The following is an 85675-nucleotide window of genomic DNA, read 5'->3' on the forward strand; positions in this document are numbered from 1 at the left end:
AGAGCGTTCTCCTGTTTTCTTTTTTGAATTTTGGCAAGGAGATTTTCTGGAAAAGCAGTCATGAGAAATTAAATTTATAAGTGTAAATGTACATTACAATTCATTAAAATTGGTAACTTCAACCCCAAATGTAACCCAGATAAAATATTTGTTTTGAAGAAAATTATTTGTTTTTACACCCTGGTATTTAGTGTTGTGATTCTCAATGCACAGCAGTCAGTTCTTTACACCATTTCATTTGACAAGGCTGAACATCATTTGGCCGATGTCAGTGTAACCTTTCCACAGACCGATTCTGACACACTCTACATTCGCATGAGTCGAAGCTCGCCAGGACGCTACGCCCTACATGAGTTTGCTAAAAATGTAAACAACCTCAGCGCTATAAATCAGCAAGGGGACACCATAGAGGTTCTCAGAAAAGACCCACATCAATGGATGATTCCAAACCCTAAGGGAACTACCACGGTCAATTACACCCTATTTGGTAACAGAGGTGATGGGACTTATGCACAAATCGATCTAAGTCACGCGCACTTAAACATTCCGGCGACTTTTATGTATGCTAAGGAGTTTTTCGATCATGCTGTAGAGGTCACCTTTGTGCCTAGAAAAGACTTGAATTGGAAAATAGCAACCCAATTGCCTTTTAAAGAAGGCAATACCTATACAGCACCTAATTTCCAATACTTCTTTGATAGTCCAACAGAGCTCAGCAATTTTAATAAGCGCTCTTTCACCGTGGATTCCAATGGCAAGTCCTATACTATAGATTTTGTATTACACGACCATAGTCCAGAGGATTTGTTAGATGCCTATTTTGAGCAGGTGAAACAAATTGTCTTGACCCAAAAAAATGTATATAAAGAACTTCCAGACTTTGACTACCAGAAGTATACCTTTATCGCTTGCTATGTGACCAATGCCAGTGGAGATGGTATGGAGCACCGAAACTCGACGATATTAACAGATAGAGAAGGTTTAGAAAATGGAGGATTTAAAAACAATATAGGAACCGTATCTCATGAGTTTTTTCACGCATGGAACGTAGAGCGCCTTCGTCCAAAGGACCTGGAACCTTTTGACTATTCCAAAGCGAACATGACAGGAACCTTATGGTTTGCCGAAGGTTTTACCAGCTATTATACCAACTTGACCCTTTGTAGGGCCGGGATTATAGATCAACAAGAATATGTCAAACGATTAAACGGCACCTTTAATTATGTGTGGAACTCTCCAGCTAGGGAACTCTACAACCCTATTGAAATGAGTTACCAAGCACCTTTTGTCGATGCTGCCACTGCTGTCGAAGAAATCGATCGCGGCAATACTTTTATCTCTTATTATTCCTATGGAAGCATGCTGGGACTAGCTTTAGATTTATCCTTAAGGCAAAAAGGATTAACACTAGATGATTACATGAGAGAAATGTGGAAAGCGCAAGGAAAAAGTGAGGAACCATATACCATCGACGATTTACATTTTAATTTAAGTCTTTACGCAGGAAAAGATTTTGCTGATGAGTATTTCAACAGCTATATCTATAACGGTAAAATGCCTGATTTTAAAACCTTATTTGAAAGTGTGGGTATTGCTCTAGATCGTCAAGAAAATAAGCCATACGCCGGAATGCGAATAAGACAAAATTTAGTCACTTCCTATCCATTTATTGGAAGCCCGGCATATAGTGCTGGATTGACCAAAGGTGATCGTATTCTCGCTATAAATGATGTAGGATTAGAGCAGGATGCCAACTTAGATGAACTACTTTCAAAATTCAAAGTAGGTGAGTCTCTAAAAATCAGCTATAGTCGTTTTGGAATCAATCAAAACACAGAGCTCATATTGCAGCCTGATCCTACCTATGAGATTACTTTAGATTCTCGAGTAAAACGCAGGGTAGAAAAGCACCGCGATCGCTGGTTAGATAAATAGAAAAAGTTGACCTAAATATATTCATAAAAAAAGCGTCGATTCCATAACAGAACGACGCTTTTTTTATTGAGTAAAGTATTGGTTAACTTATTCCGCCAATACGATAACTTTATTGTTATTCATCTCTACAGTACCACTGTTGATCGGTAAAAGAGTAACTCCTTTTTCGTCTCTTGAAAATCTGGAAGATACTTCTTTACTCAAGCTTACATCTCCGTAAATTTTCACATCCCCTTTACCTAGCAAAGACACTATAGGTGCGTGATTATCTAACATTTGAAATTCACCGTCCACTCCGGGAACAGCAACCGAGGTTACTTCTCCCTTAAACAAGGTGGCTTCTGGTGTTACGATTTCTAATAGCATACTTTTTAATTCTAAAGGCAGCAGCTTAAAAACTTAACCGATGCCAAGGTTCATATTAGGCTTCAGCTAACATTTTCTCTCCAGCTTCAATAGCTTCCTCAATAGATCCTTTAAGGTTAAATGCTGCCTCAGGAAGATGATCTAACTCACCATCCATAATCATATTAAATCCTTTAATGGTCTCTTTAATATCTACTAAGACGCCCGGGATACCTGTAAATTGTTCCGCAACATGGAAAGGTTGTGACAAGAAACGTTGTACCCTTCTAGCCCTGTATACGGCTTGCTTATCATCTTCAGAAAGTTCTTCCATCCCAAGAATAGCAATAATATCCTGTAATTCTTTATAGTGCTGTAATAACTCTTTTACGCGTTGAGCACAGGCATAATGTTCTTTACCTAAAATATCAACTGATAAAATTCTAGAAGAAGATTCTAAAGGATCTACTGCAGGGTAAATACCAAGTTCTGCAATTTTTCTAGAAAGTACTGTTGTTGCATCAAGGTGAGCAAAGGTTGTTGCCGGAGCTGGATCCGTTAAGTCATCCGCAGGTACGTATACCGCCTGCACAGAGGTAATAGATCCTCTTTTAGTTGAAGTAATACGTTCTTGCATCGCACCCATCTCAGTAGCCAATGTTGGTTGGTATCCAACCGCTGAAGGCATACGTCCTAGAAGTGCTGATACCTCAGAACCTGCTTGTGTAAATCGGAAAATGTTATCGACAAAGAAAAGAACGTCTTTTCCTTGACCCTCGCCAGCACCGTCACGGAAATACTCCGCAATAGTCAACCCGGATAATGCTACACGAGCACGTGCTCCAGGAGGCTCATTCATCTGACCGAATACAAAGGTTGCTTTAGAATCCTTCATTGCAGACTTGTCTACTTTAGACAAATCCCATCCACCGGCTTCCATGGATTTGTTAAACTCATCACCATACTTGATAATTCCAGACTCTAACATCTCTCTTAGAAGGTCATTTCCTTCACGGGTTCTTTCTCCAACACCTGCAAAGACAGATAAACCACCGTGTCCTTTTGCAATATTGTTAATCAACTCCTGGATAAGTACAGTTTTACCTACTCCTGCACCACCGAATAAACCAATTTTACCTCCTTTAGCATAGGGCTCAATAAGGTCAATTACTTTAATCCCGGTATAGAGTACTTCTGTAGAAGTTGTAAGGTCTTCAAATTTTGGAGCTTCTCTGTGAATAGGCAGACCATCTTTTCCTTCTTTAGGAAGATCACCCAATCCATCAATAGCATCTCCGATAACATTAAACAATCGTCCATAAACATCATCTCCGATTGGCATCTGTATTGGATTTCCGGTGGAAAGCACCTCTACTCCTCTACTTAAACCATCAGTAGAATCCATTGAAATTGTTCTTACTGTATCTTCTCCAATATGAGATTGTACTTCAAGTACCAATTTAGATCCATCTTTTCTTATGATTTCCAAAGAATCATAAATCTTTGGCAATTCAGAACCCGATTCAAATGCTACGTCTACAACCGGACCGATAATTTGTGCAACTTTACCTGTAATTTTTGACATTACTCAAGTGTTTAATGTTAAGCTTATTACTAACGAAACAAAAGTTTGAACCAAATGTGCTCAAACATGCTTTTTTCGCGGTGCAAAGATATATTTTTAATTGAAATTAAACCCCTATTTATAAAAAAAAATAACAGCTATAGTTAGTTGTGAATTTGGAGGTTAGCGCGCTTGCAAAGAAATATTCAAACTCCACTGCTTAAATTGTTTCGAAACCTTCAAAAATTGTTAGATTTTTACAATTCACCTTAGCTTTTTAAAGGTAAAAATCAAATTTTTAGTACTTAATTTAATTTCTCCGTTAGTTTATTAAATGTCACCTTAGGATCTTTACCTTCATAAAGAATAGCGTAGACGGCATCAATAATTGGTGTTTTACTTTTACCTTTTTGTGTTTCGGTAATCAAGTGCGCACTTTTAGTGGCGTAATAACCCTCAGCAACCATATTCATCTCCATCATTGCACTTTTTACAGTATACCCCTTTCCAATCATATTACCAAACATACGGTTACGACTAAATATGGAGTAGCCTGTCACGAGTAGATCCCCTAAATAGGCTAAATCATCAATATTACGCTTCATTTTATGAATACGCTTTATAAAACGTTTCATCTCACGGATGGAATTACTCATCAAAACGGCTTGGAAATTATCTCCATACCCTAATCCATGAGCAATACCTGCAGCCACAGCGTATATATTTTTTAACATGGCGGCATATTCAGTTCCGATAATATCATCACTTATTTTCGTCTTGATATAACTACTGGCCAATCGATCAGCAAGCATGGTGGCATTATGTTGATCAGAAGAAGCCACTGTGAGATAAGACAATCGCTCTAGCGCAACTTCCTCAGCATGGCACGGTCCGGTAATTACACCTATATTATCATAAGGTACCTGGTAGACCTGGTGAAAATACTCCCCTACGATCAAACCATATTCGGGCACTATACCTTTAATAGCAGAAAAAACAACCTTATGGTTAAGGGGTAGAGTGAGCTTTTGAAGTTCTTGATGTAAAAATGCTGAAGGAATAGCGAAAATCAAAAAGTCTGCATAGTCCACGATCTCATTAATATCATCACTTAGCTTCAATTGATCTACATGAAATTCAACCGAACTCAAGTAATTAGGATTATGCTGCTCTTCTTTAATATGTTGTATCGCTGATGAATTCCGCATATACCAACCTACTTCATCAAGATTTTCACACAGCATTTTTACCAGGGCGGTAGCCCAACTTCCGCCACCTAGAACAGCTACCTTTATAGTATTTTCCATTTTATTTATTTCTATAATTTGCAGGGTCAAAAGTAACCAAATTTTAAAACTAAATTTTTAGACCCAAAGCAAGTCCCATCACTTCCTTGACTCAAAATTAATTACTCCAAAATAAGCCCGACCAAATTTAACAGTAGATTATGAAAAGAAAAAGCAATGTAAGCCCCCTAGCTACGTTATGATATTATAAAAACAAGAAAACGTATTAAGTTAGGTTAATTGATTTTTTTGGTTGGTTATTTGTAAAAACCGCTTTTTGATTCATCTCAAAGAGCGGTTTTTTTTGAGTCTTATATATTGCCCACCAAATGGTAAGGTCCTTTTTCATTCACTCCTTAAATAATGATGTCTAACTAGATCTGATTCGTCAATTATGTCAATTTTCTGGGCATCTTTTAAAATAAAGCTTCTGTCAGTTATCTCGAGTACATCATTGTAGTAATGATCGGTCAACATTATACCTTTCTCTTTTTTAACTTCGCGCAATAAATCTTTAATAACATCCTTATACAAAGGTTCAATCATTGAGAACGGTTCATCAAGCAATATAAACTGATGATTTAGATTGCTAATAAGCAACAACTCCAGATAGCGCAATTGTCCTAAAGATAAATGCCCTACTTTTATTTTTTCAATACTGTAGATCTTAGGGGAATAGAAAATTTTATCTTGATCATCTCCTTTCGGAAAAAACATAGGAATAATATCCCTTACTCTCTTTTCTTTGGGTAAGAAGGAGTCCTGAGGTAAATAGGCTATCTTTTTTGAAGGAATAATATCCTTTTGAGAAATGTTCTTTGAATTTATGCTGATATGTATTGAATTCGCTTTGACCGTTCCAAAAATAAGTTTCAAAAAGGTGGATTTCCCTGTACCATTGCGACCAAATATCCCTACTATTTCTCCTACCCGACAATCAAGGTTAATATCCTTTAAAATAGCCCTTTTCCCATAAGACTTATTAAGACCTGTTACTTTCAATTGATCCATTTACCTAAAGATTATATAAGGGATGAACAATAACGCTGAGATCAAAACATTAAGCAGCCACACCTTCTTCAAAAGGTTGGATTTAGTATATCCGAGATTGTGATAAGCGTAATATTCATTTTTTTTGAAGGTTTGAAAGCCTAAAAACCCAATTAAGATTCCAACAGAAGAAAAAATTATCAGACTCCATATATAACCTGATAATAATCCGAAAATCAAACTAAAAGTAAGGTTGAATATATTAATATCGAAAAAGTATTTCAGAATAGCTTTAGGGTACATTTACCAATATGATTTTATTTTGAACATGTTTTAACCTGTTAAAAGTAACAATTTAAAATTGCCCAGAATTCTAAGAGAGTAAATCACACCAAATTGTAAAGTTCCCTGAAGACATTCAAGCAATTTGATACTTTGAGAACTTTAAAGATACAATCTAAGTTTTTTCAATTTAAACCCAACTTTTAAGATTGAACCATCTTAAATAAGCAAATAGATTCAAAGTTTATAGCATTTTTTTGTCAAAAAAAATTCATTCACTTTGTAGGAAAACGTTTATTGCTTACCTTGTTGCTTGAACTTTTAAAATATTAACACCATGGGATTATTTTCATTTATCAAAGATGCAGGCGCTAAGATATTTGGCGGAAAAACTTCAGCTGAAGAAGCAGCTGAGGCAGCGGCAGACAAAGCATCTGCAATAGCAGAAGCAAATGCACAGGCCTCTAAAAAACTAACAGAAACCATCAGCGACCTAGACCTAAAGGCGGAAAATCTTCAAATTGCAATCAGTGGTGACACCGCAACTATAAGTGGCAAAGCCTATGATCAAAGCACTAAAGAAAAAATTATTTTAGTCGTTGGTAACAGTACCGGAATCGCTGTAGTTGACGATCGTATGGAAGTTGAACACACAGAACCAGAGGCACAATTCCATACCGTTGTTTCGGGAGATAGCTTAAGTAAAATCGCTAAGAAATTTTATGGTAACGCCATGAAATACCCAGTGATTTTTGAAGCGAATAAGCCCATGCTAACCGACCCAGATAAAATTTATCCAGGACAGGTACTGCGTATTCCAGCATTAGAATCCTAATTAGACAATTCTCGGTAAAAATTCATCAAGTCCACATACTCCCATACCTCTGGTTGTAAAAGTGGGCGGATATTTTTACCCTCTGAAATTGCTTTACGAATAAAGGTAGATGATATCTCCATAATAGGAGCGTCTACCTTTTTTACATTGGGATGTTCACTGTACCTGCCTTTCTTCTCAGTAGGTTTATCAATTCTTGGATACACATATATATTGTGGTTCTCTACGATCATCTCAACATTCTTCCACTTATGTAGACTTCGCAAATTATCCTCACCCATAATCAGACAGAATTCGTAATCCGGATATTTCTCCTTAAGATATACTAGAGTCTTTACGGTATAATTAGGTTGAGGCAATCCAAACTCAATATCACTAGGCTTTAATTTATCATAGCCTTCAGTGGCTCTGTAGACAAGCTCCAATCGGTGGTGATCCTCCAATAGACTGCTTTTCTTCTTTAGCGGATTATGAGGTGTAACCACCATCCAAACCTCTTGAAGATCTGTGAATTCAGCCATGTGGTTGGCAATAACCAAATGCCCTATATGTATAGGATTAAAGGTGCCGAAAAAGAGTCCAATCTTCTTCTTTGTCATGAGTTCGTTTTTTTTGAAACACCGACAAAATCTGCAACGAGATTATAGGCTTCTTGCTTAGCTGTATCTAAATCATAGTTCTTAATAACCATATCAAACTGAGGGGCAGTAGCTAGCTCTACAGATGCCTTTGCAATCCTCATATTGATTTTATCATCGCTCTCTGTCTTTCGCTTCTTAAGTCTGATTTTTAGTTCATCCACACTAGGAGGCTTCACAAAAACAGCCAAAGTTTGATCAGGGAATTTTCGCTTAATTCGAAGCCCCCCAGCTACATCAATATCAAAAATCACATTTTTGCCTTCCTTCCACAACCGTTCCACTTCAGTTTTTAGCGTACCGTAAAAATTATCACGGTAGACCTCCTCCCACTCTAAAAAATCGTTGTTTTTGATATGATCTTTAAAGGTTCTGGCAGACAAAAAGTAATAATTCTCACCATCTTTTTCATCTCCTCTTGGCTCTCTTGAAGTCGCCGAAATAGAAAAGGCCAGATTCAATTCTGGATGTTCTAATAAATGCCTTACAATAGTAGTTTTACCACTGCCCGAAGGGGCAGAGAAAATGATTAACTTTCCGCTATTCACACCTTTATTTTCTTCCATTTATAGTGATTAAACGCAAATACAGCGCTTTTTATAATACGTTCAACAACTGTTCTTTAATTTTCTCCAACTCATCCTTCATTTGCACTACCAATTGCTGCATTGGTGCATAATTAGATTTAGAACCAATGGTATTGATTTCACGGCCAATTTCTTGGCTTATGAATCCAAGTTTTTTTCCATTAGAATCGCCTGAGTTTATGGACTCAATGAAGTAATCCAGGTGATTAGAAAGACGTACTTTTTCTTCGGTAATGTCGAATTTCTCAATATAGTAAATCAATTCTTGTTCAAAACGATTTTCATCAACCTCCGCTTTAAGATCATCAACTGCCTTTTCTAGGCGAGATCGTACTCCCTTAACACGTTCAGGATCTATCTCTACTACTTTTTTCAACAATTCTGAAATCGCAGCAATACGCTCGACAAAATCTTTTTCTAAGGCTGCACCCTCTTGATCCCTAAAAATGTTGATTTCTTCAAGAGCCTTGATCACCGCATTTTTTATAATCTGATACTCCTCAGGATCTATTTCTTCACGCTCTACTTTGAGAGCGTCAGGCATACGCACTGCCATTTTCAATAACTCCACCTCCTGGTCAGCTCCTATAGGAGTAGCATTAGCAGCTCTTAGCTGTTCCATATATCCTCTTAAAACTCCTATATTAAGTTGGGTATTCGAGGTCTCCCCTGTGACCTCAACATACAAACTAAAATCAATTTTACCACGGACAAGTCCTGAAGCTATAAGATTTCTGAGCTCCAGTTCCTTTTCCCTATAGGAAGAAGGAATCCTAGCATTGATATCCAAATTCTTACTGTTAAGGGACTTTAACTCCACGGTTATTTTCTTGGAAGGCAATTGTATAACATCCTTACCAAAACCAGTCATCGATTGTATCATCTTCTAAATTTAGAATGGCAAAAATACAAAATTGGAAGTCCAAACGTATAAAATGCAAATAAAAAAGCTGTACCCTTTATAAGTACAGCTTCATATTATAATTATTTAATCAGCAATTTAGGGAATAGCATCCCTTAAATCCTTATGTCTCTCTTAATTGCGTACGACAGTATTTGATTGATCCCAAGTTTTAACGCTGGCAATTGTACTGTTCTCATACTTAACTTCTTTCAAGGTATTACCATCCCAGAAAAACCAATTTCCAGTTTTAGCTCCCATGTCATATTTGGCAATAGTTAATTTATTTCCTTGTTCATCATATGACATCCAATCTCCGTGTAGTTTTCCGTTTAAGTAAGTACCCGTTTGAGCAACCTTTCCATTTTCGTGGTAGTAGGTCGCTTTAACCAATCCATTTACAATCTCTAATTTCGGCTGTTTCTCAACTCCCTGAGCAAACATTACAACCGAGAAAACTAGTGCAATAGCAGTTAATATACTTTTCATATCCTTATTTTTTTTAAATTTCACATTGTCTACTATCAAATATATACTTTTTAATTTACAATTACAAAACGTTTACGTAACATTAAATTAACATTAAAGCTGTTTTGCGCTGATTTACAAATAGTTAAACCTAAACTAAGGATGCATTTTAGTTGAAAATTTAACATTGGAAAAATCTTTTTTGAATTTTTTCATTTCACTCACAATCCTTATTAACTTTGCAGCCAATTAATTCCATTAGAATTCATGTATAGAAGTCATACTTGCGGAGCCTTGCGCTCAGAACATATAGGCACTCAAATCACACTTTCTGGTTGGGTACAAAAGGTAAGAGATAAAGGGTTTATGATCTGGGTAGATCTTAGAGATAGATACGGTATCACCCAGCTTATATTTGATGAAAATAGAACACCACAAGATGTCTTCAAATCAGCTCAAGAGCTCGGAAGGGAATTTGTTATCAAAGTTGAAGGTACCGTCATCGAAAGGGAAGCTAAAAATCCTAATTTGGCCACTGGTGATATCGAGATTTTAGTCAGTCATATCACCCTTCTTAATGCTTCGCTAACACCTCCTTTTACTATAGAGAACGAAACCGACGGTGGGGATGAACTTCGAATGAAATATCGCTACCTCGATATTAGAAGAAATCCTGTAAAAAATAATTTGATCTTCCGTCACAACGTAAGTATGGAAGTAAGGAACTTCTTATCTGGGGCCGGTTTTATAGAAATTGAAACTCCCTATTTGATTAAGTCTACTCCTGAAGGCGCGCGAGATTTTGTGGTGCCTTCACGAATGAACCAAGGTCAATTTTACGCCCTTCCTCAATCACCACAAACCTTTAAACAACTGTTGATGGTTGGTGGTATGGATAAGTACTTTCAAATCGTAAAATGTTTTAGAGACGAAGATCTTCGTGCAGATAGACAACCGGAGTTTACACAAATTGACTGTGAAATGGCCTTTGTTGAACAGGAAGACATCTTAAACATCTTCGAAGGACTTACCAAACACCTCTTACAACAAATCAGAAATATTTCGGTTTCAGAATTCCCAAGAATGACCTACGACCAGGCCATGCGTACCTATGGGAATGACAAGCCGGATATCCGATTTGGAATGAAGTTCGGGGAGTTAAATGAAGTAGCACAACACAAAGACTTTAATGTCTTCAATCAAGCAGAATTAGTTGTAGGGATCGCAGTACCTGGCGCAGCATCATATACACGAAAAGAAATTGACAAACTCATCGACTGGGTAAGGAGACCTCAAGTAGGAGCCCTCGGTATGGTATATGTTAAATATAACGAGGATGGTAATTTAAAATCTTCGGTAGATAAATTCTACGATCAGGAAGACTTGAAAAAATGGGCGGAAGCAACTGCTGCCGAACCAGGTGACCTCATTTGCGTATTATCTGGTCCGGCTGACAAAACTAGAGGGCAGTTAAGCGCCTTAAGAATGGAACTAGCTGAACGTTTAGGATTGAGAAATCCAGATGAATTTGCACCACTTTGGGTTGTTGATTTCCCATTATTAGAATGGGATGATGAATCTCAGCGCTATCACGCCATGCACCACCCATTTACTTCTCCAAAACCAGAAGACATCGCATTGTTGGATAGCGACCCAGGTAAAGTACGAGCGAATGCCTATGATTTGGTTTTAAACGGTAATGAAATTGGAGGAGGATCCATCCGTATTTTCGACAAGGACTTGCAGGCTACCATGTTTAAACATCTTGGATTCACAGAAGAAGCAGCCAAAGCTCAGTTTGGATTCTTAATGGATGCATTCCAATATGGAGCACCTCCACACGGAGGTCTTGCATTTGGACTCGACCGTTTAGTAGCAATCCTAGGAGGCCAAGAAACCATTCGTGATTTCATTGCATTTCCGAAGAACAACTCTGGTCGTGATGTCATGATAGATGCGCCATCAGCTATCGATAGTGAACAACTTAAGGAACTAAACATCAAGCTTGATCTCTAATCCGTATCAAAATTCGTGCGTGTAAATAAATTTTGTATTTTTAAAAAGCTCGAATTAATATTTATGAGAGATGCCACAAATTAAAAAGTCACTACTAACCCGCTTTCTCATATGGCGAGCTAAGAACATATCTCACCGCGGGTTTGTGTACATCCTTAGTATTGTAGTAGGTTTTACCTCTGGATTGGGTGCTGTGATCTTAAAAAATCTCACGCATTATATCCAACTCTTATTGGAGGGCAAACTTATACAACACTATTCTGAGGCTGTTTATTTTGTATACCCACTAATTGGATTAGGGCTCACCTACCTGATGATGAAGTACGTCATCAAAAACAAAGTGAGTCATGGGATTCCGTCGACCCTTTTTGCCATTTCTAAGCGCAAAGGTATCATGAAAAGGTATCAAATGATTGGAAGTATACTTACCGCTCCCATAACAGTCGGATTTGGAGGATCGGTAGGTCTGGAGGGACCAACAGTTTCAACAGGAGCTGCCATAAGCTCGAACATCTCCAGGCTCTTCCACATGAATCAGGCGACCAGGACACTTTTAATAGGTGCTGCAGCCGCGGGAGCCATGTCCTCTATTTTTAAGTCCCCTATTGCAGCAATTGTTTTTGCCGTTGAAGTTATGAGTCTGGACTTAACACTAGCCTCATTGTTGCCGCTATTGTTAGCATCTATTTCAGGAGTACTGACTTCCTATTTTTTCTTTGGTAGTGACATCTTACTTCCCTTTGATTTACAAGATGACTTTATCGTAAATGATGTTCCATATTTCATACTGTTAGGCCTAGTTGCTGCAGGTGTTTCTATTTATTTTACAAAAGTATATGCTAAAATTCAGGACCTATTTGATGCCATAAACGGTCCGATTAAAAGACTTTTAATTGGTGGGGCGGCCATTGGGGTTATTGTCTTTTTAGTTCCTCCCCTCTACGGTGAAGGCTATGAAGTGATGAACCACATGGTTCAAGGAAACCCTACAGCAGCACTTAAAAACAATATTTTAAATATTGACCTCACCAATGCCTGGGGAGTGATCGCATTACTAATTGGTTTACTGTTATTTAAAATTGTAGCCAGTGCCATTACTTTCGGTGCAGGAGGTGTTGGAGGCATATTCGCCCCAACCCTGTTTATGGGTTGTATCATGGGTAACTGTCTAGCGAAGATTTTGAACCACATTGGATTTTTAAACCATCCCGTTTCAGAAAGCAATTTCACTTTAGTAGGGATGACAGGCCTGATGGCAGGTGTCTTACACGCTCCATTGACAGCTATCTTCCTAATAGCAGAACTCACCGGTGGATATGAACTCTTTTTACCGCTTATGATTACTGCCACCATATCTTATGCCATTACCAAATACTTCGTTCCATATTCTGTATATACTATGGAACTCGCGAAGAAAGGTGAATTGATTACTCACAATAAAGATCACGCTGTATTAACCTTAATGGATATGGAATCAGTGATTGAAACCAATTTTGTGGCAGTCTATCCAGATATGACTTTAGGGGAGATTATCAACCATGCGGTGGTAAAGTCAAACAGAAACATATTCCCTGTTTTGGATAGAAAATCTGATCAACTCATAGGAGTCATTCTTTTAGACGATATAAGGTCTATTATGTTTGATCAAAAATTATACGACGAGGTAAAAGCATCCGAAGTGATGCAAAACCCTCCGGCGGTCATTGAAATTGAGAAAGATAAAATGACCAAGGTCATGCAAAAATTTCAAGATAGTGGAGCATGGAACCTACCGGTGATAAAAAACAACCGCTATTACGGTTTTATATCAAAATCAAAACTTCTAACCGCTTACCGAAGAAAGTTAATATCATTTACAGAGTAGCATTTTTGGCTTAAAGTTTCGTATTTTGAGAAGGCTAATTTCTATTTTGGAATAATTAAATATAAATTTTAACCTATGAAATATCTTATTCAAATATTATTTGCTTGCGTTATACTGGGAATAGGATCAGGATTTTACGTAAAAAGCCAGGTAAATGAGCTGAGAGGAGATCAAATTCTTGGCGTTACCGTTCTTTTCACTGTTTTTATTCTATTTCCGCTATTTATTTATCACCGTTCAAAAGGAAAAAAGATGTCAGATTATATGTTTACCAAGGAAAATCTTGATAAAATGACCAACAAAGACAACAAATACCCTGATAATCAATAAATTTTAAAATATTTATTTATTTTTTGAAAGTTCCTTTCAATTATTTTGATACATTTGAATATTAATTTTTATAATAATTATAATGACTGGTACAGTAAAATTTTTCAATGAGTCCAAAGGTTACGGATTCATAACCAACGATGACACCGGAAAAGACATTTTTGTTCACGTAACAGCGTTGAATGGTGTTGAACTTAACGAAGGAGACAAAGTAGAATATTTAGAAGAAGAAGGCAGAAAAGGCGTGGTTGCTTCGCAAGTGCAAGTAATCGGATAAAAATATATTTTATTTTTGTAGTACAAAAGTCGTCCAACTCGGGCGACTTTTTTCTTTCCTAGTTACAGGTAATCAGTATTCTTACTCAATTCAAATTTCTTCTTTGGATAAAGAATTTATTGAGTAAAACCTCAGCTTCTTTCTGCAATACACCTTTAACTACACTTGTTTTAGGATGCAATTTTGTTCCCATTACTTCATAGCCCCGATGTGTATCAGACGCTCCGAACACGACTCTTTCGAGTTGGCTCCAATACAAGGCACCTGCACACATTTGACAAGGCTCTAAGGTCACATACAAAGTACAACCCTTTAAGTATTTCCCTCCCAAATAGTTTGCGGCTGCGGTAATAGCCTGCATCTCCGCATGGGCTGTGACATCGTGAAGTGCTTCCGTCAAATTATGAGCTCTGGCTATGATCTTTTGATCTATTACAACTACAGCACCCACAGGTATTTCCCCCTTTTGGAAAGCTAGTTCTGCCTCCACAAGGGCCCGTTTCATAAAATAAGTATCGTCAAATGGATCCATAAAACAAAGATATACAAAGTCTGTTTCTCTTTGGGCACGGAAATCAAAAAGACTGCTTTACTTTTGTAAAGATTATAAACCATACAACATCGAAGCTATCGAGATTCATACTGTTCCAGCATTAGCCCTCCCTATTCGCTTACAAGAATACGGTGTCGGTATATTTAACCATGCGTCAACTAAATCAGCGCTAAAAAAGGCGCTAAAAAAAGGACGGATAACCATCGATGATAATCCGGTCTGCTCCGCTACTTATATCCACGGTGGGGAAACAATCACCCTTACCACACCCCTAAATTTACAAACAGATAAAGCTCCGGATGTTCCTTTGGAAATTCTATATGAAGATTCATATTTGGCCGCTATCGTAAAGCCTGCGGGCGTGCTTGTTAGTGGCAATAAATTTAAAACGATCACCAATGCCCTACCACATCAATTAAAAAAGAGTGATCTAGCAGATGCCTGTTTACCCCAACCAGTGCATCGATTGGACTTTGGTACCTCTGGAATCCTATTGTGTGGCAAAACGCAAACAAGCATTCGTATACTCAACAAAATGTTTGAGCATAAAGAGACCTCAAAAACCTATTACGCAATAACTGCTGGTGAAATGCCAGACTCGGGAAGTATTTCTAGTCTAGTAGACGATAAAGAGTCCTTAAGTCACTTTAATGTTATTCATAAGATTCCATCTGAAAAGTACAGTGGCCTTAACCTAGTTAAATTAGACCCAAAAACAGGAAGGCGCCATCAACTAAGAAAGCACCTTGCTAGTATTGGATATCCTATATTAGGGGATCAAGAATATGGTCTTGACCATATAAGTAGTCGGGTCAAGGGACTCCATCTTCACAGTTTTTCTCTAAGGTTTATTCACCCCTTGACAAAAAAAGAAATTTACCTGCAAGCCCCTATACCTAAACGATTCAAAAAACTATTTCCAGCAGCTGAGTATTAAAGATCAAAACCAATACTAACTCCTAATTTCATAGCGATTAATTTATTGACTCTTGCTTTAACTTCAGGAATCTTCACGCTTTCAAGGACGTTGTTTGCAAAGGCATACATCAACAGCGCACGAGCTTCCTTTTTAGGAATACCTCTGGTACGAAGGTAAAACATAGCCTCTTCATCCAATTGACCGATAGTACATCCGTGTGAGCACTTCACATCGTCTGCGAAGATTTCCAATTGCGGTTTTGCATTCACCGTAGCTTTATCGCTGACCAAAATATTGTTATTCTGTTGGAATCCATTGGTCTTCTGTGCCTCCTTTTCAACGATAATTCTACCGTTAAAAACTCCTGTACTGCTATCGCCAAATATCCCTTTATAGTCTTGGTGACTTTCACAATTTGGCGTTGCGTGGTGTACTAAAGTACTGTGATCAACGTGTTGCTTATCCTCAATTATAGTAACTCCTTTCAAAGTAGAATTAATATATTCCCCTTTATGCAAGAATTGTAAATTGTTTCTGGTCAATTTCCCACCAAAAGAGAAGGTATGAACAGAAGCATGACTATTCTGTTGTTGAGAAATATAGGTGTTATCAATTAAAGAGGCATTCTGTTGATCATTCTGAATTTTGTAATAGTCTACAATTCCTCTTTTCTGGGTGTGTATTTCGGTAACAGCGTTGGTCAATACCGCGTTTTCATTTAAACTTTGGTGTCGTTCAATAATTTGAACATAGGCATTCTCCCCTACCACAATTAAGTTTCGCGGTTGGGCCATTTGCGAAGATTCCTTTCCAGTTGAGAAATACAATACTTGAATCGGCTTATGGACAACCTTCCCTTTAGGAACATTGATAAATGCACCTTCCTTAGAGAATGCGGTATTCAAAGCGGTTAGACTATCTTCCATATCAACGATTTTATTGAAATAATTCTCAATCACCAATTGATATTTTGGCTTCGTTAGAGCTGCACCCATGGTACATACATCCAGGCCTTCATGTGTGATTTCAGAGAGGTGTGAACTGAAAACTCCATCGATGAATACAATTCTGTAACTATCGATATCATGAATAAAATATTTCTTTATATCGTTAAACTCAATAGCAGATTCTTGATCGCTGAAAACGCTATAGTCGTTTTTTAATAATGCATTTAAAGAGGTATATTTCCACGCCTCATCTTTTTTGCTAGGAAATCCCTTTTGCTCAAAGACTTTAATGGCCTGGGTTCGAATATCATGTACGGCATGATTGACATCTACTCGATTCTCAAAAGCCATAAATGATGATAATAATTTATCTTTTAATTCCATGATCCTTAATTCTAATCTATTTGCTTTTTACCAAAAGCGCTATTTAACAACAGCCCACTAACACCTAAAAATAAAGGCTGATTAGGCCATCCAATGGTTGCTCTAGTTTCGGGGGTAAACCTTACCCAGACTATGACTAAACCTCAACTTCTTGTTTAATCCAATCGTATCCTTTTTCTTCTAATTCCATAGCAAGTTCCTTCCCTCCGGATTTTACAATCCTACCGTTTAAGAGAACATGCACAAAATCAGGAACGATATATTCTAAAAGTCGTTGATAGTGCGTAATAACCATCACAGCATTTTCGCTACTTTTCAGTTTATTGACACCGTTTGCAACAATACGTAGCGCATCGATATCCAATCCTGAATCGGTTTCATCCAAAATAGCTAACTTTGGTTCTAACATTGCCATTTGGAAAATTTCATTTCTCTTCTTCTCACCACCTGAGAATCCTTCATTCAATGAACGTGATAAAAATTTTCGATCGATATCCAAAAGTTCAGACTTCTCACGAATCATTTTTAGCATTTCATTGGCCGGCATATCCTCCAAGCCTTTAGCACGTCTGGTTTCGTTGATAGCTGTCTTTATAAAGTTGGTTACAGATACTCCAGGTATTTCAATGGGGTACTGGAAAGAAAGAAATAATCCATTGTGAGCGCGATCCTCCGGTGCAAGTTCGCCTATATCTTCTCCTAAAAATTCGATACTACCTTGAGTAACTTCGAAATCTTCATTTCCTGCAATTACCGATGACAATGTACTTTTACCAGAACCATTTGGCCCCATGATAGCGTGTACTTCACCTGGTTTGATTTCCAAGTTAATACCTTTTAAAATTTCTTTACCCTCTACGCTAGCGTGTAAATTTTCAATTCTTAACATTTGCTTCTTGTTATATGCTGTTATGTTGTTAAGCTCCCGGTATAATGTTTAGCCAAGGGGAACCTAACCACCAATTTTTATTTATCCTACAGAACCCTCTAAAGAGATTTCCAGTAATTTTTGAGCTTCTACGGCGAACTCCATAGGTAGCTTATTTAATACTTCTTTACTAAAACCGTTCACTATTAAAGCGATTGCCTTCTCAGTGTCAATACCACGTTGATTACAGTAAAAGATTTGATCTTCACCAATTTTACTGGTTGTCGCCTCATGTTCGATCTGAGCAGTTTTATTTTTTGTTTCGATATATGGGAAGGTATGAGCCCCACAGGAGTTACCCATTAACAAGGAATCACATTGAGAAAAGTTCCTAGCATTTTCAGCTCTACCATGTACCTGAACCAATCCTCTATAGCTGTTTTGAGAATTTCCAGCTGAGATCCCCTTGGAGATAATAGTACTCTTAGTATTCTTACCTAAGTGAATCATCTTGGTTCCGGTATCTGCCTGTTGGAAGTTATTGGTCACGGCAATGGAATAAAATTCTCCAACGGAATGATCACCTTTAAGAATACATGATGGATACTTCCAAGTTACTGCAGAACCTGTTTCAACTTGAGTCCAACTAATCTTAGCTCTGGTCTCACAAATTCCTCGTTTAGTTACAAAGTTGAAGACCCCTCCTTTTCCTTGTTTATCACCGGGATACCAGTTTTGAACGGTGGAATATTTAATTTCGGCATCGTCCATGGCAATGAGTTCAACGACCGCTGCGTGAAGTTGGTTCTCATCTCTAGTCGGTGCCGTACATCCTTCAAGGTAACTTACATAACTCTCTTGATCCGCGATAAGAAGTGTACGTTCAAATTGGCCCGTACCTCCTTGGTTAATTCTAAAATAAGTCGACAATTCCATTGGGCAACGTACGCCTTTTGGAATGTAACAGAAAGATCCATCGGAGAACACTGCAGAATTCAGTGCAGCGTAGAAATTATCTCTCTGTGGTACCACAGTACCCAAGTATTTCTTAACCAACTCAGGATGCTTTTGAATAGCCTCGGAAATTGAACAGAAAATAATTCCTTTTTCTTCCAAGGTCTTCTTGAAGGAAGTCGCTACAGAAACAGAATCCATTACAACATCGACCGCAACCCCAGCTAGTTTCTTTTGTTCGTCCATCGAAATACCAAGTTTTTTAAAGGTCTCCAGCAACTCTGGATCAACCTCATCTAAACTATCGTATTTTGGCGCAGACACTGGAGCTGAATAATATGATATCGCCTGAAAATCAGGTTTCTTATACGTTACATTAGCCCATTCCGGCTCTTCCATCTGCTTCCAATAACTGAACGCTTCTAATCGCCAATCTGTCATCCATTGTGGTTCGTTTTTCTTTTTAGAAATTGCACGAACTATATCCTCGTTTAAACCAATAGGCAGCGTATCGGACTCTATATCAGTATAAAATCCGTACTCGTACTCCTTAGTTTCGAGTTCCTTTTTTAATTCTTCTTCTGTGTATGCCATTTTACTCTTAAAATTATTGTGTAGGAACAGTATTGCTCGCTACCGAAAAATTTAACTATAAAATTTGTATTCTATAATGAAAAACTTTCGCCGCATCCGCAAGTTCTTTGTGCATTCGGGTTGTTAAAAACAAATCCTTTCCCATTTAAGCCCCCGGAATATTCCAGGACCGTACCTATGAGATACAAGAAACTTTTTTTATCGACGATAATTTTAACTGCATTGTCTTCGAAAACCTTATCCTCCTGTTCTTTGCTTTTATCAAACCTCAGGTCGTAAGATAGACCACTGCAACCGCCGCTTTTAACCCCAACGCGCACAAAGTCTTGAGCTACATTAAAGCCATCATCTGCCATTAATTCGGCAATTTTCTTTTTCGCTGATTCAGAAACTTTTATCATTGTATTTTAGTTATTTCCAAATGGTATACAAAAATAAGCTATTCATTATGATTTACCATGAGTATATGCATTAATATCTTTAATCACTGTATAACCTTTTGTTATGTGATTTGACTATTCCTTACAAAAATTTTAAAATATCTAAATATCAAGGTTTTTAGGTGCTAAAATCTCTACTTAAGAACTCGGAACTTTTGATGACAAAACTTTATTAAAGCTCAAACTCTCTTTATATTTGCAGTTATGATAGAAGATAAAAATCCACAACGTACCTCCATCTCAGAAATGGGAGAATTTGGCTTAATTGATCATCTGACCAAAGGCTTTGAAATCAAAAACCAAAGCACACTAAAAGCTGTTGGTGACGATGCTGCTGTACTTGACTTTCAAGACAAACAAGCTGTAATAACTACAGATCTTTTGGTTGAAGGGGTACATTTCGATTTAAGCTATATGCCTTTAAAACATTTGGGATACAAAGCTATCATTGTCAACCTTTCAGATGTTTATGCTATGAATGCCAAGGCAACACAGGTCACCGTTTCAGTAGCGATATCCAATCGTTTCCCATTAGAAGCTATAGAAGAACTATACCAAGGAATAAAATTGGCTTGTGATTTATATCAGGTCGATTTAATCGGTGGGGACACCACTTCCTCCAACAAAGGCCTGTTGATTAGTGTCACAGCCATTGGAGAAATTAACTCAGAGGACGTAGTATACAGAAATGGAGCGCAATCCAATGATTTATTAGTGGTCTCTGGCGATGTAGGTGGAGCTTATCTTGGTCTCCAAATACTGGAACGTGAAAAACAAGTTTTTGAAGTTAACCCTCAAAATCAACCGGACCTCGATCAATACACATATATTATTGAACGCCAATTAAAACCTGAGGCGAGAAAGGACATTCCTGAATTGCTAAAAGAACTAGGAGTTAAACCCACTTCAATGATTGATGTCAGTGATGGCTTATCTTCTGAAATCATACACTTATGCAAACAGTCAAAAGTAGGTTGTAATTTGTATGAGGATAAGATTCCATTAGATCCACAGACAATTTCTACCTGTGAGGAATTCAACATTAGCAGTACGACAGTAGCTCTAAGTGGCGGGGAGGATTACGAGCTTCTTTTTACAATTTCTCAAGAAGACTATCCTAAGATTAAAGCAAACCCCAGCTTGACTGTTATAGGTCATATGACTCAAGAGTCCGAAGGGATGCACTTGTTCACAAGAGCAAATACTAAAATACCGCTACAGGCGCGTGGATGGAATTCATTTGACAATCAAGCATAGGAATTCCAAGGCCTAATGAGAAAACTCTCAATAGCAATCTAAAAATTTTGTGATTAAAGAAATCTAAGCAACAGACTGTACTTGGTGTCTTTTGCGATAAAACTTAGCTAAAGATTCATTGATTTCCTTTAATTCCGGAGTCAATACATCTAAGGTGCCTGTTTCTGTAGTGGTCAATTCGCACTTGCAATGCTTACATGTGTATTCTGCAACATGAGAGGTGATTTTTTTCGATACCACATAGCGATGACCGAACACAGCGCACAGCGCCCTTTTGAATGTAGATTTTGAGGATTTCATAATAATTAAGATTTTTGGGTGAAACAAATATATAATAATCTGTAAACCAATCAAGTATTTTTCAAAAAAATATTGATTTCCTCGATAAACTCAGCCTTATTCTCTATGAAACTCATATGCCCATCGGCAAATTCGATTAGTTTTACTGATGTATTTTCTATCTGATCTATGAGTTCTTCATACTTAAGAACCGGATCTTTTTTCCCTATAATCATCATTTTAGCAAAAGGAGTGAAGTGTAGTAATATTTCTCTGTCATCACGAATTTTCATCCCTTCCAAGGCCGCAACGATTCCTTGTAAAGGCGTTTTTAAGGCCTCTTTCTTAAGCCTTTTAATTTCTTCAGAGAACACTTTTCTGTTTTTAGGACGAAAGAGATTCGATACACCCATACGAACGAAGGTTCTATGATCTTTCTTAACCAATTCAATGGCACGATCACGATTCTTTTTTCGCTCTTGAGAGTCCGCTCTAGCTGTAGAATTTGCAAGTACCATTCCTTTTACATCATCAGGATAAGCTTCGGCATACGCAAGAGCGACGTAACCCCCCATGGAATGCCCTACAAAGGAGACTCTTCTTAGTTTCAACCAATACAGCACAGCTTTCACTGCTTCTGCCATCTGCTCCATCGTATGCACATAACCAATACAGCCAGTGTTACCATGACCAAGCAGATCTATACTAATGACTCGGTAACGTTTAACTAATGATGCCTTAACGGAATTCCAAATTGTAGAATTTTCTAAAAAACCATGCAATAACACGACTGTAGATCCTTGACCTTCGTCCTGATAATACACTGTTGTTCCTTTAAAATTTATGGTCATTGCACCCTGTATCAACGGTTTGATCCCGAATGATAAAACTGAGAGCAGTGGCCGTATTTGGCCTCTGCGCCCGGTTTGTATCAAATTATCGATTCATCCAATCTTCAATCTCTTCGATTTCCAACGGAATTCCTGCCATTAAGTTGAATGGCTCTCCTTTTTCTTGAATCACCACATCATCTTCCAATCGGATACCAAAACCTTCCTCCGGAATATAAATTCCCGGCTCTACGGTAACGACCATATTGGCCAGCATTGGCTTTTTCAAAGGACCGTAATCGTGGGTGTCCAGCCCTATATGATGGCTTGTTCCGTGCATGAAATACTTTTTGTAAGCCGGCCAATTTGGATCTTCGTTCTGTACATCAGCTTTATCCAAAAGTCCAAGACCAAGTAATTCACTGGTCATGAGCTTTCCGACTTCCTCATGATATTCTTTCCACATGGCTCCCGGAACCAGCATTGCGGTCGCTTGCTTTTTAACATTCAATACCGCGGTATAAACCTGTTTCTGACGTTCCGTAAAACGTCCGCTAACAGGAATGGTTCTGGTCATATCACTGGCGTAATTTGCATATTCCGCTCCCACATCTAAAAGCAATAAATCTCCCTCTTTACACACTTCATTGTTCTCGACATAATGCAAAACATTTGCATTATTTCCTGAAGCGACAATAGGCGTATAAGCGAAACCTCTAGATCGGTTGATTAAGAACTCGTGCATAAACTCGGCTTCGATTTCATATTCCCAAACACCAGGCTTAACGAACTGAAGAATGCGTTTGAACCCTTTTTCAGTAATCTTACATGCGTGTTGGATCACATCAATTTCTTCAGGCTCCTTAGTCCCCCTTAAATCCTGTAAGATCGGGTTACTTCTTTCCCAATTATGTGCAGGGAATTTTGCTTTACACTCAATTATAAATCGATCTTCTCTAGTTTGTGTTTCAACAGTTTGTCTGTAATGTTCATTGGTATTAAAATATACCGTTTCAGCCTCCGTCATTAATTCATAAAAAACACGGTCGAAATCTTGCAACCAATAGGTGGTTTTTATCCCACTTACTTCAAACGCTTTTTCTTTGCTAAGTTTTTCTCCCTCCCAAACTGCGATGTGCGGATTGGTTTCTCTCACAAATAGAACCTCCCGGTGTTTTTGCTCAAAAGCATCGGGAAACAAAACCAAAATACTTTCTTCCTGATCTACTCCGCTTAGATAAAATATATCCCTGGCTTGCTGAAAGGGCATTGTACTGTCCGCCCCGATGGGATACACATCATTAGAATTAAAAACTGCAATACTTTTTGGATTCATTCTCGCCATGAATTTTTGGCGATTTTTAATGAATAAATTGCTGTCAATCAAATCGTACTTCATGTTATCTTTTTTGAATTTTCACAAAATTAATAAGAATACTATGGACAGCTGTTAAACTTCGATTAAAGTTTGACGCATTTCAATGATAATTCTTTCGTTTTTCCCCTACTCAAAGGTTTGAGTAGCTAAAACTCAAAACCGAACTGTTTTACTTTAAACTCATTCTAAATTGGAAGTAAAAGCGAAATGAAAGCTTGTTAATCTTTCCTTGGTGCTGTATTTTTGTGCATATCATATAAACTTTTACTAATGAGCGGAATGTTAAATTCATCAATAGCCAGAAAGGTCGCCATGGCACTTTCGGCTATCTTTTTATTAATTTTCCTTTTACAGCATTTTATAATCAACTTCACATCTGTAATCAGCGAAAGCACATTTAACGAATTATCCCATTTTATGGGAACCAATTTCTTAGTTCAATTCTTGATGCAGCCGATACTGATATTTGCAGTAGTTTTTCACTTCATTATGGGATTTATCCTCGAAGTGAAAAATAAGAACGCGAGAAGAATAAAATATGTAAACTACAAGGGAAACGCCAACTCGAGTTGGTTTTCAAGAAACATGATTTATAGTGGGCTTGTCATTCTAGCCTTTCTAGTACTTCACTTTATTGATTTCTGGTTCCCAGAGATAAACTACAAGTACATTGCAGTAAATCCGGAAGATCCTACTCGCTATTACCACGAAATGGTTGAGAAATTCCATGCACCTTGGAGAGTGGTTTGGTATGTAGTTTCGTTTGTCTTACTTGCGATGCACCTTTTACACGGGTTCCAGTCTGCGTTTCAATCTATCGGGTTTAACAACAAATTTACCCCGGGGATTAAAGCTTTTGGTAAGTACTTTGCGATATTGATTCCTTTAGGATTCATATTCATCGCACTTTTTCACTTTTTCAATCAATAAAGACGTAAGATTATGGCAGTATTAGATTCAAAAACTCCCCAAGGCGATATCGCTCAACAGTGGGAAAACTATAAGAACAACATCAACCTTGTCAACCCGGCGAACAAACGTAATATTGATGTTATCGTTGTGGGAACAGGTCTTGCTGGTGGAGCTGCAGCAGCAACCTTAGCTGAGCTAGGGTATAATGTAAAGACATTTTGTTATCAAGATTCTCCGCGTCGTGCGCACTCTATTGCAGCACAAGGTGGGATCAACGCAGCGAAAAATTATCAAGGTGACGGTGACTCAATTTACAGATTGTTTTACGACACTGTTAAAGGAGGTGACTACCGATCACGTGAATCAAACGTATATCGTTTAGCTGAAGTATCAGCTAACATTATAGACCAATGTGTTGCTCAGGGGGTTCCTTTCGCAAGAGAATATGGCGGGCTACTAGACAACCGTTCCTTTGGAGGGGTATTGGTATCTCGAACGTTTTATGCTAAGGGACAAACCGGACAACAGTTATTACTAGGGGCTTATGCCGCAATGAACCGTCAGATCAACAGAGGAAAAATACAATCCTATACTCGACATGAGATGTTGGATATCGTTGTTGTTGACGGTAAAGCAAGAGGTATTATCGCCAGAGACCTGGTAAGTGGAGAAATCGAGCGACATGCGGCACATGCCGTGGTAATCGCATCCGGGGGTTATGGAAATGTATTTTTCTTATCCACTAACGCTATGGGAAGCAACGTAACCGCTTCTTGGAAGATTCACAAAAAAGGAGCTTTCTTTGCCAACCCATGCTATACTCAAATTCACCCTACTTGTATTCCGGTATCCGGAGATCATCAGTCGAAATTGACACTGATGTCGGAGTCACTAAGGAATGATGGTAGAATTTGGGTGCCTAAGAAAAAAGAAGATGCAGTTGCCATCCGCGAAGGAAGATTAAAACCAACCGAATTGACTGAAGAGGAAAGAGATTATTACTTAGAGCGAAGATACCCTTCGTTTGGTAACTTGGTTCCTCGTGATGTAGCTTCCAGAGCAGCCAAAGAGCGTTGTGATGCTGGTTTCGGTGTGAATAAAACTGGTGAAGCTGTATTCTTAGATTTCAAATCTGCTATCCAACGATACGGTAAAGAACAAGCCGCAATCCACGGAAATCACAATCCAAGTGAGAAAGAAATATTGGAATTAGGAGAAAAAGTTATCGAAAACAAATACGGTAACCTTTTTCAGATGTACGAAAAAATCGTAGATGCAAATCCTTATAAAACTCCAATGATGATCTATCCTGCGGTGCATTACACCATGGGCGGTATTTGGGTAGACTACAACTTAATGACAACCATTCCAGGATGTTATGCTACCGGTGAAGCGAACTTCTCTGACCACGGCGCTAACCGTTTAGGTGCCTCTGCTTTAATGCAAGGATTGGCTGATGGTTATTTTGTATTACCATACACTATTGGAGATTACCTATCACAAGACATTAGAACTGGTAAAATATCTACAGATTCTCCTGAATTCGATATGGCAGAAAAAGCTGTTGTGGATCAGATTGATAAGTTAATCAATAACAAAGGGAAACATTCAGTAGACCACTACCATAAAATACTTGGTAAAATCATGTGGAACAAATGTGGTATGGCCAGAAATGCAAAAGACTTGGCTGATGCTGCAGTAGAAATACGTGAACTACGTGAAGATTTCCACAAAAACGTTCTAGTTCCCGGTAGTCCAAAAAGTAAAAACAGTGAGCTTGAAAAAGCATTACGTGTTTCTGACTTTTTAGAACTGGGTGAATTATTTGCCAAAGATGCCTTACACAGAAATGAATCTTGTGGAGGTCACTTTAGAGAAGAATATCAAACCGAAGAGGGAGAAGCCCAAAGGGATGATGAAAACTTCAAATATGTAGCTGCATGGGAGTACACAGGTGACCCTAGTACTGCCAAATTGCATAAAGAAGAATTGGAATATAAAAACATCGAGCTAAAAACCCGCTCGTACAAATAGATATAAGACGTCGTATTTCACAGCTGTGACAATACACATCTTAGGTCAAACTAAATTCTTGATACTATGAATTTAAAACTAAAAATATGGCGTCAAAAAGATGCCACCTCAAAAGGAAAAATGGTTGACTACCCTATTTCGGGTGTGGAGAAGGATATGTCCTTCCTTGAAATGCTAGATGTCCTAAATGAAGAATTGGTAAGTCAAGGAGAAGAGGCTATAGAATTCGATCACGATTGTCGCGAGGGAATTTGCGGAACCTGTTCTTTACAGATTAACGGGGAGCCTCACGGACCAGATCGCGGAGTAACCACTTGTCAGTTGCACATGCGTATGTTCAACGATGGAGACACCATAACCATTGAGCCTTTTAGAGCAAATGCGTTTCCGGTAATCAAAGACTTGGTCGTCGACAGATCTTCCTTTGATCGCATACAACAAGCCGGAGGTTTTGTTTCGGTTAACACCTCTGGAAATACCATAGACGCTAACGCAATTCCTGTAAACAAGGATGATGCAGACGACTCCTTTAACGCAGCTACATGCATTGGTTGTGGAGCTTGTGTTGCAGCATGTAAAAATGCTAGTGCCATGTTGTTTACCTCAGCAAAAGTTTCTCAGTTTGCTTTACTTCCACAAGGTAAAATTGAAGCTACTGAAAGAGTTCTTAACATGGTAAAACAGATGGACGAAGAAGGATTTGGTAACTGTTCTAATACAGGTGCTTGTGAAATCGAATGTCCAAAAGGTATTTCATTAGAAAATATTGCTCGTATGAACAGAGAATATCTCTCGGCTAATCTCGAGAAATAAGACATCACACTCATAGAGCAACCTTATAAAAATTAATAACCGGCACGGTGGGTGATTTCATCCATAGTGCCGGTTGTTTATTTAGATACTCTGTGTGACCTCCTACGACTAATGTGATTGTGCTTCGCCGGCTCCTTTGGGTATACGGATATGATCGACAATTTCAATAATTTCTAAAGGTGGTTTTTTGGTAAATCTAGACACCACTATAGCTACAATGAAGTTGATGACCATTCCAACGGTTCCAAAACCTTCTGGGGAAATTCCAAACCACCAGTTGTCCGGTCCAGAATTTTCAAGATCACCTATCCACTGTAACTTAAATCGTGCAATATAATATAGTGTGATACCCAAACCTATAACCATTCCGGTAATAGCTCCTTCTTTGTTCATTCGCTTGGAAAAAATACCCATTACAATAGCCGGGAAGAACGAAGCGGCCGCCAAACCAAAGGCCAGAGCGACCACAGAGGCCACAAATCCCGGCGGATGGATACCAAAATATCCAGCTACGATTACAGCAACAAAAGCAGCTCCTCTAGCAGCCCACAATTCTTGTTTTTCAGAAATATTAGGCATTACCATCTTTTTCAAAAGATCGTGAGAAACAGAAGCTGAAATCACCAACAACAAACCAGCAGCAGTTGAAAGTGCAGCGGCCATACCTCCGGCAGCCACCAAAGCGATGACCCAATTCGGAAGATTGGCGATTTCTGGGTTGGCCAGAACCATAATATCTTTATCGATGGACAATTCATTCTTATTGGGATCTGCCACATATTGAATGGTACCGTCATTGTTTTTATCTACAAAATCAAGAAGTCCGGTAGTCTCCCACTTAGAGAACCAAGCAGGCATTTGATCATAAGGCTGATTACTTACAGTTTCAATAAGGTTTGTTCTAGCAAAAACAGCTATTGCTGGTGCCGTTGTGTAAAGAATCGCAATAAAAATCAAGGCATACAAGGCAGATTTACGAGCATCTTTTACCCTTGGAACAGTAAAGAACCTAACTATAACATGTGGTAAACCAGCGGTTCCAAGCATCAGTGCAGCAGAAATCATAAACACATCCAGTGTTGATTTACTTCCGGTGGTATACTCATGAAAACCTAACTCTCTTTGCAAGCCGTCAAGCTTATCTAGCAAATACGTTCCATCGGCAACAGTATCACCAAAACCAAGTTGTGGAACTGGATTTCCCGTCATTTGAATAGAGATAAATATGGCAGGTACCATAAAGGCAAAGATCATAATACAATATTGAGCAACCTGTGTATAAGTAATCCCTTTCATTCCTCCCAAAACGGCGTAAAACAGCACTATAGCCATACCGACGAAAACACCTGTGTTAACCTCCACTTCCAAAAATCGAGAGAATACCACTCCTACTCCTCGCATTTGACCAGCGATATAGGTAAAAGAAACAAAGAGTGCACATATAATAGCAACGAGTCGCGCCGTCCTGGAGTAATACCGATCTCCTATAAAATCTGACACGGTAAATTTGCCAAATTTCCTAAGATATGGTGCCAGCAACAACGCAAGGAGTACATAACCTCCAGTCCAACCCATTAAATAAACGGAACCATCATATCCAGAAAAAGAAATGATACCCGCCATGGAAATAAAAGAAGCTGCGGACATCCAATCTGCGGCAGTAGCCATCCCATTAGCAAGAGGTGAAACGCCACCCCCAGCCACATAAAAATCTTTAGTTGAGCCAGCACGACTCCAGATTGCAATACCAATATATATAGCAAAACTGAGTCCTACTACAATGTAAGTTAATAGTTGTAAAGACATAAAATAAGTTATTCGTTTAGATTGTATTTCTTATCCAGTCGATTCATTAGGATAATATAGGCAAAAATTAAAACTACAAAGCAATAGATGGCTCCTTGTTGGGCAAACCAAAAGCCCAATTTAAATCCACCAATCTGTATTTTATTTAAAGAATCGACAAAGAGAATACCGCAGCCGAATGATACCAAGAACCAAATTATTAATAGAATTATGAGGTATTTAATGTTTTCCCTCCAGTAGGCTTTTTTGGTAGCTGCGTTCATAAGATTTTTTGTTTAATTAACAATAATACAGAATTTTTAGTAAATACTTACACTCGTGATATTATTAAAACTAAATTATTAGGTATTTAATAACATAAAGCACTATTGTTTAATTAATCATATTTTCCTAAAAGACTACAACTAGTTGAGCCATATAAAGAGGCCAAAGAAATTGTGTGTTGCTTGCGTACTAAAATCTAAAAAGAAGAACTTTATTCAGTCTCTAAAGGTTTTGCCCAGTAAAAAAGTAAGATGCTTAATAGAGCAGTTATCACTAAAAGGACAATTCCAAAAAACAGTAAATACGACGTCGCCACTCCAACCAATGTAACCAAGGCAGCAAATAGAATCCCTGGCGTAGAAATGAGATAATAGTACAGCTTTTGAAAGTACAACTTAAGCAGGATCGAAATGGCCAATAGGTTTAATCCAATTAAGAAGTTAATTATCATTGGGACAACATAATTCAAATAATCTTGTGAGTCCACTTGGTGAAGTAATAATCCAAGCAGCAGAGGAAAAACATACAAAATGAAAACTACAGGTTGTTTTAAAGCGCCAAACAATTCCTTTAACACCATACTCCTAATATCGCAACTTTTAGTATCAAAATCCAATTCGCTATCAGGCAAACCAGCCCTACTAGAAATAATAAGATATAAAACTGGCAGCGATAGGATATTGAACAAGTTCATGTAAAGAGGCAGCGTATAACCTTCGTTTTTAAACGCCAAAAGAATGACGCAATTAAAAACAATTAAAATGGCCGTGAATATATTATGCATAGTTTCGGTGGATTAATAGGTGCTAAAATAATAATTATAGGTTTTTAACCTCAATTAAAGGGATTGAAAATAGAAAAAATACTACTACACATCACAAATCAATAGCATTTAGCTTCTATAACTATGCAAAAAAGACCCAACGAATTGAGTCTTTTTAATACCTTATCTAATTGCTAAAAAATATATTAAATAGGGGCATGTTCTTTTATTTGGGGAAATTTCAGAACATCAATACTTTTTTAGCGACCAGAAATAGATTTTTGATTAAAGTCAATGTCCCTTTTAAACTGCTAAAGGTCGATTGGCTCTCTTGGTTGGAATCGTAGGTTAAGGTATAATCTTCCATTTCATAAATAGTTATGGTTAGTAATTCAATTGGGATTCTAAATGTAGAACACAAATATTTGAAAATCACCTTTTTGTTGTGAATCTACCTAATAATGTTGTGAAGGGGTCAAAATGTGATAAAAATCGGAAGATTAATCTATGTGTTGAGGTGATTATTCGATGATTTGTATCATTTACAGGGTGTAAAGCTAATTAAGCACCATTTCGGGAACTTCACCCGGGATAATAAGTGCACCATCAGTGGCCGCCTGAATTTCTTCCACTGAAACTCCAGGTGCGCGTTCTAAAAGTAAAAAGCCCTCATCGGTAACCTCAATAACAGCAAGATTGGACACAATTTTTTTAACGCATCCAACTCCAGTTAATGGCAGACTACAAGATTTGAGCAATTTAGATTCACCTTCTCTATTGGTATGCATCATCGCAACAATGATGTTTTCAGCGGATGACACCAAATCCATCGCTCCTCCCATACCTTTGACCATCTTTCCTGGAATTTTCCAGTTGGCAATATCTCCATTTTGAGCCACTTCCATTGCTCCTAATATGGTCAAGTCCACATGTTGTCCTCTGATCATGCCAAAACTAAGTGAGGAGCCAAAGAAGGAAGCACCAGGCAAAGTTGTAATGGTTTGCTTGCCGGCATTGATCAGATCCGGGTTCTCTTCTCCTTCCCATGGAAAAGGCCCCATACCTAACACACCGTTTTCACTTTGGAATTCAACGGCGATATCATCACGCACAAAATTGGCCACCAAGGTGGGTATTCCTATGCCTAGGTTGACATAAAAACCGTCTTTGACCTCCTTGGCGATACGTTGTGCGATTTGCTCTTTACTCAATGCCATGATATTACTATATTAATTTCTTAATTATTATTGGCGTTTTCTTACAGTGCGCTGCTCGATTCGTTTTTCATATGTTTCTCCCTGAAAGATGCGTTGTACAAAAATTCCAGGAATGTGAATCTGATTCGGATCCAAGCTCCCTGCGGGAACAAGTTCTTCAACCTCCACCACAGTAATGGTGGCGGCCCCACACATTGCAGGATTAAAATTTCTTGCGGTTCCATTGAATACCAGATTACCCGCGTGGTCCCCTTTCCATGCCTTTATAAAAGCAAAATCCGCTTTAAAGGCTTCTTCGAGCACGTAATTTTTACCGTTAAAGTTTCTGATTTCTTTTCCTTGAGCTACCTCTGTACCATAACCCGCTGGGGTAAAAAAAGCCGGGATACCCACTTGAGCTGAACGGCATCGTTCCGCTAGGGTTCCTTGAGGCACCAATTCTACTTCCATTTCTCCGGTAAGCATTTGGCGCTCAAACTCAGCGTTCTCACCTACGTAGGAAGCGATCATTTTACGAATTTGACGCTTTTGAAGTAACAACCCTAGACCAAAGTCATCCACTCCTGCATTATTTGAAATGCAGCAAAGGTCCTTCACTCCCATTGTCACCAATTCCTTGATAATATTCTCAGGAATACCACACAATCCGAAACCTCCAAACATCATAGTCATTCCATCCTGAACACCTTCAAGAGCTTCCTGTATTGAATTTACACGCTTATTAATCATTTTTCAATAATTTAATTGAAAATTACGAATAATTCAACAGATTTGAAACCTCCGCCTTAAAAATTGAAGAATATTTTATTTGATAAAAAAAGGGTTTCCTAATTTGGGTATTCGAAGTCTAAATCTCGCTAGAGAGAATCACTGCACTTCCCTCCTGCTCCATCTGTTGTATAGCACGATCTGCATCGCCTTGTTGAAGATTTACAGCCCTGATCGCATCCTTGATAACAAAGGTGTTAAAGCCTTCTTTTACGGCATCTAATGCTGTGGATAGCACGCAATAATCTGTTGCTATACCACACACATAAACGGTATCAATTCCTTTAGATTTAAGGTATTGGGTAAGATTTAAATTGGTAGCCTCGAATGCAGAATAACCATCGTCAACATTGGCGGTACCTTTTTCTACCACTTGATCTATGATATCCGTATTTAAGTCGGTATGAAATTCTGCTCCATGCGTACCTTGAACACAATGTCTAGGCCATTTATCAAAATGGACAGTTTCCTCAGGATGCCAATCTTTGGACGCCACTACAAGATCAAATTTATGGGCAATTTTATTGATAACAGGAGCAACTTCTTCACCTCCTTGGGTGGCTAGTGCTCCTCCTGTACAAAAATCGTTTTGAACGTCTACGATCAACAAAGCTTTCATAACAATTCTATTTTTTGATATGACAACCTTTACAGAACAAGCGCATCGATGTAAAGGTCTTAAAAATCTATATCTAAGTTTTCATTATAATCTACCTGAATAGAGTCTTGTTCAGCTTCAGCAGGCTGATTACAATCTACTCGTATGGTCATCTCCTCTGGTTCTTCAAAGGCATCTTTAGAAATGGCCAAATCCTCATCTGCATAACACTTCTTCATGTACGATCCCCAGATAGGCAATGCCATACTCGCACCTTGACCGTAACGAATGGTTGCAAAGTGGATGGATCTATCCTCACCACCTACCCAAACTCCGGTAACAAGATTGGGAACCATACCCATAAACCAACCATCACTTTGATTTTGTGTGGTTCCGGTTTTACCCGCGATCGGATTGGTAAATTCATATGGGTAGTCCGTCATAATTTCCTTGTAAAATTGTTGGTTTTTGGCATAATTACCCCTTAATCGTGCACCAGATCCATATTGGGTAACCCCCTCCATTAACTTCACTGTTGTATAAGCCACTTCCGGACTTAAAACATCTCTGGTCTCAGGAACAGATTCATAAAGTACAGTACCATTTTTATCTTCTATACGCGTAACCATAACAGGTTTTACATAAACTCCTTGATTGGCAAAAGTACCAAAGGCACCCACCATTTCATATACCGAAAGATCAGGCGTTCCCAAACCGATAGAGGGCACCGCTAATACAGGCGATTCAACACCCATCCGTCTAATCAAATTCACTACTGGTTGTGGGCCAACCTTATCCATAAGTCTTGCGGTAATGGTATTTACCGAGTTGGCAAGTGCTTGTTTAAGGGTAATCATTTCACCAGTATACGTTCCATTGGAGTTTTTAGGACACCATGGTTCCATGTTTCCGTATTTATGAGCCTCGATACAGGTATAAATATCTGGCAATTGATCACATGGAGAGAGATGCAACTGATCTATGGCAGTAGCATAGACAAAAGGTTTAAAAGTAGAACCGACTTGTCGACGTCCTTGTTTTACGTGATCGTATTGAAAATGCTTATAATTAATACCCCCAACCCAAGCCTTCACGTGGCCTGATTGTGGCTCCATAGACATCATTCCAGTCTGTAGAAAGTATTTGTAATAACGCAAGGAATCCAAAGGTGACATAACGGTATCTATTTCACCTTTCCAACTAAAAATTCTCATAGGCCGTTCTTCTTTGAATGAAGCTATAATCTGCTCAGAAGATTTGCCTAAATCATCTCTCATATGCCTCCAACGCTCCGATCTACGCATAGAGTTATCAATAACCTTTTCTATCTCTTCCGGGGTTAAATCGTGAAATGGAGCAGTCTTATTTCGCTCCTTTGTATTTTGAACAAAATACTCAGCCTGAAGATTTGTCATATGCGAAGTCACAGCTTCTTCAGCATACTTTTGCATACGGGAATCTATGGTGGTAAAAATCTTAAGACCATCTAAGTAAATATTGTACTTCTCTCCATCGGGACGGAAATTCTTTGGATCACTGGTCCAGGTACGTAACCAATCTCTTAAATACTCTCTAAAATAAGTAGCTATTCCTTCGCGATGACTCTCAGGGTGATAATCAATTTCTAATGGAGCCTCCTTTAAGGTATCCAATTGCACTTCACTAATAAACTTATTCTTATACATCTGTTCGAAAACCACATTTCTTCTGTTGGTTACTCCAACCGGGTTTCGCAGAGGATTGTACAGTGAAGAGTTTTTAAACATTCCAACCAACATTGCAGACTCATCCAACTCCAATTTACTAGGCTCCTTACCAAAATAAATTCTAGCAGCAGAACGAATTCCATCGGCTTGGTTTCCAAAATCATAGATATTAAAATACATTGCAATGATTTCTTCTTTGGTGTATTGATCTTCTAATCGAACAGCAATAATCCATTCCTTTACTTTTTGAATAATCCGCTCAACAATATTCGAAGATACTTTATCAGTAAAAAGTAGTTTTGCTAACTGTTGAGTAATCGTACTAGCTCCACCTCTGGCTCCTAAAAAGACTACTGCTCTAAGGGTCCCTCGGGCATCTATACCAGAATGGTCATAATAACGTTCGTCCTCCGTAGCAATAAGTGCATTCACCAGGTGATCAGGCAACTCATCAAAATCTACCGGGGTTCTGTTATCCTCAAAGTAATATTTTCCTAGGGTTTTTCCATCAGATGAAATGACCTCTGAAGCCAAATTTGTATCTGGATTCTCTAAAACTTCAAAGGTAGGCAGCTTACCAAACACCCCCCATGAGGCCAATAGAAATATCAAAGCTAATAATAGCAATCCGGCACCAATAAGTCCCCAAAACCACAATATATACTTTTTAAAGCTCCCTTGTTCTTTTACAGTTTTCTTCTTTGACACCTTTTTAGCCATCTCTATTTTGCTGATTTTTCTATACGTATACCTACGTCAGTTATACCCTCTAAGGTTGTTACGCCTTCAACATTTCCATTTTTTCTCATGGCATGTTGTATGGCAATTTCATAATTACCAAGCTCTGGGAAGACAAAGTCTTCCTTATAAAAAAGTTTACTTTCTTTTACCGATGAAAATCCTTGACCTAACCATTCTCCATTAGCCTTTGCTATTTCGTATTCCAAGGTATCCGCCACCACCTTTCCATTAGGAAAATTGAGGTTAACGATCAAAAACAGGTTACTAAACGGATAGTCCTCATTATTGCGAAGATTGATATACATGTCATAGGTCTGCGTGGAATCTGGGGCCGGAAAATCAAAAAGCACTGCTTCCTCCTTATCCCATCCATCGGATAATTCCTTATAATCCCCATAAGCCATATTGGCATTGTTACACGATGCCAAAAATATAATTATCAACCACAGGGCGGCAAACCTATTTCGCATTCTTTGGTCTTTTGGATTTCTTATTTGGCTGACTAGATTTAGTATTAGTGGGCTGAGCGGTTCTACTGTTTGCCTGCTTCGCCTTACCATTTGTCTGGCTGTCTTTGCCACTTGCCTGACTCGTTTTATTATTTGACGGACGTTTCTTGCTTTGATTTCTTCGTTTCTTCCCTTTAGGTCTATCAAAACGCGTTAGACTATCTTGACCTACAACGTTCTCAAAAGAAGTTTTAGTATCCTCACTCAAGTCAACTGCATAATCTTCCAAACTAGATACAGTCTGTTTATTCTTATGTAAATCAATGATTTCTTTTACTTGATCTGTGGTCAACACGTACCAATTTGCCCATTCTCCTTCATAGGCATACCACATCATCTCTTTAAAAATATCAACTTTCTGACAAACAGCTTCCCCTTTCTGGGTTTTCAACCTAATTTCCTGGCTTGGAAATCCTTTTAACGCATCTAGATAGGCATCCAATTCATAATTCAAACAGCATTTAAGTTTACCACACTGACCTGCAAGTTTTTGAGGGTTTAATGATAATTGCTGATAACGCGCAGAGGCCGTATTTACGGACCTAAAGTCCGTCAACCAAGTTGAACAACACAGTTCTCTTCCGCAGGATCCTATCCCACCTAAACGAGCTGCCTCCTGTCGATAACCAATCTGGCGCATTTCAATACGAGTTCCAAAAGCTCTAGCCATATCCTTGATTAGCTGACGAAAGTCTACTCGATCTTCAGCGGTATAATAGAAGGTCGCCTTGGATCCATCTCCTTGAAATTCAACGTCAGAAATTTTCATCGCCAGTTGTAACCTGATGGCCAACTCACGTGAACGCTTTTGTACTTCAGCCTCTCTATCTCTCGCAGCCTGCCATACATCGACATCTTTTTGTGAAGCTTTTCTATATATTTTAGGCAGGGCTTCATCCTTGAAGTCTACCTTTTTCTTTTTCATCTGAACCCTAACCAATTCACCAACTAAGGTTACAATCCCAACATCATGACCTGATTGTGCCTCTGTAGCCACAATATCTCCAATGGAAAGTGTTATCGTACTAGGTATTCTAAAAAATTCTTTTCTACTGTTTTTGAATCGTACCTCAGCACAGTCAAAAGCTTCTTGACCATTGGGTAATGACATATTTGAAAGCCAATCAAAAACGGTAAGTTTATTACAACCATCTGTTCCGCAAGTACCGTTATTTTTACACCCACGTGGTTGCTCCCCCTTACCGGTTGAACAACTGCTACATCCCATAATTTTATATATATTGATCCGACAATTATCCAGTGGATAAATTTCGGATTTAGGTTCATAAATTCATTTTCCTATTCGTAAAGATACTATTTTCAAATTAGTTAAACTGACCTGACTTAAAACTTAGTGCTTCTCCAAGTAAAATACTCCGTTGAACCCCTGTATTCACGACAATATAGTCAATGGTTCTATTTGTATTTTAACACTTCCGATCGCCCTTTTTTAAAAATCATATTACTTTTAATTTGCCCTCTTCGAAGTGCTTTTTGCTCCTCATATGGTAATGCTGCAATTTCCGCACATTCTTTAGAACAACAATTACTTAATTTCTCCGCACATTCTGGGCATTGAATAAAAAGTAAGTGGCAAGCTTCATTCGCACAATTCACATGAGTATCACACGGTTTACCACACTGGTGACAATTAGCGATTACATCCTCAGAAATACGCTCTGCTCTACGCTGATCAAAAACAAAGTTCTTTCCAATAAATTTATTTTCAAGATCTTTCTCTTGAACCTGTCGTACATAGTTGATTATCCCTCCTTCGAGTTGATATACATTCTTAAAACCTTTGTGCTTGTAATATGCACTAGCCTTTTCACATCGAATCCCCCCAGTACAATACATCACAAGGTTTTTATCTTCTTTATGCATTTTCAAATCCTCCTCTATAATAGACAGGGAATCTCTAAAGGTGTCAACGTCCGGAGTTACGGCATTCTTAAAATACCCGATTTCACTTTCGTAGTGATTTCGCATGTCAACAAGTACTGTATTTGGATCTTCTATCAGTGAATTAAAACGCTCTGCATCCACGTGAACACCTTTATTGGTAACATCAAAAGTGTTGTCATTTAATCCATCTGCTAAAATCTTTTCACGAACCTTTACTTTAAGTTTTAGGAAGGAGAAATTGTCTTGCTCAATTGCGATATTCAATCGAACATCTTCCAAAAAACTAATAGAATCCAAATGATCCTTAAATTCCTGAAAATGATCAGCAGGGACTGATAGTTGAGCATTAATCCCTTCATGAGCTACATAAATACGGCCAAGAACATCCAATTCATTCCAAGCTATAAAGAGATGGTTTCTGAAAATTTCTGGGTTTCCGATTTTTGCGTATGAGTAGAAAGAGATTGTAAGGCGCTCCTTTCCAGCTTGCTCTATAAGAGTTGCTCTTTCCTCCGCGCTAAGGTTATTGTACAGTTGCATGCTATACTAATATTTTTAGGTTAAAGAAATATTTTTTGCAAAAGTACAAATTTTAAAATAATCTGTGATTGAAGATTCCGTTCGATTTAAACGCAAAAAGAGCCTCAGTATTTACCGAAACTCTTTTCGTTGTTGAATCCATCACAAAAATGTCATCATTGCAGGATTAGCGAGAAGGATTCAACAACCTTTGAGCTTGCCATTGCGAGGTGTTGCAAAATGTAATAAGCGTTTTTTGACAAAGGCACTTGGCTCTGCCTTAAAGAATTGTCAAAACAACCTTCCTTTAAAGAAAAGATACAAATTGTTAATAAAGGTTGCGCAGTTGCGTTGTATGCTGTAAAAAGAAATAGTATTTTAGCAGCTATCAAATTTTAAGCTTTAAGAGAAAATGAGTTCGGAAAAAGATGCAAAATTAAAAGCACTCAAACTTACCCTTGACAAGTTAGACAAGACTTACGGAAAGGGTGCGGTTATGAAAATGGGTGACAGTGTCGTTGAAGATGTTGAGGTAATCCCAACCGGTTCTATCGGTTTGGACATTGCATTAGGCGTAGGAGGTTATCCCCGAGGAAGGGTTATTGAAATATATGGTCCTGAATCTTCCGGTAAAACCACACTTACCCTGCATGCCATGGCTGAGGCACAAAAGGCAGGCGGAATTGCTGCATTTATTGATGCAGAACACGCCTTCGATCGGTTTTATGCTGAAAAACTAGGTGTAGATATTGACAACCTTATTATTTCACAACCTGATCACGGAGAACAGGCATTAGAAATCGCAGATAACTTAATTCGCTCCGGAGCAATCGACATCGTAGTTATTGACTCCGTTGCGGCCTTAACTCCTAAAAGTGAAATTGAAGGGGAAATGGGTGATTCTAAAATGGGACTCCACGCACGATTAATGTCACAGGCATTACGAAAATTGACAGCCAGTATTAGCAAAACCAAATCAACCGTTATATTTATCAACCAGCTGCGTGAAAAAATTGGAGTGATGTTTGGAAATCCTGAAACAACAACAGGAGGTAATGCGTTGAAGTTTTACGCCTCTGTTCGTTTGGACATTAGAAGATCCACTCAAATTAAAGGAAATGATGGTGAGGCCTCAGGAAACAAAACCAGAGTAAAAGTTGTTAAAAACAAAGTAGCCCCACCATTTAAAACTACGGAGTTCGATATAATGTACGGAGAAGGAATCTCTCGCGTGGGTGAAATCCTCGATTTGGGAGTTGAATATGAAATCATCAAAAAAAGTGGTTCTTGGTTTAGCTATGGTGACACCAAGCTAGGACAAGGTCGCGATGCTGTAAAAGTTATACTTCAAGACAACCCGGAACTTTTAGAAGAACTGGAAGTTAAGATTAAAGATGCTATAAAGACAATCAGTAACTAATCAATAACCTAACTGATTTTTAAAAATCCCGGAATCTTCTGGGATTTTTTTTTATCCCTACGCAACCCTCATCATCAAAAAGCATCTTAGGAATATAACTTAATAAAGCAGATGATGAAGATTTTTAAATCAATCCTATTGTTGGTAGTACTCGCAACTGTAAGTTCATGCGATGTAGACGACGACAACACCAATTTCCATTATGAAACCCTGGAAATTTCAGTCGCAACGCTACCTGAGACATTTGAATACGGGGAAGTTTACACCATTGAATTCAAATACTTAAAACCTACAGCCTGTCACTATTATGAAGGTTTTGATTTTCAAAAAACAGAAAAAACCGAGCGAGAAATTTATGCTATTGGAGCTGTTTTAGAACAAGAAGATTGTCCGACTCTAACTGAAAACAACGTCGGAACTGCCTCATTTGATTTTGAGGTGCGCTACCACGACACCTATACGTTTAAATTTTATCAAGGCGATAATGAAGCGGGAGAAAAGCAGTATCTTACCATCGAAGTTCCAGTAGTAGTAGATTCTACAAGAACGACAACAATCAAAAAAGCCGAAACTATTAAAACAAGCCAGTATTATTAGTGAGTTTAGAAGAACTCATAGCACAATGTAAGGCACAGGATAGAAAGGCACAAGAAAAATTATATAAGCTATTTAGCCGCAAACTTTATAGCATTTGCCTTAAATATTCTCGTAATGCTACCGAGGCGGAAGATAATCTGCACGATAGCTTTATGACCATTTTTGAAAAAATAAACGGCTATAGTTTTAAGGGATCCTTCGAAGGTTGGATCAAAAGAATTACCGTAAATACGGTATTACAAAAATACAGAAAACAAGGTGCTTTTGACGACCTTCCATACAATCTGGAAGAGGACATCAATGTATCTACGGAGGATCAACAAGAGTACAGTCTGGAATATTTGCTGGGTATTATACAAAGTTTACCAGACAGATACAGACTGACCTTTAACCTCTATGTTCTTGATGGTTATTCGCATAAGGAAATTGCGGCCATGTTGGATATTAGTGAAGGGACCTCTAAATCGAATCTCGCTAGAGCCAAAATGGCTCTAAGAAACAAAATTGAAGGAAAGGAAAACAACAGGGTGCATACAATCTAGATACCCACTATGTAGGTAGTAAAATGGAGGAAAGAAAAAATATAGAACGCTTTTTTCAGGAAAAGTTTAAAAACTTTGAGGAGACTCCCCCGGAACACATCTGGGAGAACATCGACCAGTCCTTAAGCAAAAAAGGCAATAATAGAAGAGTGATTCCGCTATGGTGGAAGATCGCAGGGGCTGCTGCATTACTGGCAGGTATCCTATGGACTGGTAATTTTATGTTTAGCCCAGAACCCTCCAATAGCATCCAAGGTATTACAGGAACCAAAGCTACCGATAGCATCAATGTTGACACTGTGCCACAAGAATCTGTGGTTTCCACCGATAAAAACGAGAATCCAGACACTACAACTCCATTAAGTACTAAAAACAATACAAATTCAAACCCTGAAAGTGATCCGCATCCAACACAAGCCAGCGATAATATACAAGTAGCAGCAAAGGAAAAAGGAAAAAGCCACAACACCAGAGGCGCCAACGATCAAGTTACTAAGAATAAGGATTTCGTTGAAATTGAAGCGCCCAAAAACGATGCCATCGCTAAAGTTGAGCAAACGGATGTAGCTAAAGTAAAGAAGGACATTAGTATTCCTACAGCTAACGATCCGGCAACAACTAAAAACGGAATACCATTAGATGATGCTATCGATAAACAACAAGCGCTAGCAGAAAACAATATACAGGCAAACGACACGCTTCAAGATAACTCGGGTAAACCGTCCTTGTTAGAGGCGATTGATGCTATGGAAAAAGAAAACCAAAAAGCATTAGCCTCTAATGACGATAGCCAAAAAAATCTACGTTGGTCAGTACAACCTAATGTGGCGCCGGTGTATTATAACACTTTAAGCAAAGGGTCGCCATTAAGTCAGCAATTTGCAGAAAACTCAAAACAAGGTGATGTTACCATTAGTTTTGGGGTTAATATTGCCTATCAAATAAGCAAACGACTCAGTGTTCGCTCAGGTTTAAACACCGTGAATATGGGATACGCTACAGATGGTATAGAATTTGGACCTGCAATAAGCAGTACTCAGCAACATCAACTCAATGTACGATTCAATTCCAATTCCCCATCTGGAGTACAACAACAGCCCAATATCGCATTGTCTGATGGCAAAACACCACTATATAACCCGGATAGTGAACTACAAGCACGATCTGAGAAAACCTATCAAGGTAGTATCAATCAAAAATTAGGCTATTTAGAAGTGCCAGTAGAATTAAAATACCGATTGGTTGATAAAAAAATTGGTGTCAATATTATTGGAGGATTTAGCTCCTTATTCTTGACAGACAACAAAGTAACAATCAGCAGTGATAACCATTTGAAATCAGAAGTTGGAGAAGCCAGTAATTTAAACGACACGAGTTTCAGTACCAATATTGGGCTCGGATTGGATTACCAATTCTCAGATAAGTTACTTTTCAACATAGAACCAATGTTCAAATATCAAATGGGAACCTTCTCCTCTGATGATGGTGGATTTTCGCCATATATGCTAGGTGTTTATACGGGTTTAAGCTTTAGCTTCTAGAAATCCAATCAATTAACTTTGGTACTTTTTTAAAACCAACAGAATCTGTTCCCTGGTGCTTTGCCTTAAAGACTCTGTTTGTTTCACATCCAGGCCTTGGGTTTGGATAAAAGGCAATACCACAGCCCTCATTTTCCCGGGGCATCCACTGAAGTTATATGAAAAGCGCTTTTTATTGTCCAAAAAGGCTATGGGAACTATGGGTATTTGATGCGCCAATGCCAGTTTGAATGCACCGTCTTTAAAAGTATCCAGTAGAATAGCATTATCATCCGGAACTCCACCTTCCGGAAAAATACAAATACTCAAGCCCTGGCCTAGTCTTCGCTGTGCTCTTTTGTATACCAAAGTTCTACTCTGAGCAGAACTTCTGTCCACAAGAATGCAGACCCTCTTATAGAAAAATCCAAAAAGAGGAATTTTAGCCAATTCTTGCTTGCCTACAAAAACGAATGGATTTTTGGACACCTTCAACATCATCATGATGTCCATCATAGAGGTGTGATTCCCAACAAGCATATAGCTCTTACCCTTCTCCAAGGATTCTTGGTGTTGCACTTTAGGTCTATAAAACATACCGTACAGTATAATGTTAGCCCATATGTTTCTTGCAACCCAGAAAAACTGCGGATAGAAACGCTCGCTAGAGGTAAATAAAAGAAGTATTGGGAATAATATAATGATCGGTATACCCACCAATATATAAAACCATATCCTATACAATAACTGTAAAGTAGCGAACAGAAATTTAATCATGCTCCAAAAGTAAACATTTGTTATTTACTTTTTACAAAACATCCTACCTTTGTAGGGTGATTAAACAGGGAGCTATAGTTCGTACAATCGTTTGAATTACAAAGCGAGTTGTAGACCCAAAACTGTTATTATCGCATTTACGATTTTTATAAAAGCATTTACATAATGGCAAGAATACTTACTGGAATACAAAGTACTGGTACGCCCCATTTAGGAAATCTACTTGGTGCAATCATACCTGCAATAGAACTAGCACAACAAGCGCAGAACGATTCTTTTCTATTTATAGCAGACATGCATTCCTTGACTCAGATTAAAGACGCAGCAACTCTAAAGGCAAACACCTATGGTGTGGCAGCAGCTTGGTTGGCCTGTGGGTTAGATATTGAAAAAGTGGTCTTCTACAGACAAAGTGATGTTCCACAGACTACTGAGCTCACCTGGTATTTAAGTTGTTATTTTCCGTTCCAACGGCTCACCTTGGCGCATTCATTTAAGGACAAAGCTGATCGTTTGGAAGATGTGAATGCTGGTTTATTTACCTACCCCATGCTTATGGCAGCCGACATTTTGCTTTATGACGCAGAAATCGTTCCAGTGGGTAAGGATCAAATGCAACATATTGAAATTACCCGAGATGTAGCCTCTAGAATCAATACGCAACTAGGGGAAATCTTTGTGATTCCTGAGGGAAATGTACAGGAAGAGACACAATATATTCCAGGTACTGATGGACACAAGATGAGTAAGTCTAGAAATAATACCATCAACATTTTCTTAGCAGACAAAGCTTTACGCAAACAAGTCATGAGCATAGAAACCGATAGCACCCCATTAGAAGAACCAAAGGATCCGGATAATTGTAATGTATTCGGCATATATAAGCTATTGGCTACCACGGAGCAATGCCAACAATTACGTGAAAAATACTTGGCCGGAGGTTTTGGTTATGGACATGCCAAGCAGGAGTTGTACGAACTCATCATTGATAAGTTTAAAACTCCAAGAGAAAAATTTAATTACTACATGAACAACTTGGAAGAAATCGACGATGCGTTAGCCATTGGTGCTGAAAAAGCAAAATTGGTTGCCGACCAGGTTTTGACTCGAGTTCGATCTCATATTGGCTACTAGGTATTTCAAAATACTTATCAACCAATAAGTTGTCCATTTATTTAAATTAAAAACTTGCTAAAAACCTGGCTCATAGCGCATTATTTATAGCGATATTAAATAGTGCCCTAACCTTATGAACTTGAAGTAACTAGGGAAATTGCAAGAAAAAAAATAAGAGTTGTTAATAAATTTAGGGTAGTATCTATCCAAAACATCCAATTTTTTTACATCTTTGTGTTATGCGAATTGAAAATTACATCAGCGATTTATTATACAGATACCAGTGTGTTATAGTACCTGGTTTTGGAGCTTTCTTAACCCAATACCAAAATGCCAAGGTCCACGGAACAACCAATGCATTCTATCCACCTTCAAAATCTGTTTCATTTAATGAGCAATTACAATCTAATGATGGCCTTTTAACGAACTATTTGGCTGATGTTTTAAAAATCTCCTACGAAGAAGCTTCTAAAAAATTGAATACGGCAGTAAACAATTGGAAAGCTGCACTTCAAAATGAAGAAAAAATCGAACTCAACGGAATTGGAAACTTGTGGCTCAATGAGGAAGGAAAATTATTATTCCAACCTTCATACCACATCAATTACCTAACAGATTCATTTGGTCTTTCATCCTTTGTTTCTCCAGCAATTAGCCGAGAAGAAATGAAGAAAGAGATTGTGGAATTAGAAGAAAAAGTTCCAATCGCATTCACTCCCGAAAGAAGAAAAAGTCCTTCGTATTTAAAATATGCGGCCGTAGCACTATTAGCCCTATCCGTAGGGACAGTGGGTTACCGCTATATGAATCAACAAGGTCTAGAGAACATGCAAATGCTGCAAACCCAGGCACAACAGCAGGTTGAAAAAAACATCCAACAGGCCACCTTTTTTGACTCAAGTCCACTCGAAATGCCGTCAGTTACATTGACGGTGAAAAAAGAACCACTGAAGTACCACATTATCGCAGGTGCTTTTAGAGTTGAGGAAAATGCGGATAAAAAAGTCGCACAACTTCAAGATCAAGGTTATAAAGCATCCCGTATTGGTAAAAACAAATATGGTCTTCACCAAGTTACTTACGCTAGCTTCTCTACCGTTCCGGAAGCATTGGAATATTTGAGAACTATTAAACGTACTGTAGCTTCTGAAGCTTGGTTGTTAGTGGATGAGTTAGAGCAAAACTAGTTCTAGAAAAAATCACCAAAAGCATTTAAGTGTATTAACCCTTTCCTCTTCTAGGATATAGGCCATTTCTATGATTCCCATATTTTTAAATTTATGGCACTTCTCTCCAAGTCTATATCTTAAAATATTCTGTATATTTGTGTACAACCAATTTAACTATTCATGAAAAACATTTTTTATCTTCTCTTATTCTGTCTACCTCTAATTTCCAACGGACAAAACAATATTCCTGATAACTACACCCTACATTCTGACGTTTTATGGGCATCGCCAAAAGGTTACGACCTCAGCATGGATATCTATTCTCCAACCAATGCACATCAAAGCTATCCTGTCCTGATTATTTATCACGGTGGCGGTTGGCTTATCAACGATAAATCCATTATGGATCAGATGGCTCAATACATTGCTTCGAATTCTAACTATGTAGTTTGTAATGTTGATTATCGCCTTTTAACGGCCAATGACAACACCACGAACATGAATGAGATTATTGAAGACGCTATGGGCGCAGTGTTATGGGTAAAGGAACATATTTCTGAGTATAAAGGTAATCCAGATAAAATAGCTGTTACCGGAGATAGTGCCGGAGGACAACTTGCTGCCATGGTGGTCAATGCCGGACAAACACTCTCAGCACAAGGCCTTAGTGGGAAACCCATTGGTTTCACCCCTACATTTATGCCAGAAAACAAAAACATTGAGCAATTGATCACTAGCAAAGCTTTGGACATACAGGCCGCTATTTTAAGTTATCCGGCAGTTGATATTTATGCCTCTGCCGTAGCTGGTTTCGAGAAAGAAGCTAACTTTTTTTGGCAAATGGGTGGCGCAAAAGCACGTTCGTTATTTGGCGGTGAAATAAGCCCAAGCTCAAACCCAGAATACTATAAACTGTCCTCTCCTATTTATACCGTACCAAAAGCGAGTGACAGAAAACTTCCACCACAATTTGTTCATGTGGGGACTGAGGATAAAACAACAACACCTACCTCAATAAAGACTTATGTTGATTCTTTAAAGCAAAATGGCCAATACGTGGAATACTGGGAGTATCAGGGAAGAAATCATGCATACTTAGATTCCGGAAGCAATGCGTTTTTGGGCAATACATTTGAGAAGGATGCGATTACGCCTATCAAAAAGATTATAGCCTTTTTGGATAGTGTATTCTATGATAAATAATCAAAGAATCATCCAATTTTATTGGTTAAATTTTATATAATTCAAAGAAATGCAGATATCTTTGCACGAAATATAAATCAAACATGCAAGCGAAGACACCTAAAGAATCTCGAACCATTATGACGGATTTAGTTTTACCTAGTGAAACAAATCCACTAAACAACCTTTTTGGTGGAGAACTCTTGGCCCGAATGGATCGTGCAGCTAGCATATCCGCTCGAAGACACTCCAGAAGAGTTACAGTAACAGCCTCCGTGAACCACGTGGCCTTTAACCGAGCCATTCCTTTAGGTAGTGTAGTCACCGTTGAAGCATGTGTCTCCAGGGCCTTTAAAAGCTCTATGGAAATTTATATCGATGTTTGGATTGAGGATAGAGAAAACGGACATAAGTCCAAAGCAAATGAAGCTATATACACCTTTGTCGCTGTTGATGACACTGGCAAGCCAGTAACTGTTCCGGCAATTATTCCTGAAACAGATCTGGAAAAAGAACGCTTTGAAGCAGCACTAAGAAGAAAACAACTCAGTCTTGTACTAGCTGGTAAAATGAAAGCAAAAGACGCTACAGAACTCAAAGCACTTTTCATAAACGCAAATTAATCTAACGCTTGATTACATTCTGTAGATCCAATTGGCAGGATTGTCTGTTTTGGTGTTGTTGTATATCATGAACTTCAATACAGTCTCATTGGAACTAGGGCTGGTAAATACCTCTCCTAGTTCTTGTTTCGTGGTGACATTATCTCCTTCACTCACATAAACTTTACTAAGATTATTATACACCGAAATGTAGTTACCATGCTGAACAAGCACGGCTTTATTTCCTCCTTTAATGGCTTGTACAGCGATAACTTTCCCCTTGTAAATCGCACGCGCCTTAGAACCGGACTCAGTTGCAATACGCACACCGTTACTTTGAATGGTCACTGACCTCACAATAGGGTGTGGTTGTTTCCCATACCGCATCTTAATGATCCCTTTTTCTACCGGCCAGGGTAGTTTCCCTTTATTAGATTTAAAGTCTGCATCTATTAATTTGGCTTCAGCAGTTAAGGCAAAATTTGAAGACTTAGAAGCTGCTTCTCTCTTTTCAACGGTAGTTTCTTTATTACTAGCATTGGCCTTTGCAATAGCCTCACGAATCAATTTATCGATCTGTCGATCAATGGCGTCAGATTCTCTTTGACGATCTCTAATCTGAGTAGCATATTCACTTTCCTTGGCCTTGATACTAGAGATCAATCCTTTCTGGGTGTTCAATTCACGTTGCAGCGATTCTTGCTCTTTTCTGTTTTCTACAATTAGGGACTCTTTCTCTTCTCTTTGTACCACCAAACCTTGATTGAGCTCCTGCAACTCTGTCGTCTTACTCTGAATTTGGCTAGCCTGATCCTTTCTGAATTTGGTATATTGCTTCATGTATTGAATCCGTTTATAGGCCTGCAAGAAGTCCTCAGAAGATAGTAGAAACATAATACGGCTTTGTTGGGATTTGCTTCGGTAGGATTTTTTGATCATTTCCGCATAATCTGCCTTGAGTTCCTTTAAGTCATCTCTAAGTTTAGAGATCTTATTGATATTATTGTTTATTTGACGGCTCAACAGATTGGTTTGGTCGTTGGTAACTTTAATCAGTTCTTTACGCATACGTATTTTGCGATCCAAGTCCTCCACATCTTCCAATACGGTGGTTTTTTCTTTCTTCTTCTGGGAAAGCAATCTGTTAAATCTGGAAATCTCGTCTTGTAGTCGTTCTTTTCGAGCTTCTAATTCTAATTGTTCCTCAGATTGACCAAATGTACATGGAGCACTAAATAAGCTCAGTAAAACGACTCCTATGATTAAATAAACCTGTTTACTCATATGGCTTCAAGTTCAACGGGTTTAAATCCGCTTGGAATACTGAATGGAAAATTGAGCGCTTTGTCAAAGACCACATTATTGTATTCAATGTCGATTTGATTCATATGTTTCTTATCCGTGGTCTTAATCTCAATCTGATTCGGCAATATCTTTCCAGATACCTTTTGATAATTTTTATACATAATACTCAACATCCTCAGTGCCGAAGGCTGAGAAATTTGTTGAAGTGTCATTTTAAAATTAGAAGGCTCTAATAAAAACAATGTCTTATAAATATCCGATTGTCTGATAGGCTTAAGCTGATATTGATCACTTACAGTGGCAGCGTAGTACTTCTGATCTCTAAGGTCTATGATAGCCTGGCCTAGCAGTAAATTTTGAACCATCTGAAAATTGAGTTTTGTTCCAAGTAATTCTTCAAGGTAAGAATAATCACCATCAAAATAAGTGTTGTCCAATTTATTATAAAATTGAACCCGGTCAGGTGTGATCATAATTTTAATCACGGAAAGCGGTGCACTCAACCAAATGACTTCATCCTTTTTCATTCGCAAGCTAACAGTTACACCCTGGGAGCTTTCGCCATCTGAATAATTAATCTTTACTCTTCCGGACATGGTTTTAAATTCCAAATCGTTATCGTAGTGATTATCGATAATGCGCTGAGATCGTAAATCACTTTTAACTTCGCCACCTACCAGTACATTTTTAGATTTACAAGCTGAATTTACCAGAATGAGCACCACGACTCCAGTGTAACCTAATACTTTCAAAAATTTCTTCATGTTCGCGCTGTTAATTTTTTATCATTCCTTGATAGTGATCTACTTTCTGTTGATCCCCCAAAGCCATATATGCAACGACAAATTCCTTATAAAAATTGTTTAGCATTTCGTCTTCCTCCAGAATGTAGGATAGTCCATCCTCTAAAATCTGAATTGCCATCTTATGGTTCTGCAATTTATTCAAAGACCGTGCCTTATACAAATAGAATAATGGTTGGGTTGGAAAATTATCAATTGCCTCGCTGCTAAAACGTAAAGCTTCAGCGTAATCAGTTTTTATAAATTGCTTTTCAATTTGTTCCCTATACTGATCTATAGGAGAAGCCATTGCTTCTGCATGTGTACTATTTTCGGTTGGTGTTGTCTCTAACATAGCCTCCGTATGCTCGTGTATGCGCAACCTGTTTTCGAGTTGAGCGGCAGCGTCCATATCAATTCCTTCCGACCGCATCTTATCAATTATTTTTTTTGCCTGAGCGCCTTCACCTAATTCGATATAAATATCTGCGAGTGTTTTGTAATAGTCCGTATCCATGGTGAGTAGGACCTCGGCTACCGGTACGGCCGCGTAATAATTGTGTTGCGTTAGCAAACAGATTAACAGCGCATCTTGATACCATTTATTCTCAGGGTCTACCGTGACAGCTCTTTCAAAATGTTGCTGAGCTTGAAGATAATTGGTTTGCTGCATATAATTCAAGCCCAACTCATAATCCACTACTTCGTTGTCTGCTCGCAGTTTTTTGCATTCAAGCAATTCCTGTATCGCCCTGTCGTAATTTTCAATGCCCTTTTGCTTAAGGGCTTCAAAAAAATGCTCCTGAAATGCGTCGGAATTCTGTTCTTCAGATACTTCAGCGCTCTGTCCATCTTCCTGTGAAAACCCTATAGAAACGGCCGAAAACAAACACAATATTAGTATTTTATACCGATTTGGTGCCATATTAATTTTTAGGGTTAGGATAGGTAACTGCGCCATGGGTATGGGTTCGACACCCCTTTAATTCAAAACGCTGTAGTCTCCTATACTGATCTTTGTAAAATTACCATCAAAAATCGCAAAATTCCCAATCATTGCGTTAGAAAGTTTGGCATTTTTAATTTTTGCATTGGTCTGTATTAAACTATGGGTTATGGTAGAGTCTTCAATTACCGTATTATCACCTATAGAAACATTAGGCCCAATGGTAGCGTTCTTGAGCACTACTCCTTCTCCAATATAACAAGGTGGAATTATAGTGGCATTGTTAAACTCAACGCTATCTGAAATTAACTTTTCGTCTTCTTGTTGCAATAACTCTAAGATCCTTCCGTTGGTCTCTACAGTCACTGCTTTATTTCCACAATCCATCCACTGATCAACCTTACCGGGAACAAATTTCTTTCCTTTGGCCATTAACGCTTTTATACCATCATTGATTTGATACTCCCCTCCATTTTGGATATTGGCATCAAGCACATTTTGAAGTTCGGCTCTAAGGTCTTCGCCTTTTTTGAAATAATAAATTCCAATAACAGCAAGATCAGAAACAAAGCTTTCCGGTTTTTCAACCAATCCGGAGATATTTCCGGTATCATCAAGTCCTACCACCCCAAAAGCTTCCGGGTTGTCCACCTGTTTCACCCATATCACACTATCGGCACTTTGGTCAAGATTGAAGTCCGCTTTAAACAAGGTATCTGCATAAGCAATAACACAAGGTCCGGAAAGCGCATCTTTGGCACACATAATGGCGTGTCCTGTCCCAAGAGGCTTATCCTGATAATAGATACTACCTTTGGCGTCAAGACGCTTAGCAATAGCCAATAGATTAGTTTCAACTTCTTGGCCAAAATCTTCATTTATAATAAAAGCTACTTCATCAATATGTTGATCCAATACTTTAGCAATATCCTCTACCAATCGTTGTACGATTGGTTTCCCCGCAATGGGTATTAAAGGTTTAGGCACAGTTAAGGTATGGGGGCGAAGTCGTGAACCACGACCCGCCATAGGAACTATTATTTTCATTATAATGTTGTATTTTACTTAAAGTTAAAACTTTTTCTTTCGTGCATTATTATGCGGCTACTTGGTTCCGGTGCTTCCAAAACCTCCAGTTCCCCTATCGCTATCTGAGAGTTCAGACACCTGTTTCCATGAAATGTGCTCATGTGCAGCAATAACTAGTTGAGCTATTCTCATTCCGTTTTCAATTGTAAAGCGATCATTGGAAAGATTCACTAAAATCACTCCGATTTCTCCTCGATAATCGGCATCAATAGTTCCTGGTGCATTTAATACAGTAACGCCATTTTTAGCAGCGAGCCCACTACGAGGGCGAACTTGAGCCTCATATCCGACAGGAAGTTCTATGAACAGACCAGTTTTTACAACAGCTCTCTCCAATGGTTCTAAAGTAATGGGCTGTTGAATTTCAGCTCTCAAATCCATACCAGCTGATGAAGGCGTGGCATAACTCGGTAATTCGTGCTGAGTTTTATTGACAATTTTTATTTCCATAAAGACTAGGATTGTTTACCGGAACGCAGCGATCGAAAGATGCGCTTGAGTTCTCGATTTTCCAATTTATATATCAAAATCAAAAATACTAAAACAAATAGGGTTCCCACAATTAAGTTCCGATCAAATACATAAAAAGACAGTGTAGAGAAGACGATGGATACACCTAAGTAACTTCCGATTTTTTTTAGGTTATAAGGAATGGGGTGATTTTTCTGTCCGTAATAATACGAAATGAACATCATTGAGGCATATGCAACAAGAGTAGCGATAGCAGAACCCTTAAAACTTATAATTGGGATTAGTATAAAGTTTAACCCCAAGGTCAACACCGCTCCAAAGATGGAGATATAAGCACCATAACTGGTTCTATCCGTAATTTTATACCATACTGACAAATTGTGATAAATACCCAGGCATAAATTAGCCAATAAAATAAAAGGCACTATCCATAGGGCTTCCCAATATGCCGGGTTTGCGATTAATAGTAATTTAAACACCTCCGAATAGGCTACCACAAATAAAAATATAAAGGTGCCGAAGATGGTAAAGTACAAGGTGGTATCAGCATAGATTGCCTTTGAATTTTTGTTATTCGCATGGCTGAAAAAGAAGGGTTCCACACCCAGTTTAAAAGCCGTGACAAACAAGGTCATAAATGCTCCCAACCTATAACAAGCCGCATATATCCCAACGGTTTGTTCCGCTATATCCTCAGGCAAAAGGTACTTAAGCAATATCTTATCAAAACCTTCATTAACCGTATAGGCTACCCCGGCAAGAAGCACAGGGAAGGCGTAGCGCAGCATTTTCTTCCATATCCCCAAATCGAAACCAATTCCGATTTTAAAATATAGGGGCACAACGGTGAGAAAGGTGACCAAACTCGCCACCATATTTGCAATAAAAATATAGTGTACTTTGTTGTCAAAGACGATCCATTCCCAGCTATCAAAGAATGTAGAAGATGATAGAAGCTGAGTGAGTCCTAGGAAGAAGAAAAGATTTAGTCCCAGGTTAACCACCACATTAAAAATCTTTATATAAGAATACTTCAGTGGCATCTCTTTATTTCGCATCCAGGCAAAAGGAATGATACAAAGGGCATCTAAGAACAAGATCCAAATACCATAAACGATATATTGAACGTCGAATTCTAAGAGGTCCGCAAGAAAATCTTTAATAAAATAGGCCACCACTAAGAAGCCAACAGCGGTCATTAGAATAGAACTAAGAGCTGTAGACTGTACTTTTTCTTGGGATTGATCCTTATTCATAAAGCGGAAAAACGCAGTTTCCATCCCATAAGACAGCACCACATTTCCGATCATTAAATACACAAATAAGGCGGCGTAAATCCCGTAGTCTTCTGTAGGCAATTTATCGGTATACAATCGGGTTAACACAAAACTTAACAGTCTTGGTAGTACCGTTGCTAATCCATAAATAAACGTGTGTTTGAACAGTTTTTGTAACGCCCCCAAAGCCGCGATTGTGTTAGTGAATTAAAAGTATCGAATCATGCAAAGTTACCAAATTTAGCTTCCTATTTCCTTAAAGAAGGCGGTAATTCATTATAGTGAATTGCAGTAGCGGGCACCAGGTTGGATAACTTATAATAGCGGACTTTTCCATCCATTGTATATTTAAGTAACGCCTCATTGTCGTCGATCGCATAAGGTGGAGTCACCCTGCCTTGTGGTGGCTTATTCCCAAATTCCTTTTTTGGATCTGCATGCAAAATGAGGTTTGAATGATTACTGTCCATAAAACGGCCAATATACACCTTATAAGAATCCCTTTTAACAGACTCCAATTGAACAACCTTTCCTTGATAATAGAGGCTGTCTAATACCACGGAAGAAGAATCCTCCTGTAACGGGATATATATATTCACGCCCTTTAGCGTATTGGTTTCACCTACGGTCCATGGCTCCAAGCGTAGTTCTCCATGGGTAAAAGGAAGTTGGTCAACCAACTTTTGTGAGCTGCCACAGGCGGTATAACCAAAAACCAATAGCCCTAAAGCCAGTATTTTTACAAAATATCTCATTTGATAATAGAATTTGTATTTAAAGATACAATTTCAAAATTGATGCCAGGGTACTTACACCCTAAATTTAAAAAAGCTAAGGGGTTATAAAAATACTAAATCCGACTCTGAAGCAGAATCGGATTTAGTATTGTAATCGATATATAGTATCCAATAATGGACCGCTACGATTAATTATTTAGTGCTTCTGCCCCACCAACGATCTCTAATATTTCATTAGTAATAGCTGCCTGACGTGCTTTGTTGTATGTTAGTTTGAGTTCAGATCTCAATTCCCCTGCGTTATCTGTTGCCTTGTGCATGGCAGTCATTCGCGCACCGTGTTCTGAAGCGAAGGAATCACGAATAGACTTGTACAATTGTGTCTTTAAGGACTTCGGAATTAGTGTTTCTACGATCTCAACTTTGTTTGGTTCGAAAATATAGTCAGCTGAACTGCTAACTGAATCCTCTAGTGCTACAGGTTGAATTGGAAGGAAATTTTCAGTTTTAACGACTTGAGTTGCTGCGTTTCTAAAATGGTTGTACACCAAAACGATCTTATCGTATGTTCCTTCGGAGTATATGTCCATTAAACGTCTGGTAATTTCAGAAACGTTCTCATATGTCAAATCATCAAAAACACTATTGTTATTGTGAATTACATAGAACTTTTTACCTAAGATATCGTGCCCCTTTTTCCCAATAGTCATAAAGCTCACGTTCTTATCAGCATAAGTTTCATTGGCCAATCTAGAACTTTCCTTAATCACGTTAGTATTAAATGCACCACACAATCCTCTATTGGAAGTTATGGAAACGACCAACACATTTTTCACTTCTCTTTGTTCTGCAAATACACTACCAGACTCCCCTTCCAAACTAGCACTTACACTCTGTAAAAGTTCTGTAAGCTTATCTGCATAAGGTCTCATCGCAGTAATAGCATCCTGGGCTTTTTTCAACTTAGCAGCCGAAACCATTTTCATGGCACTGGTAATCTGCATGGTTGAACCCACTGATGTAATTCTGTTCCGTATTTCTTTTAAATTTGCCATCTTATAAATTAAGAAATGAGTATTATCTTAGATCCGTTTATTCCAGGCTTTTGCCCGGAATAACTGAACCTTTTGGTTTACCCTTTATATTTTTGAGAAAGTTCCTTCGCCACTTGAGTTAGTGTGTCCGTTACTTCGTCAGTAAGTTTTCCTGCTTTTAAGGTATCCAATACCACTCTATGCTTAGCATTTAGGAATGATATATAGTCCTTTTCAAATTCCTTAACTTTCTCTACAGGAACATCTCTAAGAAGGTTTTTAGAACCTGCGTAGATAATTGCTACCTGATCTTCTACAGTGTAAGGATCATTTTGAGCTTGTTTAAGGATTTCAACGTTACGTTTACCTTTTTCAATAACATTCATTGTTGCAGCGTCAAGGTCAGAACCGAATTTTGCGAAAGCTTCCAGTTCACGGAACTGAGCTTGATCAAGTTTCAATGTACCTGCTACTTTTTTCATGGATTTAATCTGAGCAGATCCACCAACACGAGATACAGAAATACCCACGTTAATTGCCGGACGAACCCCAGAGTTGAACAAATCTGATTCCAAGAAAATCTGACCATCAGTAATCGAAATTACGTTGGTAGGAATATAGGCAGAAACGTCTCCTGCTTGGGTCTCAATAATTGGAAGTGCTGTAAGTGAACCTCCTCCTTTAACGATCGGTCTTAAGGATTCAGGAAGGTCGTTCATCTCTTTAGCGATATCATCATCAGCGATTACCTTAGCCGCACGCTCTAACAATCTAGAGTGAAGGAAGAAAACGTCTCCAGGGTAAGCTTCACGTCCCGGTGGTCTACGAAGCAACAAAGAAACCTCTCTATAGGCAACTGCTTGTTTTGAAAGATCATCATATATGATAAGTGCTGGACGACCAGTATCTCTGAAATACTCTCCGATTGCAGCTCCAGCGAACGGAGCATATACCTGCATTGTAGCAGGATCAGAAGCATTAGCAGCAACGATTACAGTATAAGCAAGAGCACCTTTATCTTCCAGTGTCTTTGCAATAGCAGCAACAGTAGATGCCTTTTGTCCTATGGCAACATAGATACAATATACAGGCTCTCCAGCGTCATAAAATTCTTTTTGATTGATAATGGTGTCAATACAAACCGTAGTTTTACCAGTTTGACGGTCGCCAATAACCAACTCACGTTGTCCTCTACCTACAGGAATCATGGCGTCTACTGACTTAATTCCAGTTTGTAAAGGTTCTGTCACAGGTTGACGGAAAATTACACCAGGTGCTTTACGCTCTAAAGGCATTTCGTAAAGTTCACCTCCGATCGGACCTTTACCATCAATAGGCTGTCCAAGAGTGTTTACTACACGTCCCACCATTTTTTCACCCACCTGAATGGATGCGATTCGTTGGGTACGCTTAACGGTATCACCTTCTCTAATATCTTTGGAAGGCCCTAATATTACAATCCCAACATTATCTTCTTCTAGGTTAAGTACCATTCCTTCTAAACCTGTTTCAAATTCAACAAGTTCTCCGTACTGTGCGTTAGACAATCCGTACACACGTGCGATACCATCCCCTATCTGGAGTACAGTTCCTACTTCGTCCAATGAAGCTTTTGCTTCAAATCCTGATAGTTGCTTTTTTAATATTGCTGATACCTCAGCAGCTTTAACTTCAGCCATCTTTTATAGTATTTAAATTGTGGGCGTTTGTTTTAGAAATACACCCTGCCTTTATTTTAAATTATTATGCTACGAAAGAGTTATTTAATAAATCTCTTTTCAAATTATTCAATTGGTTCGCTACGCTTGCGTTGTATTGTAAATCTCCAACACGCAATACGAATCCACCAATGATAGTTGGGTCGATTTTATTTTCTAAGACTGCTTTTTTACCAGTTAATTCCTGAACTTTAAGCAATACCTTTTTTTCCAATTCTCCAGTTAAAGGCACCGCGGTAGTAACAATAGCAGCCTGCTCGCCTCTTAAGGCATCATATAGTTCACTGTATTTTTCAGCGATGGCGCCCAGAAGATTTATACGGTTATTTTCAACTAAAATACCTATTAGGCCTTCAGTGGTGACATTCATGCCAGAAAAAATCTCAGTAAGTGCTGCTTTTTTATCTGCAAGTTTAATCACCGGACTTTGAAGCATATATTGCAATTCACTACTTCCCTGAATCGTCTTAAAGATAGACTCCATGTCCTGATTGACCTCTTCTAAAGTATGCTGCTCCTTAGCGTGTGCCAGTACAGCTTTTGCATATCTAAGTCCCGCTCTTGTACCTTTCATAATACTAGTTTAAAGTAACTTGATCCAACATCGTATCTACCAATTTCAATTGCTTGTCGTGGTCAGACAATTGTCCTTGTACGATTTTCTCTGCAATATCAACTGATAGTGTAGCTACTTGCTGTTTCAATTCAGCAACAGCAGCCTGTTTCTCTCCCTCTATTACTACTTGAGCGTGTGTGATAATTTTATCCGCTTGTTCCTTTGCTATTTCTTTAGCTTCAGCAATCATTTTATCCTTGATCTCACGGGCATCTTTAAGCATTGCGTCTCTTTCAATACGCGCTTCTTGAAGAAGTTTTTCGTTATCCGCTTTAAGGTTTTGTACTTCTTTACGAGCATCTTCAGCAGCATCCAAAGCCTTGTTTATGGATTCTTCTCTACCTTTAACAGCTCCTAATATAGGAGTCCAGGCAAACTTTTTAAGAAGAATAAAAAGAATGACAAATACGATTACTGACCAAAATATTAAACTCTCAGGATGTGTAGGATTCATTATATAAAATATTAAATAACGTTTCTAATGTTAAAAGAAAATCATGCTGTAACCAACCGTTACAGCACGACTTCATTTTCAAAAATTATTTTGCGATAAGCGCAACAACTACTGCGAAAAGCGCAACACCTTCAATAAGTGCCGCAGCAATAATCATAGCAGTTTGAATTTTTGAAGCTGCTTCAGGTTGACGAGCAATAGCATCCATTGCAGATCCACCAATTTTACCGATACCAATTCCTGCACCGATGGCAGCTAATCCAGCTCCTATTCCAGCTAAAATCATAGTTAAAAATTTATATAGTTACTAATTAAAACTCACAATTAAATTAATGATGCTCTTCCACGGCCTGCCCGATGAACAGTGCAGAAAGGAGCGTAAACACATACGCCTGTAAGGCCGCTACCAACAACTCCAATGCGTACATAAACAACGAAAAAGCGATAGATACCGGTGAAATCCAAGCGGTTTGGAAAATAAAAATAAGCGCCATCAAACTCAATATGATGATGTGCCCTGCAGTAATGTTAGCAAACAAACGAATCATTAATGCGAAAGGTTTGGTAAACATCCCTAAAACCTCAACAGGAATCATAATTGGCAATAACCACTTTGGAACACCAGGTGTTGCAAAGATATGACCCCAGTAGCTTTTATTTCCACTAAATATGGTGATCAGGAAAGTCATGGTTGCCATAACTCCTGTAAATAGAATATCATTTGTAAGTGTTCCTTGGAATGGGAAGAACGGAATCAATCCAAACATATTTCCAAACCAAATCAAAAAGAACACCGTCAATAAATAAGGCATGTATTTTTGGTATTTCTTCTCTCCTATATTAGGAACAGCAATATCATCACGAACAAAAACAACTAGAGGCTCGAAAAAGGCAGCAATTCCTTTTGGCGCTCTTTGGTTCTTTTTATACGAATTTCCAATGGGTATAAAAATCAACAACATAAATGCTGCTGATACAAATAAAGTAAAGACGTTTTTAGTAATAGAGAAGTTAAGCGGTCTATCGTTGGTTACATTCTGATCAGCGTCAAAAGCAACAGTACCATTTGCGTCAGCATAGTAGATCTCGTCTTGGTAACGAACGAATTGTTGTTCACCTCGCTCTACGACTACGCTGCCTTCTTCATCATGATGAAAGGCCGAAGACATGAATGTCACCAAGCCGTTTTCTGTCCACAAAATCACAGGAAGCGGAAGCGAAATTGCCTTTCCATTCCAGTCCGCAATATGAAATTCGTGAGAATCATAAATGTGACTATTTATTAATTCTGTTGCGTCGAACTCAAGTTCCTCGGAGGTTTCCGAAGATTGATTTTCGTGTTCCTGAGCCAAGGCTCCTAAGGAACAAAACAACACTACTACAAGAAAGAATCTTCTGATCGAATTTCCTACTATGATCATACCTCTAATTGATAAAATATATGGTCCTCAAAAATTTGCTGCAAAGGTACATCTTTTCTTCATACTAGGAAGCTCTCCACTATTTTTTTTTATATTATATCAGAAAACTCAATTTTTTATCAAAACTCGTTTATTTCAAGAGTTTTATAACAAGTATGACTTCGATTAGAAGGTAAAGGAAATAGGGTACAAAAAAGCTAAATACTGCCGGGATTGGATCAGCTAGCTCACTTTGTATTAAGGGAACTAAAAAAAGGATTGCCCCAAGCATCTTAAAACCACTTAAAGCTAAGAACGCTAAGCCTGCCTTATCGGGAAGAATTCCATGCACCGCTTTAACTGTAAAATAAATCACGGCAGCAAAACAAGAATGAAATAAATAGATTCCCCAAAGCGGGTAATAAAAATCAATTTCGCTAAAAAGTTCACTTTGAACTACCCATTGCGATGTAAACAACAACAAGGTGATTCCAATATAAATAAGTACAGAAGTAAATAGCTTAGATTTCATATAAAAAAGGCCGTTATCAACGGCTTAGGAATTATTTTTCTTATTGATGTTCTTGAGCTGTCTAAAGACATTGTATAGCGAAGCAAAAACCGCAAATAGAGAACACACCACAGTATAGGCAGAATATTGATTTGGATATTTTTCATCCAACCATACGCCTAAATAGGTGCCGGCGGCAATTACAATGGCCATTTGCAAGCCTATGTTACTAAATCGAACCCAGGTTTTAAGCTGATTTCTCCGCGGACTTTGATTCTTTTTGTCCTTCATTCTCACGAACAGATTTTAAGGATGCCCCTTTCATAGAACATGCTGCATTAAATGTAGCTCCCGGTTCAACAGCAAGTTTACCAACCACTACATCACCATCGATCTGCGCAGTACCCTTAAGACTCAATACATTTTCGACCTTCAGCTCACCTTCGAATTTACCTTCGATATCCGCATTCATACATTGGATTTTTCCACTGACCTTCCCAGCTCTTCCAATGACAACCTTTCCCTTTGCGGAAATACTACCTTCGAGTTCACCATCAATTCGGATATCTGCTTCTGATATAAGGTCTCCTTTGATTTTGGTGTTTTCAACGATTCTGTTGGTCTGTCCAACTACGGGCTCTACGCGATTTCTCTTTGATTCTGCAAACATGATATTAATTATTAAGATTTGGGTTAATTTTAGTAATTTGACTTAAATAACCTTCGAGGTTTTTATAGATTTGGATTTTCTTATAATCGGATGACGAAATTACAAAATTCTCATTGTCAACCAAATAATCTTTGTTAATGTTTAACAATTCGGCATAGCCCTGTGCGCGCAACTTGGAGGTAAATCCATGGATGCTTACAAAAACGGTATCGAGGTTATACTGATCCTGTGAATAGGTAATTTGATTGTATTCCAGATCTTCTAAAGACTGTTTTATGGTCGTCTGTAACTTATTCAGCCCTATGGTGTCATTGCTATGAAATGGATATATCAATTTCCAATTTGTCGAGCCTGACGTACCGAGTTCAAAACTTTCATCCTCAAATTGTGCCAAGGTTCCGGCAAGAAGTTCTCCTGCCCGCTCTGCTTCTTCAGAATTCGGATAATTCAATACAATTTCATTTAAGCCGCTCCTATACGCCTTGATTCCGTACAACCGTGCAGTAGCAGATGCCTTTAACATTTCAAACTTAACAACAATATCCTCAGCGTTGAATCTAGAGATATTAATATCACACTGTTCTACCACTGATTGGTATTTTTGGTTTTCAAAATCCTTGTACAATTGTCCATAAATAGCCTCTGGACTTGTCTGGTCCCCGCTAAGTATCATCGATGGATTCTTTAACAACATGGCATATCGCGATTCTGGATAGTTTTGAATAATAGCCGTTTTAAACTGCTGCGCTTTTGCAGGATCCAATTGCTGATACAGCTTGTATAAGTTGTAATTTGAAGGTAGTATTAAACGTTCCTCAGGATTGTTGTCCAATACAGCCTCCAATTTATTTGCCGACAATTGGTATTCCTGAAATTTCTCTTTATAAAGAAGTCCGAGTTGATAATTTGCAAAATTAGTCTGTGTGTCTAAACTATCGACAGCTGCAACCCCCACCGGAAGTCGATCTAGGTAATAAGATAGCTGATGTAAAGGATTTGTAGTACTGGTGTTCACTTCGGCCGCTACCGCATTATCTCCCTGCATAGATAGCCCATTGAATCGCCAGTTATCTCCTAAAACCTTATCACCCCAGATGGCTTTAAATTGTTGTTTCCCATAACTTACGTTAGTGCTGTTATAGAAGTAAAATTCAACAGCTTTATTGTCTTTAGAAAAGCCGTTAAGGAAGCCTCTTTGATTGGCTCGATGGGAAGCCGCGATTTCTTGCTTTTCCTTTAATTCCTGCTCATAAGCAACAAGAGAATCGATATGCTTTTGATAATACGCCTTCCTTTGCTCATCGCTAAGTTGCAGCACCGTTAGAATACTATCGTTTCGAGACACCACCTCTTCATACATGATCACATCATCCAAATTGTCTCTTTTTCTACTCAGTACTCTAAAGTCTTTGGTGTTAGAATTTAGATAGGTTAGTGTACTATCATAATAGGCACCTGCTAGTTTATACTTTGAATTGTCAAAGGACATGGTTCCAAGAGCCTGGTAATTTCTGTAGAGTAACCCCTGGTCATCATGAGCGTTTCTCAATGACTTATTAAAATACACAGTGGCTTGCTCCAGAGAATCGTACTGCATATAATAGAGTGCATGCAAACGGTATAACGGCCCTAAGAAAGCTCGATTTTCCCGATTGCGCTCCATTTTTTCTAATTCTTCTCTCAAGACATAATCCTGTTGCTGCTCTTTAAATTTATTTTTTATTTTGGCTACATAGGCATTGATCAAATACACCCTCGGGGTTCTACGGTTGTACTCTATAACCCTGTCAAAAGCAATATTAGCACTATCCGGCATCCCCTTTTCATTGTACAATTGTCCAATGATAAAATCATAACGCCCTTTCTTCTCATAATCCCTGCTCATATTGCTTGCAATTTTAAGCGGGATAATAGCGCTATCCTTTTGTTCAAGATTTATATAAGCTTGAGCCATCATGGCATAGGCATCAGTCATTACTTCCTTATCGAGATCACGGCGCACAATTCTTTTCAAATTCGTGATTGCGACCTCTTCATTTTCCATTCGAATGTTGGTCTTTTCTCGCCAAACTCCAGCTTGGTGGATAAGATCGCTATTGGTGTACTTTCTTAAAATGTAATTAAAGGCCTCTAGAGCAGGAACAAACCTTTGGTCATAATACCTAGCCTTTCCCAAAAGCAAATAAGCCTCATCTATTTGGGGATTGCGCTCCTTGCCCCCAATATCCATCCCGTATTTCTGAATGGCTTTAGTAGCTTTGAGCTCGGCACGTCTAAAATTAGGATTGAGCTGAGCCGTGTCAATAACGATATCCTCCCGAATTTCCAAACGTTCTACAGGAAGAAGCTCCCAATAATTATCTACATAGGACTCCACCAGACTATGTTGTCCTTCTTCAAGAGCTAGGTGACCATTGTAAAGTGTATTAAACTTTGCATTCATGGCATTCCAGTTCCTGTTGACTACGGAGTCTTTCCTAGTAGAACAGGCCACCACAGCCAACAGCACAAGCAACACACAAATTAGTATTTTAGGGTTTCTAGTCAATTGAAATACAATTTATTAAACGTGCATTCCCGATTAAGTATTCATAAGGGACAAGGTAAAAATACATTATCTTTTTGTTTTCCTTACCATCTTGGATAAATTATCCTAATTTAAATGCTTAATCTACAACACTTGTCGTCAAAATTTCTTCCGAAAAGAAACCTTCCAATTCTTTAAGAGTTCGCTCAGAGGTTTGTATGTCTTTTACGATTTGCCCCTTGTTTAAAACCACTATACGCTGACACACCTCAGTTACGTGGGCTAAATCGTGGCTTGATATCAGCAAGGTAACATCCGGATTTTCCTTATAATCTGCAATGATTTTTTTAAGTCGAATTTGAGTTGAAGGATCCAGGTTTGCAAAAGGCTCATCTAGAATAATTACTTTAGGCTGCCCAATAAAAGAAGCGACTATACCTACTTTTTTCTGATTTCCTTTTGAAAGATCCCGAAGGTACTTCTTACTCTGCAGGATTTCTCCATGAAAGAAATCTTCAAAAGGCTTTAAAAATTGATCTACATCTGCCTGATTCATCCCTCTTAACTCTCCGATAAAATAAAAGTATTCTTCTGGTGTCAAATACCCGATTAAGAAGCTCTCGTCAATAAAAGCAGCGGTAAAAGGCTTCCAATCTTCACTTTTATCGATCTGAATCTGATTGTTTAAAATATGACCACTACTGCCCTTAATAAGGTCTAACAAAAGACTAAAAAATGTCGTTTTTCCTGCTCCGTTATTACCGACAAGTCCAAAAATTTGCCCGCTAGGGATTTCTAGGGATTCTATATCCAGAACCGTTACGTTCTTATATTTTTTACTTAAAGAGTTTACTTGTATCATGGTATTTAAAGTATGATTGATGTATTAATTTTTTTGTTTGTAAGCGGCCAAGGTTTTATACTTTTCAGCCTTATAGACCTTTTCAATAATGTTGAATGCCTTTTCTTTAAAGGCAAAACCTAAAATTGCTACTAGAAGCACCAATCCATAACCATAGATAGGCCCTAGAGTATAATATCCCAAGCCATATAGCAGCATTGGTATGACTAATTTTGGTATGGTCAAGAGCAAGGTTTTGGCATTAAATGCCTGAGAATCTCCAAAGGCCTTTTTATTACTCGTCAGATCGATGGGCGTTTTAACATAAGCACCACCCCATAAAACCATATATGAGTTCACCCCAATATTATAACAGGCACCAACAACAACTGCCATGTATACATCCCATCCAAAATAAAGATAAAAAGTAGCCAAAACTGTAGCAACCATTGTCGCCACAACCATAAGCCACCACTTTGAATTCAAATAGTCCCTGTATCGGATGTTTTGACTCATCATAAGGGGATAATACGCACTGTCCCAACTAGGGACAAACTGCCCGAAGCTAAATAAAAACCCTCCAGATACAAATAACGCAGCAAACATCCTCCAAAATGGCCCATCGTACATTTCTATGGCGCCAGAGAAGAACAACAGTCCGTAAAAAATAAACAGAAAACTCATAATAACCGTTGTCCTAGAGCGCTTGTTTCTTTTGATTAGTTTAATGTCATTTTTAAGAAATACCGCCACGCTTCCGAATCGGTTAACCCAGTCAAGCTGTTCCGTATTTGCTGCTTTTTGTTTCACCGCCAGACCAGAATCCAAATAGAGTCTGGCCTTAAAATAACGAAAGGCTATTTGATAAAATACTATTACCAACAACACAGGGATAAGAGCTATAATAGGCAAGTCATAAAAGCCTTGAAATATTGACCCCGTCCATAGTGTAAGATCAAATACGTCATAGTACTGTAGGGTCCCCATTATGATCAGTATCCCTAAGACTACATAGAAAATACGGTTTATAGCATTGACGAATACGTTGATGAAATTGTTGCAAAAAATCAAGGCAGTATTCGCAACAAACCACGCGATAACCTGCAATGCATCAAAGCCTTCTATAAGCAGTACTACCGCAAAAGGAATAAAGAAAAACGCATGAACTATATTAAAAAACGAGAGAATGGTTTTCCATAAACTAAAATGGACAATTTTAGATTTATTAAAGGGAAGGTATAACAAAGGCTTGATATTGACGACCGGCATTTTTTGCAGCAAATACCTGGCAAGTAAATCCATTGCAAGGTAATACACCATAAATTTGTTTACGGTTTCAAAGGGCTTTAGACCTAACTCCTCTTCAAGAAGAAAATAAATAATGCCTCCCAATACCGCAAAGCTGATCGCGAAATAAAGGGCAAAAAAAACCATCAATATTTTCATGAACAAATTTGAGGAAAAGGATGCGGATCTAAAAAAGGACTTCCACTGAAGACGTATAAAATGTGTAAGCATTTGGTTGATGGTTATTGAATATTAAAACTGTGTTTAGTCTATTGGTATGCAACTAGCGATTTTAGTTACAATAAAAACATACAAATTTAAAACTTTAGCAATTAACACAAATTTTATTAAATCGGGTTTTTAATCGAGTGTATATTCCGTATTTTTGCAAAAAATATTTGAATGATTCACTTTCATACACTTAAGGTTAAATCAGTAGAAAAAAGTACACCTACCTCAGTGGTTGTCACTTTCGACATCCCGGCAGATTTAAAGGATACTTTCAAATTTACACCTGGTCAACATATCACCATAAAAAAAGAATTGAACTCAGTAGAACTCAGACGTTCATATTCCATATGTTCCTCTACAGACAAGGAATCTATTTCCATCGGAATCAAGGCCATTGAGGATGGTACTTTTTCCAAGTACGCACAATCGATCCAAGTTGGAGACAGTTTTGAGGTCTACCCTCCTGAGGGTCATTTCACCTACCAACCCGAGAAATTAAAAGATCAAAATATTGCAGCCTTTGCAGCAGGTAGTGGGATTACTCCAATTATGAGCATTATGAAGGAGGTCCTCCAAAATACCAATTCAAAATTTTTATTGGTATTTGGCAATAAAACCATGACAGAGACCATGTTTCACAAGCAAATAAGTGGTTTATTGGAACAATATCCAGGCAGGCTTATCGTACAATTTATCTATAGCCAAAAGGAGGAGGACAACGCTCTCTTTGGTAGAATAGAAAAGTCTTCGATCAACTTTATGCTTAGAAACAAATGTCAGGATATTCCATTTGGCGCATTCTATCTCTGTGGCCCTGAAGAAATGACAGAAAATGTAACCAAGGTTTTATTGGAAAATGAAATTCCTAAGGAGCTTATAAAAACAGAGTTGTTTACCACATCAGACGATGAAGATCACATAGCAGAATCTATTGAAGGCCAAACTAAGGTAACGGTTATGGTGGACGAGGAAGAAAGCAGCTTTGTAATGGATAGAAAAAAACGTGTACTTGACGCGGTATTAGAGGAAGATATTGATGCTCCATATTCATGTCAAGGCGGTATATGTAGTAGCTGTGTCGCTAGACTTAAAGAAGGTAAGGTAGAAATGGTTAAAAATCAAATCCTAACGGATAGCGAAATACAAGAAGGATTAATTCTAACCTGTCAAGCACATCCGACAACACCTACTATTTCTATAGATTACGACGATGTTTAAAAAAAATAAAGACTAAAGAATACCAAAAAAATTTAATGTGATTACCATAAAAGAAAACACCTATTAGAGCGTACTCCAATAGGTGTTTTCTTTTAATTAAGTATAGTCTAGTTACATTGTTTTTAATGAAACCAAACGGCCTCAAAAGTAGCTAGTGTTTTATCAGCAGCTTTTAAAGTTAAGGTATCACCCATCAAACTGTAGTGATCTGCTTTTTCCAGCACTTTCAAATACTCTCCTTCGTAAGGAACATCCATACAGGCCATTCTGGTCGAGAGCATTTGAGAAAAGTGAATCTTATCTCCTTCTTCCAAGGTATAGGTCCCCCGAATCCCATTACAACCAGTGCTTCCATTAACAGCATTTTCATTCTCTTTGAGAATAAAATGAGCCTCTTTAGACTGGGTATCCTTTACAGCGATTGGCTTGTCGTTTAAAGTGATGAGTTTCCAGTACTTTTCAGTGATTTTATTATCGTAGTTGTTTTTTTTGAGTATATACATCTCTGCTAACTCCCCGGTAATTCTATTACCATCGCCATCAAGACTAAAGAGTTGATTCTCCCCAACCTGAAACCTTCTGTGATTCGATTGATCATCCTCTATTAGGGTGATCTTACTACCAGAGTCATTCCATTCAAAAACACCCTTTTCTGTAAACACCTCAGGGGTAGCTTCCTGATATTGATACGATAGTTTGTATGTCAGATCCGTATTGAGTTCCAGTTCCATTAGAATTCCAGGACAGTCGGCGCAGGGTAACAACCCACGATATACACCGTTCCAGTCTAATGAATTTTGGCTGTTGTCCCCAATTGGAAGGTTTTGGCTAGCCTGCTGTTTTGATTTACAAGAACTCATTATAAAAACAAGTACTGCTACTATACGAAATACTTTGATCATGGTATTGATTTTTATAAAATTAATTGCAGGTATAACTAAGCAGGGAAACCATTACACTCATGTTAAATAACATAAAATATCTAAATAATAAATATTTAATTTTCCCTTTTGTCAGCGATCTCCTTTACCATTTTTACGAGTAACGGAAAGGCTGGCTCAGTCATTCCATGACCGTAACCATCCATTTCATAAAGCCTGGTATTTTGATGCCCAACGACTTTCATCATACGCATCATATAGGCGTTTTCCTCGTATCGCCCTAACATCTCCATTTCACGATCACCAGTAATCAACAACAGTGGAGGTGCCTCTTTCCTTACGTGATACAGAGGTGCTAACGAATCAATAATAGGACGTGTACCAGGGATTCCTCGTTCTTGTCTTACTGTAAAATGCGTAATGGTATGTCCACTAAAGGGTATCAGTCCGGCAATGGAATCAGCATCAATACCAAAGGCATTGAGGTAAGATTTATCCAAACCTACCATACTGGTTAAATATCCTCCAGCAGAATGTCCAGATACAAATATTAGGCCATTATTGCCTCCGTAGTCTTGAATGTTTTTAAAAGCCCATGCAACTGCAGCCGCAGCATCTTTAATATACGCTGGTGCTTCAACCTTGGGACTCAACCGATAATTTACACCAATTACCGCCATTCCTTTATTTTTTAAAGCTTCAGGAATTTCCTTTGAGCCGCCAGTTATACCCCCTCCGTGAAACCAAACCACGGTCGGAAAGTCTAATGCCTTTTCTGGATAATAGAGATCCAATACGCAACGTTCATTGATATAGGAGTCAGAGGCGTTAGTCGCCTGGTCGTAGTACGGTATATTTGATATGGTTTTATAGTTGTAAGTCGTCTCTTGAGCCCATATCGGCTGCACAAAGATAAACAATAGTATTAGTCCTGTAAGTTTCACAATTCTTGGCTTTTGGTTAAGTTTATTATTTTTTCAACAACAGCTTCCACTGGAATGGTCCGCATGACATCCTTATAGGAATCAGGTGCTTTATTTCCATAAACTGAAGTTGGGATTAAAGGATATTGCTTGCGATCGGCGAGTAATGAATTTGATTCCGGCTGTTTATAAGGATAAAAGCCGGCATAAGGGTGGGTTACTCCCCAAAGGCTAAGTACTTTTACGCCTTGCATTGCTGCCAGATGCGCATTACCGCTATCCATGGAAACCATTAAATCCAAATTGGAAATCAATTTTATTTCTTGTTCGAAACTAATCTTCCCAAAAGTATAGGCTGTATTTGGATAACTTTCCGAAAGGAGCTTCAACTCTGGCAGTTCCTTTTTACCACCGAATAAGATAAGTTGATAGTTTCCTGTTTTTGAAATGGAATCAATTACTTTTTCCATTAAGTCCAACGGATACATTTTTGTGTCATAGAATGCAAATGGCGCAATACCAACCCATGGTTTTGTACCGGTTCCAATTAAATTGTGAACATCGGTTGACAAGGGCTGTTTAGCCGGGAAAACATCTTTACTGAGATCTACTTTAAATCCTAAAGATCGAAAGACATCTGCATAGCGCTCTGTACTCGACTTTAGGGGTTTAAATATGTTGCCCTTTACCAAGGCTCTTTTTTCACTTCTTCCCTTGTTTATGGTTTTTGACCCCACAGCTGAAAAGAAAAAAAACAGCTTAATTACCCGACTTCTCAATGAGCCGTGTAAATCCGCAACAGCTTCAAAATTTTGATTCTTGATCTCGGAATAAAATTTATATAATCCTTTTATCCCTTTGTGCTTCCCTCGGATATCGGCAGGTAAAACACTCACACCTTCTACCGTTTCAAACACAGGCTTTAAGAAGGACTGTGTTGCTACACTCACCTTTAATCCTGGGTTTTGTTGGAGCAATGCTCTAAGTACGGGAACCGCAATAGCCGCATCCCCTACCGCTGAAAATCGAATTGCTAAAATGTGTTTTTTATCCATATATTGGATTCCAACTATTTTTTGTACAGTACTGGATTTAGTTCCTCGTCATTGTACATTTTCATTTGCTTATAGACCTTCATATATTTGGCACCGGAAGCTATGTCATTTAATAACTGATCAATTGCTGTAGAAAGGTCTTTCTTTTGTTCAAGTAAAACATCAAGTTTAGCGGTACATTTATCCTTGTGATCTTGAGAAGCATCAACGCGCTCAGCTTCCTCACGCATATGATAAATCTTTAAGGCCAATATGGACAATCTATCGATGGCCCAAGCAGGAGACTCAGAATTAATAGTAGCTTCCTGTTTTGGTTCAACATCTTTATACTTCTCTAAAAAATAGCTGTCGATAAACTCTACCATATCTGTTCTATCCTGATTGGAAGCATCAATTTTTCTTTTGAGTGCCAAAGCGGCAACAGGATCAATTTGCGGATCACGGATAATGTCTTCATAATGCCATTGTACGGTATCAATCCAATTTTTTCTATACAACAAATGTTCAATCTTGTCTTTAGAGTATGGATTTTCAAAACTCTGGTTGACATCGTCCTCAATATGGTATGTGGTTATACTCTTATCAAATATCTCAAATGCTAACTCGCTAAACATATAAGGTGTTTTATAATGAATTTACAAATATACTTATTTAAAATCTGCATATGACTAGAATTCCCTAAATTTGCAGGAGATTAGCGCAAAAAACAACGCATATGCAGGTACATCATCTAGGTCATAAACACTCTATTCTTCATCATTTTTTAGCAGAAATTAGAGATGTTACCATCCAAAAAGACCGTATGCGCTTTAGACGGAATATTGAGCGTATTGGAGAGGTTTTAAGTCTGGAATTAAGCAGTACGTTAAACTATTCAGAAAAAAGTATTACCACTCCTCTTGGTCAAAAGAAGACCTTCCACCTCGCTGATGAAATTGTCGTCTGTTCCATATTACGAGCTGGATTAAACCTCCATCAGGGTATTTTAAATTATTTAGATCGCGCTGACTCTTCCTATGTTTCCGCCTATCGAAAACACAGTTCTGAGGTGGATTTTGAAATTAAGGTCCAATATATGGCCACCCAGGATTTTACGGATAAAATTTTAATCCTTGCAGACCCCATGCTTGCCACAGGACGTTCACTTTTAGCTGTCTATAAGGCCATAGAATCACTAGGTAAACCCAAAGCGATTCATATTTTATCCGTCATTGGAGCTCAACCTGGGATTGATTTTCTAGATGAGCAACTTCCAAAACAGACACATCTTTGGATAGCGGATATTGACCCGGAACTCAACGAAAGGGGATACATCGTACCTGGACTGGGAGATGCAGGGGATCTTGCATACGGTGAAAAATCACAAAAATAACACCAGTATAGGCATACAGATATAGGACCACAAAATCGTTTCCTTAAGCCAATTTATCTTAACTCTCTCAACATACCTGGCTTGTATTACCGCTAACGGAAACAACATAAAAAGCACCTCTGAGGTATTGGTGACTTCTGAAATCAATATTACAGCAACGGCAGTAATTAGGCTAATGACTAATAAGATTCCTGGCACACGAGTTTTAAAAGATTTACTCTGTTTTTTAAAGGCGAACATCACACAGGCCCATCCACCCATAATTAGTAAAAACAACAATGGTACCAGGTAGCTCAGGTTGCTATATTTTTCAAAAATAAAATCTACTTGAAAATTGAAAAGTTGAGTCATTTGACTGAGTTGATCTGTTAAATAGAAATAGGTAAAACCCAGTATGGCCAGAGTAAAAAGAGCGACAAATGGAATAAGCATATTTCTATAGTCGTTCTTTTTATAGAGGAACATGGTGCAAAATACCAGAAAAATAAACAACAGTGACCAGTTAAAAAAGTAAGTTGCCACTAGGATCCAGAGCGTAGCATCAAATATTTTGATTTCTACGTCCTTATTGGAACGGATAGACACTAAGCGACGAAAGGCAAGGAGTAGAAAAAAATGTGCTAACAATACATTGAGTTCCATAAAAATATTAGGGAACAGGCAAAAAAGTAAGACAAAAAAGAACAACGCATAGGAGTTTCGTTGTGTCAATTCGTTTTTTCGAACAATAAAGTCCACCATAATCACGCAAAAGAAAACAACTGCTGAGCATTTCAGCAAATGAAAGATCATGGTCGAATCCAAAACAAAATCAGAGGAAAGCACCTGACGTAACAATAAGAATAAAATCAAATACAAAAAGAGGATTATAAAGTTTAAAGGATTAGTTCTTTCAAAAATGCTTGATATCATGACAGGTTTTTGTATTTTTGTGCTGTAAATTTAATATATCTTTTACTGATGAGAGACTTTTTCTACGGGATTCAGGATTTATTTGAGAACGTTTTATTAGTTCCTATGGAGGGATTACGCTTTACTCACGGTTGGTGGCTATCCAATATTGTAAATGTGCTTTTTATAGTAATCGGATTTGCCGCATTCTTTTATTGGATGGGTCAAATGAAAAAATTCGACCAAGAGGAGAAAGACGATTATCAACCGATGATTTAATAGTCGATAGTCAATTATAATATACTAAAAACCCTATGGCTCAGCAATAGGGTTTTTTAGGTTATACCTTTTTTTTGATTGGCACTGCTTAATGAAGGTTTTGTCTTCCTTAAGCTAACGTAGATAAGGGCCAGCCGAATATCTAATTCGAATATTCATATCCGTATTTAATATATTTCATTTCAACATTGTTCAGCAAAAAGGTAGGGTTTTTAATTTTACCTTGTTGACATAAGCTCAATACACCTTTTAAGTCCTGAATTTTGGTGTAATTTGCTCGCACCATACATATGGTAAGGTCTGCATAAGGCGTAAGTTCTAATGAATCTGCCACTAACATCAGTGGAGCGGAATCTAGAATAATATAGTCATATTTATCCTCCACTTGCTCAAAGAAGCTATCTAAAGCTGTTTTGTCCATCAGAAGTTCTGCCGGATTTGGCGGAATTTGACCAGAGGTTATAATGTCCAAATATTCGTTTATACAACGGTAAGAAGTGATTTTTGAAACATCCTTTTCTCCGGTAGCTTTAAGGTAATCTACAAGCCCCAAATGCTTAACTTTTATAGCAGTCCCTTTGATTTGGTTGGATATCTGTGGATTTCTTAAATCTATCCCTAATAACAAGGTTTTCTTGCTGGCGTTGGAAAGAATAATGGCCAGGTTTGTTGCCGTTAAGGTTTTACCCTCACCCTTAACACTTGAGGTTACCAATATTTTAGTAGCGGCACTCTTGTTTTCCTTTTTGATGTATAAAAAAGACAAGTTGCTACGAACCACCCGCAGTGCCTCCGCCATAATGGAACGGTCGTCATTGTTTATGACCTTTAGAGCATCCTTTTTAATGCTAGGTAATTCCCCTAACACAGGAATATTACCAATAATGTGTTCTAATTCAGCTTTGGTTTCTATCTTATTTCGTAAAAAGAAACAAATAAAAGCATATACCATTACCAAAAAACCACCAACAAGACCTGAGCCCGCAGTTAAAAGAATTCTATTTGGGAAAATCGGTTCAAATGGTGTATACGCCACATCTAATGTTCTGGCCATGGTAGCTTGAGAGGACATGATTAAAGAGACCTCTTCTCGCTTTCTAAGTAAGAATAGATAAAGTGCCTCCTTGATGTTTTGTTGACGCTCTATAAACCGGAAATCCTTTTCTTGTTGTGGAATCTCCATTACTTTGCTATCCAATCTTGATTCCTGCTGTTGTACATCTTGAAGTAAAATATTTAAAGAAGAGGTATAGAGCTTTAAACTTTCAATAATATTCGATTTTGTCTTTTCAATTCTGGAACCGAGCTCGATTACCATTGGGTTTTTATCGGTAGAACCAACACGCAGCTGCTCTATCTCTAATACCATGGTATTATAGGTGCTGATAATCGTATTGATATCATCATTATCAATACCAATATTAGTCGGAATCAAGCTATTGCTATTATTGCTTAATTCACTTATTATGGAATTAACCAACTCTATTTTGTAAGGGTTTCCAGTTCCTTTTTCTTGGTTTCAGAAATATGCTCTACGAATTGTTCCGCCTGAAAAGCGATATCAGTCAACTTATTGGTACTCTTAAAATCCACCTTACTACGCTCAACGGAGTCAAGCTCCTGGCTGATGATTCGCAATCGCTTTTCGATAAATCGGGCCGTATTTAAAGAAATAGCATTTTTGTTTTTTATAGCGTTCTTATTGTAAAAAACAACCATGCTGTTGAGGATTTCCTCGGAGATTTCTACTGATGTATTCTCCATTGATATTGCCAAAACAGAGCTGTTTTCGACTATACTGACTCCTACGTTTTTAATCAGCTCATCTATCACGTCTGATCTCCTACGCAAGAGGACTTCATAGGTAGTAAAATACGCTTTGTCGCCGTTAGTGCGAAATAGTGGATTTTCAGTGACTGTGATCTCGCAAAAACCCAATTCAATTCTGGTATTTAAATCAAAGGTCCTCTCGCCTTCTTCAGAATAAAGCGTAAAGCTTGTTCCGTCCCTATTGAGTCGAATACTAAGGTTAGGATCAACATCAGTATTGATTAAAGACAAATATCCCACCTCTACTTTAAAAGGAACTGCTCTAGGTTGTAATGGGATTTGTACAAAGGTATCGTCATGCAAATACGCAACAATTAAATCCAAGCTGTCGACAACGTTTCCAAGAATCCTTCTTGACTTTAGGATTTCTATTTCATTTTGAAGGAAATCAGAAGAAAACCCACTGAAAATATCTAAGGATTCTATCCCCTGTAATTGACTAAAGGGGTCCTTTTGAGTATTCTCTTCTATAAGTATTGTGGTCTTAGTAAGATACCGATTTGGCAATAAATTAGCGATGATATACCCGCCAATTGCAAAAACAACTAAAGCAATAAGGATGAGTTTCCATTTGGATTGAATTACTTTGAATAATTCTGCTAGGTCAATTTCGTCTTCGTCGTTAACTGATACCGGGGTGGTGTATTGTGACATTTGTTTATTAATTAGTTAGTAGGACAACTAGGGAGATTAACACAGAGGCGATAGAGATATAAACCGGTGTATTTCTATTGTAGGTTGAACTCTGTACCTGTGCATTATTTGGTTGTACATAGACAATGTCACTTTGTTGCAAATAATAGGCAGGGGAGTTTATAAAATCTGAACTTGTCAGGTCAACACGATAGTTTATTTTGGTGTCATCTCCTGACTCGCGAATGACGAGAATATTATCGCGCTTTCCGTAGATGGTTAAATCACCGGCCATACTCAAGGCTTCCAATAATGAGATCTTTTCATCGTTGATAGTAAAATTCCCAGGCTTACTTACCTCTCCCAATACAGAAATACTGTAATTGACAATTCGCAAATTAACGATAGGGTTTTTGATGTACTCTTTTAACTGTTGTTCAAGAAAATCTACGGCCTCACTTCTTTCCTTTCCAGCAATAGTAACGGTTCCTAATACAGGAAAAGAAATAGTTCCCTGAGCATTAACCAAATACGTCTGTAACTGTTGAGCCGTACTAATCTGAGACCCATTAGAGGAGTACGAAGGTGTAATAGGTAAATTAAAAGGAGCGGCTGATAATGGATCATCCGCAGAAACAATAATCGTTAAAAGATCATTAGGTTTAATCGTGGTCTCATACGCGGAGGCAGAGATTTGACTTTGCGCGCCAACTATATCCTGAACATAGAGAATATCTTTCTTAGACGCACACGAATTCGCCAACACAAAAAGTGTTAACAGTAAACATATTCGCAGCATTATTAATTTAGGTTTTAATCGAATTTTCGTTTAATGGCGTGTAGTAGGTCACCATCGAACACATTACATTAGTTTTACTTAATATTTCAATATTTTTGGGGGGAAATATTAATATGCAAATTAAAAACAAATTTAGATCTGTTATATCATACAAACATTAAGCTGTGGTAAAGTTATGTATTATAGCTCACATATAGTTTATATGTTCAAATTAAATTTATTATTTTAGGCACTCTGCACAGCACCAAAGCATTAAAATGAAATAAATCACGATTTAATGGCATATTGAGGATGAAACACTCTACTTACCACTGAATTATAGAACAAAAGAATGCAAATCATTTTCTAAATCAAATAGGAATCACATCGTCGCAACAGTACCCTTCTGCGTATTAAAAATAATACCAAGGGGACTTCAACGATCCTATCCCACTTGAAATACGGGTATAATTAAGTTCAATAGCTTAAGGGCCAGGAAACCGCGTTTAATCCCTGGACAACGCCAAGAACCTGAAACCAAAAGATCCTACTAAAAAACGCATTTGAAAACGCATTTTAGTAGGATCATCCTGGAAAAATTATCGTACTTCCAACTATAGAAGTATATGCATTTATTCTAGATCCGATTGTTACTTCTCCACTCGACTCTCATTGTACTGCTTCAAGAATTTATTTAATTCCAATACTGATAGGGTGAACAATAGTAATCCAATTAGTAATACCGGAATTAAAAATTTGTAGCTGTTTAAAAGTCCTTTATTTTCTACCCCTCTTCTCGGGAAATCAGAAATCACATTAAGGATATTGGATTTACTAGCTTCCAATTGATTGAGCGATACCAATTCTGTTTTAATATTGTCAATCTTATTGATAAGATCCATTTCTCTTGATTGTTGTGCAATACCCTGGTCTCCTAAACTAATACTTGTCCCTTGTTGCGGTTTGTCAGCCTCCTTGATCATAACATTTTTATAAAGTTGCTGTAATGAATCAATCTCAGACATTTGGCTTGCCAAAACATTCCTTTGAAGCTCAATATTCTCCGTTTGGGTGTTTTTTAGATTTAAAAAGTATTGGTTAAAAGATATTGATGAAATGATAGGGCCTTGCAATTTCTTAGCCACCATACTGTTGGTAGCCTTTACAATAATGTTGTGATATTTAGCATCAAAAGAGTTAAAATTCTCTAAGAACAACTCCATATCAATAGCCTTTCTGGTGGTTGTATCCAAGGATTTAATAAATTCATCAAAAAGTTTTACTTTCTGGTTTTCATCAGAATACGATTCAACGGCAAATTCCTTAATAGTAGCTGCCTCAGCAACCTCGATCCCCAAAGCCTCTGCTAGAGCTACCGAATCCTCAGAACGTGTAAGTTCGTTGTAGAAATTAATGTTGTTGTAAAGCTGTTGCGTACTTTGAAAGTTTGGCTCCACCACCATAGTAGAAACATACACCGGTTCCTTGCTCATATCCAAAGCAATCCCTGCAGCAATTCCTACTACCCCGGCAACCACAAATTTTATGAAGTGCCGCTGTATAAAGAGTAGAAATGAAATGATCCCTCCGAAAATTCCATTAAGAATACTGCCAATAAAATTGAAAAGCTTTTTAAAACCATCGCCAATCAGTTTGAACAATTGCCCAAGATCAATTTCTTCCGAATTTGTATTTTTTGGGGCTTGATTCGATGGAATCTGATCATTCATATCTATACGTTTAATTTAGTTCGTTATTTTTAAAGATTTGTTGTAATATTTTCTTCGTAATTAAATAGGTCGGTTTTACACCTGTTATTCCCAAACCTCCGGAGGCTAATGTACTACCGGTTTCTAAAGGGTTATCCGAGGCATAATATGCATAGCGCACTTTTACACCAGAGGTAATGCTTTTTCGAATCTTAGATGCCGCTTGTATCGCTTTTTGATAATGAGCACCTTCCATTTCTAAACCAATAACATTCCAAGTACTCTCGTAAAAAAACTTCAACATATCTTTATTTTGCAAGGAAGTTCCCAATACACTTATCATCGTTCCTTCAAAAACTTCAAGCCCTTGTCCTTTAAAATCTTCTGCACAAAGTTCATTTTTAAACGGATAATTATCAGCCGTTCCCTCGAAAATATGTGCACTTGGGATCATTAAATCGCCTTTACCTCCTTCTAAAATCCCGGCTTTCCCCATTATTGAAATCGAATCCATGTTAAGAAAAATACGTTCCTTGCCAGTTTTATAAGGCTTAAGAAACTCATCTATAGTCTCATAGGCTTGTTCCCCAAAGGCGTAATCCATTACAAATAAAATCGGATATTCCTGATTTTTATTTTTTTCAAAAGTAAAATTTATTTTCTCAAAATCAATTTTTGCGGTATCAAAAATTTGCACATCAATATTTGTACCTGATCGGTCGTCAACTTCGATCATTCCGCTCTTCAGCGCAAAGTCTTTCACTTTGGCTCTAAGTTGATTGTTTTCAGGTTGACTCAGGAGTTCAAAGACATCGTACGGATCCTTCTTATTCGCAAATTCTTTCTTCAATACCGCTGAAGCAAACAAACTATTCATCACCGAGTGCATATTGGCACTGATCAGATGTATAGGGCGATGAATTAAATCGTTTTTGATCAGTACATCCTTAATCTTATTGGCCCAAATTTCACCATGTATGTGATGTCCTAGGCGCTCTCTTAAAACAGGACTAAAGGTAATGGATCTCTTATGCCCTTCAACCAACTCTTCGAGGGCAATTTTACCCATCCAATAAATGATTTTCAAAAATCGTTCAGGATTGCTTTTCAACGAAAATACCTTGTGCGCAGCCAAACACTCCTCAAAGGTTCTTCCTATAATACTGGCCGTATGACTTAAGGCAACTTCACGTTCCGATTTACTGAGTTTAGATTTTAGCGCAGCCTCTTCAAGCTTTATCCAATCGCGATTGGCAACACCTCTTTCTTCTATATAAACACTCTGTGCTATTTTCTCAGATTCTATAAAAAGGAAGGTAAGGTGGGTAAGTATGTCATAGATATCCGAGCGGCCTCTGGTTATTTCAACATTCATTTGATGCTCGTCTATGCGATAGCAGTTTCGCCTTCTCTTAGGCGGAACAATGATTTCAAAACTGGAGTTTCTATAACCTTCTTCAGATGTCAGGTTTATATAGGTACATTGTTCAATCCCTATGGGTAGTCTGTCTAAGATATACACAAGTCCATTGAGCTCCGTTTTAGATTCCGCAACGGTTCCATAAATTTCAGGGCGAAGTTCCAACAAAGATTCTCTCAAAGTTTCCCCGGAGATCCCCATCGGTTTATAAAAGCCTCTATTAAAAAGATGGCGCATCGCGATGTACATTCTTTCAATAGCTCCTGATGCTTCTTGAGCTCTTGTTCTTGATTTAATTTTACTCATATGGTATTTTACCGTACAAAATTACAAGTTCTTTATAAAAATAACTATTTTTTACAGACATCCATACATTTAAGCGCTAAACCAGCGTAGTAAGGGGAAAATTCACCCTTTAATCGTTTAGGCATTGGAGATTTTTAGCAGTTCATCTGCTAGTGCTCGGTCATTGGCCAGTCGCTGCACCTTATTTTGACCCCCGAGTTTACCTTTAGATTTCATATACTTTTTAAAGGTGTCTTTGGCAAGACAATGAATTTTTAAAGGCTGTAATACCTTCCCTTGAATCAAATCAAAATAATAGCTGTTCTGCTGTTGAAGAGCTTGATCTAAAAGCACAGCAAAAGACTCTAAATCCTTAGGTTGATTTTCAAATTCTACAAGCCACTGATGGTATGGAAGTTCATCTAAGGGTGGTGTAATTTGCGGTGCGACGCTAAACTCATTAACGGTAGCCTTACAACTTTCCAATGCAATTTTCATCGCTTGTTCTACTTCTTTAGCGATCACATGTTCTCCAAAGGCAGAAATAAAGTGTTTAATTCGGCCGGAGACGATAATGCGATAAGGCTTTATAGAGGTAAAAACCACAGTGTCTCCTAAATTATAACCCCATAGACCTGCATTGGTTGAAATCAACATCACATAATTCACGCCCAACTTTACAGACTCTAGAGAGATTCGAGTAGGATTATCATCGAAAAATTGATCTGCCTCTACGAATTCATAATAAATACCAGCATCAACCAGCAATAGCATTCCTACTTCGTTCTGAAGATCCTGATAGGCAAAAAAGCCTTCACTAGCAGGGAAGAGCTCTATAGAATCTACAGATCTTCCAATGAGATTTTCAAACTTAGCGCGATAGGGTTCGAAGTTCACCCCACCGTAAATGAAAAGATTGAAATTCTTGAAAACTTCACCGACCTCCTTGGAGGTTTTTTGTTTTATACGTTCAAAATACATTTGAACCCAAGAAGGTATACCGCTTATCACGGTCATATCTTCTTTAACTGTTTCTTCTACAATTGCATCTACCTTGGTCTCCCAATCCTCGATACAGTTAGTCTCCCAACTTGGCATTCTGTTTTTCTGTAAATAGGAGGGCACATAATGCGCCACTATTCCAGAAAGACGTCCCAATTTAATACCGTTTTTCTCTTGAAGAATTGGACTTCCTTGAAGGAAAATCATTTTACCGTCAACAAACTCAGCATTGCCTGTTTGGTGAATGTAATTTAATATCGCATCCTTTGCTGCTTTGATATGAAATGGCATGGATTCCTTGGTAATCGGAATGTACTTAGCACCTGATGTCGTACCGGAGGTTTTTGCGAAGTAGTGTGGTGAACCTGGCCAAAGCACAGATTCTTCTCCTTTAACAGCCCGTTCTATGTAATGCTTTAGCTCCTCGTAGTCCCGAATAGGAACGCGCTGTTTAAAGTCTTGATAATTTTCAATTTGATCAAAGCCATGATCCTTACCAAAGGCGGTGTTTTTTGCCGATTTTATCAAATCCCGCAACACTTTTTCTTGACTTTGAATAGGATTCTCAATCCAAGTCCGATTTTTTTTATGAACTGAACGTGCTAATATTTTTGCGGCAAAGGCTTTTAACGACATACGCTATTGAAAGTCTATATAATTAATAGGATCAACTGGATAACCTTCGCTCCAGAGTTCAAAATGTAAATGAGGGCCTGTGGTAAGTTCCCCGGTATTTCCAATTATTCCAATAACTTGACCTGCTTTTACCAGATCTCCCTGATGTACACTTATAGAAGAGTTATGCTTGTAAATAGATATTAAACCTGTGTTATGTTCAATAATACAAACATAGCCTGTCTCGGTAGTCCATTCAGCGAAAATCACAATTCCATCTGCAACTGATTTAATTGGACTGTCCTCAGGAGCCAAAATATCGACAGCATAATGTCTCTCCTTTGCATTGTACTTTTGAGATAAGGTTCCACTTACAGGTGGAAACAGTACGATATCCCCATCCGCTGCGGAACCAGAAAACAAATTATATTTATCTTCAGTAGCCACCTCAGCCCTCAATAGAGAATCTTGTATGCTTGGGCTAACATTCAACTGCATGGTATCTCTTGCAAAAGCTTCTAATATAGAATCTTTGTTGATCTTCTCTGTAGTGATTTCTCCTCTGAGTACCTTTTGAATATTTTCAAAGTATAAATCATTCGCCCGTAATGAGGCCATTAAAGAGTCCACCTTATAAGTCAGATCCACCGCTTCCCTTTTGAGTTTGGTGGAGGAATAGCCAGGAATGTATTCGCGCAGAGGCGTAAATGCAATCAAGAGTGTCGTAAAGGCAATGATAAAAACAGAAAATAAAGTTCCTAGCACAAACACATTGAGTCGGTTCAGCTTAAATGAGAGTTTCTCCTCGAAAGTGTCCTCATTCAAAATAACCAGACGATACTTGTGAAGTAACTTCCTTTTAATTTGTTTTCTTTTCTTAATTCTTCTCTCCATGAAGAGCAAATATAATTATTCAGTAAATAGCATGATCCCGATTTTCGGAAATTTGTGTTTTTTTAACGCAACCTCTTTGTTAATTCTTAGGGAGAAGATTGAAAAGATTCCTGTTAATAGTAATAATTTAAGATAAAAGATGTATTTACTTTTACTTTTCTTATTACCTTTGTTTTCTAAATTTAATCAAAATGATAGCATTGAACATTTTACTAGGAATTGTAGGGCCATGGCAAATAGCTGTTGTAGTAATTTTGGTACTATTGCTTTTTGGCGGTAAAAAAATACCTGAATTAATGCGTGGTCTTGGAAGCGGTATCAAAGAGTTTAAGGATGCCACCAAAGAAGAAGAGGAAACTGGAAAAACTGAGCAAACTAAAGAAAACTAATCAGACCGTAGTATTGGTTTTGGTTACATTATCTATAAGATAAAAAAGCCTATTGACTTTAATAAGTGAATAGGCTTTTTTATGTATTTATGGTTTAAGCGGCATACCGCACAATCTGATATTTACTCCACCTTAGCAACCGTCTTTTCCTTGAATTTCAGTGTTTTTAGAATTGCTTCTAACTCAAACATATAATCTCTCTTATTGGTAGAGGGAGCAAATGTAAACCCTTCCAAAACTACCAAACGGTTGTTGGGTACATCTTCCACTATATAATTGACAAAGGGTCCTGCCATTGTAAAATTCTTAACCTCCCACATTCCTTTGGTTTCAATGGCTGATCTATTAGCAATCTCAGCATCGAACACATATGGAGCATACGCCTTTTCCGTAATCATGTACATTCCTTCTTCTCTTCCGGGTACATATTTTTTACCTATAGAATCTCGCATCTTCACAATAGACTCAACACGTGTGGAATCTTCCGGAATACTACTAAGCGGCATCTCATAAACTAAAATGTTCATCGTCCCTTTTGGGATTTGTCGCTCTATCCAGAAGAAGTTATTTTCTTGTTTTGCTATTTTGTATACTGAAGGCATAGTAAGTGCTATTCCAAGCTTTTCTTGCAAATCCGTTTCTCTATTCAAAGAACGGGTGAATCGCTTTTGACTTTCTTCGATGTCATTCTTTTTGAAAGCTGCAATAACCTTTTCAGCAGTACTCGCTATTTTTTCCGTAATGACTTGAGGCGTAGGCCCTTGAATAATAGCTACTTTTTGTGGCTCTGCATATAAGTCTGTCTTTAATCCGGTAACCACTGCAGTGTCCTTTTGTACGATTAGAATATTTCTACTGGATCGTGTAAAACCGGTAAAAACCTCGTACGGCATTTGATGAATAGAAAACAAAGGTTCAACCCAAGGCAAACCTATAACCTCAGCAGCATAATATTTTCTAATTGTATCGCCTACAGCACCTTTCCACAACTCATTATCAATCACAACAGAAAGCGTGTTTATGGCACCTACGGAGTCCGGCAAATAATTTTTCTTACTATCCTCCTCACAAGATACTACAGAAAGCAGCACCACAAGCGCAATTAAAAAATGTCTCATTATCTTAGGTTTTTGTATTTCATTAACATTTACATAACACAAGTTTTGTGCCAGGAGTTAATTTACTACCACTAATATTGTTCCATTCTTGAAGATTCTTAACAGAGACGCCAGGGAATTTCTTAGATATACTCCAAAGAGAATCCCCGCTTCTAACAATGTATTCCTTTTCAGCGCTGGATCGGGAAGATTTTTTAGTTGTGCTCGCTATGGGCTGTTTAGAATAGATTTTAAGTCGTTGTCCAATCGACAGATTGTTGTTGCGAAGTCCATTCCAACGTTTAATTTCACTAACGCGAACCCCGTACTTCTCAGCAATTTTACCCAAGTAGTCCCCGTTTTTTACACGATAATGTATCTGGTTACTACTTTCCACTAATTGTGGCAATGCTTTTTCTCGTTTGTTCAACTCTTGAGCTACTCTTGAATAGATAGTGTCTTCATTAGCTACAAATCGCCCAATATCTGTCACCGGCAATCTCAGAGTATAGGCCTGGTCATCCACAAAGGGAATAATATCCAACTTATAAGACGGATTGAAAAACTGGACCACATCCATTTCAACCTCTAACATTTCTGAAATTTGATCAAAACTGATAAGTTGTTTTACTTGAACGGTATCCGTTTCAAAATAATAACCTGCTTCAGTGCTCGCAAAGTCTTCAAACCCGTGTTCTTCGGCGTATTCCATAATATACATGGTAGCTAAGAATGCAGGGACATATCCGGCAGTTTCTCGAGGCAGGTAAGAGCGGAGATTCCAGTAATTGGTGTACCCTCCACTTCTTCGAATTGCTTTATTTACATTTCCGGGTCCGGAATTATAGGCTGCTAATGCCAAATCCCAGTCTCCGAATATCTTATACAATCTTGCTAGATACTTTGCAGCTGCCTCAGTTGATTTAACAGGATCGCTTCGCTGGTCAACATAACTGCTAACATCCAAACCATAGGCTTTACCGGTGGTAAACATAAATTGCCATAATCCCGTAGCACCTACTCTAGATTTTGCTTTTGGATTCAAGGCAGATTCTATAACTGCAAGGTATTTGATCTCTAGGGGAATGTCATAACGGTCCATCATTTGTTCAAACAATGGAAAGTAAAATTTACTTCTAGCCATGACTCTGGTTAGAAACTCACGTTTATTTTTTAAAAACATTTTAATGACACTCTCCAAAGACTCGTTATAAGCGACATTAAAAGGTGTCTTTTGATCTAGTTTTGCCAAACGTGCTTTAAGCGTATCGGTGGGCAAGTCCACATAATCGATATACTCGTAATTTAAATTTGAAATATCTTTATAAATAGTATCGTATAATCCAGAATGTAAAAATTCTTCCAAAAGCAATTGATCTACTTTTACGGCCTCTGAATAATCTTTTAAGGCATAAAGACTGCTGTCTTGAATTATTCTTTGGTGTTTTCCATCTACAATTACTGTGTCTATTTTAGAAAACAATTCGTTTTGTTCTTCAACAGCGTCCGCAGTTGTAATTGCAAGGCTGTCTTTAGCTTGTTGAATGCTTATTTCGGTAGGTAGTTGCTTTTGGCCAAACCCAACAAGCCCAATGAAACTGACAAGCAAGGTTGTAAAAATGTACTTCATGAATCTTTTGAAATTTAATACTTTTTAGAACGATTCGTAAAAATCGTATTTTTTTCAAAATAAGACACGGTAAAAGTGTTAAAAAACAAAAGTCTTCCGATTTAACAGAAGACTTTTGAATTTTATGTATCTAAGGGTAACTTTCTTATTTCAGGATCGCAGCAATTCCTGGTAGTGTTTTACCTTCTAAACTCTCCAACATTGCACCTCCACCTGTAGAAACATAGCTCACCTTATCTTCGAACCCAAACTGTTTTACGGCAGCTACAGAATCACCTCCTCCAACTAGTGAGAAAGCACCTTCTTTGGTAGACTGAGCGATATAGTTTCCGATGGCAGTAGTCCCGTTTGCAAAAGAAGGCATTTCAAATACACCGATAGGACCATTCCAAAGGATGGTTTTCGATTCAAGAATTACTTGTTTAAAGTTTTCCAAGGTTTTTGGGCCTGCATCAAGACCTTGCCATCCATCAGGAATCTCATTCACGTTAACTATTTGGGTGTCAGCATCGTTATTAAAGTCATTTGCAGCAAGCACATCTACTGGAAGGTGTACCTTAACACCTTTGGCCTCAGCATCCTTTAGAATACGAAGCGCCAACTCTTGTTTATCATCTTCACAGATAGAATCACCAATCTTACCGCCTTGAGCCTTGATAAAAGTATAGGTCATTCCACCACCGATAATCAAATGATCCACCTTGTCTAAAATATTTTCAATAATGGTGATTTTAGAAGAAACTTTAGATCCTCCAAGGATTGCAGTCACCGGTTTTTCTCCACTCTCCATCACTTTTGCTATAGCTTCAATTTCTTTGGCCAGTAAATAACCAAAGCATTTATTATCGCCAAAATACTTTGCAACTATTGTTGTAGAAGCATGTGCGCGATGGGCAGTTCCAAAAGCATCATTCACATAAATATCACCCAATTTTGAAAGCGCTTCAGCAAAAGCTTCATCTCCTGCTTCCTCTTCGGAATGAAAACGCAAGTTTTCCAGCAGCAAAACTTCTCCAGCTTTGAGCTCCTCAACAGCCTTCTCGGCATCCTTCCCGACACATTGATCGACAAACTTAACTTCAACTCCAATAACTTCTGAAACCTTAGCCAAGATATGCTTCAAAGATAACGCGTCACTTCTCTGTCCCTTTGGTCTCCCAAAATGACTCATTAGAACGGCGCTTCCACCTTCTTCCAATACTTTTATAATGCTAGGCTTAGCAGCTTCGATCCTAGTGGCATCCGTAACGTTGAATTCTCCATCCAAAGGCACGTTAAAGTCCACACGAATTAAAGCCTTCTTATTATTAAAATTAAAATCTTCTATAGTTTTCATATGCGCGAAATAGTTAATTAGACGGCAAATTTAACTATTTCTTTTTAGGTGGAAAAACAGATCGTATTTTTATGAAACGTAGCGTAAAACTCATTCATCGCTTTTTAGCGTGAATGGGATGTAAGCGACACACTAACCTTTTGAAAGTATGTACTGACCTATGGTATCTGGACTAGCCTCGCCAATAGCGCAAACGAAATACCCATCTGACCAAAAAGTACGCTTACGCCAAAATTGTTTTTGTAAAGATACAGGGTGTTGTTGCCATATTAACTTTGTAGACTGTTGTTTTAATCTACGGACTATTTGAGATATTGAAAGACGTGGAATGTATCGGATTA

The 85675-nt window shown here is 38.1% G+C and carries 86 protein-coding genes (1 of these 86 cut by a window edge); 23 read left to right on the forward strand and 63 right to left on the reverse strand.

Translation table 11 applies throughout. From position 1 onward, the window contains the following. Positions 1–62, reverse strand: partial view of an aminotransferase class I/II-fold pyridoxal phosphate-dependent enzyme gene (locus tag ACN0TV_RS09780; protein ID WP_417362520.1) — the beginning only. It extends 1096 nt beyond the left edge of the window; only the first 62 of its 1158 coding nucleotides appear in the window; the start codon lies at positions 60–62; the stop codon falls past the left edge of the window. A 91-nt stretch (positions 63–153) separates the two neighbouring features. Here ACN0TV_RS09780 and ACN0TV_RS09785 point away from each other — a divergent pair, with 91 nt between their 5' ends. Further along, positions 154–1935: a M61 family metallopeptidase gene (locus ACN0TV_RS09785; RefSeq protein WP_417362522.1), complete on the forward strand. Its 1782-nt coding sequence runs from the start codon at positions 154–156 to the stop codon at positions 1933–1935. Between the two features lie 87 nt (positions 1936–2022). Here the strand turns inward: ACN0TV_RS09785 and ACN0TV_RS09790 are convergent, their stop codons facing one another. The 4 genes from ACN0TV_RS09790 to ACN0TV_RS09805 form a co-directional block, all read right to left on the reverse strand. Continuing rightward, a complete protein-coding gene (locus ACN0TV_RS09790) occupies positions 2023–2301 on the reverse strand; it encodes a F0F1 ATP synthase subunit epsilon (RefSeq protein WP_417362524.1) in 279 nt (92 codons plus the stop codon). Between the two features lie 55 nt (positions 2302–2356). Continuing rightward, complete coding sequence (gene atpD, locus ACN0TV_RS09795) at positions 2357–3865, reverse strand: F0F1 ATP synthase subunit beta (protein WP_417362526.1); 1509 nt, start codon at positions 3863–3865, stop codon at positions 2357–2359. A 284-nt stretch (positions 3866–4149) separates the two neighbouring features. Then, positions 4150–5151, reverse strand: coding sequence for an NAD(P)H-dependent glycerol-3-phosphate dehydrogenase (locus ACN0TV_RS09800; protein ID WP_417362528.1), 1002 nt, complete (start codon positions 5149–5151; stop codon positions 4150–4152). Between the two features lie 324 nt (positions 5152–5475). Next, positions 5476–6141, reverse strand: a complete 666-nt coding sequence (locus ACN0TV_RS09805; RefSeq protein ID WP_417362530.1) for an ATP-binding cassette domain-containing protein — start codon at positions 6139–6141, stop codon at positions 5476–5478. Positions 6142–6739: 598 nt separating this feature from the next. On the opposite strand from ACN0TV_RS09805, the gene lysM reads away from it, so the two are divergent. Beyond that, positions 6740–7237 (forward strand): peptidoglycan-binding protein LysM, encoded by a 498-nt coding sequence (gene lysM / locus ACN0TV_RS09810; protein WP_417362532.1) that lies wholly within the window; start codon positions 6740–6742, stop codon positions 7235–7237. On the opposite strand, the gene nadD is transcribed toward lysM, so the two are convergent. The 4 genes from nadD to ACN0TV_RS09830 all read right to left on the reverse strand — a co-directional run bounded on the left by nadD (position 7234) and on the right by ACN0TV_RS09830 (position 9852). Beyond that, on the reverse strand, positions 7234–7836 hold the full coding sequence (gene nadD, locus ACN0TV_RS09815) for a nicotinate (nicotinamide) nucleotide adenylyltransferase (protein ID WP_417362534.1): 603 nt from the start codon (positions 7834–7836) through the stop codon (positions 7234–7236). The genes lysM and nadD overlap by 4 nt on opposite strands. Further along, entirely contained in the window at positions 7833–8423 is a 591-nt protein-coding gene (gene gmk, locus ACN0TV_RS09820; protein ID WP_417362700.1) for a guanylate kinase, read from the reverse strand. Before gmk ends, nadD begins: the two co-directional genes overlap by 4 nt. Before the next feature lie 49 nt (positions 8424–8472). Continuing rightward, entirely contained in the window at positions 8473–9345 is an 873-nt protein-coding gene (locus tag ACN0TV_RS09825) for a YicC/YloC family endoribonuclease (protein WP_417362536.1), read from the reverse strand. Between the two features lie 153 nt (positions 9346–9498). Further along, positions 9499–9852: a toxin-antitoxin system YwqK family antitoxin gene (locus tag ACN0TV_RS09830; RefSeq protein ID WP_417362538.1), complete on the reverse strand. Its 354-nt coding sequence runs from the start codon at positions 9850–9852 to the stop codon at positions 9499–9501. A gap of 246 nt (positions 9853–10098) precedes the next feature. On the opposite strand from ACN0TV_RS09830, the gene aspS reads away from it, so the two are divergent. The 4 genes from aspS to ACN0TV_RS09850 all read left to right on the forward strand — a co-directional run bounded on the left by aspS (position 10099) and on the right by ACN0TV_RS09850 (position 14318). Further along, positions 10099–11847 (forward strand): aspartate--tRNA ligase, encoded by a 1749-nt coding sequence (gene aspS / locus ACN0TV_RS09835; RefSeq protein ID WP_417362540.1) that lies wholly within the window; start codon positions 10099–10101, stop codon positions 11845–11847. A gap of 70 nt (positions 11848–11917) precedes the next feature. Then, positions 11918–13711, forward strand: a complete 1794-nt coding sequence (locus ACN0TV_RS09840; RefSeq protein ID WP_417362541.1) for a chloride channel protein — start codon at positions 11918–11920, stop codon at positions 13709–13711. A gap of 75 nt (positions 13712–13786) precedes the next feature. Continuing rightward, entirely contained in the window at positions 13787–14041 is a 255-nt protein-coding gene (locus ACN0TV_RS09845; RefSeq protein ID WP_417362543.1) for a hypothetical protein, read from the forward strand. Between the two features lie 82 nt (positions 14042–14123). Next, positions 14124–14318, forward strand: coding sequence for a cold-shock protein (locus ACN0TV_RS09850; protein ID WP_008990027.1), 195 nt, complete (start codon positions 14124–14126; stop codon positions 14316–14318). 85 nt (positions 14319–14403) lie between these two features. Here ACN0TV_RS09850 and ACN0TV_RS09855 read toward each other — a convergent pair whose 3' ends face one another. Then, positions 14404–14850, reverse strand: coding sequence for a nucleoside deaminase (locus tag ACN0TV_RS09855; RefSeq protein WP_417362557.1), 447 nt, complete (start codon positions 14848–14850; stop codon positions 14404–14406). Between the two features lie 328 nt (positions 14851–15178). Between ACN0TV_RS09855 and ACN0TV_RS09860 the strand changes: the two genes are divergently transcribed. Then, entirely contained in the window at positions 15179–15808 is a 630-nt protein-coding gene (locus ACN0TV_RS09860; protein WP_417362559.1) for an RluA family pseudouridine synthase, read from the forward strand. Here the strand turns inward: ACN0TV_RS09860 and sufD are convergent. From sufD to ACN0TV_RS09880, 4 genes are all read right to left on the reverse strand, one after another. Continuing rightward, positions 15805–17121, reverse strand: a complete 1317-nt coding sequence (gene sufD, locus ACN0TV_RS09865) for a Fe-S cluster assembly protein SufD (RefSeq protein ID WP_417362561.1) — start codon at positions 17119–17121, stop codon at positions 15805–15807. The genes ACN0TV_RS09860 and sufD overlap by 4 nt on opposite strands. Before the next feature lie 136 nt (positions 17122–17257). After that, positions 17258–18010, reverse strand: a complete 753-nt coding sequence (gene sufC, locus ACN0TV_RS09870) for a Fe-S cluster assembly ATPase SufC (RefSeq protein ID WP_417362563.1) — start codon at positions 18008–18010, stop codon at positions 17258–17260. 81 nt (positions 18011–18091) lie between these two features. Then, positions 18092–19537, reverse strand: coding sequence for a Fe-S cluster assembly protein SufB (sufB, locus tag ACN0TV_RS09875; RefSeq protein ID WP_417362565.1), 1446 nt, complete (start codon positions 19535–19537; stop codon positions 18092–18094). 71 nt (positions 19538–19608) lie between these two features. Beyond that, the gene (locus tag ACN0TV_RS09880) at positions 19609–19938 is read right to left on the reverse strand and encodes a HesB/IscA family protein (protein WP_417362567.1); all 330 of its coding nucleotides are present in this window, start codon (positions 19936–19938) and stop codon (positions 19609–19611) included. Between the two features lie 243 nt (positions 19939–20181). On the opposite strand from ACN0TV_RS09880, the gene thiL reads away from it, so the two are divergent. After that, positions 20182–21234: a thiamine-phosphate kinase gene (gene thiL, locus ACN0TV_RS09885; protein WP_417362569.1), complete on the forward strand. Its 1053-nt coding sequence runs from the start codon at positions 20182–20184 to the stop codon at positions 21232–21234. Positions 21235–21297: 63 nt separating this feature from the next. Here the strand turns inward: thiL and ACN0TV_RS09890 are convergent, their stop codons facing one another. From ACN0TV_RS09890 to ACN0TV_RS09900, 3 genes are all read right to left on the reverse strand, one after another. Beyond that, positions 21298–21534 carry a hypothetical protein gene (locus ACN0TV_RS09890; RefSeq protein ID WP_417362571.1) on the reverse strand — a complete coding sequence of 79 codons (237 nt, stop codon included), beginning with the start codon at positions 21532–21534 and terminating at the stop codon, positions 21298–21300. Positions 21535–21584: 50 nt separating this feature from the next. Then, a complete protein-coding gene (locus tag ACN0TV_RS09895; protein WP_417362573.1) occupies positions 21585–22364 on the reverse strand; it encodes an alpha/beta fold hydrolase in 780 nt (259 codons plus the stop codon). Between the two features lie 85 nt (positions 22365–22449). After that, on the reverse strand, positions 22450–23742 hold the full coding sequence (locus ACN0TV_RS09900; protein WP_417362575.1) for an aminopeptidase P family protein: 1293 nt from the start codon (positions 23740–23742) through the stop codon (positions 22450–22452). Between the two features lie 249 nt (positions 23743–23991). Between ACN0TV_RS09900 and ACN0TV_RS09905 the strand changes: the two genes are divergently transcribed. The 3 genes from ACN0TV_RS09905 (at position 23992) to ACN0TV_RS09915 (ending at position 27480) form a co-directional block, all read left to right on the forward strand. After that, the gene (locus ACN0TV_RS09905; protein WP_417362577.1) at positions 23992–24651 is read left to right on the forward strand and encodes a succinate dehydrogenase cytochrome b subunit; all 660 of its coding nucleotides are present in this window, start codon (positions 23992–23994) and stop codon (positions 24649–24651) included. Positions 24652–24663: 12 nt separating this feature from the next. Beyond that, positions 24664–26667, forward strand: a complete 2004-nt coding sequence (locus ACN0TV_RS09910) for a fumarate reductase/succinate dehydrogenase flavoprotein subunit (RefSeq protein WP_417362579.1) — start codon at positions 24664–24666, stop codon at positions 26665–26667. A gap of 66 nt (positions 26668–26733) precedes the next feature. Beyond that, the gene (locus ACN0TV_RS09915) at positions 26734–27480 is read left to right on the forward strand and encodes a succinate dehydrogenase/fumarate reductase iron-sulfur subunit (RefSeq protein WP_417362581.1); all 747 of its coding nucleotides are present in this window, start codon (positions 26734–26736) and stop codon (positions 27478–27480) included. Between the two features lie 108 nt (positions 27481–27588). Here the strand turns inward: ACN0TV_RS09915 and ACN0TV_RS09920 are convergent, their stop codons facing one another. From ACN0TV_RS09920 to ACN0TV_RS09965, 10 genes are all read right to left on the reverse strand, one after another. Beyond that, positions 27589–29286 (reverse strand): sodium:solute symporter family protein, encoded by a 1698-nt coding sequence (locus tag ACN0TV_RS09920; protein WP_417362583.1) that lies wholly within the window; start codon positions 29284–29286, stop codon positions 27589–27591. A gap of 8 nt (positions 29287–29294) precedes the next feature. Continuing rightward, positions 29295–29549 (reverse strand): DUF4212 domain-containing protein, encoded by a 255-nt coding sequence (locus ACN0TV_RS09925; RefSeq protein WP_417362584.1) that lies wholly within the window; start codon positions 29547–29549, stop codon positions 29295–29297. Between the two features lie 212 nt (positions 29550–29761). After that, positions 29762–30334: a hypothetical protein gene (locus ACN0TV_RS09930; RefSeq protein ID WP_417362586.1), complete on the reverse strand. Its 573-nt coding sequence runs from the start codon at positions 30332–30334 to the stop codon at positions 29762–29764. A 536-nt stretch (positions 30335–30870) separates the two neighbouring features. Continuing rightward, positions 30871–31530, reverse strand: coding sequence for a CoA transferase subunit B (locus ACN0TV_RS09935; protein ID WP_417362588.1), 660 nt, complete (start codon positions 31528–31530; stop codon positions 30871–30873). Between the two features lie 27 nt (positions 31531–31557). Beyond that, entirely contained in the window at positions 31558–32259 is a 702-nt protein-coding gene (locus ACN0TV_RS09940) for a CoA transferase subunit A (RefSeq protein WP_417362589.1), read from the reverse strand. 118 nt (positions 32260–32377) lie between these two features. Further along, positions 32378–32917: a nicotinamidase gene (locus ACN0TV_RS09945; RefSeq protein WP_417362591.1), complete on the reverse strand. Its 540-nt coding sequence runs from the start codon at positions 32915–32917 to the stop codon at positions 32378–32380. 59 nt (positions 32918–32976) lie between these two features. Next, positions 32977–35322 (reverse strand): penicillin-binding protein 1A, encoded by a 2346-nt coding sequence (locus ACN0TV_RS09950; RefSeq protein WP_417362593.1) that lies wholly within the window; start codon positions 35320–35322, stop codon positions 32977–32979. Positions 35323–35324: 2 nt separating this feature from the next. After that, complete coding sequence (locus ACN0TV_RS09955; protein ID WP_417362595.1) at positions 35325–35813, reverse strand: gliding motility lipoprotein GldH; 489 nt, start codon at positions 35811–35813, stop codon at positions 35325–35327. Then, a complete protein-coding gene (locus ACN0TV_RS09960) occupies positions 35803–37080 on the reverse strand; it encodes a PSP1 domain-containing protein (RefSeq protein ID WP_417362597.1) in 1278 nt (425 codons plus the stop codon). Before ACN0TV_RS09960 ends, ACN0TV_RS09955 begins: the two co-directional genes overlap by 11 nt. Positions 37081–37268: 188 nt before the next feature. Further along, positions 37269–38297 (reverse strand): rhodanese-related sulfurtransferase, encoded by a 1029-nt coding sequence (locus ACN0TV_RS09965; RefSeq protein ID WP_417362599.1) that lies wholly within the window; start codon positions 38295–38297, stop codon positions 37269–37271. A gap of 391 nt (positions 38298–38688) precedes the next feature. Here ACN0TV_RS09965 and recA point away from each other — a divergent pair, with 391 nt between their 5' ends. From recA to ACN0TV_RS09985, 4 genes are all read left to right on the forward strand, one after another. Continuing rightward, positions 38689–39696: a recombinase RecA gene (recA, locus tag ACN0TV_RS09970; RefSeq protein WP_417362601.1), complete on the forward strand. Its 1008-nt coding sequence runs from the start codon at positions 38689–38691 to the stop codon at positions 39694–39696. Between the two features lie 111 nt (positions 39697–39807). Further along, positions 39808–40293, forward strand: coding sequence for a hypothetical protein (locus ACN0TV_RS09975; protein WP_417362603.1), 486 nt, complete (start codon positions 39808–39810; stop codon positions 40291–40293). Then, a complete protein-coding gene (locus tag ACN0TV_RS09980; protein ID WP_417362605.1) occupies positions 40293–40835 on the forward strand; it encodes an RNA polymerase sigma factor in 543 nt (180 codons plus the stop codon). Before ACN0TV_RS09975 ends, ACN0TV_RS09980 begins: the two co-directional genes overlap by 1 nt. A 23-nt stretch (positions 40836–40858) precedes the next feature. Beyond that, positions 40859–42376 carry an outer membrane beta-barrel protein gene (locus tag ACN0TV_RS09985; RefSeq protein ID WP_417362607.1) on the forward strand — a complete coding sequence of 506 codons (1518 nt, stop codon included), beginning with the start codon at positions 40859–40861 and terminating at the stop codon, positions 42374–42376. Positions 42377–42388: 12 nt separating this feature from the next. Here the strand turns inward: ACN0TV_RS09985 and ACN0TV_RS09990 are convergent, their stop codons facing one another. Continuing rightward, positions 42389–43132 carry a lysophospholipid acyltransferase family protein gene (locus ACN0TV_RS09990; RefSeq protein ID WP_417362609.1) on the reverse strand — a complete coding sequence of 248 codons (744 nt, stop codon included), beginning with the start codon at positions 43130–43132 and terminating at the stop codon, positions 42389–42391. Positions 43133–43297: 165 nt separating this feature from the next. On the opposite strand from ACN0TV_RS09990, the gene trpS reads away from it, so the two are divergent. The 4 genes from trpS (at position 43298) to ACN0TV_RS10010 (ending at position 47222) form a co-directional block, all read left to right on the forward strand. Next, positions 43298–44266 carry a tryptophan--tRNA ligase gene (trpS, locus tag ACN0TV_RS09995; protein WP_417362611.1) on the forward strand — a complete coding sequence of 323 codons (969 nt, stop codon included), beginning with the start codon at positions 43298–43300 and terminating at the stop codon, positions 44264–44266. A 221-nt stretch (positions 44267–44487) separates the two neighbouring features. Next, complete coding sequence (locus ACN0TV_RS10000; RefSeq protein WP_417362613.1) at positions 44488–45435, forward strand: SPOR domain-containing protein; 948 nt, start codon at positions 44488–44490, stop codon at positions 45433–45435. 162 nt (positions 45436–45597) lie between these two features. Further along, complete coding sequence (locus tag ACN0TV_RS10005) at positions 45598–46620, forward strand: alpha/beta hydrolase (RefSeq protein WP_417362615.1); 1023 nt, start codon at positions 45598–45600, stop codon at positions 46618–46620. Between the two features lie 83 nt (positions 46621–46703). Next, positions 46704–47222 (forward strand): acyl-CoA thioesterase, encoded by a 519-nt coding sequence (locus tag ACN0TV_RS10010; protein ID WP_417362617.1) that lies wholly within the window; start codon positions 46704–46706, stop codon positions 47220–47222. 12 nt (positions 47223–47234) lie between these two features. Here the strand turns inward: ACN0TV_RS10010 and ACN0TV_RS10015 are convergent, their stop codons facing one another. The 19 genes from ACN0TV_RS10015 to ACN0TV_RS10105 form a co-directional block, all read right to left on the reverse strand. After that, positions 47235–48485 carry a murein hydrolase activator EnvC family protein gene (locus ACN0TV_RS10015; RefSeq protein ID WP_417362618.1) on the reverse strand — a complete coding sequence of 417 codons (1251 nt, stop codon included), beginning with the start codon at positions 48483–48485 and terminating at the stop codon, positions 47235–47237. Further along, positions 48482–49270, reverse strand: a complete 789-nt coding sequence (locus ACN0TV_RS10020) for a DUF4292 domain-containing protein (protein WP_417362619.1) — start codon at positions 49268–49270, stop codon at positions 48482–48484. Before ACN0TV_RS10020 ends, ACN0TV_RS10015 begins: the two co-directional genes overlap by 4 nt. A gap of 10 nt (positions 49271–49280) precedes the next feature. Then, entirely contained in the window at positions 49281–50249 is a 969-nt protein-coding gene (locus ACN0TV_RS10025; protein ID WP_417362621.1) for a tetratricopeptide repeat protein, read from the reverse strand. A 21-nt stretch (positions 50250–50270) separates the two neighbouring features. After that, a complete protein-coding gene (locus ACN0TV_RS10030) occupies positions 50271–51281 on the reverse strand; it encodes a sugar phosphate nucleotidyltransferase (RefSeq protein ID WP_417362623.1) in 1011 nt (336 codons plus the stop codon). A 57-nt stretch (positions 51282–51338) separates the two neighbouring features. Beyond that, the gene (gene dut / locus ACN0TV_RS10035) at positions 51339–51773 is read right to left on the reverse strand and encodes a dUTP diphosphatase (RefSeq protein ID WP_417362625.1); all 435 of its coding nucleotides are present in this window, start codon (positions 51771–51773) and stop codon (positions 51339–51341) included. Between the two features lie 5 nt (positions 51774–51778). Then, on the reverse strand, positions 51779–53257 hold the full coding sequence (locus ACN0TV_RS10040) for an oligosaccharide flippase family protein (RefSeq protein WP_417362627.1): 1479 nt from the start codon (positions 53255–53257) through the stop codon (positions 51779–51781). Positions 53258–53319: 62 nt separating this feature from the next. Beyond that, positions 53320–53826, reverse strand: coding sequence for a hypothetical protein (locus tag ACN0TV_RS10045; RefSeq protein ID WP_417362629.1), 507 nt, complete (start codon positions 53824–53826; stop codon positions 53320–53322). A gap of 170 nt (positions 53827–53996) precedes the next feature. After that, complete coding sequence (gene atpG, locus ACN0TV_RS10050) at positions 53997–54863, reverse strand: ATP synthase F1 subunit gamma (protein ID WP_417362631.1); 867 nt, start codon at positions 54861–54863, stop codon at positions 53997–53999. A gap of 77 nt (positions 54864–54940) precedes the next feature. Beyond that, positions 54941–56521 carry a F0F1 ATP synthase subunit alpha gene (gene atpA, locus ACN0TV_RS10055; protein ID WP_417362633.1) on the reverse strand — a complete coding sequence of 527 codons (1581 nt, stop codon included), beginning with the start codon at positions 56519–56521 and terminating at the stop codon, positions 54941–54943. A gap of 64 nt (positions 56522–56585) precedes the next feature. Next, on the reverse strand, positions 56586–57134 hold the full coding sequence (atpH, locus tag ACN0TV_RS10060) for an ATP synthase F1 subunit delta (RefSeq protein ID WP_417362635.1): 549 nt from the start codon (positions 57132–57134) through the stop codon (positions 56586–56588). Positions 57135–57138: 4 nt separating this feature from the next. Further along, entirely contained in the window at positions 57139–57630 is a 492-nt protein-coding gene (locus ACN0TV_RS10065) for a F0F1 ATP synthase subunit B (protein ID WP_417362637.1), read from the reverse strand. Between the two features lie 85 nt (positions 57631–57715). Beyond that, entirely contained in the window at positions 57716–57916 is a 201-nt protein-coding gene (atpE, locus tag ACN0TV_RS10070; RefSeq protein ID WP_417362638.1) for an ATP synthase F0 subunit C, read from the reverse strand. A 43-nt stretch (positions 57917–57959) separates the two neighbouring features. Beyond that, the gene (gene atpB, locus ACN0TV_RS10075; protein ID WP_417362639.1) at positions 57960–59051 is read right to left on the reverse strand and encodes a F0F1 ATP synthase subunit A; all 1092 of its coding nucleotides are present in this window, start codon (positions 59049–59051) and stop codon (positions 57960–57962) included. Between the two features lie 130 nt (positions 59052–59181). Then, a complete protein-coding gene (locus ACN0TV_RS10080) occupies positions 59182–59562 on the reverse strand; it encodes a hypothetical protein (RefSeq protein ID WP_417362641.1) in 381 nt (126 codons plus the stop codon). A gap of 24 nt (positions 59563–59586) precedes the next feature. Beyond that, positions 59587–59832, reverse strand: coding sequence for an AtpZ/AtpI family protein (locus ACN0TV_RS10085; protein WP_417362643.1), 246 nt, complete (start codon positions 59830–59832; stop codon positions 59587–59589). Next, positions 59789–60211, reverse strand: coding sequence for a bactofilin family protein (locus tag ACN0TV_RS10090; protein WP_417362645.1), 423 nt, complete (start codon positions 60209–60211; stop codon positions 59789–59791). Before ACN0TV_RS10090 ends, ACN0TV_RS10085 begins: the two co-directional genes overlap by 44 nt. A 4-nt stretch (positions 60212–60215) precedes the next feature. Beyond that, positions 60216–62759, reverse strand: a complete 2544-nt coding sequence (locus ACN0TV_RS10095) for a tetratricopeptide repeat protein (RefSeq protein WP_417362647.1) — start codon at positions 62757–62759, stop codon at positions 60216–60218. A gap of 118 nt (positions 62760–62877) precedes the next feature. Continuing rightward, on the reverse strand, positions 62878–63600 hold the full coding sequence (locus ACN0TV_RS10100; RefSeq protein ID WP_417362649.1) for an ABC transporter ATP-binding protein: 723 nt from the start codon (positions 63598–63600) through the stop codon (positions 62878–62880). A 24-nt stretch (positions 63601–63624) separates the two neighbouring features. Then, positions 63625–65097: a DUF5687 family protein gene (locus tag ACN0TV_RS10105; protein WP_417362651.1), complete on the reverse strand. Its 1473-nt coding sequence runs from the start codon at positions 65095–65097 to the stop codon at positions 63625–63627. A gap of 171 nt (positions 65098–65268) precedes the next feature. On the opposite strand from ACN0TV_RS10105, the gene ACN0TV_RS10110 reads away from it, so the two are divergent. After that, on the forward strand, positions 65269–66315 hold the full coding sequence (locus tag ACN0TV_RS10110; protein WP_417362653.1) for a 2Fe-2S iron-sulfur cluster-binding protein: 1047 nt from the start codon (positions 65269–65271) through the stop codon (positions 66313–66315). Between the two features lie 122 nt (positions 66316–66437). On the opposite strand, the gene ACN0TV_RS10115 is transcribed toward ACN0TV_RS10110, so the two are convergent. From ACN0TV_RS10115 to ACN0TV_RS10130, 4 genes are all read right to left on the reverse strand, one after another. Next, the gene (locus ACN0TV_RS10115) at positions 66438–67217 is read right to left on the reverse strand and encodes a copper resistance protein NlpE N-terminal domain-containing protein (RefSeq protein ID WP_417362655.1); all 780 of its coding nucleotides are present in this window, start codon (positions 67215–67217) and stop codon (positions 66438–66440) included. A 95-nt stretch (positions 67218–67312) separates the two neighbouring features. After that, a complete protein-coding gene (locus tag ACN0TV_RS10120) occupies positions 67313–68143 on the reverse strand; it encodes an alpha/beta hydrolase (RefSeq protein WP_417362702.1) in 831 nt (276 codons plus the stop codon). Further along, positions 68137–69174, reverse strand: coding sequence for a glycosyltransferase family 9 protein (locus ACN0TV_RS10125; RefSeq protein ID WP_417362657.1), 1038 nt, complete (start codon positions 69172–69174; stop codon positions 68137–68139). The genes ACN0TV_RS10120 and ACN0TV_RS10125 overlap by 7 nt, the downstream gene beginning before the upstream one ends. A 14-nt stretch (positions 69175–69188) precedes the next feature. Next, complete coding sequence (locus ACN0TV_RS10130) at positions 69189–69788, reverse strand: DUF4254 domain-containing protein (RefSeq protein ID WP_417362659.1); 600 nt, start codon at positions 69786–69788, stop codon at positions 69189–69191. A gap of 101 nt (positions 69789–69889) precedes the next feature. Here ACN0TV_RS10130 and upp point away from each other — a divergent pair, with 101 nt between their 5' ends. After that, positions 69890–70546, forward strand: coding sequence for a uracil phosphoribosyltransferase (gene upp / locus ACN0TV_RS10135; RefSeq protein ID WP_417362660.1), 657 nt, complete (start codon positions 69890–69892; stop codon positions 70544–70546). Here upp and ACN0TV_RS10140 read toward each other — a convergent pair. Beyond that, positions 70535–71458, reverse strand: coding sequence for a DUF6427 family protein (locus tag ACN0TV_RS10140; protein ID WP_417362662.1), 924 nt, complete (start codon positions 71456–71458; stop codon positions 70535–70537). The genes upp and ACN0TV_RS10140 overlap by 12 nt on opposite strands. 48 nt (positions 71459–71506) lie before the next feature. Between ACN0TV_RS10140 and ACN0TV_RS10145 the strand changes: the two genes are divergently transcribed. After that, complete coding sequence (locus ACN0TV_RS10145) at positions 71507–71716, forward strand: DUF6341 family protein (protein WP_417362664.1); 210 nt, start codon at positions 71507–71509, stop codon at positions 71714–71716. A 142-nt stretch (positions 71717–71858) separates the two neighbouring features. On the opposite strand, the gene ACN0TV_RS10150 is transcribed toward ACN0TV_RS10145, so the two are convergent. The 7 genes from ACN0TV_RS10150 to ACN0TV_RS10180 form a co-directional block, all read right to left on the reverse strand. Then, a complete protein-coding gene (locus ACN0TV_RS10150; RefSeq protein ID WP_417362666.1) occupies positions 71859–73196 on the reverse strand; it encodes an AAA family ATPase in 1338 nt (445 codons plus the stop codon). Positions 73197–73198: 2 nt separating this feature from the next. Beyond that, a complete protein-coding gene (locus ACN0TV_RS10155; RefSeq protein ID WP_417362668.1) occupies positions 73199–74200 on the reverse strand; it encodes a Wzz/FepE/Etk N-terminal domain-containing protein in 1002 nt (333 codons plus the stop codon). Positions 74201–74207: 7 nt separating this feature from the next. After that, positions 74208–74978: a polysaccharide biosynthesis/export family protein gene (locus ACN0TV_RS10160; RefSeq protein WP_417362670.1), complete on the reverse strand. Its 771-nt coding sequence runs from the start codon at positions 74976–74978 to the stop codon at positions 74208–74210. Positions 74979–75607: 629 nt separating this feature from the next. Continuing rightward, complete coding sequence (locus ACN0TV_RS10165; protein WP_417362671.1) at positions 75608–76687, reverse strand: hypothetical protein; 1080 nt, start codon at positions 76685–76687, stop codon at positions 75608–75610. A gap of 10 nt (positions 76688–76697) precedes the next feature. Then, on the reverse strand, positions 76698–78392 hold the full coding sequence (locus ACN0TV_RS10170; RefSeq protein WP_417362673.1) for a DUF6909 family protein: 1695 nt from the start codon (positions 78390–78392) through the stop codon (positions 76698–76700). 117 nt (positions 78393–78509) lie between these two features. Beyond that, positions 78510–80009, reverse strand: a complete 1500-nt coding sequence (locus ACN0TV_RS10175; RefSeq protein ID WP_417362675.1) for a GH3 auxin-responsive promoter family protein — start codon at positions 80007–80009, stop codon at positions 78510–78512. 3 nt (positions 80010–80012) lie between these two features. Then, positions 80013–80882 carry a M23 family metallopeptidase gene (locus tag ACN0TV_RS10180; RefSeq protein ID WP_417362676.1) on the reverse strand — a complete coding sequence of 290 codons (870 nt, stop codon included), beginning with the start codon at positions 80880–80882 and terminating at the stop codon, positions 80013–80015. A gap of 191 nt (positions 80883–81073) precedes the next feature. Here ACN0TV_RS10180 and tatA point away from each other — a divergent pair, with 191 nt between their 5' ends. Next, positions 81074–81271, forward strand: a complete 198-nt coding sequence (gene tatA / locus ACN0TV_RS10185) for a twin-arginine translocase TatA/TatE family subunit (protein ID WP_417362678.1) — start codon at positions 81074–81076, stop codon at positions 81269–81271. 122 nt (positions 81272–81393) lie between these two features. Here the strand turns inward: tatA and ACN0TV_RS10190 are convergent, their stop codons facing one another. The 4 genes from ACN0TV_RS10190 to tnpA form a co-directional block, all read right to left on the reverse strand. Continuing rightward, positions 81394–82389: a DUF4837 family protein gene (locus ACN0TV_RS10190; RefSeq protein ID WP_417362680.1), complete on the reverse strand. Its 996-nt coding sequence runs from the start codon at positions 82387–82389 to the stop codon at positions 81394–81396. 22 nt (positions 82390–82411) lie between these two features. After that, positions 82412–83998 carry a LysM peptidoglycan-binding domain-containing protein gene (locus tag ACN0TV_RS10195; RefSeq protein WP_417362682.1) on the reverse strand — a complete coding sequence of 529 codons (1587 nt, stop codon included), beginning with the start codon at positions 83996–83998 and terminating at the stop codon, positions 82412–82414. Between the two features lie 145 nt (positions 83999–84143). Further along, entirely contained in the window at positions 84144–85334 is a 1191-nt protein-coding gene (locus tag ACN0TV_RS10200) for a phosphoglycerate kinase (RefSeq protein ID WP_417362683.1), read from the reverse strand. Positions 85335–85466: 132 nt separating this feature from the next. Beyond that, positions 85467–85675 (reverse strand): IS200/IS605 family transposase (tnpA, locus tag ACN0TV_RS10205; protein WP_417362685.1); only part of this gene is annotated, 209 nt, incomplete at its 5' end.

The sequence above is a fragment of the Galbibacter sp. genome, assembly GCF_048266365.1.
In the GTDB taxonomy this organism is placed as follows: Bacteria; Bacteroidota; Bacteroidia; order Flavobacteriales; family Flavobacteriaceae; genus Galbibacter.

Coding starts and splice junctions, on each gene's coding strand:
- ACN0TV_RS09790 (WP_417362524.1), bottom strand. CDS start 2,301: ATGCTATTAGAAATCGTAACACCAGAAGCCACCTTGTTTAAGGGAGAA.
- atpD (WP_417362526.1), bottom strand. CDS start 3,865: ATGTCAAAAATTACAGGTAAAGTTGCACAAATTATCGGTCCGGTTGTA.
- ACN0TV_RS09800 (WP_417362528.1), bottom strand. CDS start 5,151: ATGGAAAATACTATAAAGGTAGCTGTTCTAGGTGGCGGAAGTTGGGCT.
- ACN0TV_RS09805 (WP_417362530.1), bottom strand. CDS start 6,141: ATGGATCAATTGAAAGTAACAGGTCTTAATAAGTCTTATGGGAAAAGG.
- lysM (WP_417362532.1), top strand. CDS start 6,740: ATGGGATTATTTTCATTTATCAAAGATGCAGGCGCTAAGATATTTGGC.
- nadD (WP_417362534.1), bottom strand. CDS start 7,836: ATGACAAAGAAGAAGATTGGACTCTTTTTCGGCACCTTTAATCCTATA.
- ACN0TV_RS09825 (WP_417362536.1), bottom strand. CDS start 9,345: ATGATACAATCGATGACTGGTTTTGGTAAGGATGTTATACAATTGCCT.
- ACN0TV_RS09830 (WP_417362538.1), bottom strand. CDS start 9,852: ATGAAAAGTATATTAACTGCTATTGCACTAGTTTTCTCGGTTGTAATG.
- aspS (WP_417362540.1), top strand. CDS start 10,099: ATGTATAGAAGTCATACTTGCGGAGCCTTGCGCTCAGAACATATAGGC.
- ACN0TV_RS09840 (WP_417362541.1), top strand. CDS start 11,918: ATGCCACAAATTAAAAAGTCACTACTAACCCGCTTTCTCATATGGCGA.
- ACN0TV_RS09845 (WP_417362543.1), top strand. CDS start 13,787: ATGAAATATCTTATTCAAATATTATTTGCTTGCGTTATACTGGGAATA.
- ACN0TV_RS09850 (WP_008990027.1), top strand. CDS start 14,124: ATGACTGGTACAGTAAAATTTTTCAATGAGTCCAAAGGTTACGGATTC.
- ACN0TV_RS09855 (WP_417362557.1), bottom strand. CDS start 14,850: ATGGATCCATTTGACGATACTTATTTTATGAAACGGGCCCTTGTGGAG.
- sufD (WP_417362561.1), bottom strand. CDS start 17,121: ATGGAATTAAAAGATAAATTATTATCATCATTTATGGCTTTTGAGAAT.
- sufC (WP_417362563.1), bottom strand. CDS start 18,010: ATGTTAAGAATTGAAAATTTACACGCTAGCGTAGAGGGTAAAGAAATT.
- sufB (WP_417362565.1), bottom strand. CDS start 19,537: ATGGCATACACAGAAGAAGAATTAAAAAAGGAACTCGAAACTAAGGAG.
- ACN0TV_RS09880 (WP_417362567.1), bottom strand. CDS start 19,938: ATGATAAAAGTTTCTGAATCAGCGAAAAAGAAAATTGCCGAATTAATG.
- thiL (WP_417362569.1), top strand. CDS start 20,182: ATGATAGAAGATAAAAATCCACAACGTACCTCCATCTCAGAAATGGGA.
- ACN0TV_RS09890 (WP_417362571.1), bottom strand. CDS start 21,534: ATGAAATCCTCAAAATCTACATTCAAAAGGGCGCTGTGCGCTGTGTTC.
- ACN0TV_RS09895 (WP_417362573.1), bottom strand. CDS start 22,364: ATGACCATAAATTTTAAAGGAACAACAGTGTATTATCAGGACGAAGGT.
- ACN0TV_RS09900 (WP_417362575.1), bottom strand. CDS start 23,742: ATGAAGTACGATTTGATTGACAGCAATTTATTCATTAAAAATCGCCAA.
- ACN0TV_RS09905 (WP_417362577.1), top strand. CDS start 23,992: ATGAGCGGAATGTTAAATTCATCAATAGCCAGAAAGGTCGCCATGGCA.
- ACN0TV_RS09910 (WP_417362579.1), top strand. CDS start 24,664: ATGGCAGTATTAGATTCAAAAACTCCCCAAGGCGATATCGCTCAACAG.
- ACN0TV_RS09915 (WP_417362581.1), top strand. CDS start 26,734: ATGAATTTAAAACTAAAAATATGGCGTCAAAAAGATGCCACCTCAAAA.
- ACN0TV_RS09920 (WP_417362583.1), bottom strand. CDS start 29,286: ATGTCTTTACAACTATTAACTTACATTGTAGTAGGACTCAGTTTTGCT.
- ACN0TV_RS09925 (WP_417362584.1), bottom strand. CDS start 29,549: ATGAACGCAGCTACCAAAAAAGCCTACTGGAGGGAAAACATTAAATAC.
- ACN0TV_RS09930 (WP_417362586.1), bottom strand. CDS start 30,334: ATGCATAATATATTCACGGCCATTTTAATTGTTTTTAATTGCGTCATT.
- ACN0TV_RS09935 (WP_417362588.1), bottom strand. CDS start 31,530: ATGGCATTGAGTAAAGAGCAAATCGCACAACGTATCGCCAAGGAGGTC.
- ACN0TV_RS09940 (WP_417362589.1), bottom strand. CDS start 32,259: ATGATTAATAAGCGTGTAAATTCAATACAGGAAGCTCTTGAAGGTGTT.
- ACN0TV_RS09945 (WP_417362591.1), bottom strand. CDS start 32,917: ATGAAAGCTTTGTTGATCGTAGACGTTCAAAACGATTTTTGTACAGGA.
- ACN0TV_RS09950 (WP_417362593.1), bottom strand. CDS start 35,322: ATGGCTAAAAAGGTGTCAAAGAAGAAAACTGTAAAAGAACAAGGGAGC.
- ACN0TV_RS09955 (WP_417362595.1), bottom strand. CDS start 35,813: ATGCGAAATAGGTTTGCCGCCCTGTGGTTGATAATTATATTTTTGGCA.
- ACN0TV_RS09960 (WP_417362597.1), bottom strand. CDS start 37,080: ATGGGATGTAGCAGTTGTTCAACCGGTAAGGGGGAGCAACCACGTGGG.
- ACN0TV_RS09965 (WP_417362599.1), bottom strand. CDS start 38,297: ATGCAACTGTACAATAACCTTAGCGCGGAGGAAAGAGCAACTCTTATA.
- recA (WP_417362601.1), top strand. CDS start 38,689: ATGAGTTCGGAAAAAGATGCAAAATTAAAAGCACTCAAACTTACCCTT.
- ACN0TV_RS09975 (WP_417362603.1), top strand. CDS start 39,808: ATGATGAAGATTTTTAAATCAATCCTATTGTTGGTAGTACTCGCAACT.
- ACN0TV_RS09985 (WP_417362607.1), top strand. CDS start 40,859: ATGGAGGAAAGAAAAAATATAGAACGCTTTTTTCAGGAAAAGTTTAAA.
- ACN0TV_RS09990 (WP_417362609.1), bottom strand. CDS start 43,132: ATGATTAAATTTCTGTTCGCTACTTTACAGTTATTGTATAGGATATGG.
- trpS (WP_417362611.1), top strand. CDS start 43,298: ATGGCAAGAATACTTACTGGAATACAAAGTACTGGTACGCCCCATTTA.
- ACN0TV_RS10000 (WP_417362613.1), top strand. CDS start 44,488: ATGCGAATTGAAAATTACATCAGCGATTTATTATACAGATACCAGTGT.
- ACN0TV_RS10005 (WP_417362615.1), top strand. CDS start 45,598: ATGAAAAACATTTTTTATCTTCTCTTATTCTGTCTACCTCTAATTTCC.
- ACN0TV_RS10010 (WP_417362617.1), top strand. CDS start 46,704: ATGCAAGCGAAGACACCTAAAGAATCTCGAACCATTATGACGGATTTA.
- ACN0TV_RS10015 (WP_417362618.1), bottom strand. CDS start 48,485: ATGAGTAAACAGGTTTATTTAATCATAGGAGTCGTTTTACTGAGCTTA.
- ACN0TV_RS10020 (WP_417362619.1), bottom strand. CDS start 49,270: ATGAAGAAATTTTTGAAAGTATTAGGTTACACTGGAGTCGTGGTGCTC.
- ACN0TV_RS10025 (WP_417362621.1), bottom strand. CDS start 50,249: ATGGCGCAGTTACCTATCCTAACCCTAAAAATTAATATGGCACCAAAT.
- ACN0TV_RS10030 (WP_417362623.1), bottom strand. CDS start 51,281: ATGAAAATAATAGTTCCTATGGCGGGTCGTGGTTCACGACTTCGCCCC.
- dut (WP_417362625.1), bottom strand. CDS start 51,773: ATGGAAATAAAAATTGTCAATAAAACTCAGCACGAATTACCGAGTTAT.
- ACN0TV_RS10045 (WP_417362629.1), bottom strand. CDS start 53,826: ATGAGATATTTTGTAAAAATACTGGCTTTAGGGCTATTGGTTTTTGGT.
- atpG (WP_417362631.1), bottom strand. CDS start 54,863: ATGGCAAATTTAAAAGAAATACGGAACAGAATTACATCAGTGGGTTCA.
- atpA (WP_417362633.1), bottom strand. CDS start 56,521: ATGGCTGAAGTTAAAGCTGCTGAGGTATCAGCAATATTAAAAAAGCAA.
- atpH (WP_417362635.1), bottom strand. CDS start 57,134: ATGAAAGGTACAAGAGCGGGACTTAGATATGCAAAAGCTGTACTGGCA.
- ACN0TV_RS10065 (WP_417362637.1), bottom strand. CDS start 57,630: ATGAATCCTACACATCCTGAGAGTTTAATATTTTGGTCAGTAATCGTA.
- atpE (WP_417362638.1), bottom strand. CDS start 57,916: ATGATTTTAGCTGGAATAGGAGCTGGATTAGCTGCCATCGGTGCAGGA.
- atpB (WP_417362639.1), bottom strand. CDS start 59,051: ATGATCATAGTAGGAAATTCGATCAGAAGATTCTTTCTTGTAGTAGTG.
- ACN0TV_RS10080 (WP_417362641.1), bottom strand. CDS start 59,562: ATGAAATCTAAGCTATTTACTTCTGTACTTATTTATATTGGAATCACC.
- ACN0TV_RS10085 (WP_417362643.1), bottom strand. CDS start 59,832: ATGAAGGACAAAAAGAATCAAAGTCCGCGGAGAAATCAGCTTAAAACC.
- ACN0TV_RS10090 (WP_417362645.1), bottom strand. CDS start 60,211: ATGTTTGCAGAATCAAAGAGAAATCGCGTAGAGCCCGTAGTTGGACAG.
- ACN0TV_RS10100 (WP_417362649.1), bottom strand. CDS start 63,600: ATGATACAAGTAAACTCTTTAAGTAAAAAATATAAGAACGTAACGGTT.
- ACN0TV_RS10105 (WP_417362651.1), bottom strand. CDS start 65,097: ATGCTTACACATTTTATACGTCTTCAGTGGAAGTCCTTTTTTAGATCC.
- ACN0TV_RS10110 (WP_417362653.1), top strand. CDS start 65,269: ATGATTCACTTTCATACACTTAAGGTTAAATCAGTAGAAAAAAGTACA.
- ACN0TV_RS10115 (WP_417362655.1), bottom strand. CDS start 67,217: ATGATCAAAGTATTTCGTATAGTAGCAGTACTTGTTTTTATAATGAGT.
- ACN0TV_RS10125 (WP_417362657.1), bottom strand. CDS start 69,174: ATGGATAAAAAACACATTTTAGCAATTCGATTTTCAGCGGTAGGGGAT.
- ACN0TV_RS10130 (WP_417362659.1), bottom strand. CDS start 69,788: ATGTTTAGCGAGTTAGCATTTGAGATATTTGATAAGAGTATAACCACA.
- upp (WP_417362660.1), top strand. CDS start 69,890: ATGCAGGTACATCATCTAGGTCATAAACACTCTATTCTTCATCATTTT.
- ACN0TV_RS10140 (WP_417362662.1), bottom strand. CDS start 71,458: ATGATATCAAGCATTTTTGAAAGAACTAATCCTTTAAACTTTATAATC.
- ACN0TV_RS10145 (WP_417362664.1), top strand. CDS start 71,507: ATGAGAGACTTTTTCTACGGGATTCAGGATTTATTTGAGAACGTTTTA.
- ACN0TV_RS10155 (WP_417362668.1), bottom strand. CDS start 74,200: ATGTCACAATACACCACCCCGGTATCAGTTAACGACGAAGACGAAATT.
- ACN0TV_RS10160 (WP_417362670.1), bottom strand. CDS start 74,978: ATGCTGCGAATATGTTTACTGTTAACACTTTTTGTGTTGGCGAATTCG.
- ACN0TV_RS10165 (WP_417362671.1), bottom strand. CDS start 76,687: ATGAATGATCAGATTCCATCGAATCAAGCCCCAAAAAATACAAATTCG.
- ACN0TV_RS10170 (WP_417362673.1), bottom strand. CDS start 78,392: ATGAGTAAAATTAAATCAAGAACAAGAGCTCAAGAAGCATCAGGAGCT.
- ACN0TV_RS10175 (WP_417362675.1), bottom strand. CDS start 80,009: ATGTCGTTAAAAGCCTTTGCCGCAAAAATATTAGCACGTTCAGTTCAT.
- ACN0TV_RS10180 (WP_417362676.1), bottom strand. CDS start 80,882: ATGGAGAGAAGAATTAAGAAAAGAAAACAAATTAAAAGGAAGTTACTT.
- tatA (WP_417362678.1), top strand. CDS start 81,074: ATGATAGCATTGAACATTTTACTAGGAATTGTAGGGCCATGGCAAATA.
- ACN0TV_RS10190 (WP_417362680.1), bottom strand. CDS start 82,389: ATGAGACATTTTTTAATTGCGCTTGTGGTGCTGCTTTCTGTAGTATCT.
- ACN0TV_RS10195 (WP_417362682.1), bottom strand. CDS start 83,998: ATGAAGTACATTTTTACAACCTTGCTTGTCAGTTTCATTGGGCTTGTT.
- ACN0TV_RS10200 (WP_417362683.1), bottom strand. CDS start 85,334: ATGAAAACTATAGAAGATTTTAATTTTAATAATAAGAAGGCTTTAATT.